At 67.7% G+C, this 90,681-nt stretch carries 71 protein-coding genes, 1 tRNA gene and 6 pseudogenes (1 of these 78 running past the window's edge); 39 read left to right on the top strand and 39 right to left on the bottom strand.

Annotation, left to right across the window (positions count from 1 at the left end; genetic code table 11):
* The 4 genes from NF20_RS25890 to NF20_RS02845 form a co-directional block, all read right to left on the bottom strand.
* Window positions 1–1,118 (bottom strand): restriction endonuclease subunit S (locus NF20_RS25890; RefSeq protein ID WP_179944205.1); only part of this gene is annotated, 1,118 nt, incomplete at its 3' end.
* On the bottom strand, window positions 1,111–2,541 hold the full coding sequence (locus tag NF20_RS02855; RefSeq protein WP_019734054.1) for an HsdM family class I SAM-dependent methyltransferase: 1,431 nt from the start codon (window positions 2,539–2,541) through the stop codon (window positions 1,111–1,113). The genes NF20_RS02855 and NF20_RS25890, both read right to left, overlap by 8 nt.
* Window positions 2,538–5,132 carry a type I restriction-modification enzyme R subunit C-terminal domain-containing protein gene (locus tag NF20_RS02850; RefSeq protein WP_080576411.1) on the bottom strand — a complete coding sequence of 865 codons (2,595 nt, stop codon included), beginning with the start codon at window positions 5,130–5,132 and terminating at the stop codon, window positions 2,538–2,540. Before NF20_RS02850 ends, NF20_RS02855 begins: the two co-directional genes overlap by 4 nt.
* Window positions 5,133–5,481: 349 nt before the next feature.
* A complete protein-coding gene (locus tag NF20_RS02845; protein WP_033713267.1) occupies window positions 5,482–5,934 on the bottom strand; it encodes a VOC family protein in 453 nt (150 codons plus the stop codon).
* A 165-nt stretch (window positions 5,935–6,099) separates the two neighbouring features.
* On the opposite strand from NF20_RS02845, the pseudogene NF20_RS02840 reads away from it, so the two are divergent.
* Window positions 6,100–7,369, top strand: a pseudogene (locus NF20_RS02840) (cytochrome P450).
* A 197-nt stretch (window positions 7,370–7,566) separates the two neighbouring features.
* Here NF20_RS02840 and NF20_RS02835 read toward each other — a convergent pair.
* Entirely contained in the window at window positions 7,567–9,027 is a 1,461-nt protein-coding gene (locus tag NF20_RS02835; RefSeq protein WP_033713266.1) for a serine/threonine-protein kinase, read from the bottom strand.
* Between the two features lie 194 nt (window positions 9,028–9,221).
* Window positions 9,222–9,884, bottom strand: coding sequence for a TetR/AcrR family transcriptional regulator (locus NF20_RS02830; protein ID WP_019733518.1), 663 nt, complete (start codon window positions 9,882–9,884; stop codon window positions 9,222–9,224).
* A 120-nt stretch (window positions 9,885–10,004) separates the two neighbouring features.
* Here NF20_RS02830 and NF20_RS02825 point away from each other — a divergent pair, with 120 nt between their 5' ends.
* The 4 genes from NF20_RS02825 to NF20_RS02810 all read left to right on the top strand — a co-directional run bounded on the left by NF20_RS02825 (window position 10,005) and on the right by NF20_RS02810 (window position 14,816).
* Window positions 10,005–11,318: a cytochrome P450 gene (locus NF20_RS02825; RefSeq protein WP_019733519.1), complete on the top strand. Its 1,314-nt coding sequence runs from the start codon at window positions 10,005–10,007 to the stop codon at window positions 11,316–11,318.
* A gap of 359 nt (window positions 11,319–11,677) precedes the next feature.
* Window positions 11,678–13,345, top strand: coding sequence for a nitrite/sulfite reductase (locus NF20_RS02820; protein WP_009976394.1), 1,668 nt, complete (start codon window positions 11,678–11,680; stop codon window positions 13,343–13,345).
* A 14-nt stretch (window positions 13,346–13,359) separates the two neighbouring features.
* Entirely contained in the window at window positions 13,360–14,103 is a 744-nt protein-coding gene (locus NF20_RS02815; protein WP_023865705.1) for a phosphoadenylyl-sulfate reductase, read from the top strand.
* The gene (locus NF20_RS02810; RefSeq protein WP_033713264.1) at window positions 14,100–14,816 is read left to right on the top strand and encodes a sirohydrochlorin chelatase; all 717 of its coding nucleotides are present in this window, start codon (window positions 14,100–14,102) and stop codon (window positions 14,814–14,816) included. Before NF20_RS02815 ends, NF20_RS02810 begins: the two co-directional genes overlap by 4 nt.
* 1 nt (window position 14,817) lies before the next feature.
* Here NF20_RS02810 and NF20_RS02805 read toward each other — a convergent pair.
* Window positions 14,818–15,764, bottom strand: a pseudogene (locus NF20_RS02805) (LysR family transcriptional regulator).
* A 215-nt stretch (window positions 15,765–15,979) separates the two neighbouring features.
* Between NF20_RS02805 and fdxA the strand changes: the two are divergent.
* Window positions 15,980–16,306: a ferredoxin gene (gene fdxA / locus NF20_RS02800; RefSeq protein ID WP_003872409.1), complete on the top strand. Its 327-nt coding sequence runs from the start codon at window positions 15,980–15,982 to the stop codon at window positions 16,304–16,306.
* Window positions 16,307–16,333: 27 nt separating this feature from the next.
* Here the strand turns inward: fdxA and NF20_RS02795 are convergent, their stop codons facing one another.
* Entirely contained in the window at window positions 16,334–16,690 is a 357-nt protein-coding gene (locus NF20_RS02795; protein ID WP_003878228.1) for a type II toxin-antitoxin system HicB family antitoxin, read from the bottom strand.
* 202 nt (window positions 16,691–16,892) lie between these two features.
* Here NF20_RS02795 and NF20_RS02790 point away from each other — a divergent pair, with 202 nt between their 5' ends.
* The gene (locus NF20_RS02790; protein WP_019733325.1) at window positions 16,893–18,185 is read left to right on the top strand and encodes an alpha/beta hydrolase; all 1,293 of its coding nucleotides are present in this window, start codon (window positions 16,893–16,895) and stop codon (window positions 18,183–18,185) included.
* Here NF20_RS02790 and NF20_RS02785 read toward each other — a convergent pair.
* The gene (locus tag NF20_RS02785) at window positions 18,166–18,600 is read right to left on the bottom strand and encodes a protease inhibitor I42 family protein (protein ID WP_003872412.1); all 435 of its coding nucleotides are present in this window, start codon (window positions 18,598–18,600) and stop codon (window positions 18,166–18,168) included. The two genes, NF20_RS02790 and NF20_RS02785, sit on opposite strands and share 20 nt — an antisense overlap.
* Window positions 18,601–18,732: 132 nt before the next feature.
* Here NF20_RS02785 and NF20_RS02780 point away from each other — a divergent pair, with 132 nt between their 5' ends.
* The 7 genes and pseudogenes from NF20_RS02780 (at window position 18,733) to NF20_RS02750 (ending at window position 26,447) form a co-directional block, all read left to right on the top strand.
* A complete protein-coding gene (locus NF20_RS02780) occupies window positions 18,733–20,343 on the top strand; it encodes a Na+/H+ antiporter (RefSeq protein ID WP_009976383.1) in 1,611 nt (536 codons plus the stop codon).
* 33 nt (window positions 20,344–20,376) lie between these two features.
* Entirely contained in the window at window positions 20,377–21,561 is a 1,185-nt protein-coding gene (locus tag NF20_RS02775) for an AAA family ATPase (RefSeq protein WP_033713261.1), read from the top strand.
* A gap of 116 nt (window positions 21,562–21,677) precedes the next feature.
* On the top strand, window positions 21,678–22,823 hold the full coding sequence (locus NF20_RS02770) for a glycosyltransferase (RefSeq protein WP_019733323.1): 1,146 nt from the start codon (window positions 21,678–21,680) through the stop codon (window positions 22,821–22,823).
* Window positions 22,824–22,981: 158 nt separating this feature from the next.
* Window positions 22,982–23,835, top strand: a pseudogene (locus tag NF20_RS02765) (sulfurtransferase).
* 173 nt (window positions 23,836–24,008) lie between these two features.
* On the top strand, window positions 24,009–24,737 hold the full coding sequence (locus NF20_RS02760) for a sulfite exporter TauE/SafE family protein (RefSeq protein ID WP_019733058.1): 729 nt from the start codon (window positions 24,009–24,011) through the stop codon (window positions 24,735–24,737).
* 157 nt (window positions 24,738–24,894) lie between these two features.
* Entirely contained in the window at window positions 24,895–25,413 is a 519-nt protein-coding gene (locus tag NF20_RS02755) for a lipoprotein LpqH (protein ID WP_009976374.1), read from the top strand.
* A gap of 44 nt (window positions 25,414–25,457) precedes the next feature.
* Window positions 25,458–26,447: an alpha/beta fold hydrolase gene (locus NF20_RS02750; protein ID WP_009976372.1), complete on the top strand. Its 990-nt coding sequence runs from the start codon at window positions 25,458–25,460 to the stop codon at window positions 26,445–26,447.
* A 124-nt stretch (window positions 26,448–26,571) separates the two neighbouring features.
* On the opposite strand, the gene NF20_RS02745 is transcribed toward NF20_RS02750, so the two are convergent.
* Both NF20_RS02745 and NF20_RS02740 read right to left on the bottom strand, forming a co-directional pair.
* Window positions 26,572–27,780 (bottom strand): cytochrome P450, encoded by a 1,209-nt coding sequence (locus NF20_RS02745; protein ID WP_009976371.1) that lies wholly within the window; start codon window positions 27,778–27,780, stop codon window positions 26,572–26,574.
* 36 nt (window positions 27,781–27,816) lie between these two features.
* On the bottom strand, window positions 27,817–28,476 hold the full coding sequence (locus NF20_RS02740; protein WP_009976369.1) for a TetR/AcrR family transcriptional regulator: 660 nt from the start codon (window positions 28,474–28,476) through the stop codon (window positions 27,817–27,819).
* A gap of 190 nt (window positions 28,477–28,666) precedes the next feature.
* Here NF20_RS02740 and NF20_RS02735 point away from each other — a divergent pair, with 190 nt between their 5' ends.
* A complete protein-coding gene (locus tag NF20_RS02735) occupies window positions 28,667–29,452 on the top strand; it encodes a spirocyclase AveC family protein (RefSeq protein ID WP_009976367.1) in 786 nt (261 codons plus the stop codon).
* Between the two features lie 92 nt (window positions 29,453–29,544).
* Here the strand turns inward: NF20_RS02735 and NF20_RS02730 are convergent, their stop codons facing one another.
* A complete protein-coding gene (locus NF20_RS02730) occupies window positions 29,545–30,522 on the bottom strand; it encodes an LLM class flavin-dependent oxidoreductase (RefSeq protein WP_003872424.1) in 978 nt (325 codons plus the stop codon).
* Between the two features lie 209 nt (window positions 30,523–30,731).
* Here NF20_RS02730 and NF20_RS02725 point away from each other — a divergent pair, with 209 nt between their 5' ends.
* Window positions 30,732–31,880 carry a MalY/PatB family protein gene (locus NF20_RS02725; protein WP_263423776.1) on the top strand — a complete coding sequence of 383 codons (1,149 nt, stop codon included), beginning with the start codon at window positions 30,732–30,734 and terminating at the stop codon, window positions 31,878–31,880.
* 14 nt (window positions 31,881–31,894) lie between these two features.
* On the opposite strand, the gene NF20_RS02720 is transcribed toward NF20_RS02725, so the two are convergent.
* Window positions 31,895–32,623, bottom strand: coding sequence for a DUF2652 domain-containing protein (locus NF20_RS02720; protein WP_003872426.1), 729 nt, complete (start codon window positions 32,621–32,623; stop codon window positions 31,895–31,897).
* 113 nt (window positions 32,624–32,736) lie between these two features.
* Between NF20_RS02720 and NF20_RS02715 the strand changes: the two genes are divergently transcribed.
* On the top strand, window positions 32,737–33,642 hold the full coding sequence (locus tag NF20_RS02715; RefSeq protein WP_003872427.1) for a haloalkane dehalogenase: 906 nt from the start codon (window positions 32,737–32,739) through the stop codon (window positions 33,640–33,642).
* A gap of 76 nt (window positions 33,643–33,718) precedes the next feature.
* Here the strand turns inward: NF20_RS02715 and NF20_RS02710 are convergent, their stop codons facing one another.
* Window positions 33,719–34,447 carry a 3'(2'),5'-bisphosphate nucleotidase CysQ gene (locus NF20_RS02710; RefSeq protein WP_011724612.1) on the bottom strand — a complete coding sequence of 243 codons (729 nt, stop codon included), beginning with the start codon at window positions 34,445–34,447 and terminating at the stop codon, window positions 33,719–33,721.
* A gap of 162 nt (window positions 34,448–34,609) precedes the next feature.
* Between NF20_RS02710 and NF20_RS02705 the strand changes: the two genes are divergently transcribed.
* Window positions 34,610–35,158, top strand: coding sequence for a hypothetical protein (locus NF20_RS02705; RefSeq protein WP_033713255.1), 549 nt, complete (start codon window positions 34,610–34,612; stop codon window positions 35,156–35,158).
* Between the two features lie 7 nt (window positions 35,159–35,165).
* Here the strand turns inward: NF20_RS02705 and NF20_RS02700 are convergent, their stop codons facing one another.
* On the bottom strand, window positions 35,166–36,341 hold the full coding sequence (locus tag NF20_RS02700; RefSeq protein WP_009976361.1) for a thiolase family protein: 1,176 nt from the start codon (window positions 36,339–36,341) through the stop codon (window positions 35,166–35,168).
* 206 nt (window positions 36,342–36,547) lie between these two features.
* On the opposite strand from NF20_RS02700, the gene NF20_RS02695 reads away from it, so the two are divergent.
* Complete coding sequence (locus NF20_RS02695) at window positions 36,548–36,940, top strand: membrane protein (RefSeq protein WP_009976360.1); 393 nt, start codon at window positions 36,548–36,550, stop codon at window positions 36,938–36,940.
* Window positions 36,941–36,993: 53 nt separating this feature from the next.
* The gene (locus NF20_RS02690) at window positions 36,994–37,890 is read left to right on the top strand and encodes a DMT family transporter (protein ID WP_009976359.1); all 897 of its coding nucleotides are present in this window, start codon (window positions 36,994–36,996) and stop codon (window positions 37,888–37,890) included.
* On the opposite strand, the gene NF20_RS02685 is transcribed toward NF20_RS02690, so the two are convergent.
* Window positions 37,891–38,250 carry a bleomycin resistance protein gene (locus tag NF20_RS02685; protein ID WP_009976358.1) on the bottom strand — a complete coding sequence of 120 codons (360 nt, stop codon included), beginning with the start codon at window positions 38,248–38,250 and terminating at the stop codon, window positions 37,891–37,893. It lies immediately after the preceding gene.
* Between the two features lie 140 nt (window positions 38,251–38,390).
* Between NF20_RS02685 and NF20_RS02680 the strand changes: the two genes are divergently transcribed.
* From NF20_RS02680 to NF20_RS02670, 3 genes are all read left to right on the top strand, one after another.
* The gene (locus tag NF20_RS02680) at window positions 38,391–39,134 is read left to right on the top strand and encodes a sensor domain-containing protein (protein ID WP_019733056.1); all 744 of its coding nucleotides are present in this window, start codon (window positions 38,391–38,393) and stop codon (window positions 39,132–39,134) included.
* Between the two features lie 168 nt (window positions 39,135–39,302).
* Entirely contained in the window at window positions 39,303–40,625 is a 1,323-nt protein-coding gene (locus NF20_RS02675) for a magnesium transporter MgtE N-terminal domain-containing protein (protein WP_019733055.1), read from the top strand.
* Entirely contained in the window at window positions 40,622–42,277 is a 1,656-nt protein-coding gene (locus NF20_RS02670) for an NRAMP family divalent metal transporter (protein ID WP_019733054.1), read from the top strand. The genes NF20_RS02675 and NF20_RS02670 overlap by 4 nt, the downstream gene beginning before the upstream one ends.
* Here the strand turns inward: NF20_RS02670 and NF20_RS02665 are convergent.
* The 3 genes from NF20_RS02665 to htpG all read right to left on the bottom strand — a co-directional run bounded on the left by NF20_RS02665 (window position 42,267) and on the right by htpG (window position 45,612).
* On the bottom strand, window positions 42,267–43,292 hold the full coding sequence (locus NF20_RS02665) for a TIGR03617 family F420-dependent LLM class oxidoreductase (RefSeq protein ID WP_019733053.1): 1,026 nt from the start codon (window positions 43,290–43,292) through the stop codon (window positions 42,267–42,269). The two genes, NF20_RS02670 and NF20_RS02665, sit on opposite strands and share 11 nt — an antisense overlap.
* Window positions 43,293–43,392: 100 nt before the next feature.
* Entirely contained in the window at window positions 43,393–43,608 is a 216-nt protein-coding gene (locus tag NF20_RS02660; protein WP_009976351.1) for a hypothetical protein, read from the bottom strand.
* A 69-nt stretch (window positions 43,609–43,677) separates the two neighbouring features.
* Window positions 43,678–45,612: a molecular chaperone HtpG gene (gene htpG, locus NF20_RS02655; RefSeq protein WP_009976349.1), complete on the bottom strand. Its 1,935-nt coding sequence runs from the start codon at window positions 45,610–45,612 to the stop codon at window positions 43,678–43,680.
* An 84-nt stretch (window positions 45,613–45,696) separates the two neighbouring features.
* On the opposite strand from htpG, the gene NF20_RS02650 reads away from it, so the two are divergent.
* The gene (locus NF20_RS02650) at window positions 45,697–46,317 is read left to right on the top strand and encodes a TIGR03085 family metal-binding protein (protein WP_019733052.1); all 621 of its coding nucleotides are present in this window, start codon (window positions 45,697–45,699) and stop codon (window positions 46,315–46,317) included.
* A 128-nt stretch (window positions 46,318–46,445) separates the two neighbouring features.
* On the opposite strand, the pseudogene NF20_RS02645 reads toward NF20_RS02650, so the two are convergent.
* The 3 genes and pseudogenes from NF20_RS02645 to NF20_RS02635 form a co-directional block, all read right to left on the bottom strand.
* A pseudogene (locus NF20_RS02645) lies at window positions 46,446–47,977 on the bottom strand (class I adenylate-forming enzyme family protein).
* Between the two features lie 6 nt (window positions 47,978–47,983).
* A complete protein-coding gene (locus NF20_RS02640) occupies window positions 47,984–48,826 on the bottom strand; it encodes an acyl-CoA thioesterase domain-containing protein (protein WP_023898732.1) in 843 nt (280 codons plus the stop codon).
* Window positions 48,827–48,924: 98 nt separating this feature from the next.
* Window positions 48,925–49,638, bottom strand: coding sequence for a VIT1/CCC1 transporter family protein (locus NF20_RS02635; RefSeq protein WP_010949468.1), 714 nt, complete (start codon window positions 49,636–49,638; stop codon window positions 48,925–48,927).
* A gap of 219 nt (window positions 49,639–49,857) precedes the next feature.
* Between NF20_RS02635 and NF20_RS27920 the strand changes: the two genes are divergently transcribed.
* The gene (locus NF20_RS27920) at window positions 49,858–50,505 is read left to right on the top strand and encodes a chitin-binding protein (protein ID WP_081293473.1); all 648 of its coding nucleotides are present in this window, start codon (window positions 49,858–49,860) and stop codon (window positions 50,503–50,505) included.
* Window positions 50,506–50,598: 93 nt separating this feature from the next.
* Here the strand turns inward: NF20_RS27920 and NF20_RS02630 are convergent, their stop codons facing one another.
* The 4 genes from NF20_RS02630 to NF20_RS02615 all read right to left on the bottom strand — a co-directional run bounded on the left by NF20_RS02630 (window position 50,599) and on the right by NF20_RS02615 (window position 55,700).
* Complete coding sequence (locus tag NF20_RS02630) at window positions 50,599–51,237, bottom strand: class I SAM-dependent methyltransferase (RefSeq protein ID WP_019733491.1); 639 nt, start codon at window positions 51,235–51,237, stop codon at window positions 50,599–50,601.
* Window positions 51,234–52,166, bottom strand: a complete 933-nt coding sequence (locus tag NF20_RS02625; protein WP_019733490.1) for a class I SAM-dependent methyltransferase — start codon at window positions 52,164–52,166, stop codon at window positions 51,234–51,236. Before NF20_RS02625 ends, NF20_RS02630 begins: the two co-directional genes overlap by 4 nt.
* A 637-nt stretch (window positions 52,167–52,803) precedes the next feature.
* Complete coding sequence (locus NF20_RS02620; RefSeq protein WP_019733489.1) at window positions 52,804–53,133, bottom strand: STAS domain-containing protein; 330 nt, start codon at window positions 53,131–53,133, stop codon at window positions 52,804–52,806.
* Window positions 53,133–55,700, bottom strand: coding sequence for a SpoIIE family protein phosphatase (locus NF20_RS02615; RefSeq protein ID WP_033713252.1), 2,568 nt, complete (start codon window positions 55,698–55,700; stop codon window positions 53,133–53,135). The genes NF20_RS02620 and NF20_RS02615 overlap by 1 nt, the downstream gene beginning before the upstream one ends.
* 196 nt (window positions 55,701–55,896) lie before the next feature.
* Here NF20_RS02615 and NF20_RS02610 point away from each other — a divergent pair, with 196 nt between their 5' ends.
* The 4 genes from NF20_RS02610 (at window position 55,897) to NF20_RS02595 (ending at window position 68,391) form a co-directional block, all read left to right on the top strand.
* Window positions 55,897–64,221, top strand: a complete 8,325-nt coding sequence (locus tag NF20_RS02610) for a BTAD domain-containing putative transcriptional regulator (protein WP_019733577.1) — start codon at window positions 55,897–55,899, stop codon at window positions 64,219–64,221.
* Window positions 64,218–64,913, top strand: coding sequence for a Type 1 glutamine amidotransferase-like domain-containing protein (locus NF20_RS02605; protein ID WP_019733578.1), 696 nt, complete (start codon window positions 64,218–64,220; stop codon window positions 64,911–64,913). Before NF20_RS02610 ends, NF20_RS02605 begins: the two co-directional genes overlap by 4 nt.
* A gap of 98 nt (window positions 64,914–65,011) precedes the next feature.
* Entirely contained in the window at window positions 65,012–66,754 is a 1,743-nt protein-coding gene (locus NF20_RS02600) for an MFS transporter (protein ID WP_019733579.1), read from the top strand.
* Between the two features lie 29 nt (window positions 66,755–66,783).
* Window positions 66,784–68,391, top strand: coding sequence for an AAA family ATPase (locus NF20_RS02595; RefSeq protein ID WP_019733580.1), 1,608 nt, complete (start codon window positions 66,784–66,786; stop codon window positions 68,389–68,391).
* 69 nt (window positions 68,392–68,460) lie between these two features.
* Here the strand turns inward: NF20_RS02595 and NF20_RS02590 are convergent, their stop codons facing one another.
* The gene (locus tag NF20_RS02590) at window positions 68,461–69,375 is read right to left on the bottom strand and encodes a TPM domain-containing protein (RefSeq protein ID WP_019733581.1); all 915 of its coding nucleotides are present in this window, start codon (window positions 69,373–69,375) and stop codon (window positions 68,461–68,463) included.
* A gap of 207 nt (window positions 69,376–69,582) precedes the next feature.
* On the opposite strand from NF20_RS02590, the gene NF20_RS02585 reads away from it, so the two are divergent.
* From NF20_RS02585 to NF20_RS25875, 3 genes and pseudogenes are all read left to right on the top strand, one after another.
* On the top strand, window positions 69,583–70,989 hold the full coding sequence (locus tag NF20_RS02585; RefSeq protein WP_019733582.1) for an aldehyde dehydrogenase family protein: 1,407 nt from the start codon (window positions 69,583–69,585) through the stop codon (window positions 70,987–70,989).
* A gap of 73 nt (window positions 70,990–71,062) precedes the next feature.
* A complete protein-coding gene (locus NF20_RS02580) occupies window positions 71,063–71,275 on the top strand; it encodes an antitoxin MazE family protein (RefSeq protein ID WP_023898700.1) in 213 nt (70 codons plus the stop codon).
* 2 nt (window positions 71,276–71,277) lie between these two features.
* Window positions 71,278–71,436, top strand: a pseudogene (locus tag NF20_RS25875) (type II toxin-antitoxin system PemK/MazF family toxin); the annotation flags it as partial.
* Between the two features lie 119 nt (window positions 71,437–71,555).
* Here the strand turns inward: NF20_RS25875 and NF20_RS02575 are convergent.
* The gene (locus NF20_RS02575; protein ID WP_019733584.1) at window positions 71,556–72,401 is read right to left on the bottom strand and encodes an oxidoreductase; all 846 of its coding nucleotides are present in this window, start codon (window positions 72,399–72,401) and stop codon (window positions 71,556–71,558) included.
* A 91-nt stretch (window positions 72,402–72,492) separates the two neighbouring features.
* Here NF20_RS02575 and NF20_RS02570 point away from each other — a divergent pair, with 91 nt between their 5' ends.
* On the top strand, window positions 72,493–73,104 hold the full coding sequence (locus NF20_RS02570) for a TetR/AcrR family transcriptional regulator (RefSeq protein ID WP_019733585.1): 612 nt from the start codon (window positions 72,493–72,495) through the stop codon (window positions 73,102–73,104).
* Window positions 73,105–73,249: 145 nt separating this feature from the next.
* Here the strand turns inward: NF20_RS02570 and NF20_RS02565 are convergent.
* From NF20_RS02565 to NF20_RS02540, 6 genes are all read right to left on the bottom strand, one after another.
* Window positions 73,250–73,323, bottom strand: a tRNA-Ile gene (locus NF20_RS02565).
* Window positions 73,324–73,404: 81 nt separating this feature from the next.
* Entirely contained in the window at window positions 73,405–73,785 is a 381-nt protein-coding gene (locus tag NF20_RS02560; protein ID WP_003878254.1) for a DUF732 domain-containing protein, read from the bottom strand.
* A gap of 282 nt (window positions 73,786–74,067) precedes the next feature.
* Window positions 74,068–74,490 carry a hypothetical protein gene (locus NF20_RS02555; RefSeq protein WP_009976328.1) on the bottom strand — a complete coding sequence of 141 codons (423 nt, stop codon included), beginning with the start codon at window positions 74,488–74,490 and terminating at the stop codon, window positions 74,068–74,070.
* Between the two features lie 254 nt (window positions 74,491–74,744).
* A complete protein-coding gene (locus NF20_RS02550; RefSeq protein WP_023898689.1) occupies window positions 74,745–75,611 on the bottom strand; it encodes a carboxymuconolactone decarboxylase family protein in 867 nt (288 codons plus the stop codon).
* A gap of 40 nt (window positions 75,612–75,651) precedes the next feature.
* Window positions 75,652–77,025 carry a metallopeptidase TldD-related protein gene (locus tag NF20_RS02545; RefSeq protein ID WP_033713250.1) on the bottom strand — a complete coding sequence of 458 codons (1,374 nt, stop codon included), beginning with the start codon at window positions 77,023–77,025 and terminating at the stop codon, window positions 75,652–75,654.
* Window positions 77,022–78,539 carry a TldD/PmbA family protein gene (locus NF20_RS02540; RefSeq protein WP_023898681.1) on the bottom strand — a complete coding sequence of 506 codons (1,518 nt, stop codon included), beginning with the start codon at window positions 78,537–78,539 and terminating at the stop codon, window positions 77,022–77,024. The genes NF20_RS02545 and NF20_RS02540 overlap by 4 nt, the downstream gene beginning before the upstream one ends.
* 58 nt (window positions 78,540–78,597) lie before the next feature.
* Here NF20_RS02540 and NF20_RS02535 point away from each other — a divergent pair, with 58 nt between their 5' ends.
* From NF20_RS02535 to NF20_RS02525, 3 genes and pseudogenes are all read left to right on the top strand, one after another.
* Window positions 78,598–79,482, top strand: a complete 885-nt coding sequence (locus NF20_RS02535; RefSeq protein ID WP_023898679.1) for a carbohydrate ABC transporter permease — start codon at window positions 78,598–78,600, stop codon at window positions 79,480–79,482.
* Window positions 79,469–80,296 (top strand): carbohydrate ABC transporter permease, encoded by an 828-nt coding sequence (locus tag NF20_RS02530; RefSeq protein ID WP_009976322.1) that lies wholly within the window; start codon window positions 79,469–79,471, stop codon window positions 80,294–80,296. The genes NF20_RS02535 and NF20_RS02530 overlap by 14 nt, the downstream gene beginning before the upstream one ends.
* Window positions 80,293–81,629 (top strand): annotated as a pseudogene (locus tag NF20_RS02525) (extracellular solute-binding protein). The gene NF20_RS02530 and the pseudogene NF20_RS02525 overlap by 4 nt, the downstream one beginning before the upstream one ends.
* Window positions 81,630–81,634: 5 nt before the next feature.
* On the opposite strand, the gene NF20_RS02520 reads toward NF20_RS02525, so the two are convergent.
* From NF20_RS02520 to ddaH, 3 genes are read right to left on the bottom strand one after another with little or no spacing between them, the layout of a single operon-like run.
* Window positions 81,635–83,086, bottom strand: a complete 1,452-nt coding sequence (locus tag NF20_RS02520) for an amino acid permease (protein WP_003872467.1) — start codon at window positions 83,084–83,086, stop codon at window positions 81,635–81,637.
* A gap of 28 nt (window positions 83,087–83,114) precedes the next feature.
* A complete protein-coding gene (gene rocD / locus NF20_RS02515) occupies window positions 83,115–84,353 on the bottom strand; it encodes an ornithine--oxo-acid transaminase (RefSeq protein WP_023865662.1) in 1,239 nt (412 codons plus the stop codon).
* Complete coding sequence (gene ddaH / locus NF20_RS02510; RefSeq protein WP_023865661.1) at window positions 84,350–85,219, bottom strand: dimethylargininase; 870 nt, start codon at window positions 85,217–85,219, stop codon at window positions 84,350–84,352. The genes rocD and ddaH overlap by 4 nt, the downstream gene beginning before the upstream one ends.
* 121 nt (window positions 85,220–85,340) lie before the next feature.
* On the opposite strand from ddaH, the gene NF20_RS02505 reads away from it, so the two are divergent.
* The gene (locus NF20_RS02505; protein WP_003872469.1) at window positions 85,341–85,787 is read left to right on the top strand and encodes an Lrp/AsnC family transcriptional regulator; all 447 of its coding nucleotides are present in this window, start codon (window positions 85,341–85,343) and stop codon (window positions 85,785–85,787) included.
* 23 nt (window positions 85,788–85,810) lie between these two features.
* Here NF20_RS02505 and NF20_RS02500 read toward each other — a convergent pair whose 3' ends face one another.
* Together NF20_RS02500 and NF20_RS02495 are read right to left on the bottom strand one after the other, a co-directional pair.
* Window positions 85,811–86,665 (bottom strand): energy-coupling factor transporter transmembrane component T family protein, encoded by an 855-nt coding sequence (locus tag NF20_RS02500; RefSeq protein ID WP_033713249.1) that lies wholly within the window; start codon window positions 86,663–86,665, stop codon window positions 85,811–85,813.
* A complete protein-coding gene (locus NF20_RS02495; RefSeq protein WP_033713357.1) occupies window positions 86,662–88,623 on the bottom strand; it encodes an ATP-binding cassette domain-containing protein in 1,962 nt (653 codons plus the stop codon). Before NF20_RS02495 ends, NF20_RS02500 begins: the two co-directional genes overlap by 4 nt.
* Before the next feature lie 181 nt (window positions 88,624–88,804).
* Between NF20_RS02495 and NF20_RS02490 the strand changes: the two genes are divergently transcribed.
* Together NF20_RS02490 and NF20_RS02485 are read left to right on the top strand one after the other, a co-directional pair.
* Window positions 88,805–89,293 carry a MarR family winged helix-turn-helix transcriptional regulator gene (locus NF20_RS02490; RefSeq protein WP_003872472.1) on the top strand — a complete coding sequence of 163 codons (489 nt, stop codon included), beginning with the start codon at window positions 88,805–88,807 and terminating at the stop codon, window positions 89,291–89,293.
* A 69-nt stretch (window positions 89,294–89,362) separates the two neighbouring features.
* On the top strand, window positions 89,363–90,681 hold the 5' portion of the coding sequence (locus NF20_RS02485; protein ID WP_033713248.1) for an ATP-binding cassette domain-containing protein. It continues 994 nt past the right edge of the window; 1,319 of the gene's 2,313 nt are visible here — the first part of the coding sequence; it begins with the start codon at window positions 89,363–89,365; its stop codon lies beyond the right edge, outside the window.

The following is a 90,681-nucleotide window of genomic DNA, read 5'->3' as shown; positions in this document are numbered from 1 at the left end:
CGACGGACGATCTCAGCCTGTTCATCGAGCGGCGGGCGCGCAAAGTGGAAGCCCTTGAGATCAGATATCGAAATCCGCTGATGTCCAGCGGCAGATCGCGTGGCTGCTTCGATCTGGGATCGGATTTCGGGGCCCGCGAATACAAGTTCGACAAACTGCGCCTCACGCGGGTCGCTGAGCCTGCAGCAAAAAAGACGGTCGGGATACTGGATCCTTGCGTCATCAGCGAGCCGGACGATTCCGCAGTTGCCAACATACTCAAGACTCCCGCTGAGCCGTGTAATCAGCAAGTCACCGTCTTGCAGATAATTCGCCTCACGCGTGGACTGCTCGGCGCTCAAGTAGCGAACATCCGAGAAGTCAATGGAGAACGGCCGCACACTGCTAGATCGAAGGATCGGGTAATTCGTCGGTTCATTTCGTGGCACCTCGGTCGAGCCACCGCGAATCGAACTTGCGATAGTGCCGAGCGTGAGGGATTCCCAGCCGCCTGACATGTCGGCGGCATCCTCAATATCTCGTTCCGCTCGCCAGTCAGCGGTGAGGCGGCCGGAGCAGGCGGCGGCGAGAACGGCTTGCCGGAAGCGCTCGTTCGCCCGATGCGCTGCCGAAAGGTGGCCTGAGGCGCTGGCACGCTTGGATTCGAATGCATCAATCGCGGCCACAAGCGTGTCCTGTGTCGGACGCGGCGCCAGCAGTACAGGGATCGAATTCATGGAGCCCTGATTGAGCTTGTCTCTGGTGCTCCCCTGTACTCGGTCCTTGAAGTCGAATGAATCCAAGTAGTGTTTGATGTACCGATTGCTTGTCACCTCACGACGGGCACGAAGAACGTGTGCGTGGTTGTTAACCCAGCTCTTGCCATCGATGACGTACGCAATTGGCTTGGACTTGTCTAGAAAGGGCGCGCCATCCTCACCGAGGAGGACCAGCTCCTCATCAAAGAGGTAGTCGTCTATCCAGCCAACTTGACCAGTGGCCCCGTAGTACGGGATAGGGCCAGGCCTTGCGGCGCGTCCTTTCGCGTTGACCGGCTTGCGACGGCTGTCTAATACATCGACGCAAAGTGCGAGCGGCGCAATTGTCCACCCATCGGGAGCGACGACATCCTCAGACACCGCTTACTCCATTACCTTCGAGCAGGCGTTGGATGTCGGCAAGGTCGTCCAACGCGAGTTGCAGCTCCTCCATGGCCTCGGTTATCAGTTCCTCGGGTTCGGGAAGCTCGTCGGCGTAATCGAGTTCCTCATCCCGCAGCCACTTGAAGGCGTCGAGTTTGTAATGCTTCTCCTTAATCTCGTCAAGCGTGAAGCTTCGCCACCGGCCGTCTGGCGACTCCCCCTCGGAACGCTTGCTCAACCCGTTCGGGTCATCGCCATAACACTTCTCGAACTCGGCGAAATGCTTGGGGCTAAGTGGACGGCTCTTCTTGGTGATCTTTGGGACGTTGGAACGGGCGTCATAGATCCACGTACGCTCGGTGGGCCTACCCTTGGTAAAGAAGATGACATTGGTCTTGGTGCCTTCGGTATACGGGCTGAATGTGCCCCTCGGGCAACGTAATACGGTGTGCAGGTCGCAGTCCTCCATGAGCACCTGGAACACCTCGCCGGCCTGCTGAGCGAACAGTACATTGTCGGGCACGACTACCGCAGCGCGGCCACCCTTCTTGAGCGTGGTCAGGATGTGCTGCAGAAAGTTGAGTTGCTTGTTGCTCGTCTGGACGACGAAGTCGTCTCGATCTGGCGCCTGGGCTGCCCCCTTGGTGCCGAACGGCGGATTCATCAGTATGACGTCGAAGCGCTGGCTTCCCGGTGTCTCATAGATCGAATCGCCAAGCGTGATGTGCGGCTCGACCTGGTGCAGGTAGAGATTCATCAGCGCCAACCGACGAGGTCGCTGCACAAGTTCGTTACCGTAGTAGGTCCGAGTACGGATGCGCTTGGCCGTATCGCGGTCGAGCGCACCGCCTTTAGTCTGATCCTTCAGCCACTCATACGCAGCGATGAGGAATCCCCCCGTACCGACGGCTGGGTCGCAGATTTTGAAATCCTTGCTGACGCGAGGGTCGGGCTGTATGCAGCGCACCATCGATTGAATGAGGATGCGTGGGGTGAAGTACTGACCGGCACCCTTCTTGCCCTCGCTGGCAGCCTTTTCCAGCAGACCCTCGAACGCTGCCGCTTTGATATCAGTATCAATGGCAGTCCATTCAGTCTCATCGATCAGACCGATGAGCTTTTGCAGGTTGACCGGGTTGGTGAAACGATTTTGCGAGCCAGAATAGATGTCGCCGAGGAGGCCGTGCTCCTTGCCGAGAGTACGCAACGCTTCTACGTAGGCATCGAGGAGCTCGCTGCCGGACTGCTTACGCAGATACGGCCAATCGGCGTGCTCGGGGACTTCGACACCGCGCTCGTCGGCCATCTTGAGGAACAGCAGATACGTGAGCTGCTCGATGTAGTCGCCGTAGTCGATACCGTCATGGCGTAGGACGTGGCAGAAGCCCCAAAGTTTATTTACGACATCACCAGTTGTCATGCGGCGACAAGCTCCTTATTCAGTTCTTTAATCAGATCATCGAGCTGTCCGTCGAACACTCGGTTAGCTCGTCCCCAGCCACCACGATCGAACAGGATTGGGATGACCTCGAAGTCTTCCCGCTCGATGCTGAGGTTTTGTACCAAGTGCTGGCGGATGTACTCCAGCCACTTCGCCTGCTCGTCGGTCAGTTGATGATCGGCAGTCACTTTGGCTACGGCAGCGTTGACGCGCTCCTCGGCGGTAAGTAAAGGTGCCTCGTCGATCGCTGCCCGCTTCACCATCGAGATGATGTCGACCAACGCTTTGTGATGAGTCGCGTTGAACGCCCGCTGCAAGTTGTCCTCCGTGAAGTGTTCGGGCGCTTGGCTCAACGCATCTCGCAGTTCGCGTAGAGCATCCGCACTCCAATCATTCGGCCGACCGAGCAGAATCTGCACGGCCTCGATCTCACGCTCGTGCTGCTCGACGAAGCGAACGAAAAGCTGCAGATAATCATCGGGCTTGTACTCCTTGCCGATGCCAGCCTTGATCAGGACCTCGGACTCGACCGTATCCGTCACGCCCGAGGCGACAACGAAGTGAGTTCTTGCACGCGGATACTCGACACATAGCTTGAGGAAGTCGGCGTCACGCAGGATCTTCATCGTGCCCGCGAAGTCACCACGCAGTTTGGCGGGCAGGTCTTCAGCGAAGCTGGCGACGTCGCCATCGGGGATGAAGCGGGCGAATAAGTCGCGAGCCTCGCCGCTCATGTTCTTGTCGATGCGCTGCAGACGTTTGACAAGGCGTTTGGTGTTGTAGTCGCGGTCGCGGTTCTGCCAGATGTCTTCGACGATCTGCGCGATGGTCTTGCTGTCGCCCTCAGGCGGCTCAATTGTCATGCCGGTAGTCGCCCGGAAGTATTCGAGCAGCGTGCCATCAAAGCAGTCAAAGACAGTGAAGTTTGTCTTGGCTGGCGTCAGGTCAGGTGAACGACGGGTGCCACGGCCGAGCATTTGCTCGAACAGGATGCGGGACTTGACTGGGCGCAGGAAGACCAGGAACTCAAGATCAGGGATGTCGACACCGGTTGTTAGAAGATCAACCGTCACAACGATTTTCGGGTTCGGTCGATTGCGAAACTCCCGGATCTTCTGCAACGGCCGATCGACTCGGCCAGTGATCTTGCCGACGAATGACTCACCACGACCAAACACATCTTTGGCGAGCTCCACCAACTGATCGGCGTGCGACACATGGGGTAGGTCGTTGGCGGCAAAGATGAGTATTTTTGGGAAGCGGCCGGTTTCGGCTTCGTGTGCTTCGGCATACTTCTTTAGTTCGGCGAGCACTTTGCGATTGCTATCGGGTGCCGTGATCTCCCGCTCCACTTTCGAAGCGTCATAGGCGCGCTCGTCCTCAAGTAGATCTAGCTGCCTGGCACCGGAATCAGGGTCGACCTGGTCGACCTGCTCGCCCTGATGTAGAAACACGCCGTTCATGCGGACATCACTGCGCACGCGTACGACGTCGTAGTCCACGAGATAGCCCTCGCGCACTGCACGCTCGTAGTCGTAGCGATATACAAGGTTTTCGAAGTAGGCCATGGTATGGGCAGCCGGCGTCGCCGTCAGCCCAACTTTGATGGCGTCAAACCAATCTAGCGTGTCCCGCCACACCGACAGTTCCTTGGCTGAGTAGCCGCGATGACACTCGTCGGCAACGATCAGATCGAAGGCGTGGATAGGGATGTCGAGCTTCTTGGCATCCTCATCGCCACTGTCGCCCTCGCCGAAGTGAATGCCTGCATCACGACCAAACAGATTGATGCTCATTCGCTGGATAGTGCTGACGTATACGAAGGCGTCCCCTAGCTTGGGGTTGGTGAGCAGCGAGTTCGGCATTACGTTCGGGTCAAACTTCTCGTCCTTATCAAAGTCCGTCTGTTGGAAACGCTGCGAATAGACGGGGTAGAGCTTATGGAACTTGAGGCCAGGCTCAGCCTCGAAGCTGGTGAAGGCTCGCACCGTCTGCGCTGCCAGGGCGCGGCGGTCAACAAGAAAGAGGACGCGTCGGGCGACGCCAGACTTCATTAGCCGATAGATCTCGTTAACCGTCATCAGCGTTTTGCCAGTGCCGGTCGCCATCGTCACCAGCATCTTGCGCTTACCCTCGGCGACCGTCTGCTCGATCGCCGTGTTGGCCTCCACCTGATACGGCCGCAGTTCTGGGTTCAGCGGAATCGTACGCAGCTTGGCGAACTCTGCTTCACTATCGCGTTCGAGCAGCTCCCTTAGTGCACTCGGCGTGTGGAACGTCGCCACCCTGCGTGAGCGGTTCTGCGGTCGGCGTACATCGTGAAACCAGGTTTCCTCGCCGTTCGTCGAATATAGGAATGGCACATGGAACTCGCCCCGCCATACCTGATCAACCTTGATCGCCCGCGCGTAGCGCTCGGCTTGCGGCAAGATGCCCTGCGCCCCAACCGTTAGCTTCTTGGCCTCCACAACGCCACGCACTGCGTGTTCATCGCAGAGCGCATAGTCGGCCGGGCCAGCCTCGGTTGGCCACTCTTCGACAGCCTTTTGAGAAGGGATGGCACCGGCCATTGATGGATGAAATTTCGCGACTTCCCAACCGGCAGACGCTAACCGTGGGTCAATGCGAGTTTGCCGAGTCACCTTTTCACTTTCCGTGACCACCCGAACGATCTCCTCCGGCGACCGCGTCCTACGACTGGTTATGGATTCCGCGCAGTTAAGCGGCGCGTATTTCCCAGCTCAAAGGATCTGGCTTGCTGTGTTTCGACGTGGGCCTGAACCCGGGCACAGCCTAATTGATAGGCGCGACAGAGTTACGCGATTTCCACGATCCACAGGCGGGCGTCCCAGCCACGCGCACCGACGCGCCGAACTAGCTGCGAACCTGACACCTCATTCCGATCAGGGAACCGGTTACTCAAGGCCTCCCCGGCAATGCCGCCAACCACCCGTCCGACAGCAACTCCAACAACTGCCCGTCCGGATCCCGGATCATCGCCGCGCCATCGGACACGCTCCCGTCGACCACCGCTCCACCGAACTCGCGCACCCGGGCCAACACACCCGGCAGGTCGGACACCGAGAACGAGATGTGCGTCAACCCGATCTGATCCATCACCCGCTCCGAGCCGGCATGAACCCGGCGCTTCGAGTAGTCGATCAGCTCGAGCACCAGCCCGTCGCGCACCAGATACGTCGCGTGCACGCCGAGCGGCTCGGGCAGCCTCACCAGCTGGGCGGTCAGGTCGTCGGGCGGGTCGATCTCCCACCAGAACTGGAAACCCAGCAGGCCCTCGTAGAACCGGCGGGAGCGCTCCCGATCCGCCACGCATAACCCAACGTGATTAAAAACCGTGCGATGGCTCGTCATGGCAACCTTCCCGCAGCAAGTCGGACCGAACCGGCCCTGCCCGACGCCGCCCGGCGTCGAGGCCCCTACTGCAACCAGCTGGAACGCGTAATAATGCAAAAGATAAACCAATAGCGGCCCGCTTCCGCCGAATACGCAAATCACCTTCCGTTGGAGGGCTTTTCGATGGCCACACGTCCGAACGTCAGCCCCGACGCGATCGTCGACTTCGACCATCACTCCGACGCGTTCAACCTCAACGAACTGGCCGTCAACGCCGAACTGCGGCAACGATGTCCGGTCGCGTGGAACGAGAACTACGGCGGGTTCTGGTTCCTCAGCAGCTACGACGCCGTCAGCCAAACCGCCCGCAACGGCGACACTTTCGCCCACAAGTACGAGCCGAACGCCGCAGACGGCGTGGACTACCAGGGCGAGATGGGCGTCCCGCGACCCGAAGGCCAACCGGCCCTGGGCCTCGGCGAGGTCGACGGCCCCTACCACCAAGCGCTACGTCACGCGCTGGCCCCGTTCTTCTCCCCCGGCGCCGTCGAGAAACTCAAGCCGTTCATGGAGCAATCCGCCCACTGGTTCCTCGACCAACAAATAACCACCGGGCAGATGGACCTGGTGCTCGACTACGCCAGCCCCGTCCCGGCCGTCCTCACCATGAAGCTGATGGGCCTGCCCTACGACAACTGGCACTTGTACGCCAACCTGTTTCACTCCGTCATGGCCGTCTCCCAGGACAGCGACGAGTACGCCACCAGCAATCGCCAAAGTGCCGGCGATGATGCAAGAAGTCCTCGACCACGCCGCCACCCGACGCGCGAAACCGGAAGAAGACCTGACCAGCTTCCTCATTCGATTCGAGTTCGACGGCCACCGCCTCACCGACGAGCAGCTGCTCAACATCCTGTGGAACCTGATCGGCGGCGGCGTCGACACCACCACCTCGCAGACCGCGCTGACCCTGCTGCACCTGGGCACCCACCCCGACCTCCGGCAGCAACTCATCGACCACCCCGAGCTCTACCGCACCGCCACCGACGAATTCCTGCGCTACTTCTCGGTCAACCAAACCCTCAGTCGCACAGTAACTCACGACGTTGTCCTGGCGGGCCAACGGCTGCGCAAGAACGACCGCGTCGTCATCAGCTGGCTGTCGGCCAACCACGACGAAAACGAATTCGACCGGCCCGACGAGATCATCCTCGACCGCGCACCCAACCGGCACGTCGCCTTCGGCCTGGGCCCGCACCGCTGCATCGGCTCCCACCTGGCGCGGCTGATGTCGGAGGTGATGGTCAGGGCGGTTCTTGACCGCATCCCGGACTACCAGGTCGACGTCGAAAACGTGCACCAGTACCTGGGCAACCCGAGCATGACCGGGCTGGGTCAGCTGCCGGTCACCTTCGCACCGGGAAAGAGCCGAAAAACGTTGCGTCCGTGGTGATCCCGTGCCACTACACGCAACGGTCCCATTGGCCGCTTCGACTGGAGTGCTATCACATCCGCTAGCGGATTTGGGAGTGATCTCATGGTAGGCAAACCGGTACCCATGTGACCGATGATGCCTATGAGACTCGTAACGCCCCCGAGCCGGCGCAAACGACCCGTCCCAACACGCGCCCTCGAAAAGAACCGTGCCGATTACGACGCCGTCGCGTACTGCAGCACCGGCTCGGACGAGTCGACGTGCCCGAAGCTGATGATCCGCAACCGATTCGGCCGCACCTCGTAGACGACGCCGTCGACGGGATTGGTGACGTCGAACCCGTCCTCCACCCGCTCGGCATTGGACAGCTCGATGTGCGCACCGTCGCGAATCCGCTCGCCGCGGTAATAGTAACTGCCGCTAAGGTTTTGACACACCACGGCCAGCGACTTGGCCGTGCGCACCACCGCGGCCGGCGGGTTGCCCGGGTCGCAGCGCGCCGTCTCGCCGATGAACCCCAACCCGTCGGCGCCGGTCACCGGCCGCGACAGCGTCGGAGTCAGCGGTGGCGGCGGGGTCGTCGGGGGCGGGGGCGCCAACGCGCGCGTGGTCGGGGCCGGCGGCGGGGCCGAATTGTTGTGATGAGTCCCCACAACGGTTTTCACTGACAGCACCACCCCGGCGATCAACATCAGCACCGCCACCGCGGTCACCACCACGGGCAGCCGGCCCGCCGGCCCGCGCGGCGGTCGCTCGGCAGCAGGGGGCGGCCCCAAGGTGTCGTCCGGGTCGTCGAACTGCGCCGGCGGCGCCGGCAACGCACGGGGCCCGCCGAGCCCGGGCGCCGCCGACACCGGCTCGTAGGCCGCGAACACCGCTTCGCTGGCCGCCCGGGCCAGCTCGCCGGCGGACGCGAATCGCGCGCTTCGCTGCTTGGCCATGCCCCGGGTGATGATGTCGTCGAACGCCCGGCCGACACCGCGGCGCATGATGCTGGGCCGGGGCGCCGGCGACAGCAGGTGCGCGCTCCTCAGCTCCCCCGGGTCGGCACCCTCGAATGGTGGTTGGCCCGTGAGGCATTCGTAGAGCACACACGCCAGTGAGTAGATGTCGGTCTGCGGCCCGAGGCTTCCGGTGGTGAATCGTTCGGGCGCCATGTACGTGCGCGAAAGCTTGTCGTCGCCGGCGGCCTGGGCCAGCCCGAAGTCGGCGAGATAGGTGAAGTGGTCGTGGGTCAGCAGGATGTTCTCCGGTTTGACGTCCAGGTGCATCAGCCCGGCGGCGTGCGCGGCGTCCAGTGCGCGCGCCACCTGCCCGGTGATCGACGCCGCCCGCGACGGCTCCAGCCCGCCCTGCTCGCGCAGCAACTCCTTGAGGCTGCCCCCGTCGTCGACCAGCTGCATGTCGATGAACGGCACGCCGTCGATCTCGCCGAAGTCATGCAGCGGCAGCACGTGCGGCTCCTGCAACCGCGTCACCGCCCGACACTCGCGCCAAAGACGTTGCCGGAAACCAGCATCCAACTCGCCCCGCAACAGCTTGAGCGCGACCAACCGGTCCTTGACCGTGTCGTAGGCGCGGTAGACCTCGCCCAACGTCCCGGCGCCGATCAGCGATCGCAGCTCGTACGGCCCGAACCGGATGCCAAGCCGCGACCCGCGGGACGAGGAGCTCACCAGAACTGTCCTTTCTCACCACTCTCACGACGGTTCAGCCCGCGTGTTCCCGAATCGGGCATCGAACTAACGTGGCCAACCTCACGCGTGTCGCTACCGCGGCGCCCCCGCGCGAGCCACGCCATCCCACCCTAGCCGCAACGACATTCGACATGGGCGGGCCAAGGCCGCCCAGTCCGGTGCCGTTGGGCCCATCAGCGAGGCCCGACCACCATGGGCATCAGGTAGTTGCGCACGTAACTGCGGGTGTCGTCGATGGTGGCGAGGTTGATGCTGGTGTGCGGCGTGACGATGAACGACAGCGTCAGCCGGGTGTGCAGTTCCGCGACCGTGCGCAGGTGCCGCTCCTGGGCCGGCGTGGTCTCCGTGCCGTAGAGCTCCCTGCGCAGCAGCCCGACGGTGTACTCGGTGGCGTAGTCAAGGATGACGCCCGCGTCGACGGTCAGGCTGGGCAGGATCGTCTCGGGCTCGGTGCGCAGCAACTTCTTCAGCAGCGCGTGTTCGCGCATGAAGGTCACCGAGAACACCGTGCTGTTGACCATGCGGTCCTCGAACGTCGCGCCCTGCGCCCAGGCCTGCGCGTCCCCCTCGAGGTAGCGGCGCGCCTCGGCCAGCACTACGGCGTCGACGAGCGCCGCCTTGGTCGGGAACCGCCGGTACAGGGTGGCGCGCCCGACGCCGCTGCGCCGGGCCACGTCCTCCATGGTGGTGCGGCGCATCCCGACGAGTTCGGCCTGTTTGAGGGTGGCGGCCAGAATTCGGGCGGTGATCTCGTCGGGGTTGTCGACCTGGGCGAGGACGACGGGGTCGGGTTCGGTGAGTCGTCGCACGAACTCCGCCGTTCGCGTCGAGGTCACGCATCCCTCCTTGCCCGCCGGCCGCGGCCGTCGTATCGTGACGACGAGCCATCTGAGACATTTAGAGTCCCACTGTATCGCACGTCTCGTGACCGGCTCACGGTTTCGGAGGGATCGCCCATGCGTGTCCGGCTCGGCGCCCGGTGGATGGCCATGCACGGCCTGCCGCGGGCCTACTTCGCGGTCCAGGCCCGGCGCGGTGACCCGCTGGCGCGGCTGCTGCGCAGCGGAACGACGGGCGAGGACCGCTACGCGTTAATGGAACAGATCCGCGCCCGCGGGCCGCTGATGCGTGCGCCCTTCGTGTGGGCCAGCGTCGACCACGCGGTATGCCGACAAGTGCTGCGCGACAAGCGCTTTGGCGTCACCTCACCCACCGAGATGGAGCTGCCGCGTCCGGTGCGGGCGCTGATCGCCAGAACCGACCCGGGCGTCGCCAACCCGGTGGAGCCGCCCGCCATGGTGATCGTGGATCCGCCCGACCACACCCGCTACCGGCAACTGGTCGCGCAGAGCTTCACCCCGCGCGCCATCGAGGCACTGAACACCCGGGTCACGCAGGTGACCATGGAGCTGATCGAGCGCATCGCGGCCACCCCGCAGCCCGATCTGATCGCGGACTTCGCGACCCGATTGCCGGTCGCCATCATCGCCGAAATCCTTGGCATGCCGCCCGATTCCTATCCGCGCATGCTGGCGTGGGGCCGCAGCGGCTCTCCGCTGCTGGACCTCGGCATCGACTGGAGGACCTACCGCGACGCCATCGACGGGCTGCGCGGCGTCGACGAGTACCTGCTCGCGCACTTCCACCAGCTGCGCGCGGACCCGCACAGCGACAATCCGTTCGGCCGGATGGCCGCCGACGGGTCGCTGACCGACCGCGAACTCACCGCCAACGCCGCGCTCATCGTCGGCGCCGGTTTCGAGACCACGGTGAACCTGATCGGCAACGGGATCGTGCTGCTGCTGCGACACCCCGAGCAGCTGGCGCTGCTGCACGACAATCCCGACCTGTGGCCCTCGGCCGTCGAGGAGATCCTGCGCATCGCCAGCCCCGTCCAGATGACCGCGCGCACCCCGGCCTGCGACGTCGACATCGCCGGCGCCCACATCGGCGCCGGCGAGATGGTCGGGCTGTTCCTCGGCGGCGCCAACCGCGACCCCAAAGTGTTCAGCGACCCAACCACTTTCGACGTCACCCGACCCAATGCACGCGAGCACCTGGCGTTCGCCTCCGGCATCCACGCCTGCCTGGGCGCCGCCCTGGCCCGCATCGAGGGCGCCACCGCGCTGCGGGCACTCTTCGAGAACTTCCCCGATCTTCAGCTCACTGCTGCCCCGCAACGGCGGTCGCTGATCAACTTGCACGGATACACCCGGCTGCCGGCCCAACTCGGCGGCCGCAGAACGACTTCCACCACGATTCCGGTCTGACGCCCGGCCTGGCCAAGGTTGCCAATCAGGCCGGAATTGCCAACCTCACCGCAGCGACCGGCCCGGCAATTCGCCTGGCCCGCAAAGTGATCGCCGTCACCCACCGTGAAGCGGCGCACACAACGTCCGGTTGTGCCCTCACAACATGCGACCTCTACTGACGCCGCCGCAAGTAGTGCACTATGGGAATCGCGACCCGTGGGTCCAACGACGAACTTGCGGGTTCCTAAAGCCCCAACATCATCGCGATGCCGCGGCCGACAGCCCATCCCGGCCCCGTAGCAGGCCGATCTGAGCCCGTCAGGAACACCACCCCGGTGCGTCGCACACCGGGGAATGTTCGCGAAGGAGAACACCACATGACCACCGCACGTCCCGTCAAGACCCGCAACGAGGGTCAGTGGGCGCTGGGAGATCGCGAACCGCTCAACGACACCGAGAAGATCAAGCTGGCCGACGGACCGCTGAACGTGCGCGAGCGCATCATCAACGTCTACGCCAAGCAGGGTTTCGACAGCATCGACAAGTCCGACCTGCGCGGCCGCTTTCGGTGGATGGGCCTGTACACCCAACGCGAGCAGGGCTACGACGGCAGCTGGACCGGTGACGACAACACCGACAAGATCGAAGCCAAGTACTTCATGATGCGGGTCCGCTCCGACGGCAAGGCGATGTCGGCGCACACCATGCGCACGCTCGGGCAGATCTCCACCGAATTCGCCCGCGACACCGCCGATATCAGCGACCGGGAAAACCTGCAGCTGCACTGGATTCGCATCGAGGACGTGCCCGAGATCTGGCGGCGGCTCGAGTCCGTCGGGCTGCAGACCACCGAGGCCTGCGGCGACTGCCCGCGCGGTATCCACGGCTCGCCGCTGGCCGGCGACTCGCTCGACGAGGTGCTCGATCCGTCGCCCGCGATCGAGGAGATCGTCCGTCGCTCCCTGAACAACCCCGAATACGCCAACCTGCCGCGCAAGTACAAAACCGCGGTCTCGGGCCTGCAGGACGTCTCGCACGAGACCCACGACGTCGCGTTCGTCGGCGTCGAGCACCCCGAGCACGGACCCGGCCTGGACCTGTGGGTGGGCGGCGGCCTGTCCACCAACCCGATGCTGGCCCAGCGGCTCGGCGTGTGGGTTCCGCTGGACGAGGTGCCCGACGTGTGGGAAGCCGTCACCCAGCTGTTCCGCGACTACGGCTACCGGCGGCTGCGCGCCAAGGCCCGGCTGAAGTTCCTGGTCAAGGACTGGGGCATCGAAAAGTTCCGTGAAATTCTCGAACAGGAATACCTCAACCGGCGGCTGATCGATGGACCGGCGCCCGCGCCGGTCAAGCACACCATCGACCACGTCGGGGTGCAGAAGATCAAGAACGGGCTCAACGCCGTCGGCGTCGCGCCCATCGCGGGGCGCGTCTCGGGCACCACGCTGTCCGCGGTGGCCGACCTGATGGAACAGGTCGGCTCCGATCGGGCGCGCTGGACGCCGTTTCAGAAGCTGGTCATCCTCGACGTGCCCGACGACAAGGTCGACGAACTCGTCGCCGGCCTGGACGCGCTGGGCCTGCCGTCGCGGCCGTCGTCGTGGCGCAAGAACACCATGGCCTGCACCGGGATCGAGTTCTGCAAGCTGTCGTTCGCCGAAACCCGGGTGCGCACCCAGACTTTGGTGCCCGAGCTGGAGCGGCGCCTGGCCGACGTCGACGCCCAGCTCGACGCGCCGATCAGCGTCCATCTCAACGGATGCCCGAACTCGTGCGCCCGAATCCAGGTGGCCGACATCGGCTTCAAGGGCCAATGGATCGACAACGGCGACGGCACGTCGGTCGAGGGCTTCCAGGTTCACCTGGGCGGCGGCCTGGGCGAGCAGAGCGGCTTCGGCCGAAAACTGCGGCAGCACAAGGTCACCAGCGAAGAACTGGGCGACTACATCGACCGGGTGACGCGCAAGTACCTCGAGGGCCGCAACGACGGTGAGACGTTCGCGTCCTGGGCGCTGCGCGCCGACGAGGAAGAGCTGCGCTGAGGTCCGAGGTCGAAATGAGCGACGTGGCAACCGACTTCACCGAGGAACAGCTGCGCGAGCTGGCCGAGCGCGGCGCCTCGGAGCTGGAGGGCGCCAGCGCGATCGACATCCTGCGCTGGACCGACGAGCACTTCGGGCCCGTCGACGGGCCGCGTGGCTGGGCCACCTGCAAATACGTGGTGGCCTGCAACATGCAGGATGCGGTGACGGTGTCGCTGGCCTCCGACGTGCGCCCCGGCGTGCCGGTGTTGTTCCTGGACACCGGTTATCACTTCCCCGAGACCATCGGCACCCGCGACGCCGTCGAGGCCGTCTACGACATCCACCTGCTCAACGTCACGCCCGAGCACACCGTGGCCGAGCAGGACGAGCTGCTGGGCAAGGACCTGTTCGCCCGGGACCCCAACGAATGCTGCCGGCTGCGCAAGGTGGAGCCGCTGCGCAGGGCGCTGCGCGGCTACGCGGCGTGGGTGAGCGGGCTGCGCCGGGTGGAGGCGCCCACCCGCGCCGACGCCCCGCTGATCAGCTTCGACGAGTCGTTCAAGGTGGTGAAGGTCAACCCGATCGCCGCCTGGACCGACGAGCAGGTCGACGAATACATCGAGCGCAACCGGGTTTTGGTCAACCCGCTGGTGCAGGAGGGCTACCCGTCGATCGGCTGCGCCCCGTGCACCGCCAAGCCGGCGCCGGGTGAGGATCCGCGCAGCGGGCGTTGGCGGGGACGAAACAAGGTCGAATGCGGGTTACACGCCTCATGAGCACGCTGGTACTCACGGCACACGGCAGCCGCGATCCGCGGTCGGCCGCCAATGCCGAGGCCGTCGCCGATCGGCTTCGGCGGATGCGGCCCGGCCTCGACGTGCGGCTGGCCTTCCTCGAGCTCAACGCCCCGAACTTCGTCGACGTGCTGGCCGGGTTGCCGGACAGTCGGCGCGCCGTGGTCGCCCCGCTGCTGCTGGCCAGCGCCTACCACGCGCGGCTCGACATCCCCGAACAGATCGCCCGCGCCGGTGCGCACGGCATCCGGCAGGCCGACGTGCTGGGCGAGGACGACCGGTTGGTGGCGGTGCTGCGCGGGCGTCTGGCCGAGATCGGGGTTTCCCCGCTCGACGACGATCTCGGGGTGATGGTGGTGGCGATCGGTTCGTCGAACATCGCCGCCAACGCACGCACCGCCAAGGTTGCGTCCCGGTTGGCCGCCGGAACCCGATGGGCTTGCGCCACAACGGCCTTCGCGACCCGGCCCGAGGCGTCGGTGGCCCGCGCCGCCGACCGGTTGCGCCGTCGCGGCGCGCGCCGGCTGGTGATCGCACCATGGTTTCTGGCGCCGGGATTCATCACCGACGGGGTGTCAACCTTCGCCCGGGACAATGGGATTTGCATGGCCGCCCCGTTGGGGGCGCACCGATTGGTGGCCGAGACGGTGCTGGATCGTTACGATGAGGCGCTGTCGGCCGACGCTGCGGCCTGAGTCACTTCGATGCCGCCGTGCGGGCGATGATGTGGCTGAGCAGGTCGCGGATCGCCGCGGCGGGCGGGTGCGCCCGCCGATCCAGATCGCGCGAAATTTGCGTCGCAGGTCCAACTTCGGGATCTCGACGGCGTGCAGCCGGCCGACCGCCAGGTCGTCGGCCACCGCCAGCCGGCTCATGGCGGCCGGCCCCGCGCCGGCCAGCACGGCGGCGCGCATGGCCGCCGCGGACGTCAGTTCCAGCACCGGCGCGGCCTGCTTCATGTCCTCCCCGAGCACCTTGCGCAACGCCACCGTCAGCGAATCGCGGATTCCCGAATGCGGTTCGCGGGCGACCAGGGGGGTCTGGGCGAGTTCGCGTGCGGTCACCACGCGGGAGCGGCGCGCCCACTTGTGGGTGGGCGGAACCACGATCACCAGCTCGTCCTCCCCCACCACACAGCTGCCCAAACCCTTTGGCGTGCCGGGGTTTTCGACGAATCCAAGATCGGCGCTGCCGTCGCGGACCGAGGCGATGGCGTGTTCGCTGTTGGTCGCGGTCAGGATCACCTGCGGCGCGGCCTCGCCGCGCCGGGTCGCCTCGGCCTGCAGCGACAGCAGCCAATGCGGCATCAGCTGTTCGGAGATCGTCTGACTGGCCGCCACCCGGATCCGCTCCCGGCCCTCCTTGCGCAGCGAGCCCAGGCCGGCGTCGATCTCGTGGGCGACCTCGAGCAGCCGGGTCGCCCAGTCGGCGACGATGAGGCCGCCCGGCGTCAATTGTGAACCGCGCGTGGTGCGCACCGCCAAGGTGACACCGATCTGGGCCTCCATGGTGGCCAGCCGCCGGGAGATCGCCTGCTGGGTCAGCCCGAGTTCGCGGGCGGCTCGGCCGAGGCTGCCGGTCTCGGCGATCGCCAAAAACGCCTCGAACGAGGCGAGTTCGGGCATCCTCGGGCTGAGCGGCATGGTCGCGGGCTCACAATCAAATCGTGTGACACAACTATAGCTTGTGACACCACAACGCTGGCACCTCTACTGCGGCCCGGCGCGGGCGGCCAGCATGGAAGGCACGCGGCCGGCGCCCCGCGCGGCCGCCGGCGCGCTACATTGGCCAGCCTGAACCGAGTTGCTGCGGCCCCGCACCCGGCTGACCCCGCTCGCCAGAAGGAAGGACAACACTCGTGGCCTACGTGATCGCCGAGCCCTGCGTCGACATCAAAGACAAGGCATGCATCGAGGAATGCCCGGTCGACTGCATCTACGAGGGTGCCCGGATGCTCTACATCCATCCCGACGAGTGCGTCGACTGCGGCGCCTGCGAGCCGGTGTGCCCGGTGGAGTCCATCTACTACGAGGACGACCTGCCGCCCGAGCACAGCCAATACCTGCAGATCAACGCCGATTTCTTCACCGAACTCGGCTCACCCGGCGGGGCCGCGAAGGTGGGGCTGACCGAAAACGACCCGGCCCCGGTGAAGAACCTGGAAAGCCGCGCGGAGGCGTCGTAGCCTTTCGCTACGCGTCGTAGCTTTTCGCTAGTCGAATCCGGACAGCCCGAACGTCTCGCTCGGGCGTCGTCCAGACAGTTTCTGCACCACCCATTGGTTCATCGAGACCCTTTGTTCGGCGGCTTCCATGGCCAGCCGGCTGTGCAGTTCCGGGGACGTCCGGACGACGATGGTGCCGCTGTAGTGCCGGTCGGCCATCGGCGTCGGCAGCGTTTCGCCGGAGGACTCAGCGCTGGCGATGTACCAGTCGACGGCCTCCTCGATCGCGCCCATCGCCTCCTGCGCCGTCGCACCCTGGCGGCGCACGTAGGGCAGTTCGAGGCAGGTGCCGACGTATTCGCCGAGGTATGGCGACCAGGCGACTCGGTAGGTGTAGTGGTTCACGCCGGGTTGATAGCACGGGCGCTGGCGGATCCGCGAGTCACTCATCCCCACCCGGAGAGCTCCGGACTTAGGCGGCCGGGTGGTCCCCGGGTCCCGACCTCGGCGGTCCGGCCGTCCCTCCCGACACCATGACGATTCGCCCAAATCCGCTAGCACCGGCGCTAGCGGATTCGGGCGTCACACCCCTACGTAAAGTGGGCCAATGCACAAAGCTCGAATCGTCCACCTCATCCGGCAGATCGGGTCGCTGACGGTCAGCGCGGTGACCGCGGCGTCCACCCTCAACGCCTACCGGCCGCTGGCGCGCAAGGGGTACCCGTCGCTGTACGCCTGGATGTTCGGGCTCGTCGTCACCGAATTGCCGCTGCAGACGATGCTCAGCCAGCTCGGCGGGCTGGCCCTGACGGCACGTCGCCTGACCCGGCCGGTCCGCATCATCGCGTGGCTGGTCGCGGGCCTGTCGGCGCTCGGCCTGCTCAACCTGAGCCGGGCGGGCCACCGGGCCAATGTGCCGCTGACCGATGCGCTGGACAGCGAACTGGGCGCCGACCGGCTCACCGAGTCGGCGGACCTGTGGCGCCGGCCGACCGGCGCCGGCACCGCCAAAACACCGGGCCTGCTGCGGATGCTGCGCATCTACCGCGACTACGCCCACGACTCCAACATCAGCTACGGCGAATTCGGCAGCGCCAACCACCTGGACATCTGGCGCCGCCCCGACCTCGACCTCACCGGCAGGGCGCCGGTGCTCTTCCAGATCCCCGGCGGCGCCTGGACGACGGGAAACAAACGCGGACAAGCACATCCGTTGATGAGCCATCTCGCGGAACTGGGCTGGATCTGCGTGGCGATCAACTACCGGCACAGCCCGCGCAACACCTGGCCCGACCACATCGTCGACGTCAAGCGCGCCCTGGCCTGGGTCAAACAACACATCGCCGGCTACGGCGGCGATCCCGACTTCATCGCGATCACCGGCGGGTCGGCCGGCGGCCACCTCTCGTCGCTGGCCTCGCTCACCCCCAACGACCCGCGGTTCCAGCCCGGCTTCGAAGACGCCGATACCCGGGTGCAGGCGGCGGTGCCGTTCTACGGCATCTACGACTTCACCCGCTTCGACGACAGCCTGCACCCGATGATGCCCGGACTGCTGATCAAGTCGATCATCAAACAACGGCCCGCCACCCACCTGGAGACGTTCGCCGCCGCCTCACCGATCACCCACGTAAACCCGGACGCACCACCGTTTTTCGTGCTGCACGGCCGCAACGACTCGTTGGCATACGTCGAGCAGGCCCGCGCGTTCGTCGAACGGCTGCGGCAAGTCAGCACCCAACCGGTGGCCTACGCCGAATTGCCGTTCACCCAACACGCTTTCGACATCTTCGGCTCGGTGCGCGCCGCGCACACCGCGGTGGCCGTCGAGCAGTTCCTCGCCGAGGTCTACTCGGCCCGCGATCGGCTGCCCGATCAGCTCATCGCACGGTCACGCTGAGGGTGTAGGTGCACGCCGGTTTGGCGTTCTTGTCCACGAAGCTGCTGTAGGACGTGGTGATGGTGGTGCTCCCCGGTTTCAGCGCCGCAAACGTCCACACCTCGGTGCCCGGCGCCCCTAGCGCGTCCGAAGTCGGTGGGACGAACTCGTGACTGGTCTGCTTGACGATCGCCGAATCGCCGATCTTCGCGTCGGGCGTCCACCGGTAGGGGGTGGTGTAGTTCGAACCCAGCTGCACGACCAGGGTGTTGCCGACGGCCAGGGTGATGTTCTGGCTGATGTCGCTCTGCGTCAGCACATCGTTCATGGGGACCTGGAGGGTCTTGGTCGACGGCGGGTTGCGGGACTCGAAGTGACAGCCCAGCACCGTCGACAAGATGAGCGCGGCGACTGTTGCCAGCAGCCTGACCTTCACCAGATCCCCCTTCGATTCCGCTCCGCAGCCTAATCGGCCGTGACCCAGACCGAAGATAGGCGAAGAAGCGCCGGCGCATGACGTCGTGCGGCCCGCGCGGCCACCGTCCGTCGCGTCCGGCAGGATGGGCTGGTGTTCGGCCTCGTCCTGATCGTCGCCCTGGTGTCCACCGTCATCGTGGGCACGGTCATCGGCCGTCGCTACCGGGTGGGCCCGCCGGTGCTGCTCATCGTGCTCGGCGTGCTGCTGGGTCTGGTCCCGCAGTTCGGGCACGTGCGGATCGACGGCGAGATCGTGTTGCTGCTGTTCCTTCCCGCCATCCTGTACTGGGAAGGCCTGAACATCAGCTTCCGCGAGATCCGGGCCAACGCGCGCATCATCGTGTTCCTCAGCGTCGCGCTGGTCATCGCCACCGCGGTGGCGGTGTCGTGGACGGCGCGGGCGCTGGGCATGGATCCGCATGCGGCCGGAGTGCTGGGCGCGGTGCTCTCCCCCACCGACGCGGCCGCGGTGGCCGGGCTGGCCAAGAAGCTGCCCCGCCGCTCGCTGACGGTGTTGAAGGCCGAGAGTCTGATCAACGACGGCACCGCGCTGGTGTTGTTCGCGGTCAGCGTGCACGTCGCGATCGGCGCGCCGGCGATCAGCCCACCGGAGGTCACACTCCGGTTCATCGGCTCGTACCTGGGTGGGATCGCCGCGGGCCTGCTGGTCGGCGGCGCAGTGACGCTGGTGCGCAAGCGAATTGACGCGCCCCAGGAGGAGGGAGCGCTGAGTTTGGTGACGCCCTTCGCGGCGTTCCTGCTGGCGCAATCGGTCGAGTGCAGCGGGGTGGTCGCGGTGGTGGTGTCGGCCCTGGTACTGGCCTACTCCGGGCCGGTGGTGATCCGGGCCCGCTCCCGGCTGCAGTCCTACGCCTTCTGGGACATCGCGACGTTCCTGCTCAACGGCTCGTTGTGGGTGTTCGTCGGTGTCCAGATCCCCGGTGCGCTGCGCGGCATCGCGGGCGTCGACGGCGGTGTGCGGCACGCCCTGTTCGTCGCGCTGGTGATCACCGGGGTGGTGATCGTGTCGCGCATCTTCTGGGGCGAATTCACCACCATGCTGATCCGGCTGATCGACCGCCGGGCGGTGCAACGCGAACGCCGGGTCGGCTGGCGGCAGCGCTTCGTCACCGCCTGGGCCGGATTCCGCGGGGCGGTGTCGCTGGCCGCGGCGGTGGCCGTGCCGATGACCACGCTGAGCGGCGCGCCGTTCCCGGACCGCAGCCTGCTGATCTTCATCGTCACCGTCGTCATCCTGGTGACCGTGCTGGTGCAGGGCAGCACGCTGCCCGCTGTGGTGCGCTGGGCGCGGCTGCCGGCGGACGTCGCGCACGCCGAGGAGCTGCAGCTGGCCCGCACCCGTGCCGCCCGCGCCGCCCTGGACGCCCTACCCGCGGTCGCCGACGAGGTCGGCGTCAGCGACGAGCTGCGCCGGCGGCTGCACAAGGAATACGAAGAGAAGGCCGCGCTGGTGCTGGCCACCGAGAACGGTTCGCCGGACAACCGGATCCTCAAGACCCGGGAGAAGGTCCGGCAGGTGCGGCTGGGGGTGCTCGAGCACAAGCGCCGCGAGGTCACCGCGCTGCGCAATCAGAACCGGATCGACGACACGGTGCTGCGGGAGTTGCAAAACGAGATGGATCTCGAGGAGGTGCAGCTGCTGGCCGCCGCGGCCGACGAGGACGACGGCGACACGGAATAGGGCCCGTCGGTGGCCGACCGTACAGTCGGCCTCATGCTGCACACCGTCGCGGTCCGGGGCTACCGCTCGCTGCGCGAGGTGGTTCTGCCGCTGGGCCGGCTGTCGGTGATCACCGGCGCCAACGGCACCGGCAAGTCGTCGCTGTATCGAGCACTGCGGCTGCTGGCGGATTGCGGCCGCGGCGAGGTGATCGGGTCGCTGGCCCGCGAGGGCGGCCTGCAATCGGTGCTGTGGGCCGGCCCCGAGCAGCCGGCCGGGGCGCGACGCTCCGGGAAGACCGAGGGCACCGTGCGCACCCGGCCCGTATCCCTCGAATTGGGCTTCGCTGCAGACGATTTCGGTTATCTGGTGGATCTGGGCCTGCCGCAGTCGGCCGGGAAGTCGGTGTTCGCCCGCGATCCGGAGATCAAACGCGAAGTGCTGTTCGCCGGCCCGGTGCTGCGGCCCAGCACGACGCTGGTGCGACGGTCCCGCGGTTTCGCCGAGGCCAGCGCCGACAGCGGCAGCGGTTTCGACGAGCTGTCCCGGTCGCTGCCGTCGTATCACAGTGTGCTCGCCGAATACGCCCACCCGCACGCGCTGCCCGAACTGGCGGCGGTGCGAGATCGGCTGCGCGGCTGGCGGTTCTACGACGGCTTCCGGGTCGACGCGGGGGCACCGGCGCGGCACCCGCAGGTGGGCACCCGCACCCCGGTGCTCGCCGACGACGGCAGCGACCTCGCCGCAGCGATCCAGACCATCCTCGAGTCGGGGTTCGACGACCTCGACCGGGCCGTCGCCGAGGCGTTCGACGGCGCCACCGTCTCGGTGGCCATCCACGACGGGTTGTTCGACCTTCAGCTGCGCCAGCGCGGCATGCTGCGCGCCCTGCGGTCGGCCGAATTGTCCGACGGCACACTGCGTTTCCTGCTGTGGGCCGCCGCGCTGCTGAGCCCGCAACCGCCGTCGCTGATGGTGCTCAACGAGCCGGAAACCTCGCTGCACCCCGACCTGGTCGCCCCGCTGGCGTCGCTGATCCGCACCACGGCCGCCAGGACCCAGGTCGTCGTGGTCACCCACTCGCGCTCGCTGCTGGGATTCTTGGATACCGTCCCGCTGGGCGAAGGCGGCGCCGACGGCGAAGCCGTCGAGATCGAGCTGTACAAGGACTGGGGCGAAACACGCATCGGCGGGCAGACTTTGATGACGACGCCCCGCTGGGATTGGGGCACCCGGTAGTCGAGTGTGACGCCAGACCGCCGAACAGCACCCCGCCAGGCGAAGTTCACCCAGTGTTCAGGCCCGCGTCGGGCCAGCATTGAGGAGTGCACACGCGCGCCGCGTGTCCTCACGGTATGCGTGTCGTACAGGTCGCCAATTTCTATGGCCCTCGCTCCGGCGGCCTTCGCACCGCGGTCGACCGACTGGGCGCCGAATACTGCGCCCACGGCCACGAGGTCTTCCTGATCGTTCCGGGGCAGCGCACCGAGCGTGCCCGGCTGTACACCGGCGTGGTGCGAATCACCTTGCCCGCCCGACTGATTCCCTTCACCGGCGGCTACCGCGCGGTGCTGCCGGGCCCGGTCAAGGCGCTGCTGGAAGCGTTGCGGCCCGACGCACTGGAGGTGTCCGACCGGCTCACCCTGCGATCGCTGGGCCGCTGGGGCCGCGACCACGGCGTCACGACGGTGATGATCTCTCACGAGCGGCTGGATCGCCTTGTGGGGCAGGTACTTCCGCGACGGGCAGCGCAGAAGTTCGCCGACTTGGCCAACGCCCGCACCGCCGCCGACTACGACACCGTGGTGTGCACCACGGGCTTTGCGCGTGAGGAATTCGACCGCATCGGCGCCGGCAACACCGTCACCGTCCCGCTGGGGGTGGACCTGCAGACGTTTCATCCGCGGCACCACTCGCAGCTGGTGCGCCGCCGCTGGGCGGCGCCGACCCAGCTGCTGCTGGTCCATTGCGGCCGGCTGTCGGTGGAAAAGCGCGTCGACCGCAGCATCGACGCGCTCGGCGAGCTGTGCCACGCCGGTGTCGACGCGCGGCTGGTGGTGGTGGGCGAGGGCCCGCTGCGGGCCAGGCTGCAGCGGCAGGCCGCCCGGCTCCCGGTCGACTTCACCGGTTTCGTCTCCGATCGCACCACCGTGGCCCAGCTGCTCGCCTCGGCCGATGTGACGCTGGCCCCGGGACCGCACGAGACGTTCGGGCTGGCCGCGCTGGAGTCGCTGGCGTGCGGCACGCCGGCCGTGGTCTCGCGCACGTCGGCGCTGACCGAGATCGTCACCCCGGACAGCGGCGCATCGGCCGCCAACGACCCGGCCGCCATCGCGCGAGCGGTCAGCGCCATCGTCAGCCGGCCCGAGCGGCAGCGCCGCATTTCCGCGCGGCGCCGCGCCGAGGACTTCACCTGGCACCGGGCCGCCGCCGGCATGCTGGCGTCGTTGCGGGCACCGGTTTTCGACGATCCGGGCGGGCACTCCGAACAAACCGCCTGACCTGGCGCGGCGCGGCCGCGTCGCTCGCCGTGTGTGCGCCACCCGTTGCTCCTGTCGGCGGCCCCCGTCACCCGGGCCTTTTCGCCGCGCCGCTCGGGCGGGCGCTGGTTTGCCCGACCGCGCTGGTTAGTCTCGCTACAGACGACAAGGAGGATCCGGTGGGGGCACGCGATCAGGTATTGATCACCGCGACCGAGTTGGCCGACGTCATCGAGGCCGGAGACCCGGTGAGCATCCTGGACGTGCGGTGGAGGCTCGACGAGCCCGACGGCCGCGCGGCCTACCTGCAGGGCCACCTTCCCGGCGCGGTGTACGTCTCGCTCGAGGACGAGCTCAGCGACCACACGGTGTCCGGGCGGGGCCGTCACCCGCTGCCGTCGGGACCCAGCCTGCAGGCGGCCGCCCGCCGATGGGGCATCCGGCAGGACACACCGGTGGTGGTCTACGACGACTGGAACCGCGCCGGCTCCGCGCGCGCCTGGTGGCTGCTGCGCGCGGCCGGGCTGGACAACGTCCGCATTCTGGACGGCGGGCTGGCCGCCTGGCGGGCGACCGGCGGCCGACTCGAGTCCGGGCCGGTCGAACCAGCGCCCGGGAATGTGACTGTGCCGCATGATGATTTGCATTCCGGCAACCGTCCGACCGTGACGACCGAGCAGGTGGCCGCGGGCGCCGCCACACTCATCGACGCCCGGGCGCCGGAACGCTACCGCGGCGAGGTGGAACCGCTCGATCCCGTCGCCGGGCACATTCCCGGCGCCGAGAATCTGCCCAGCGGCGACGTTTTGGCGGCCGACGGCACCTTCCTCGACGACGACGCGCTCGCCCGGGTGTTCGCCGAGCACCGAATCGAGCGGCACGGCGCGGTGGCCGCCTACTGCGGCTCGGCGTCACCGCCACCGTGACGATCGCCGCGCTCGCGGCGGTGGGCCGAACGGCGGCGCTGTACCCGGGATCGTGGTCGGAGTGGTGCGCGGACCCGGCCCGCCCGGTGGAACGCGGCGGCGCGTAGGCGGCTGCACCACCTGTTAGCCTGTTCCCGACAGCGCCTAGGGTTCCGGCACCACACGGTGTGACTGGTCCGAGCGGCGCCACCGCCTTCCCCGACGGAAGGCGGTCATCTGAACGGACAAAAGCCTGGAGGACCCCCGCCGGTGCGCCGCGTGCCGGCGAGAAGGTCCTGCCATGGTGGCTCTCGCCGTCCTCTTTCTCATCGCCCTGGCCGCCGGAGCGCTCGGTGGGCTGGTGGGCACCGGCTCGTCCCTAGTGCTGCTGCCGGCGCTGGTCATGATGTACGGGCCGCGAATTGCGGTGCCCGTCATGGGGATTGCGGCGGTGATGGCGAACGTCGCGCGGGTTGCCGCGTGGTGGCGGCAGATTCGCTGGCGGCCGGTGCTTGCCTACGCGCTGCCCGGGACTCCCGCCGTCGTGCTCGGCGCGAACACCCTGCTGAGCATCCCGCAGGCGGTGGTCGACGGGCTGCTGGGGGTGTTTTTCCTCGCGATGATCCCGGTGCGCAGGGTTGCGCTGGCCCGCCGGTGGCGGATTCGGCTGCGGCATTTGGCCGTCGCGGGCGTCGTCGTCGGCTTCCTCACCGGTCTGGTCCTGTCGACGGGCCCGCTGAGCGTGCCCGTGTTCACCGGATACGGGCTGTCCGGCGGCGCGTTCCTCGGGTCGGAGGCCGTCAGCGCCTTGCTGCTCTACATCGGCAAAATCGGCACCTTCAGCCAGCTGGGCGCGCTCAGCTTCGCCGTGGTGACCCGCGGGCTGGTGATCGGCACCGCCTTGATGATCGGGCCCTTCGTCGCGCGTCCGCTCGTGCGCCGAACCGATCAGCGGCATTATGCGCTCCTGATTGACGGCGTGCTCCTCGTCGCCGCCGCCGGCATGTTCATCGCGACCGCGACACACTGAGATAACGAACAACCCTGTGCGGGATAGGCTTTCGCGTCGTGAACACGGGCGCGTTCAACGCCCGTTCGCCCGACCGCCGCACGCCATGATCGGCTGGGCGTCCCGGCGGTAACGATCGGGCTTTATAGTCCTGATGACGTCTAGCGGAGGGCCGACAATGAGGAACCTGAACGATCGGCGCCGGGTCGTCGGCGCCGCGACCGCGCTCGGTGTGCTGGCGTTGGGGGCCGGGCTGCCCGGATGTTCCGGCAAGAACGGCCACCCGGCTGCCACCCCGAGTTCCACCGCCGCGTTGGCAAGCACCACCGTGATGATCGACGGGAACAAGCACACCATGATCGCCGGCGTCGACTGCACCAGCGCAGCAGCACAACCGAATGCGTCGCCGCCGGAATCGGGAGACCTCACCACCCGCATCAGCGTGCACGACGACTCGGCGTCGGTCTCCCTCGCGGTCTCCGACGAACAACCGCCCACCGTCGATGGCTTCGCGATTTCGCTCAAGCTGGACAACGGCCAATATCAATTGCCGTACCAGGGAACCAAATCGCCGACTCAGGTGCAGGCAACCAAGGACGGCAAGAGCTACACGGTCACCGGCACCGGCCAGGCGACCACACCCGGCCAAAGCGGGACGCGCGACGTGACGTTCGGGATCCACGTCACCTGCCCGTGAGAACGGTGGTTGTCCGCCGCGACGGCCTCTGAGATGCTGACTGCTTGGACATTTTCGCGCAGTGGCAAGGCGGCGGCACCGAACTTCGTTGGCGCTCGACCACCGCGGCCAACGACGGCAGGGAAGTCGGGGTGTTCAGCCGCCGTTGCGGCACCCCGGGTGCGCCCGCATTGGTGTTGGTGCACGGCTTTCCGACGTCGAGCATCGACTACTTCGCCTTGGCCGGCGAGCTGAGCCGTGACTTCGACATCCACCTGCTCGACTTCCCCGGCTACGGACTGTCCGACAAACCGCCCGAGCCGTACGTGTATTCGCTGTACGACGACGCCCGTCTGCTCGTCCACGCCATCACCGAGGTGTGGCGACTGTCCGACTACCGCATGCTGACCCACGACCGCGGCAGCAGTGTCGGCATGATCGCGTCGGGCATGCTGGCCGCGCTCGACCCGCCGGCCGCACCCGTCGACCTGATCCTGACCAACGCCAACATCTACCTTCCGCTGGCCAACCTCACCGCGTTTCAGAGCGCGCTGCTCGATCCCTCGACCGCGCGGGCCACCGCGGCCGCGACCACACCCGAGCTGCTGGCGGCCGGAATGGGCGCCAGCACGTTCATGCCGCGGCGGACGCTGGACGACCCGGAGATCGCCGCCCTGGCGAAATGCTTCGCCCACAACGACGGAATCCGGGTGCTGCCTGACACCATTCAATATCTCAACGAGCGCGCCGCCGACGAAACCCGTTGGCTGGAAGCGCTTTCCACCAGCGATGTGGACACCACCATGGTGTGGGGACTGCACGACAACGTCGCGCCGCTGCGCGTCCCCAACCACGTATGGCAGACGTATCTGAAGACGAAGCCGGGCCGCAACCGCTACTGGGTGATCCCCGGCGCCGACCACTATCTGCAGTGCGACGCCCCCGCGCAATTGGCCGAGATCGTGCGCCTGACCGCCCGCGGCGAGGACGTGCCGCTGCAAACCCTGGGAGATCGGCCCGACGGCGCGGTGTTGGTGGACGGCGGCGCCAGCTAGCCGCCGCGCGTCACGCTAGCGTGACAGTCGACCTCGCGCGTCACGCTGGCCTGACAGTCGACCTCGCGCGTCACGCTGGCGTGACGGTCGACCTCGAGCGTCACGCTGGCGTGACAGTCGAGGGCTAACCACCGGTGACGACCGGCAGCCGCGCCCACCCGCGCACGCTCGCGGTGCGCGCGCGCTCGGCGTTGGCGTAGTCGACTTCCCAGTCCCGCCAGCGTTTGAGCACCTCTTCGAAAGCCACCCGCGCCTCCATTCGGGCCAGCGCCGAACCGAGGCAGAAATGCAGGCCCTGGCCGAAGCTGAGGTGGCCTCCCCCTTGCCGGTGAATGTCGTAGCGGTCGGGATCGGTGAAGCGGCGCGGGTCGCGGTTCGCAGAACCGTTGAGCAGCAACATGAACGACCCTTCCGGGACGACGCGGCCGTAGTGCTCGGCGTCCCGCGCCACGTAACGCGCCTGCACCGGAGACGGCGGTTCGAAGCGCAGCGTCTCCTCGACCGCCCCGGGGATCAGCGACGGGTCGGCGGCGAGTTCGCGTCGTTGATCCGGGTGGTCGGAGAGCAGCTGTCCCATGAAACCGATCAGCCGCGCGGTGGTCTCGTTGCCGGCGCCGGCGATCATCGCGGTGTAGGCCAGCACCTCGGTGCGCGACAGCGGGCGCCGGGTGCCGTCGGGTTCGTCGATCTCGGCTCGGAGCAGCTCGGTCATCAGATCGTCGGAGGGATGATCGGCCCGCCACTCGATGTATTCGGCGAACAGCGCGATCGAGTTGGCGAACACGTTCGCGTCCACCGCGGCGGGATCACTGTCCCGGGACAACTCGATGTTGGCGACGCTGCGGTCCCGGATCTTCTCCTGGTCTTCCTCGGGGATGCCCAGCAGGTAGCCGATGGTGCGCATCGGCATCATCGCCCCCAGATCCCTGATGAAATCGAAGCCGCCGGCGCCCACCAGCGGGTCCAGCTCACGGACACAGAATCCGCGCACCAGGTCCTCCACGGCCAGCATCCGCCGCGGGGTGAAGACGCGCGACAGCAGGCGGCGGTGCAGGTCGTGCAGCGGCGGGTCCTCGAACAGCAGAATGCCCGGCGGCACTTCGACATTGGAGAACAGGATGTCGGCGGTGGTGCCCCGCCCGGATTGGTAGGTCTGCCAGTTCGGCAATTCGCGTGCCACGTCTTCGTAGCGGCTCAGCGCGTAGAAGTTGTACTTCTCGTTGTAGTACAGCGGCGCTTCTTCGCGCATGCGCTGCCACACTGGGTACGGGTTGTCGTCGATGTCAGAATCGAAAGGGTCGTAGTACAACTCGATCGCGCTGGTGCCTGTCATAACCAATTCCTCTGGTGCGGTGGCGAATTGAACGGATCAGCCGTTTCTGTGCAGGAAGCCGTGCAGGATGGCCTGGATGAGCTCGTCGACGATGACTTCCCGGGACGGCGGCTCGGCGCCGAAGTAGGTGGACCGCAACGCCGCCATGCCCGCGATCATCGCCACCGTCGAATGCGCCGGCAGGTCGGGATGGTCGGACCGCAGGCCCCGCAGATGCATGCCCTCGGCGCTGATCCGGCCCAGCGTCGTGATTGCCCGCCTGACCTCGGCGATGCCGGCGTCGGCCTTCTCCTCCTCGCTCAACGCCTCGGACGCCATCAGCGTCAACAGCAGACCCTGGTGCTCGACGAACACGTCGTAGAGCTGCCCGACGAACCGCCGGGCCAGCTCCTCCTCGTCGGTCTGCTCGGGGACCACAGCCTGCCAGGTGCGGCCGAATTCGTCGACGAAATCGGTGAACGGCAGCACCAGCGCCTCGCGGAACAGCGCCGCCTTGGAACCGAAGTGGCGGAACAGCAGATGCTCGGTTACCCCTGCGGCCTGGGCGATTTCGCGTGTCGTGGTGCTTCGGTAGTCCTGCCGGGCAAAGCGGGCCCGGGCCGTGTCGAGCAGCAGCTGGCGCGGCGCGCCGCGGGGCCGGCGGATCGAGGCCGGCGCCGCTGCCGCGCCGCGCCTGGTGGATGGCCGCTGGGCCACGTGGTTGTCCTCTCGTCGATGGTTGACTTTAGGATAGTGTGCACTATCTAATGAGTCGAGCTCGGATCGGAAGGGGTGCGGCCGTGGGTGCTGTCATCATGCTCGGCACATTGTTCGGATTGATCGTGTTGATCTTCGGGCTGGTGCTGCGCTTCGACCCGCAAGCCCGCCGGAGCCGCCAGGCTGACCGATGAGCTCGCAGATGACGCCGGTGATGCAGGCGGCCAGTGATTTCGCGCTGATCGGCGGCATTGGGTTCACCGCGTTCGGCATCTACCTGAGCGTTCGCCGGCGCCGCCTGCATCCGCTTCTGCTGCTGTGCATTTCGGCGATGTCGTTCTCCTGGATCGAGGCGCCCTACGACTGGGCGATGTACGCACAGTTCCCGCCGGCGATCCCCCGGATGCCGTCGTGGTGGCCGCTGAACATGACCTGGGGCGGGCTGCCGTTGTTCGTTCCGATCGGCTACATCTCCTACTTCGTGCTGCCGGCGGTGACGGGCACCGCCCTCGGGCGCTGGCTGAGCGCGCGCTTCGGCTGGCGCAGGCCCCAGACGCTGTTGGTCGTGGGCCTTGTCGTCGGCTTCTGCTGGGCGCTGTTCTTCAATGGATTCCTGGGCGCCAAGCTCGGGGTCTTCTATTACGGCCGGGTGATTCCGGGGCTGGCGATCCGCGAGGGCACCGTGCACCAGTACCCGCTCTACGACTCGGTGGCGATGGCCATCCAGATGATGCTCTTCACCTACCTGTTGGGTCGCACTGACGCGCAGGGACGCAACGTCATCGAGATGTGGGCCGAGCACCGGTCGAAGAGCCGGGTCGGTGCGTCGGTCCTGTCCGTGGTCGCCGTGGTCGTCATCGGAAATGCGCTCTACGGCGCGGTTTTCGCGCCGCACCTGGTGACGAAGCTGGGCGGTTGGGTGACCGCGGGTCCGACGGGCGAGCTGTTCCCGGGAGTGCCGAACCAGCCCCGCTAGCCCGCGAGCGTCGAGTTGTTGCGCCGAAATCGCTTATTTTCCACCATAACTCGACGCTCGGCGGTAAGGGGGCGTGACGCTCGGCGGTATAGCTAATGGCCGAGCGCCTCGGGCAGTACGACCTCGCCCACGCGCTTGAGGTACGGCCAGGCGATGTCCGGCGGCAGTCCCCCGCACAGTGGCGACAGGTTGAGCACCTGCCCGGCCTTCACCCGCGAAATCGCCTCGGGCACCGAGATGATCACGTGCGAGGTCCCCGTCTCACGCAGCTCGTCGATGGTGTTGACGTGGCTGAAGCCCGCCGTCGTCTCGTCCCCGGGATTCCATGCGGCGTAGGTCCGCACGTCGTGCAGCAGGTGCTCGCCGATCTCCTTCCACGCCTGATCCACGTCCTCGGCGACGAACACCACCGAGGGCGTGTTGCGGTCGGGGAACATCGTCGGGCCGGGCGGGTGGCCGTGCTCGCGGCAGGCCTCTTCGTAGGCCTCCTGGATGCCCGGCGCGTTCGCGTTGCCCAGCATGCCCAGGCCGTACCGGCCGGCCCGACGGGCGGCGGCGATCGTGCCCCCACCCCACATCAGCCCCGGCCCGCCGGGAGTCAGCGGGCGGGGCGTCACGGTGATCCGCCGCCCGTCTTCGACGACGGTTTCACCGGCCAGCAGTCGGCGCAGCAGCGCGAGTTTCTCGTCGCAGAGGCGTCCGCGTTTCTTGATCGGCACACCGAAATGCTCGAACTCCTCGGGCCGGTAGCCCAGCGCCAGGATGTAGGAGGCCCGCCCGTTGCTGATGATGTCGAGCACGGCCATGTCCTCGGCCAGCCGCACGGGTTCGTAGAACGGCAGGATCAGGATCAGGCTCAGCGCCAGCCGCTGCGTCCGCGCGGCCACCGCGGAGGCCAGCAGGAACGGCGACGGCAGGTAGCCGTCCTCGGAGCCGTGGTGTTCACACAGCACGGCGGCCAGGCCGCCGTGCTCCTCGGCCCAGGCCGCCATTTCGGGCGCCGCGGCGTACAGATCGGCTGGGGGCGCGGCCCATTCGGGATCACGCATGTCGAAGCGCAGTGTGTACACGGCGAACTCCTAGCTGGCCTAATGTCTGCGACGTACGTTACACGTTCAGTCGAAGGCGTAAAGCGGCAGCGTGGTCGGGATCTCCAGCGAGCACGGCAGCCCGGGTACGGCCGCGACCACGTTCGCCCACTCAACTGCCTTAATCTGCCCGAGTGACGTTTAACCCGTTCGAGGAACTCACGCTGGACCAACTGCGGCTTCGCACCAGCATGAAATGGCGCGCCCATCCCGCCGACGTGCTGCCGCTGTGGGTCGCCGAGATGGACGTCAAACTGGCGCCGACGGTGGCGCAGGCGCTGCGAACGGCGATCGACCACGGCGACACCGGCTACCCCTGCGGCACCGCGTTCGCCGAGGCGGTGAGCGAATTCGCGGCGCGGCGTTGGCAGTGGCACGACCTCGACGTGAGCCGCACCGCGCTGGTTCCCGACGTCATGCTCGGCGCCGTCGAGGTGCTGCGCCTGGTCACCGACCCGGGCGACGCCGTCGTCGTCAACCCGCCGGTGTACGCGCCGTTCTACGCATTCGTGTCGCACGACGGCCGCCGGGTCGTCGAGGCACCACTGGACGACGGCGGCCGAATTGACTTGGGCGCGTTGGAAGAAGCGTTCGCACACGCCCGCGCCGGGAACACGGCGAAGGTCGCCTACCTGTTGTGCAATCCGCACAACCCGACCGGGTCGGTGCACACCGCCGCGGAGCTGCGCGGAGTTGCCGAGCTCGCCCGCCGGTTCGGCGTGCGCGTGGTATCGGACGAGATCCACGCGCCGGTGATCTTGCCGGGATCGCGATTCACCCCCTTCCTGACCGTGGCCGGGGCGGAGAACGCCTTCGCGCTGACCTCGGCGTCCAAGGCCTGGAACCTGTCCGGACTGAAGGCGGCCCTGGCCATCGCCGGACCGGAGGCGGCGGCCGACCTGAACCGGATGCCGGAGGAGGTCAGTCACGGGCCCAGCCATCTCGGCGTCATCGCCCACACCGAGGCATTCCGCAGCGGTGACGGATGGCTGGACGCCACGCTGCAGGGCCTGGACCAGAACCGCGCGTTGCTGGGCGAGCTGGTGGCCGAACATCTTCCGGGCGTGAAATATCAATGGCCGCAAGGCACTTACCTCGCGTGGCTGGACTGCCGAGAGCTGGGCTTCGCCGAGGACGCCGCACAGGGTCTGGCCGTGGTCGCCGACCTGTCCGGGCCCGCGCGCTGGTTCCTCGAGCACGCCCGGGTGGCGCTGAGCTCCGGCCACGTGTTCGGAACCGGCGGGGCGGGACACCTGCGACTGAACTTTGCCACCTCGCGCGCGATCCTCACCGAGGCGCTGTCGCGCATGGGCCGCGCGCTGGCCGCCCGGTCCGGCTAGCTGTCCCGCCCGCGCTACGCGGGAATCTCCTCCCCGCCCCGGCCCAAGTTGCGGAACCCTTCCGCGGGCTCCTTCATGCCCAGGGTGAACGGCAGCGAGTTGAACTCGAACCTCATGGTCGCGCCGAGCCGACGCAGCAAACTGCGCTGCGGCTCGGTGACCGGAACCCGCACTTCCGCCAAGTCGATGTAGTACGTCGGCGTTTCGCCGATCCCTTCGAACACGTGCACCAGCGGCATGCACAGCGCGCGCATCGGCTCGTCGAGGCAGTCCACGACCGGATCGGTCATCAGCACGTATTCCGCAACCGGCACCAGGTTTTTCAGCATTCGATGCACCAGAATGACGTCGAATCCGGCCAGTTCGACGTGCCGCTTCACCCGCTGATCGGCCACCTCGCCGACGTGAACCACGAATTTGAGCGACAGCTGCTCCAGCTGGGCGCAGCTCGCGCACTGGCAGGCGATGTCGTTCTTCATCCGCTCGCGCCGCTGCAGGAACGACGTGCGCATCCGCGACAGCCGCTCGCAGACCACCACTTTGGCGCTGCTGTCCGGCGCCCAGAAGAACGCGGCATCGCCCTCGAGCTTGGCCAGCTTCAGGCCCTTGCCCGCGTTGATCACCGACTCCAGCAGTCCCGCGACGGTCAGCTGGGCATGCGCGAGATGCGTCCGGTTCCACTGCATGTAATGCGTGTAACCACCGATGTCGGCGATGAGCAGCACCGCGCGCCGAATTGCCATGAAGAGGCCAGTTTAGTGGCCGCAACGGTGTAGCTCAACGAATCTGCTACTAGACGAATGCCCGTCGGCGAGAGAGGCTAGCAGAGGTGCCGGTTCACGCCGAGGAGCTGAATATGCATGTGCTGCGAACCCCGGACTCCCGATTCGAAAACCTGGAGGACTACCCGTTCGTGGCGCATTATCTCGACGTCACCGCGCGCGACACCCGGCCGCTTCGCATGCACTACCTGGACGAGGGGCCGATCGACGGGCCACCGATCGTGCTGCTGCACGGCGAGCCCACCTGGAGCTACCTGTACCGCACCATGATCACGCCGCTGACCGACGCCGGAAACCGGGTGCTGGCACCCGACTTGATCGGCTTCGGCCGGTCGGACAAGCCCAGCCGGATCGAGGACTACTCCTACCAGCGGCACGTGGACTGGGTGGTCTCCTGGTTCGAACACCTCAACCTCAGCGACGTCACGCTGTTCGTGCAGGACTGGGGATCATTGATCGGGCTGCGCATCGCCGCCGAGCAGCCCGACCGGGTGGGACGGCTGGTGGTGGCCAACGGCTTTCTTCCCACCGCGCAGCGACGCACCCCGCCCGCCTTCTACGCGTGGCGAGCCTTCGCGCGCTACTCCCCCGTGCTGCCCGCCGGCCGCATCGTCAGCGTCGGGACCGTCCGCCGGGTTTCGTCCAAGGTGCGTGCCGGCTACGACGCGCCCTTCCCCGACAAGACGTATCAGGCCGGGGCGCGGGCATTTCCGCAACTGGTGCCCACCTCGCCGGCCGATCCCGCGATTCCGGCCAACCGCAAGGCGTGGGAAGCCCTCGGCCGCTGGGAAAAACCGTTCCTGGCCATCTTCGGCGCCCGCGACCCCATCCTCGGCCACGCGGACAGTCCGCTGATCAAGCACATTCCGGGCGCCGCGGGCCAACCGCACGCCCGCATCAACGCCAGTCACTTCATCCAGGAGGACCGCGGACCTGAACTGGCCGAACGCATCCTGTCCTGGCAGCAGGCGCTGCTCTGAGCGCAGAGTCGCGGCCTTTGCCCAGGCCCGCGTCCTAGCGCGAAAGACCAAGCGCGCCAGCGACTCTCGAGGACCGTCAGCGGGTGACCGCGAGGACGGCGTCGGCCAGCTCGGGACGGCAGACCACCAGATCGGGCAGCTTCGGGTCGGGTTGGTTGTAGGCCAGCGCCGACCCGTCGATGCGCGACGTGTGCAAACCGGCGGCCCGCGCCACCGCGACCGGCGCGGCCGAGTCCCATTCGAACTGGCCGCCGGCGTGCACGTACACGTCGGAGAGCCCCTGGACGACCGAGGCCACCTTGGCGCCGGCCGAACCCATTTCCACCAGAACACCGTCCAACGCGTCCCGCACGTTCAACGCGATGGCGGGCGGGCGGGTGCGCGACACCACGATGCGCGGCTTGCCCGGCGCGACGGGGGGTGACGCGACCTCGGGGGTCGCGAACGTGACGCCCTGCGCCGGCAGTGCCACCGCGCCGGCCACCAGCTCGCCGGCCTCCCAGAGCGCGACGTGCACCGCCCAGTCGTCGCGGCCGAGCTCGGAGAACTCCCGCGTGCCGTCCAGCGGGTCGACGATCCAGACCCGCTCGGAGCGCAATCGCACCGGGTCGTCGGCGCCCTCCTCGGACAGCACCGCATCGCCGGGCCGTTCGGCAGCCAGCGCCTCGATCAGAAAATCGTGGGATCGCTTGTCCCCCGCCGCTTTCCGCTCGCTTGCCGGAGCGTCGGCGAACTCGTCCCGAACCCCCAGCAGCAGCCGACCGGCCTCGGTGGCCAACCGCGCGGCCAGCTCATGGTCATTCATGCGAAATCCTCAATATGTTGGTAGCGATGACCAACTTTACCCTCTGATTCCCCGTCGGCGCGGACCGCCCCAGACCCGATTTTCGCCCCGTAATCTGGTGACGTGAGCGGCAACGTTCCTTTGTCCAGGCGGTCGCGGCACATCTCGCGGGGGCGACTCATCGTGATCGGCATCGTGGCCGCGGTGCTGATCGGTGTGCTCACCGCCGTGGGGATGCAGCTGGATCGGGGCGATCACGGCGCGACGGCGCCCGCCGCCGGACCGCCGCCGGAGAGCTACGCGATCCCGGGCTGTTACAACCCGTCGGTCCTGCCGGTCGAGCGTCCCAAGAAACTCAACGTGCTGGGTTGCGCCAGTGTGGCCGTTGCGCTGCAGGACATGTCGTGGAGTTCCTGGGGGCCGCAGGGCGCCGACGGCACCGGGACGGCGGTGTTCAAACTCTGCGATCCCAACTGCGCGACCGGATCTCAGCTGACCGAGCCGGTGGTGGTGCACGCGTGGAACCCGCAGCCGCCGCGCCGGGAGGCCATCTGCCAGGCGGGCCTGAAGATCTTCGCGGACATGATCCTGGCCTTCCCCAAGGACGTGCCGCCGCCGGACGTGCAGAAGATGAACACCCAGTACCACGGGATGCCCGCGGTGCACTTCGCGAACTACTCGAGCGGCGATACCCGCGGCACCCAGTTCATCGGCTACACGTTCTGCAACTGAGGCCCGGCTAGACCTCGATGACGACCGCGCCGCCCTGGCCGCCACCGGCGCACATCGCCGCCACGCCGATACCGCCACCGCGGCGGGCCAATTCGTAGGTCAACGTGGTCACCATGCGTGCGCCGGAGGCCGCGATGGGGTGGCCGAGGCTGCAGCCGCTGCCGGAGAAGTTCACCTTCTCCTCATCGAGACCGTATTCCCGGCACGCCGCGATGGGCACGGACGCGAACGCCTCGTTGATCTCCCACAGCGCCACGTCGTCGGGCGACAACCCGGCCCGCTGCAGGACCTTGCCGATCACCTTGACCGCGCCCAGGCCACAGTCGCGCGGCGGCACGCCCGCGGCGGCCCACGCCCGCACCGTGCCCATCACATTGAGCTTTTCGGCTTCGGCGTACTCCCGGTCGACCAGCGCGACCGCCGCGGCGGCGTCGTTGGTGCCGCTGCTGTTGCCCGCGGTGATCGAGAAGCCCTCGATTTCGGGGTGCAACACCTTCAGGCCGGCGAGCTTCTCGACCGTGGTGTCGCGGCGCGGATGCTCGTCGACGGCGAACTCGGTGACCGAACCGTCCGCCTGGGTGATCTTGAGTGGCAGGATCTCGTCGACGAACTTGCCGGCGTCGATGGCCGCGATGGCGCGCTGGTGCGAGCGGGCCGCCCAGGCGTCCATTTCCTCGCGGGTGATGCCGACCGTCTTGGCGGTGTTCCAGCCGACGGTGATGGACATGTCCCGGGTGGGCGCGTCCGGCGCCTCGACGTGGGTCGGCGGCATCCAGCGTTCCTCGAACTTGAGCTCGGGGCCCGGGATGCGCCAGTTGACCAGCGGCGTCATCGACAACGACTGCACGCCGCCGGCGATCAGCACCCGCTCCATGCCGGATCCGATCTGGGCCGCGGCGTTGCCGATCGCGGTGAGGCTGCCCGCGCAGTGCCGGTTCACCGACTGGCCGGGAATGTCCTCCAGGCCGGTGGCTGCCGCCGCGTAACGCGCGAGATCGCCACCGCCGTAATGGGATTCGGCGAAGATGATGTCGTCTATCGCGGCGGGGTCGACACCGGAGCGACGTATCACCTCGGGAAGCACCGCGGTGATCAGCGTCTCGGGCGGGGTGTTGACGAGCGTCCCCTTGAAGGAACGGCCGATCGCCGTTCGAACGGCTCCGACGATTACGGGTGTACCCATGTTCTCAACCTCGAACGGTCTGGCAGCGGTCAGTCGCGGCGAATCGTATCAAATACTGTATAGACAATAGTATTGGCCTAAGTTCGGTGTGGGCCGGTCTGTGACCGCGCTAACAATTAAACGGTTAGTACACGCGGTCGCGACACCCATGCCGATCGCGGCTTACCGGTGGCCGCAGCGCCCGGGGCGCGGGACACAATGGGTCCATGACAACCAGATCAGCCGCTGCCCGTGACGCCACCGAGCTGGCGGCCTACCGCGTCGCGGCCATGCTGCTCGGGGTGGGCACCCTGCACTTCCTGGCGCCCAAACCGTTCGACTCCATCATTCCCGCCGAACTGCCCGGCAGCCCAAGGCTCTACACCTACGGCTCGGGGGTGGCCGAGCTGACGGTCGGGGCGCTGCTGGTGCCGCGACGCACCCGACGGGCCGCCGCGCTGGCCGCCGCGATCCTGTTCGTCGGCGTCTTTCCGGGCAACCTGAACATGGTCCGGTTGTGGTGGGACAAGCCGTGGCCGATGCGGATCGCCGCGCTGGCCCGGCTGCCGCTGCAGATTCCGATGATCACCACGGCGCTCAGGATTCGGCGCAACAGCTGAGGCTCGGCGCGAAGACTCGGGTTGCGGGTGTCGATACACACGGAAGAGAGCTAGTGGGCAGAACGGACATCGCGACGGTGCTCGCGGTCGCGGCCGCCCTCATGGTGGGTGCGGGCGACGTCGCCCAACAGCAATCGGCTCAGCAGGTCACGGATCAACCGGTCGGCACCGTCGCGCTGTTTCGCCGACTGCTGCGGGACCGGCGCTGGTGGACCGGAAGCCTGGTGGCCGCCGGCGGATTCGGCTTTCAGGCCGCAGCGCTGGGTTTCGGCTCGGTGGTATTGGTGCAGGCGCTGTTGGTGACGTCGTTGCTGTTCGCCCTGCTGATCAGCGCGCGGGTGAACCGCCGCAGAATCACTGGGCGGCAAGCGGTTTGGGCGCTACTGCTGGCCGCCGCCGTCGCGGTGGTGGTCACGGTGGGCGACCCGCAGGAGGGAACCCCGCGGGGATCGCTGCAGACGTGGACGATCGTGGCACTGGTCATGGGGCCGGCGCTGATTGGGTGCGTGCTCGGCGCACGCCTGTATCCCGGCCCGGTCGCCGCGTTGTTGCTCGGCCTGATGTCCGGTTCGCTGTGGGGCCTGTTTGCGGTGCTGACCAAGGGCGTGGTCGACCAACTCGACCGCGGCATCCCGGCATTGCTGCGCACACCCGAGCTGTATGTGTGGGTGCTGCTGGCCATCGCGGCCACCGCCTGGGAGCAGTCGGCGTTCCGGGCCGGCCCGCTGACGGCGTCGCTTCCGGCGGTGACCGTCGCCGAGCCGATCATCGGGTCGGTGCTCGGCGTCACCGTGCTCGGTGAAACGTTGCGGACCAACGGCATTGGCCTGTTGGCACTGGGCATCTCGGTGGCGGTGATGGCGGCCGCGACGGTGGCGCTGGCCCGCAGCCAGGCCGCATCGGCCCCAACAGCTGACGAAATTCCGCCGTTCTCAACGGAAAAGACGTGATCAGCTGCGCGGCGAGCCGACCCGGTGCGCGGTGCCGTCGGGGTCCACGTAGGCGAATTCGCGCAAACCGTACGGTGTGTCGTGCGGAGCCAACAGGCGCCCGCCGAGGTTGTCCAACGCCGCCCACTCCGCATACAGGGCGTCGGCGTCACTGACGTAGAAGTAGACGCTGGCGGCCGTGCACGACGGGTCGTGCTCGTCCCATTCGGTCAGGTGGATCGACACCGATCCGCGGTCGGCGAAACCGTACCGCTCGGGGCCCTGGTATGCCCGCGCGTCGAATCCGAGCCGGCGATAGCGGTCCAGGGCGACATCGAGGTCTCGGACCGGGACGATCGGCGATACCGAGGTGAACTGCACAACAGACACCCGGCGAACATAGCCCGTGGTTCAGCATCGTCCAACCGGGCGCAGCTGTCGCGAATTCGCAGTTGGCACCGTCCTGCTGTCGTAAGCTCCGAAAAATGGGGAGCCGACTCGCGCGGGAAGGGCACTGAACTGTGCGCCGATTAGCCGCAACACTCGCCGCCGCCGGAATGCTCGTCGCCGGCTGCGGCGCCGGCAATCACGGCGCCGCCTCCTCGTCGACGGCCACCGGCAGCACAGCCTCACCCAAGACGCCGCTGGCTCGGGGCGCGCTGCCCGACCTGATGCTCAGCCCCAACGACATCGACACCGCGCTGGGCGTGACCGGGACGACGAGCGATCCCCCGTTCACCGCCCTCGGAGAAGACCCCGTCCGGCGCACCGATTACACATTCCCCGCCGAATGCAAATACACCACGCACGCCGGCCTGGCATCCGAATACGCCGGCAGCGGCAGCACCGCGGTCTACGGCTACCACGATCTGGCGCCCACCCCCGCGGGCGCCAATCAACTGGAAAGCCCTGAGGTGTACCAATTTGTCGTGCTGTTTCCCTCCCCCGAGCAGGCGAGCGCCTTCCTGTCCGCCTCGTCTGCGCGTTGGCCCGCGTGCGCCAATCGCCAGGACACGGTTCCCGCCGACGGCACCAACCCGGAACTGCGTTGGAAGGTGGGGCCGGTAACCAACGCCAACGGGATGCTGAGCACCCAGGTGACCGTGACCGTCAACGGCAACGGCGTGAACGTGACGATGCCCTGTCAACGTGCGCTGACCGCCCGCAACAACGTCGTCATCGACGTCGACGCGTGCCGCAAGGACGTCGGCGACCTCGGCATCGACATTGCCAAACAGATCGCCGGAAGGGTCGACAAACAGTAGCGGCGACCCCAATAGCCTTCTGCCGTTTACCTATTGGTGGTAGCCATCCACGGCGACCGCGGCGTACGCTCTGGCGGCCCGGCCACATTGACGCGGTAGCCGCCAGCACGGCCTGGATTCGGGGTAGGTTGTCGGCGGGTTCGGTCGTACCGCCTTGAGGAGGGATACGTGGGCACATCGGAGGACAAGGCCCCCGGGCAGCCGGTCATCCATCTCTCGCAACTGCTGCGGGCGCCGGTGCTGGCGCGCTCGGGCGAAACGGTGGGCCGGGTCGAGGACGTGATCGTGCGGCTGCGCGGCGCCGACGAGTACCCGCTGGTGACCGGGATCGTGGCCGGCGTCGGCGGGCGGCGGGTGTTCGTCGGCGACAAATCGATTCACGAATACTCCGCGGACCGAGTCCTGTTGACCAAGAACAAGATTGACGTTCGCGGCTTCGAACGCCGGGAAGGCGAGGTGTTGTTGCGCACCGACGTGTTGGGCCACCGGCTGATCGACGTGGCCACCGTCGAGCTGGTGCGCGCCTACGACATCGAACTCGAGCAGACCGCCGCCGGCTGGATGGTCGCCCGGCTGGACACCCGGCGTCCGCCCCGGTTGTTCGGGCTGATCAAGCACTCCGGGGGCCACGCGTCGCGCGACTGGAAGGCGTTCGAGCCGCTGATCGGCCACGCCCGCTCCGATGCGGTGCGCCGGCTGTCGGACCGGTTCGGCGAGCTCAAGGCCGCCGAGATCGCGGACCTGCTGGAAGAAGCCGACAAGGCCGAGGGCGGCGAGATCCTGGACCGGGTGCACAGCGACCCCGAACTGGAAGCCGACGTCTTCGAAGAGCTGGACCCGGAGAAGGCCAGCCGGCTGCTCGACGAGATGCCCGATGACGAGGTCGCCGCGTTGCTGGGGCGGATGCGCGCCGACGACGCCGCCGACGCGATCGTCGATCTGCGCCAGTCGCGGCGCCGCCGCGTGCTCGACCTGATGCCCGCCCCGCAACGCACCAAGGTCATCACGTTGATGGGTTTCAACCCCGAAAGCGCCGGCGGGCTGATGAACGTCGACTCGGTCTCCTGCGCGGCCAGCGCCACGGCGGCCGAGGCGCTGGCGTTGATCGCCTCCTCGCACAGCATTCAGCCCGAGGCGCTGATCAAGGTGCACGTGCTCGACGAGGACCGCCGGCTCGACGGCGTCGTTTCGGTGATCACCCTGCTACAGGTCGATCCCTCCGAAACCCTTGAGCGGCTGATGGATTCCGATCCGGTGCGGGTCAACGCCGACGCCGACCTGACCGACATCGCGTTGCTGATGGCCGATTTCAACCTCTACTCGATCCCCGTCGTCGACGAGCAGGACCACCTGCTCGGCGTGGTGACCGTCGACGACGTGCTAGAGGCCACCATCCCCGAAGACTGGCGCCGCCGAGAGCCCGCGCCCCGCCCGATTCGCGAAATCACCACCGCTGAGGACCGCCCGCTGCCCGGAGGTAACGCACCGTGAGCTCAGCCGGCGAGAACACCCGCCGCGCCGAGCCGGTGGAACCCCGGGGCACGGCAGTGCTCGACAGCGCGCATTTGGGCGACATCGAGGGCGCGTTCGGCCGCATCCGGGTCGGCGAGACCGAACACGCCCGAACCTGGAAGACGCGGCTGCTGACCCTGCTCGCCATCGTCGGCCCGGGCATCATCGTGATGGTCGGCGACAACGACGCGGGCGGGGTGGCCACCTACGCCCAAGCCGGCCAGAACTACGGCTACTCGCTGCTGTGGGTGTTGCTGCTGCTGGTACCCGTGCTCATCGTCAACCAGGAGATGGTGGTGCGCCTCGGCGCGGTCACCGGGGTGGGGCACGCGCGGCTGATCAACGAGCGCTTCGGCCGGGGCTGGGGCTGGTTCTCGGTCGGCGACCTGTTCTTGCTCAATTTCTTGACCATCGTCACCGAGTTCATCGGCATCAGCCTGGCCGCCGAGTACATCGGCGTCTCGAAATACGTCGTGGTGCCGGTGTCGGCGGTGGCGCTGGTGGCGATCATGGCAAGCGGCAGCTTCCGCCGGTGGGAGCGGGCCATGTTCATTTTCATCGCGATCACCCTGCTGCAGATCCCGATGCTGCTGATGTCGCACCCGCAGTGGGGACGCGCCGCGAAGTCCTTTGTGGTGCCCAGCATTTCGGGTGGGGTCAGCTCGGACGCGGTGCTGCTGATCATCGCCATCGTGGGCACCACGGTGGCGCCGTGGCAGTTGTTCTTCCAGCAGTCCAATGTGGTCGACAAACGCATCACGCCCCGGTTCATGGGTTACGAGCGCGCGGACACCGTGCTGGGCGCGTTCGTCGTGGTGATCGGCGCCGCGGCGCTGGTGATGACCGGTGACTGGGCAGCCCGCTCCACCGACACCGTGGGCGGCTTCACCGACGCCGGCGCGACCGCGCACCTGCTGGGCCAACACCGTCAGGTGCTCGGCTCGATCTTCGCCATCGTGCTGATGGACGCCTCGATCATCGGCGCCGCCGCGGTCACCCTGGCCACCAGCTACGCCTTCGGTGACGTGTTCGGGCTGAAGCATTCGCTGCATCGCGGCTTCGCCGACGCCAAACAGTTCTATCTGTCCTACACCGCGATGGTGGTGGTGGCCGCGGCCATCGTGCTGATCCCGGGCGCCCCGCTGGGGTTGATCACCACCGCGGTGCAGGCCCTCGCCGGTCTGCTGCTGCCCAGCGCCAGCGTCTTTCTGCTGTTGCTGTGCAATGACCGAGAAGTGTTGGGGCCGTGGGTCAATCGCGCCTGGCTGAACTGGGTCGCCGGATTGATCGTCGGCACTTTGCTGCTGCTGTCCGGGATCTTGATGGCCACCACCTTGTTCCCCGACCTCAACGTCGTCGCCGTCGCCGGCTATCTGACGCTGGCGTTGATCATCCTGGCGGCCGGTGCGGCCCCGGTGCTGCGCTGGCTGGCCCGTCGTCAGCCCGCGCGACCCGGCCCGCGGCTTCCGGCGCGCGGCGTCGACCGCAGCACCTGGCGGATGCCGCCGCTGACGCTGCTCGAGCCGGTCACCTGGTCGCCCGGAACCCGGCTGGCGATGATCGCCCTGCGCGGCTACCTGGTCGTCGGCGCGTTGCTGCTGGTGGTCAAGGCGATTCAGCTCAGCCGCTGACCGCGTGCTGTATCCGGCGGGCCACCTCGCCGTACCGCTCGAAGCGCTCCGGGTCGGCCGCCGAGTTGTACATGACCAGACGTGTTGCGGTGCCGGAGTATTTCTCGATCAGCGCGTCGGCCAACCCTTCCCACGTCGACTCGGTGGCGAAGACGGCGATGTGGTCGTCGCTGACCTGGGCGGCCATCCCGGCGTAGTCGCCGGCCTTCTGCTTCTCGCGGATGCGGGCGGTGGTGCCCTCGAACCCGGCTTCGTCCCAGATGAACGCGTAGTTCGGCGTGCTGCCGTAGAAGGCCATGCTGGCGCGCACGGCTTCGCGCTGTTGGTCGCGCTCCTCGTCGTTGTCCCCGACGATCGTCATCACGGGGACGATGATCGCGATGTCCGACGGTGAGCGTCCCGCCTTGGCCGCGCCCTCGGCGACCGTCGGCAGGACGTGACGGGCGAGGTAGCCCGGTTCGCCGATCGGATGGACGTGCACGCCGTCGGCCACTTCGCCCGCCATCCGCAGCATCCACGGATTCACCGCGGCGATATCGACTTTGGGGTCGGGCGCGTCGATGGGTCCCGGGCTCCACTGCGGGGTGATGAAGTCGAGGTCGTAGAAGTCGCCGTGGTGCTCGAGCGTGCCGGACCGAAACGCCGCGAAGCATGCCTTGACGGCGAGCAGGTAGTCGCGCAGCCGGGGGCCGGGCCGCTCGAAGGCCGCGCCGTAGCGCCGGACCACGTGGGTACGCACCTGGGTACCCAGCCCCAGCCGGAAGCGGCCCTTGGTGGCTTCCTGCAGTTCCCACGCCACCGCGGCGGTGACGAAGGGGCTGCGCGGGAATGCCACCGCGACGCCGGTGGACAGCTCGAGCCCGGGCGCGGACTGCGACGCCACGGCGGCGTTCAGGTAGGCGGTGCGGCCCGTCTCGGTGAACAACAGCCCGGAGAACCCGGCGGATTGGGTTCGCCGGGCCAGGTCGCCGATCTGGCCGAGCGGCTGCGGAACGGTCATCGCGTCGACGTGCATGGTGGGAGCGTACGCGGCACGTCACGGCCGTCTCGCGACGGCGGCGGTGGGTCACCCAATCAGGTTGGCGCCCATCATGTTCGGTCTCCGGGAGCCGGATTCAGCGCCGTTCGGGCCGTCGACTCACCGGGGCGGTGAAGCCCTCGGTGTCATCGAAGAACGCCCACTGCCCGTCGTCGTTGACCTCCATCCGCCAACCCAGCTCGGTGCTGCCGCCGACCGAGTGGACGAACCAGGCGTGTGCGGCCTCGGCGTCGGCGAAATTCTGCGTCGCGACCACCCGCCCGTGCGGGTCGATCACGCGGAACTCGGCCATGGGACTTAAGTATCCCTGCCCGGCGCTTTTCAATCCCCGAATTCGCCGATTTGCTGCGGCGGCCCGGGGCTACAGGGTGCGGGCCAACCGGTCGGCCAGTATCTCGGCGAACCGGGCCGGGTCGTCGAGGGCGCCGCCCTCGGCCAGAAGCGCTGTGCCGTAAAGCAATTCCGCGGTCTCGGCGACGGACGGATCGTCGGCGCGGTCCTGGTGGGCTTGGCGCAGGCCGGTGACCAGTGGGTGCTTGGGATTGAGTTCCAGTATTCGCTTGCCCACCGGAATGTCCTGCCCGGAGGCGCGGTAGAGCCGGGCCAGCGCCGGTGTGATGCCGAAGGCGTCGGTGATCAGGCAGGCCGGCGAGTCGGTCAGCCGGTTGGACAGCCGGACCTCCTTGACGTGGTCGGACAGGGTGTCCTTCAGCCAGGCGAGCAGATCGGCGAATTCCTTCTGCTGCTCTTCCCGCTCGGCCTGGCTCTCCTCGCCCTCGGCGCTCAGGTCCACCTCGCCCTTGGCGATTGACTGCAGCGGCTTGCCGTCGAACTCGGTGACGGTTCCCACCCAGACCTCGTCGACTGGGTCGGTGAGCAGCAGCACCTCGTAGCCCTTGGCCTTGAACGCCTCCAGATGCGGCGACTTGAGGATCTGCTGGCGCGTCTCGCCGGTGGCGTAGAAGATCTGCGTCTGCCCTTCCTTCATCCGCTCGACGTACTGGGCCAGCGTGGTGGCCTCCTCCTCGCTGTGCGTCGAGGCGAAGGAGCAGAGCTGCAGCAGCGTCTCCTGGTTGTCGAAGTCCGACAGCAGACCCTCCTTGACCACCCGGCCGAACTGGGTCCAGAAGGTCCGGTAGTCGTCGGGCCGCTCGGATTGCAACTCCTTGATGGTGGACAGAACCTTCTTGGTCAGCCGCCGCCGGATGGCCTTGATCTGCCGGTCCTGTTGCAGGATCTCGCGGGAGACGTTGAGCGACATGTCCTGTGCGTCAACGACACCCTTGACGAAGCGCAGGTATTCGGGCATCAGCTGGTCGCAGTCGCCCATGATGAACACCCGCTTGACGTAGAGCTGGATGCCGGTGTGCGCGTCCCGGTTGAACAGGTCGAACGGGGCGTGGGACGGGATGAACAGCAGCGCCTGGTACTCGAAGGTGCCCTCGGCCTTCATCGCGATGACCTCGAGCGGGTCGTCCCAGGCGTGCGCGATGTGCTTGTAGAACTCCTTGTACTCCTCCTCGGAGACCTCGTCCTTGGGCCGGGCCCACAGGGCCTTCATCGAGTTGAGGGTCTCGACCTCCCGGGTGACGGTCTCCTCGCCGCCCTCTTCGGTGGCGGGCGTGCGCCGCTCCACCTCCATCCGGATGGGCCAGGCGATGAAGTCGGAGTACTTCTTGACCAGGCTCTTGATCTTGAACTCCGAGGTGTAGTCGTGCAGCTCGTCCTCGGTGTCCTCGGGCTTCAGATGCAGGGTGACCGAGGTTCCCTGCGGGGCGTTCTCGACCGATTCGATGGTGTAGGTGCCCTCGCCGCTCGACTCCCATTTGGTGGCCTCGCTCTCGCCGGCCTTGCGGGTGAGCAGTTCGACCTTGTCGGCCACCATGAAGCTGGAGTAGAAGCCGATGCCGAACTGGCCGATGAGTTCCTCTGAGGCGGCTTCGTTCTGGGCGTTCTTGGCTTCGCGGAGTTGTTGGCGCAGTTCGGCGGTGCCCGACTTGGCCAGGGTGCCGATCAGGTCGACCACCTCGGCGCGGGTCATGCCGATGCCGTTGTCGCGGATGGTCAGGGTGCGCGCATCCTTGTCCACCTCGATCTGGATGTGCAGGTCGGAGGTGTCGACGTCGAGGTCCTTGTTGCGGAAGGCTTCCAGCCGCAGCTTGTCCAGTGCGTCGGAAGCGTTCGAGATCAACTCCCGCAGGAACGAGTCCTTGTTGGAGTAGACGGAGTGGACCATCAGATCCAGCAGTTGCCGAGCCTCGGCTTGAAACTCCAACTGCTCGACGCGCGCGTTCATGGCATTCCCCTTCGACAACTTGACGTTTCAAATTTACCGAGTAATCGATGGTCGCCGCCCGGGGGCTGGCCCTACGCTGAACCCATGTCTGTTGCTCGACGGGAACGCGCCGCCCTGGTGGAAACTCTGCGTGGCGTCGGCCCGGATGCGCCCACCCTGTGCGAGGGCTGGACGACGCGGGACCTGGCCGCGCACCTGGTGATCCGGGAGTATAGGCCCGACGCGACGCCGGGCATCATGATCCCGTCCTTGGCCTCGCACACCGCCAAGGTGCAGAGCCAGGTCACTACGCAGAACGACTGGGACGAGTTGCTGGACAAGGTCGCCGCCGGCCCGCCGGTCTACTCCCCGTTCAAGTTGCTGGACCCGGTCGCCAATGTGGGCGAGATGTTCATCCACCACGAGGATGTACGACGCGCCCAGCCGGATTGGACGCCGCGTGCGCTGGAGCCGGCGCTGGCCCGCACGCTGCGACGCACCCTGCCGCTGATGGCCCGGCTCACCCTGGCCAAAGTGCCCGCCCGGGTGGCGTTGCGCACCCCGGAGGGCAAGACCGTGCTCACCGCCGGGCGGGGCCCGGCGGTCACGGTGACCGGGGCGCCCGAGGAGCTGCTGCTGTTCGCCGTGGGGCGAGCCGCCCGGGTCGACTTCGAGGGTGACGCGGCGGCGGTGCAGGCGGTCCGCGACGCCCCCAAGGGCCTCTAGCCGTCCGCGCACGTCCGCGCATGTCCGCGCTCGGTCCGCGCTCGTAACGCCACGGCGGAAATCCGGGCGAAATCTCGCCGTGGCGTTACATCCGCGCGAATAAGCGTGCCGGGCCCAGGCGTCCAGCATCACCCGAAGGCGTCGCGCAGGTCCTTCTTGATCACCTTGCCGAACTGGTTGCGCGGGAGGGTGTCGACGACGACGAGGCGCTCGGGGTGTTTGTAGCGGCTCAGCCCGCGTGATCGGCAGTGTTGCACAAGGGATTCCAGCGTGACGCCGTCGGCCGTCGCGGGTACCACGACGGCGCAGACCCGTTCGCCGGTGCGCGGGTCGGGGATCCCGATGACGGCGACGTCGGCGACGGCGGGATGCGCCGCAAGTGCGTTCTCGATCTCGAGGGCCGAGATGTTCTCCGCATTGCGGATGATCGCGTCTTTGGTGCGGCCCGTGACGCGGACGTTGCCGTCGGCGTCGATCAGGCCGAGATCGCCGGTGCGCAGCCAGCCCTGGTCGTCGAAGGCGTCGGCGTCCAGCGTCGGGTCGGCGTAGCCGAGGAAGCACTGGGGTCCCTTGAGCCGCAGCTCGCCTTCCTGCCCGGCGGGCAGTTCATTCTCTGCGCCGTCGACCACGCGGACTTCGACGCCGGGCACCGGCGGCCCCACGGTGTGGTCGAGCACCTCGGGTGCCGCGGTCAGCGACGGGGATGTCGCGCAGGGGAACTCGGTCATTCCCCAGGCGTTGGCGATGCCGGCCACCCCGAAGGTGTCGCGGACCCGTCGACTCAACTCGGCGGTGATGGGTGCGCCTCCCGCCAGGCATCCCCGCAGCGACGGGAATAGTGGCCGATTCCCTTGGGCCCGTTGGGCTTCGAGGTAGGCGACGAAGAAGGGCGTCGCGGTGCCCAGGAACGTCGGATTATGTGCGGCGATGGCCAGCGGAGTGGCCGCCGGGTCGAACGCCTCGAACAGCGCTAACCGCATGCCGGTCAGCAGTGCGGTGGCCAGCATCGCGGCCCGCCGATGTGTGCGACCGGAAAGGCGATCGGATCGACGTCGCTGCTGGTGGCCCCCACCATGCCGACCACTCCCGCCGAGCCGGCGATGACCGAGCTGTCGGTATGGCGAATCCCCTTGGGAGCGGCGGTGGTCCCCGACGAGTAGTAGATCCAGCGCGCCTCGTCGGCGGATTGCGGCGGCGCCGGCAGGGAATCGGGATCGGCGCCGGGCAGGCGCAGCGCACCGGCGGCCGGCGGTGCCGCCAGGTCGACGGTGATGACCTCGAAGCCCCGTTCGGCCGACAGTTCCCGAGCCACCCCACCGTGATCGAAGCCGCGCCAAAGCCCAGGCGCCACAAAGTATTCGGTGTTCAGCTGGCCGGTGATGAAGCGGACTTCGCTTTCCCGCAGGACCGGGATGATCGGGTTCTGCACCGCACCGAGCCGGGCCAGCGCGGCCATCAGCACCATGGTCTCCAGCGTGGTGGGCAACTGCCAGGACACGACGGCGCCCGGGCGGACTCCCCGCTCGGCCAGCGCGGCCGCGGCGACGCATGCGGCGTCGTGCAGCTGACGTGCGGTCATGCTGCGACCGTGCTCGTCGGCGAGAAGTGGCCGGGGTGAGCCGCGTCGTGCGGCCTCGGCAATCAGCGACCAGAACGTCACCGGAACTCACCGCGCCGACGGGTCGGCGGACGGCGGACGAAATCCCGAGTGCGCGATGGCAACCGACAGTCCGGTGCCGATCGGGCCCGCGGTGTCGACCAGGACGGCCGAGCCGCTGGCAACGCCGTCGTGGCTGTGGTGGGTGAGCGAGGCGAGCCCGATGTGGTCGCCCTCGGGCAACCGGCTCAGCGTGAGCGTGTAGTCGGCGTTGATGAACTGCAGTGCCTTGCTGCCCCAGTTGGCGATCGACGCGGTGATGTCACCGGCCATCGCCGCGCGGGTGAATGCGCTGAGCGGCTCGTCGTCGATCAGCGGGCGCGTCTCGTGTATCCAGGTGTATTTCGGGCCGTCGGTCTGCGGCCAGTCCGGATCGGGGTTCTGCACCTGCGAGCCCCAGCCGTAGGTGCGCATGAAAAGCGTCGAGTAGGTCTGGTCCAGCGGGACCGGCGGCGTCTGCACCGGGGGTGACCAGACCCGCCCGTCGGGCTGCGGGCCGCGGCGCAGAAACAGCGCGCTCGCCTGCGCCACGACGGCGTCGTTTTGGCTGATGACGGCCTCGACCAGCCGTAACCGCCGCCGGTCGTGGCGCACCTGGGTGTGCACCCGGAGCGGTTCCAGCGCCGTCGGCCGGGGCAGGTCGACGGTCAACCGGGCCGGTTGCAGGCCGGCGTCGGGGGCGGCTTGCTCGACGGCCCACGCCAAGAGTCCGCCGACGACGTGGCCGCTGAGCGATGGCCCCCATCCGCCGCGCGCGATTTCGGTTGGTACCAAATCGTTTCCGTCGCGCACGAAATACGGCAGCCCGTCAGCCCAGCGAGGTTGATCGGGAACGACATTGGGTTCGGCCACTGCATGACCCTTCACGCGACGGGTGGTGCGGCCTCTGCTGAGGACCGCAACCGTGGATCTTACAGTTGCGCTTCCAGTCGGCGAATGCGCCGGCGTGGTCAGTCGATCGCGGCGCCGACCACGTGGCCGATCGTGTAGGTGACCGCCAGTGCGAGGCTGCCTCCGATGGCGTTACGCGCCACGGCGCGAAGCTGCGGCGCGCCACCGAGGCGGGCCGATACCGCGCCGGTGATCACCAGCGCGATGAGCACCGCCACGACGGTGACCGGAATCCGCCACGTCGGCGGCGGCAGCAGAATCGCGATCAACGGGAGCAACGCGCCGATGGCGAACGAGAGCGCCGAGGACGACGCGGCATGCCACGGATTCGTCAGCTCCTCGGGATTGATGCCCAGCTCGACCTCGGCATGGGCCAGCAGCGGATTCTGATCGGTGAGTTCCTCGGCCACGGTACGCGCCGTCGCCGCGGTCAGACCCTTGGCTTCGTAGAGCGCGGCGAGCTCGTCGAGTTCGGCGGCCGGATCGTCGCGCAGTTCCTGATGCTCCTGGATCAGCAGCGCCTTCTCGGTATCGCGCTGGGTGCTGACCGAGACGTATTCGCCCAGCGCCATCGACACCGCCCCGGCCACCAGTCCGGCGCTGCCGGCGGTCAGGATGGGAGCGCGCAGCGCCGTGGCCGCGGCGACGCCCACGACAATGCCTGCGGTGGAGACGATTCCATCGTTGGCGCCCAGAACGCCGGCACGCAGCCAATTCAACTTCGACGACACCGAACCGATGTGGGGTTCGGCCGGGTGTGGCGTACTCGACACGGCGGCAACGATATAGACGAAAACCGTGCGCGACTAGCCAACATAGCCTTGCCAAACCAGCGCTCGCGGGTGCCGGTTGACCGGGATCAAAGGTTTGCATGGGCGGGACACAGCTGGTCCATAGGGAAGCTATCTAGTGTCTGGGTGGTGTCGGGGGGTGTTCGAGGAATTCCCCTTTCGCAGAGATCCCGAGTGGACCGAGTGGATAGGTGAAGCATCGTGAGGTTGAAGCAATTTGTCGGAGGGGTGGGCATCGCCGGGGCGCTCGGCGTCGCCGCGTTGGGAATGGGCGCCGGGTTCGCCGGCGCCGCTCCCGGGGCACCGCCGCCTCCGGGCGGGCATGGCGCCCCTCCCGCGGGCGGCCCCGGCCATGGCGGGTCGCAGCCCGGAGATTTCCACCATCCGACCGGCCCCAATGACCCTGGCGGACCGGGCGGTCCCGGCGGGCCGGGTGGGCCCGGTGGGCCGCCTGGCGGTCCCGGCGGCCCCGGTCATCCCGGTGGCCCTGGTGGACCAGGTGGACCTGGCGGTCCCGATCACCCCGGCGGCCCCGGTGGGCCGGGCGGGCCCGATCACCCTGGCGGGCCGGGTGGTCCCGGCGGGCCCGATCACCCCGGCGGCCCGGGTGGTCCCTGGCATGGGGACCCCCAACGTGGCTACTTCCACGGCGCCCCGTGGGGCGACGGACCCGCCCCCTGGGGACCGGGTGAACCACCGCGTCCGGCGTGGGATCGACCGCTCCCTCCGCCCGGCGGGCACTGGGACTACGGCCCGATCAACTACTGGGGCTACCAGGAGACTCCCGTCTGGGATCCCGGGTTCAACCAGTGGGGCTTCTGGTTCTTCGGAGTGTGGATCCCGCTGTGAGCCATAGCTGAAACGACGCCCGCCTCGCCGATCAGGTGAGGCGGGCGTCGTCAGTTATGCCGTTGCCGGCGAAGGCATTTCGTCCCGGCTTCACTAGTCGCGTTTGGTGCCGACGGTCAGCAGGTCAGAAACCAGGCGCGTCCAGGCCGGTCGCGGGATCCGATACTGATCGCCGATCACGAACCCCGCGTCCTCGAACAACTTGCGCATCTCGGGAGCCGACGCGTTGTGCTGCGGCTTCCACCTGCTGTCGGCGGATGCCTGCAGCAGCGGTCGCCGGGTACTGAGCGCCGAGACGGCCACCAACCCCCCGGGGGCCAGCACGCGATGGAATTCCCGCAACGCCGCCGGCTGGTCGAAGAAGTGAAACGCCGACGTCGTCACGACGGCGTCGAGCGCACCGTCGTCAAACGGGAGCTGTTCGGCCGGCGCACGCAACCACTGCACCCGGTCCGATTTCGCCCGCGCCTGGTTGAGCATGCCGTCGGACATGTCCACGCCGTAGATCTCGTCGGGATTCAGTTCGCGCTGGATCCGCTCGCTGAGTATCCCTGTGCCGCAAGCGATGTCGGCGATTCTGCGCGAACCGTGGTTGCGCAGCTGGGCTATCACCTCGTTGTGCGGAGGCCGGTACACCCACTGCTGCAGGAAGGGCAGGTCATACACCGGCGCCAGGAAGCTCCACATCCGCGTGACGACGTCGTTCAGCCCTCGCCGCTGCGGTGCGGTCATTTGGCCAGCACCGAGCTGTAGTAGATGGTGTCGGCCACCGACGCGGAGTCGTTGGTCTGCGGGATCGCCTCGAGTCCGGCGTCGGCCAACAGCTGACTCATCGGAACGCCGACCGACCGCCAGCCCAGGCCGTCCAGGTACTCGGCGACATCGTTGCGCTCGCCCTGATACCCCAGATCGCCGAATTCCAGGTCGAAGCCGTGCTCCCGCCATTTCGCGGTGGCCCTGCGCATCATCTCTTGAGCCTTCTCGGTGTCTACCTCTGACATGTCCGGAATAGCTTCGCACGCCAGCCGGCTGCCGTCGGCGCTGAGTGCGGTGATGTTGTCCAGCAGGCGGTCCTGGGCCTCCGGCGGCAGATAGCCGAACAGCCCCTCGGCGATCCATGCGGTGGGCTGGCCCTTGTCAAACCCCGCTTCCACCAATGCTTTTGGCCAGTCATCGCGCAGGTCGACGGCGACGGTGCGCAGCGTGGCCTGCGGGGGCGCGCCCAGCTTTGCCAGCGTGGCGGTCTTGAATTCGATCACCTGAGGCTGGTCGATCTCGAACACCGTCGTACCGGCCGGCCAGGCCAACCGGTAGGCGCGCGCGTCGAGGCCGGAGGCCAGAATCACCGCCTGCCGGATCCCGGCCTGCGTCGCGGCCTGGAAGAAGGAGTCGAAGAAGCGGGTACGGGCGGCCATCGCCACGGGCATGTGCTCGAGCTTCCAACCGGAGTCGTGGTCGTCGACGTCGGCGGCGACGAGGTCGCCGGTGACCCAGCGGGTGAAGAAGTCCACCCCGACGGCGCGAACCAGCGGTTCGGCGAATCGGTCCTCGATCAGCGGGTTGTCGGCGTTGGTCGCGATGGCGCGTGCGGCGGCCACCATCGTGGCGGTGGCGCCCACACTGGTGGAAAGGTCCCAGGTGTCGTTGTCTGTGCGTGGCATGCGGCTATTACCCCCTCGAAATCACCGGTTACTTAGCTGATATAACGACCGGCGGGCGCGATGAGTTCCCGCGCGCCGCCGACCAGCTATTCCGCCGGTCCGGGGTGGCGTTGCCGCCGCTGGGTGACGGTATCAGTGCGGGCCGGGATGCCCCGGGGCGCCGGGCCCTCCAGGTCCGCCGGGTCCGCCCGGTCCACCGGGCCCGCCCGGTCCCCCGGGTCCGCCGGGTCCGTTCGCGGCCGGCAGCAGGAACACGCATTGATTCAGTTCGACGCTCCAGCCCCAGCCCGGGGCGCAGTCCCCGTCTGCGCGGCTGATCCCCGGGGACGCGACCGCCGTCGCCGGCAACCCGATCGATACGAGGGCGAACGCGCCGACCAGGCAGCGCCGCAGGTGATCTCTCATCGCCGACTCCACTTCGTCGTCCGGGCGGGCGGTGATGACTCGTCGTAGGTCGGACCCGCGTAACTCATTGTGCGGCAATCGACCTGTCCGCGGGCCGGATTGGCGGGCCGAACGATCGTGCGGTGGTCCGCCCGACGACGACCGAGTAGACCAAATCCCCCTCGAGCCACGGCAATTCACACGGCGATCGCGGGCTTGGCGGATTCGCGTCCGCCTTGCGCTGCAACATGTTTCAACGAGGTGCCGGCGGCGGGGGTGCGGCTTCGACGCTGGTCAGCTCGGTCAAACCGCTGACCCTGAAGACGGGCATCAGGACCGGGTGCGCGACGAGCGCGATGTGCTCTGCGTGCGCGGCCAACGCATTGATGGCGGCGCTGTCCACATACTCCACGGCGCTGAGGTCGACGAGCACCGCGCCGTCACTCCCGGTGACCTCCTCGGTGGCGGTGGCCAGCGCCCGGTGGAATGCGTCGATGTTGCTCAGGTCGATTTCGCCCACTGCCACCAGCACCGGGTTGCCATCGCTACCACGGCCGGTGTCCAGCGTCAGCGGGGTGACCATCAGGTGATCCTGGCGGAGAGCTGGACGGTGGTTCCGCCGGTGTCGGACCGAATGTCGACATCGTTCATCAGGCTTTTCATCAACGGGATGCCCCGCCCCCGATGCGGATAGGACGTCGCTTGGGGAACCTTCCATGTGCCGGTGTCGGTGATCGTCAACCGGACCTGATCGCCTAACGCGGTGGCGCCCAGCCGAATTGTGCCCTGCGGACTGTGCCGGTGTCCGTGTTCGATGGCGTTGGCGACCGCCTCCCCGGCGGCGACCAATACGTTCAACGTCTGCTCGGGGTCCAGCCGGACACGGCGCAGCCAGTTGCGCAACGCGGTGCGAGTGGGCGCCAGCTGGTTGACGTCGGCGGGGAAGTTCAGCTCCAGCGGCGCCGGATGCCGGTACAGCAGCAACACCACGTCGTCCTGGTAGCCGCCGCTCGGCGCGACGGCGGACATGATCCGGGTCGCCAACTCGTCGAGGGACGAGCCGCGCGCATCCTGCGCGACGGTGGCGACGCGGTAGATACCCCGATCCAGCGGGCTGCGGCGACGTTCGACCAGCCCGTCGGTGTACAACAGCAGGGTCGCGCGCGCCGGTATGGTCACCCGGGCCTCCGGGCGGGGCCAGTCCCGTCGGATGCCCAATGCGATGGTGTGGCCCTCGTCGAGTATCTGGGTGCTGCCGTCGCCGTGCACCACGATGGGCGGCGGGTGCCCGGCGCTGGAGTAGACCAGTTCCCCGGTGTCCGGGGTGAGCACCGCGCACACGGCGGTGGTGCATTGCGCGCCGGGCAGCCGCGCCGCGAATCGATCCAGACCCGCGAGAGCCGCAGCGGGACTTGGGTTTTCGATCAGCAGGGCGCGGCAGGCGCTGCGCACCTGACCCATCACCGTGGCGGACGCGAGCCCGTGGCCGACACAGTCGCCGACGACCAACGCGACCCGCCCGTCCTCGAGGTCGACGATGTCGAACCAGTCACCACCGACCTGCAACGGCCGGGTCGCGGCCTGATAGCGCACCGCGAATCCGTTGGGCAGATCGGCGGGACCGAGGATCGCGTGCTGCAGAGCCAGTGCGGTTTCGCGCTGCTGGTCGACCTGGTGCACCCGTTGCAGGCCCTGGCCGAGGCGGCCGGCCAGCACGGTGAGCAGGGTCTGGTCTTCCAAGGTGAACGAACGCTCATCGGTCAGGTCGATCCAGACGACCAGCACGCCGTCGGGGTGCTGCAGGGCGATGCCCGCCGTCCCGGGCTGCGTGGTGTTCGGGGTGAGCAGGTCGCCGTCGCGCAACGCGCCGAGCGCCTGGTGCATGTGCGACGGCAGATCGGCCCACTGCGTGGGCTCGCCGACCGAAACGACCTCGGGCGGACCGAACGCCGTTTCCGTAGCAGAGGTGTGACTCGGGAAGGTGACGGCCAGCACCCGGCGGGCGCGCCACAGCCGGCGCAGTTCTTCAGCCGCGGCGCGTACCGCCTCGTCGACCGTATCCGCTTGGGCCAGTTCCTGATTGAGCGCGTGTTGGCGGCCCGCCGCCAGTGCCAAGGCGATGGCGGCGTGCCGGGCGAAGTCACTGACCAGGTCGAGGTAGTCGTTGCCGAACGGCGGCTGCTGCGGGTCGCGCGCGACGGCGATGACGCCGAGCACCGCGCCGTCGGCAATCAGCGGTATCACGATCGCCGAGCGTTCGCCGACATCGGTGAATCCCTCGATCGGGTATTGGAAGGAGTCGGTGATCAACGGCAGGCCGCGCCGCGCGACACCGCCCGTGGTCGAGCCGTCCATCGGAACCTGCCGGCCGATCACCTGCGAGGCATAGCGGCCCGCGGTGGCGGACACCACCAGGGTGTCGCCCTCCCGGCCGGGCGACTCGGGCTCTCGCGGGACCAGCAAGATCGCCTGCTCGGCGTCGGCCAGCTCCAGCGCCCTGTTCACGATGAGCTGCAACGGACCCGTCTGCGGATCACCGGACAGCAGCGCGGTGGTGATCTCGCGACTAGCCTTCGTCCATTTCGCCGATTCGCGCTCGCGCTCGAAGAGTCGCGCGTTGTCGATGGCGGCGGCTGCCGCCGTGGCCATGGCGCGCACCGCGCCTTCCTGCGAGTCGGTGAACACGCGCCCTTGCCGGTCGTCCGCCAGATAGAGGTTGCCAAAGTTGGCTGCCCGCACCGTGATCGGTATTCCCAACAGCGCCCGCAGCGGTGGGTCGTGTGCCGACAGGTGGGCGCTGCGCGGATCAACGCTCACATCGTCGATGCGAAGACCGTCGCCCACCGCGAGCTCGCCGAGCTGCCGGGCCGTGTCCGCGTCGAGGCCGGCATGCACGAACGAGAGGAGTCCGCCGTCGGAGGCGCGGGAAGAGAGCACGGCGTAGCGGGCGCCGGTCAGCTCCATCGCCGCTTTCAGGACGCGACGCAGCGTGACGTCCAAGTCCAGATCGGAGCCGATTTCGACGATGACCCGCACCAGTTGTTCCAGCTGGTCGCGCGCCGCCATCAGCTCGTCGAGCTGGGTGTGCATGCGGTCCAGTTCGCGCCGGTCCCGCCGGTTGGCGGCGGAGTCATCCCGGTCGCTGTCCATGGATACCAAAGTAAACGGTCGGGTGCGCGGCCATGTCGGTGCCGCAACTCCCGGCACCATGCGGCCCGCGCCGGTCACCGTCCGACGCCTTAGCCGTTCGGGCGCCATCCGGGCAGGTCACCGGCGGCTTTACCGGATCTTGACCAGGTATTGAATTGCGCCGCCGACGATCATCGAGATGAGTACCCTTTTACCGGTGGAGCTGGGGGTTTTGGGGCCTCTCCAGGTCCGGCGGCACGGCACGCCGGTCGCGATTCCGGGCGCCAAACCCCGCGCCGTCCTCACCATGCTCGGCCTGCACGGTGGCGCCCTGGTCTCGGCCGACGCCCTCATGGAGCTGCTGTGGGGCGAGGAACCGCCGCGCACCGCGGCCAAGGCGCTGCAAACGCACATCTCCTCGCTCCGTCGCATCCTGGGTGACGGTGTCGTGCTGACGCAGGGCGCGGGTTGGATCCTGGCCGACGCCGACGTCGACGCCGCGCGATACAAGGTGGCCGCCCGCCGCGGACGCGACGCCGCCGCGGCCGGCGACAACGGCCGAGCGGTGGCCTGCTTCGACGCGGCGCTCGGCCTGTGGCGCGGAATCCCCGAGTTGCCCGACGGCCGGCGGGGAACCTCGGAGAAGACGCGGTGGATCGAGGGTCACGCCGCGCTGGTGGAGGATCGGGCCGACGCGCTGCTGGCCACCGGCCGCGCGGCCGAGATCATCGGTGAGCTGGAGGCCGCGGTGGCCGAGGCGCCGCTGCGCGAAAGACGTTGGGGCCAACTGATGCTCGCGCTCTACCGGGCCGGCAGGCAGGGTGAGGCCCTCGGCGCGTACCAGCGGGCGCGCGCGCAGCTGGCCGACGAGTTGGGCGTCGATCCGGGGCCTGAGCTTCGCCGGCTCGAGAGCGCGATCGTCGCGCAGGATGCCTCCCTGGATGTCCTTGTGGTGCAGAATCTTTCGTCGGTGACGCGCGCGGTGACGTTCCTGCTCACCGACATCGAAGGCTCCACCGCGGCCTGGGAGGCAGACGCCGCCGCCATGGCGGTGGCGCTGGCGCGGCACGACGAGCTCGTCGAACAGGTCGTCACGTCGCGCGGTGGACGGCTGATCAAGACGCGCGGCGAGGGCGATGCGACGTTTTCGGTCTTCGATCGGCCGTCGGCGGGCGCCGCGGCCGCCGTCGAATTGCAGGACGCGATCGGCCACGAGCCGTGGGCGTTACGGGAACCCATGCGCATCCGCGTGGCGCTGCACACCGGCGAAGCCGAGTTGCGCGACGGCGACTACTTCGGCCGCGCGGTCAACCGCGCCGCGCGGCTGAGGTCACTGGCGGCGGGTGGCCAGATCCTGTGCTCGGGCGCCACCGCCGAACTCGTGATCGACACGCTGCCCGACGACGTCGTGCTCACCGATCTGGGAATGCGCCAGCTGCGCAACCTGCCCCGTCCGGAGCACGTCTTCGAGCTGCGCCTGGAAACCGGCGCCCAAGCCGCTCCCCCGGTGCAGCCGAGCGCCGCGCCGATGGACCGACCCGGCTTGCCCGCGGTGCTGCTCGGTCCGGGGCCGTTCGTCGGTCGCGGCCGCGAGCTCGACGGGCTTCTCTCGGCGTGGCAGAGCACGCTCGCCGGTGACATGCAGGCCGTGCTGATCGCCGGCGAACCGGGTGTGGGCAAGACCCGGCTGGCGGGCGAATGGTCGCGGCGGGTCTATGAACAGGGGGCGGTCGTGCTGTACGGGCGCTGCGACGAGGATCTCGGTGCGCCGTATCAGCCGTTCGCCGAAGCGCTGCGGATGCTGGTGCCGTGCCTGGGCCCCGACCGGCTGCGCGGGCTTCGGGGTGTGGAGGCGCTGCTTCCGCTGGTTCCCGGGCTCACCGACGTGCTGCCCGACCTGCCCACGCCGACGCGCGCCGATCCCGACACCGAGCGCTACGCGCTTTTCGACGCGGTCGTCGCGCTGTTGGCGGCCGTCTCGGCCGGTGCGCCGGTGGTGCTGGTGCTCGACGATCTGCACTGGGCGGCCAAGCCGACGCTGCTGCTGTTGCGGCATCTGCTGCGGTTCGGCGAGCGTGCCCGGGTGCAAGTCGTCGGCACCTACCGCAGCACGGACCTCGACCGCTCCCATCCGCTGGCGGCCATGCTCGCCGACCTGCACCGCAGCGCCGGTTTCGAGCCTTCGAATCGCTTGCAGCTCAACGGACTTGATGAGCAGGACGTCGCCGCGTACGTCGCCGAGGCCGGTTATGACGACGACGAGCTGGCCCGGGCGCTGGCGTCGGTCACGGGCGGCAATCCATTCTTCCTCATCCAGGCTCTGCATCACGTGGACGAAAGCGGCGGCCGCTGGGACCAGAGCACCCTGCCGCAGGGGGTGCGCGAGGCCGTAAGCCGCCGCCTGTCCCGGCTGTCGCCGGAGACGAACAAGGCCCTCGCCACGGCCGCGGTCATCGGCAGCCGGTTCGCTCTGGAGCTCGTCGAAAGCGTGGTCGGCGAGGATCAGGTCGACGCCTTCGACGAGGCATGCCAGGCGGGCATCGTCATCGAAGAGCCCGGCGGCCGTTATCGTTTCAACCACGCCATCGTCCGGCAGTCGCTGCTGGCCGAGCTGTCGTCGGTGCGGCGCATGCGGCTGCACCAGCGCATCGCCACGACCCTGGAGAACCAGTCCGGCGCCGAGGACGAACTGCTGGCCGAACTGGCTCACCACTACTTCGAATGTGCCTGGGCCGGGAATGCGGCTAAGGCCGTGCAGTATTGCCGGCGCGCGGCCGACCAGGCGATGACCCGGCTCGGCTACGAGGGCGCCGCCGACCTCTACGATCGGGCGCTGCACGCGCTCGAGGAGATCGACGACGAACTGCCCGACCGTGACGACCAGGTCACCGAGCTGTTGATCGCGCGCTGCGAGGCACTTCTCGCCGCCGGCGACGTCGGTTCGGCAGTGGGCGCCGTTTCCCAATTGCAAAGCGCAACGGTCGATTCAGCTCGGCTGAGCGCATGGGCTACGTGCTTTGACGGGCAGCTGTCAATATTGAGCCATCCCGAACGACTCGACGAGGTCGAGGCCGCGGTCGGCGCGGCCGCCGCCAGGCTGGCCGAATTGGACGATGCGGCCGGAGAGGCCACGGCGCACACCGTCCGCGCCGGATGCCTGGCGCGTCTCGGGCGAATCGGTGACTGCGAGATCGCCCTGGACAATGCCCTCACCGCGGCGCGCCGCGCGCGCGAACATCGCAGGGTGAACGCGGTTTTGGCGAATGCGCCGCTCGCGGCGCTGTGGGGCCCGAATCCTGTTCCGCGCGCGGGCGGCCGGTGCCTTGACGTGGTGCGACTGCTCCGGATCACGACCGACTCGCCCGCGGTCGAAGCCACGTCGACGCGGTGCCAGGCCGTGTTGGAAGCCTTCCGCGGGCGGGCCGCGGCGGCGCGTCGGATGATCGACTCGGCGCGGCGCACCGTCACCGAACTCGGCCTGCGCCACGCCCTCCTCGAGGTCGAGCAGTTCGCCGGCATTCTCGAGCTGGTTGCCGACGATGCCGCCGCGGCCGAGCCGCATCTGCGTAAGGCCTACAACGGTTTTCGTCGCATGGGTCTGGATGCCGATACCGCCGAGACGGCAGCACTGCTCGGTCGGGCATGTCTGGTGCTCGATCGCGAAGCCGAGGCCGACGAATTGTGCACGGAGAGCGAGCGGCTCGCCGGTCACGCGCTGAAGGCGTCGATCGCCTGGCGTGCGCTTCGGGCGCTGTTGCTTTCGCGCCGAGGTGATTATGACGAGGCCCGGCGGATGGCCGAAGAGGCTGTAAGCGTGGCCGGGCACACCGACCTGTTGGTCGATCACGGCGACGCATGCCTCACTCTCGCAACAGTCTTGAACGCTGCGGGCGAGACCGCGGGAGCGCGCGCCGCCGCCGGCCGGGCGGTCGACCTGTACGAGCGGAAGGGCGCTGCGGCACTCGCCGAGAGGGCACGCCGTCTTCTCGGTACAGAACCACCGCCCGCCCCGGCTCCACCGGAACCGCCCCCCGAGGTCGAACCGGACAACGCGTGCGTGCGAGCAGGTGAACGGATAATCTCCGCCATTGATCGCCAAGCTTGGGACGAAATCGCGCAACTGTATTCACCCAAGGCATTCATTGAGAGTCGCCGGAAGGTAGTTGGATTTAAGCCCATGGCGTCGGGCGACTGGGTACCAGCGCAAAGGCCCCTTGTCGAGACGGGCGCCATGCGGGTCAACCAAGTGGTTCTCGCTGTGCGAGGCGAGCGCCTGGCTCTCTCCCGACTATGGGTGGGCAGTGCCGATGTCAGCCCAGGAGCGCCGTATGACGAATTTCTTGTCCTCTACGGCATAGACCAGGAAGGTCGATTTGACGTGCAGGTCTGGTTCGACGTCGAGGACATGGACGCCGCGATGGCCGAACTCGACGCCACCTACGCTCGGTTCGAAAAACGGTGTCCGCGACCGCCGCTCGAGAATGGCGCGACGCGCACATACGAGCGCCTGCACGCCTATTTCAAAGCCCGCGACTGGGACGCGATCACCGATCTTCTCACCGACGACTATTGCGGCGACGATCGTCGTTCGGTGGTGGGCGCTGGGATCCGGCGCGGCCCGGACGCCGCGATCGAAGATTACCGGTCGGCCGCCGACATCGACGTGACGGACGCGGGATCGGACACCGTTGCAAGCCGTGGAGCGCGCCTGGCCCTCGCTCGTGCCCACTACGCGCGAAACGGCAAGGAATCAGAAGCGTTCCGCGTCGATTTCCTGCAGCTGGTCGAAATCGACAGCGCCGGGCGGATCGCGGCGATGGCCGCGTTCGACCTCGACGACTTCGATGCGGCGATTGCCTCGCTCGACACCCGCTACCTCGCCGGGGAGGCGGCACCGTATGCGCAGGCGTGGTCGGTAATCACAGTTGCGTACTCGGCGGTTAATCGTCAGGAGCTACCAACAACGACACCGGACTGGGTTAACGTCGACCATCGACGCGCAATCGCATTCGCTCCGGGTGATCTTGGGCCGTACCTCCGCGCCACATGGGACCTGATAACGCCGAATGCCTATATCGAGACCGTGCATCGGCTGAGTGCACTCGGAGCGGTCGTCACCCGGGTGGTGCACGGGACGTCTGACTCGGGCTTCGACGCGGAGTGGCGGGAAATCGGCATCTCGACAGTGCACGGCGACCGGATCAACCGCTCCGAGATGTTCGACGAGACGAATTTGGACGCCGCGCTTGCCAGGTTCGATGAGCTCACCCGGCCGGCACCCCGCCTGCAAAACGCGGCAAGTCAAGCCGATCAACGCCTTTGGAACCACTTTCCGGTTCGTGACTGGGACGCCATGGCCGCGACGCTGGCCGACGACTTCTTGCTCGATGATCGTCGCCAGGCACTCAACGCCGGTAATCGGCGGGGCCGGGACACCGAAATCGCGAATTTGAAGGTCATGGCTGACGTCGTCGGGCAGGGGAACGTCACGTCGAATGTCATTGCCACCCGCGGTGAACGCCTCGCCCTGCGTCGTCTTCGTTTTTCGGAGCAGGACCACAACCCCGAGGCGTTCTACACCGAGATGATCGGCATCGTCGAAATCAACGCCGACAACCGACTCGCGGCCCACATCGCTTTCGACCCCGATGACTTCGACGCTGCCGTGGCCGAACTGGACGCGCGCTACGTCGCTGGCGAAGCGTCGGCCCACTCGCGCACCTGGTCGGTAATCTTGCGGGCGTACGACGCGCTCAACCGGCGCGAGATGCCGCCGACCACGTCAGATTGGGTCACTATCGACCACCGGCATGCGTCGTCGTTCCCGCCCGGTGGACTGCCCGCATTGCTGGCCGAATGGCAACTCGCATCCGATGTGAGCAGCGCCGTCGAGGCCGTGCACCGGCTGAACAGCCTTGGAGCCGTGTTCAGTACGGTATCGCACGAAACCTCACGAGAGGGCTTTAAAGCCGAGTGGCGCAGTATCGCGGTTATCACGGTCGACCGCGATCTGGTCGACCGGTTGGAAGTCTTCGACGAGGCGGACCTCGACGCCGCGATCGCGAGATTCGATGAGCTCACCCGGCCGGAACCGCGGCTGGAAAACGGTGCCAGCCGAGTTGTTCAGCAATTCCTCGCGAAATTCGCAGCCCGCGACTGGGACGCCATGACGGAGATGCTGTCTCACGACATTTCAACCGTGGACCGTCGTCGGGTGGTGAATGCGGGCATCCGCCAGGACCGCGACGCTGAGATCAACGACTTCCGGTCGGCCGCCGATCTCGACGTCACGAATGCGACGTCTGACGTCATCGCAATCCGTGGCGAGCGTCTCGCCCTCATCCGGTCACAGGTGTCGCGCGGGGACGTGGACACCGAAGCATTCCACGTGGATCTGTTGTGGCTGCTTGAGATTGGTTCCAACCAGAAGATCGCGGGTTGGGCTACCTTCGACCCCGACGACATCGACGCCGCCATTGCCGAACTCGATCATCGATACCTCAACGGCGAGGCCGCCGCCCATGCGCACACGTGGGGTCTGGTGACGGCCGCCTTCGCAGCGATCAACAGACACGAACTTCCCGAGATATCGCCCGACTGGGTCAATATCGACCACCGCCGGGGAGCGACGTTCGCCGCGGGCGACATGACCTCCTACATCCACGACGTGTTCGACGACGCACCGGACTTCCATGTCCACGTCGCTGCGGTGCATCGCCTGAGCGACCTCGGAGCCGTCGTCACCATGGCGTCGCACGGCACCTCGACACGGGGCTTTCAGGCCGAATGGCGGGAGATCGGGCTTCTGACGTTCGACGGCGAGCTGCTGAGCCGTTGCGAGCTTTTCGACGAGGCAGACCTACCCGACGCGCTGGCCCGCTTCGAGGAGCTGCATCGACCCGCACCCCGACTACACAACACGGCAAGCGAAGTCAGCGACCGCTTCCTGGCGTACTTCGCCGCACGCGACTGGGATGCGATGGCCAACATGACGGCTGATGATTTTGCGAGCGACGATCGCCGTCGCGTGGTGGGTGCGGGGATTCAATCCGGCCGTGACGTCGATATGAACAACATGCGGGCGTGGGCTGAGGTCGGGATCACGAAGATCGCGTCGGACGTCATCGCGATCCGCGGCCAGCGTCTCTTCCTTGGCCGTACCCGGTTTTTCGGCCGGGAGCAAGGACCCCGCGCGTTCCATAGCGAGGTGCTTGGTCTGGTCGAGCTCGATGCCGAAGACCGGATGCTTGCGCGGGTTGTGTTCGACCCCAACGATATCGACGCGGCATTCGAGGAACTCGACGCCCGCTACCTCACGGGTGAAGCGGCTGCTTACGCGCGAACGTGGTCGCTGCTCAGGGCGAGCGATGCCGCGCTCGACCGGTATGAGATGCCGGCGCACACTCCGGACTGGGCCAACATCGACCACCGGCGGGCGACCGCGTTTGAACCGGGCGGCTTGATCGCATATCTGCGTGCTGGTTGGGATCTCGCGGACGACGTCAAAAATCACATCCTCGCCGTGCACCGAATGACCGAGCGAGGAGCGGTCGTCACCCATTTGGCACAGGGCAGGTTGCGAAACCGGTCCGATGTCGAGTGGCGAGAGGTCGCCCTTGTCATGTTCGAAGGTGATCTGGTCAGCCGTTGCGAGCTTTTCGACGAGGCAGACCTACCCGACGCGCTGGCCCGCTTCGAGGAGCTGCATCGACCGGCACCCCGACCAGAAAACGTGACAAGCCGACTGATCGAGCGATTCCTGGCGCATTTCGCGATTCGCGACTGGGACGGCATGGCAGAACTACTCGCCGACGACTTCTACTCAGAGGATCGCCGGCGAACCTTGAACGCCGGCATACGACGCGGCCGCGACGCCGAGATGGCGAATTGGCATGCCACGGGCGATGTTTGGATGAGCGATGTCAGCTCGACCGTGATCGCGACCCGCGGAGCACACCTAGCACTGTTTCGTTTCGCCTTCGTGAGCCAGGAACACGAGCCCGAGGCATTCCAAGCCGCCGCGCTCGGCGTCGTGCAGGCCAACGACGACAACCAAGCCACGGCGTCCATTGTGTTCGACCCCAACGACTTCGACGCGGCATTCGAGGAACTCGACGCCCGCTACCTTGCCGGTGAAGCCGCCGCGCATGCGCGCATTTGGTCGGTGATCACACGGGCCTATTCTAGAACCAACCGGTGCGAACTTCCTGACATGACAACGGATTCGGTTCTCATCGACCATCGGACGACCGTGACCACCGAACGGGAGCCTCTGCCCGGATATCTCCCCAGCCTGTGGGAAATCATGCCGGACCTCAGCGTCTACATCGAGGCGGTGCACCGGCTCAGCGACCGGGGAGCGGTCATCACACAGGTTGCGCGTGGAACCTCGCAACAGGGGTTTGACGCCGAATGGCGGGCCATCGTCGTCGGCATACTCGACGGCGACCTCTACACCCGTATCGAAGCCTTCGACGACACCGACCTCGATGCCGCGCTCACCCGCTTCGACGAACTCTCCGCCGAAGTCCGGCCGAAGTGACTGTGCCACACCGTCAACCGCTGTACCTGCTGGCCGACAGTCAGTTGCTGTTCTGGAAGCGTCACGACCGACCGCTCGTGCAGGCGGCTCTCGACGGGTTGGCAAGAGACAAGCCGCTGAGCGCGACCTACATCGGCGCATCGAACGGTGATCGCCCCGAGTTCTACGACATCTTCGAGGCGGCGATGGAGGCGATCGGCGTCACCGAGCGCCGCATGATCGCGTCGTCGTTCGGCCCGGCCGACCGCGCCTTCCTCGACGGCGCCCACCTGATCGTCCTGGCCGGCGGCGACGTGCAGCGGGGCTGGAACACCTTCGAGAAAACCGGCATGAAGGACGCGATTCTCGATCGGTATGCCAAAGGTGCTGTGCTGGTGGGTATTTCGGCCGGTGCGGTCCAGCTCGGGCGCTACGGCATCATCGGGACACCCCCGGAGCACCGACTGCTCGACGTCTTCAACCTGGTGCCCGCGGTCATCGACACGCACGACGAGCGAACCGGCTGGGCGCGGCTGTCGCGGGCGATCCAATCGCTCGAGGGAGCCGCCCTAGGTGTCGGAATCCCCTCCGGCGGCGGCGCCGTCGTGCACGCCGATGGCACCCTCGAGCCCGTGCGCCGTCCCGCACACGAATTCCGCGTCGTCAACGCTCACCTCGCGCACAAACTGTTGCCCGTCGGAACCGGCGACTGACGGTCCGGAGAGAGACGCCTGCAAACGCATTTGTTTGTATGGCTAACATAATGCCTTTGGACCGATGTAGGCGACGACTGATGATGACCGGGATATAGATGGCCAACAGCCCTGCCGCGACGAGCCGGACGCTGGTCGCCAAGCAAACCAATGTCCGCAGGCTCCGATGGGACCGCGACCACCCCCGCTACAAGTGGGTTGCCCTCTCCAACACGACCCTGGGAATGCTGCTGGCGATGATCAACTCGTCGATCGTGTTGATATCGCTGCCGGCCATCTTCCGCGGCATCGGATTGAACCCGCTGGCGCCGTCCAACATCGGCTATCTGCTGTGGATGCTGATGGGCTACCTGGTGGTCACCGCAGTCCTGGTGGTGTTCGTCGGGCGACTCGGCGACATCTTCGGCCGGGTGCGCATCTACAACGCCGGCTTCGCGGTGTTCACCGTCGCGGCGATCGCGCTGTCGTTCGACCCGTTCCCGCTCACCGGCGGCGCCGTGTGGCTGATCGGCTGGCGCGTGATCCAGGGCGTCGGCGGCGCCATCCTGATGGCGTTGTCGGCCGCCATCCTCACCGACGCGTTCCCGAGCAACCAGCGCGGCATGGCACTCGGCTTCAACATGGTCGCCGCGGTGGCCGGCTCGTTCCTCGGCCTGCTGTTCGGGGGACTGCTCTCGGAATGGGACTGGCGGGCGATCTTCTGGGTCGGAGTGCCGGTCGGCGTCCTGGGCACGGTGTGGGGCATGCGCTCGTTGCATGAGCTGGGCGTGCGCACGCCGGGCCCGTTGGACTGGCCCGGCACCGTGACGTTCGGCGTGGGATTGACCGTCGTCCTGGTCGGCATCACCTACGGCATTCAGCCCTACGGTGGCCATCCGACGGGCTGGACGAACCCGTGGGTGCTGGGCTCGATCGCGTTCGGGCTGTTGCTGCTGATCGTGTTCTGCTTCATCGAATTGCGCGCACCGCAGCCCATGGTCAACGTCCGGCTGTTCCGCTCGGCGGGGTTCGGGATGGGCAACCTGGCCAACCTCATGTCGTCGAGCGGCCGCGGCGGCCTGCAGTTCATGCTCATCATTTGGTTGCAGGGCATTTGGCTGCCGCTGCATGGCTACCGCTTCGAATCGACGCCGCTGTGGGCCGGCATCTACATGCTGCCGACGACGATCGGCTTCCTGATCGCGGCGCCGGTCGCGGGGTGGTTGGCGGACCGGTTCGGTGCGAGGCCGTTCGCCGTCGCCGGGATGCTGCTGATGGCCGTCACGTTCATCGGGTTGCTGATGATCCCGGTCAATTTCGACTACCGGGTGTTCGCGCTGCTGATCTTTCTCAACGCGCTGGGCGGCGGCCTGTTCGCGGCGCCCAACACCGCCGTGATCATGTCGAGCGTGCCGCCCCGGGACCGGGGAGCCGCATCGGGTGTTCGGTCGACCTTCTTCAACGCCGGCTCGGCGCTGTCGATCGGCGTGTTCTTCTCGCTGATGGTCGTCGGCCTGGCCGGCACGCTGCCGCACGCGCTGAGCAGCGGGCTGCAACAGCAGGGCGTGTCCGCGGCGGTGGCCCAGGACGCCGCCGCCCTACCGCCGGTGGGCAGCCTGTTCGCGGCGTTTCTGGGCTACAACCCGATCGCCGAATTGCTCGCACCGTCGCATGCACTGCAACAACCCGGCGTCAATGCCGCGACGCTGACCGGCAAATCGTTTTTCCCCGAGCTGATTTCGGGTCCGTTCCACGCCGGGCTGGTGGTGGTGTTCGTCGCGGCGGCGCTCATGATGGTCACCGGCGCGTTGGCATCGCTGGTCAACCCCGGCCGCTACGCCGACGACGTCGAGGAGATCTGAGCGCCGGGTAGTGTTCGTGGGGCGAGACTATGACGCACGCCTTCGACCCCACCGGACCCGACGGACAGCCGCGGATCGTCGCGGATCTTCTGCGACCCGACGCGTACGACCCGCCGGCCGACGACCTGCGCCTGCACGAGACGCACAGCTCGTGGGTCATACTCGCCGGCCCCTACGCCTACAAGCTGAAGAAGCCGGTGAACCTGGGCTTCCTCGACTTCACCAGCATCGAGCAACGCCGCGCCGACTGCGACGAGGAACTGCGGCTCAACCGGCGGTTCAGCCCGCAGGTGTACCTCGGCGTCGTCGACATCACCGAGCAGAACGGCCACTACCGGGTCGGCGGCGAGGCCGGATCGGGCGAGCCCGCCGTGTGGATGCGGCGGCTGCCCGAAGACGGCATGCTGCCGGCCAAGCTGGCGGGCGGCGATGTCGACACGCGGCTCGCCCGCCGGATCGGTCGCACCCTGGCCAAGCTGCACGGCCGGGCCGAAACCGGTCCCGACATCGAGGCGTACGGCAGCCCGTCCAGCGTGATCGCGAACTGGCAGGAGAATTTCGACCAGATGGGCCCGTTCATCGGGCGCACCATCTCCCCAGCTATCAATGACGAAATCCGTTCCTATGTCCAGGAATTCGTCGGCCAGCAGGCCGCCCTGCTCGAGCGGCGGGTGACCGAGGGGCACGTGCGCGACGGTCACGGTGATCTGCACGCCGCCAGCGTCTGCATCGCCGACGGTCAGATCGTGTTGTTCGACAGTCTGCAGTTCGCGCCCCGCTATCGCTGCGCCGACCTGGCTTCGGAGGTGGCGTTTCTGGCCATGGATTTCGAGTACCACGGTCGCGGCGATTTGGCCTGGGCGTTCGTCGACTCCTACGTCCGCGCCAGCGGTGACGACGAGCTGCCCAGCCTGCTCGACTTCTACATGTGCTACCGGGCCTACGTGCGCGGCAAGGTCCGCAGCCTGCGCCTGGCCCAGACCGAAAAGGTGCCCGGCGGTGAACAGGAAGCGCTCATCGCCGAGTCGCGCGGGTATTTCGACCTGGCGTGGGCGCACGCGGGCGGCCTGCCCCGTCCGCTGCTGGTCGTCACCATGGGGCTGCCGGCCAGCGGCAAGACCACGCTGGCGCGGGCGCTCGCCGGCCGGCTCGGGCTGGTGCACCTCTCGTCGGACGTGGCCCGCAAGAGGATGGCGGGCATTCCGCCGACCCGCCGCGGCAGCGACGAATTCGGTTCGGGGCTTTACGATCCCGCGATGACGCGCAACACCTATGCCGCGTTACGCCGCGACGCCGCCCGTTGGTTGCGCCGCGGCCGCGGCGTGGTCGTCGACGCGACGTTCGGCAATCCGGGTGAGCGCGCCCAGCTGCGGCAGCTTGCCCATCGGCTCGGCGTCGACCTGCACGTCGTGCTGTGCGACGCGGACGACGACACCCTGATCGCGCGGCTCAAGCGGCGCGCGACCGAGCAAGGCGTCGTCTCGGACGCGCGGATCGAGCTGTGGCCGCAGCTGCGCGCCGCGTTCACTTCCCCCGATGAGCAGGCGTCCGTGCTGCGGATCGACGCGACCCGCGATACGGAGGAGACCGTCGAGCAGGCGCTGGGCCTGCTGCGCGCCCGCTACCGTTCCTCGTGACGCCGAACGTGGGGTTGTTGCGCGGATCCGGCCGATTTTCCGCAACAACTCCACGTTCGACGGTTCAGGTCATCGCTTGGATGCGGCGCCCCGGCGTCGCGTCGTGCGGTGCGCGCCCAGCACGTCGTCGTTCGCCAGGTGTTGCGCCTCCGCCGCCAACGTCGATGCCCGGTCGGCATGGGCGATCGCCTCGGTGTCGTTGCTTGCCTGCTTGGCGCGCGCGGCCGCCAGGTGCCGGGTGGCCTCGTCGAGGCGGCTGCGAGCGTCGGCGCCGACGCTGTCGTGATGCCGGGCGACGTAGTCGGAGATTTGGCGCAACCTGGCCTCGGCCGTCGACAACGCCTCCCCCAACGAACGATCCTGCGGACCGCCGGGGTCGACTCCGCGAGCGGCGCGCCGGCGGCGCCGCGCCCGATAGAGCACCAGCAGCAGCACGACGACGACCACGACGGCGATGACAGCGATCGCGATCGGCAGCCAGGCCCGCTTGGCCGGGCTCGCGGGATGAGACACGCTGGGTGAGGTGTCCAGACCATCGGCCGCGGCGATGGCGGCGATGGCCCAGTTCTTCGCATTGACTGCCGGCCCAATCTTGTTGGTGCGCAGGCTGTTCAACTCGTCGGCTGTCGGGTTCTGCAGCTGCGGCGGGGGGTTGAGTGTGAACAACTTGGTGTTGGTGGCCACGGCCAGTAGTACGTCACGGTCGCCCATGCCGCTTTCGCTGCGGGTGCGGTCGGCCCAGTTGTCGGGTTTGAACTTGTTGAAGTTGTCGACGTAGACCACCCACAGTTGGATGTGTCGATCGCGGTACAGCCGATCGATGGCCGAGCTGACCGCCGCCCGATCCGAATCCGTCAGCACCCGGTTGCTGTCGGTGAGGTGATCGGTGAGCTTGGTCGGCGGTTGCGCGCCGGCCGGGGTCGCCCACAGCAGCCCCGCTGTGAGGATGGTCAGGACCGCAGCGAACAGGCGAACAACCCGCATAGGGGTAATCTAGCCGCCATTTTGCGGCGGGGCTCCACCTGCCGGGGCGCGGCCGGCGCATCCGTTTTCGGCACGCGGGTGACCTGCAGGATCCGTCCGGATGCCACGCTCATCGAGCGCTCGCACGTGCTGGACACCCGATGGTTAAGCGCGTAACCTCTGTCGCGCGACGACAGGATTTCCGCCGACGAAGGGCCCCGACGAACCGTGAGTACCACCATTCCCGTCTTCAACCCGTCCACCGAGGAGCAGATCGCCGAGGTCCCGGATTCCGACCAGGCCGTCGTCGACGCCGCGGTGGCGCGGGCGCGCGAGACCTTCGAGTCGGGCGTGTGGCGCAAGGCGCCCGCGTCGCACCGGGCCAACGTGCTCTTCCGCGCCGCCCGCATCATCGAGGAACGCAAGGACGAGCTGGCCGCGCTCGAGTCCCAAGACAACGGGATGAACCTGACGGCCGCCGGCCACATCATCCCGGTCTCGGTCGACATGCTGAAGTACTACGCGGGCTGGGTCGGCAAGATCCACGGCGAGTCGGCCAACCTGGTCTCCGACGGTCTGCTCGGCACCTGGGAGACCTATCACACCTTCACCCAGCTCGAGCCGGTCGGCGTCGTCGGCCTGATAATCCCTTGGAACGGGCCGTTTTTCGTCGCGATGCTCAAGGTCGCGCCGGCGCTCGCGGCGGGATGCAGCGCCGTGCTCAAGCCCGCCGAGGAGACGCCGCTGACCGCGCTGAAGCTGGAAGAGATCTTCCGCGAGGCGGGTCTGCCCGACGGCGTGCTGAACGTCATCACCGGCTACGGCGAAACCACCGGGGCGGCGCTGACCGCGCACCCCGACGTCGACAAGATCTCGTTCACCGGGTCGACGGAGGTGGGGCGGCTGATCGTCAAAGCGGCCGCCGGCAACCTCAAGCGGCTGACGCTCGAGCTCGGCGGCAAGTCGCCGCTGATCATGTTCGACGACGCCAACATCGACAAGGCGATCATGGGAGCGGGCATGGGCCTGCTCGCGGGCTCGGGGCAGAACTGCTCGTGCACCTCGCGCATCTACGTCCAGCGCGGCATCTACGACCAGGTGGTCGAGGGCCTCGCCGAGTTCGCCAAGATGCTGCCGATGGGCGGCAGCGATGACCCCAATTCCGTTCTGGGACCACTCATTAGCGAAAAGCAACGGCAACGCGTGGAAGGCATCGTCAACGACGGGGTGGCCGCCGGCGCCAAGGTGATCACCGGCGGCAAGCCGATGGACCGCAAGGGCTACTTCTACGAGGCGACGATCATCACCAACACCACACCCGACATGCGGCTGATCCGCGAGGAGATCTTCGGGCCGGTCGGCTGCGTGATCCCGTTCGACGACGAGGACGAAGTGATCGCCGCCGCCAACGACACGCACTACGGGCTCGCCGGCGCGATTTGGACCGAGAACCTGTCGCGTGCGCATCGGGTCGTCAATGAGCTTCGCGCAGGCCAGATTTGGGTGAACTCCGCGCTCGCGGCCGACCCCTCGATGCCGATCAGCGGGCACAAGCAGTCCGGGTGGGGTGGCGAGCGGGGCCGCAAGGGCATCGAGGCCTACTTCAACACCAAGGCCGTCTACATCGGGCTGTGATCGGCTGGGTGGGTGCTGTTGTGTCCGAGCGATGGCAACCCGCAGGTAGCGCCGTTACATGTAACATGAGCGTATGTCACTCGGTCGTGAGCGCGTTCGCAGGCACAGGGAACGGCTGCGCCAACGAGGCCTGCGGCCGATCCAGCTCTGGGTTCCCGATGTGAACGCCACGGAGTTCGTCAGAGAAGCGCACCGCCAATCGGCGCTCGTGGCTGCCAGCGAACAGGATCGTGACGACCAGGCCTTCGTCGATGCCGTTTCGGCCGACTGGGTCGACGCCACATAGACGTGCGACGAGGCGACATCTACATCGCCGCGGCACGCGGCGCTTATAGCGGCAAACCCCGCCCAGTCGTCGTCGTCCAAGACGACCGGTTCGACGCAACGGCATCGGTGACGGTGGTGCCCTTCACCACCAGTGACGTTGACGCGCCACTATTTCGGATCGTTGTTCACTAAGTGGAGACATCGACACATCGTTGACAACGACGAACTAACGCCCACCCCGTCGACCGGTGCGCGACAAGATGGGCCGCACTTTCCCAATAATAGTTGTGATACCCCGACTATAGTTGCAGATGAGAATGGGGCCGCGATGCAGCCGGCAGCCCGTTCGTCTTGCGAATTCCTCTGTCCAGCACGGCTTCCGGTGCGAACTTCTTCAGGAGAGACAACCGACGGGCCAAAGGCCCGGCGGGATAACGCAGTTTGGGCTTGCGGGCAGTCGCCGCTTTGAGCACGACTTCTGCGACTATCGCCGGATCGTCGGCCGTCTTCATCAGCTCGGCCATCCGCCGGCGGGCGTGCTCGCGGCTGGCCGCATAGGCATCGATCGGCGAATCGGCATCAGCCATGTTGGCCTCGAACGAGGTGCGAGTGTATGCGGGTTCGACGACCGAGACCCGGACTCCGAATTCGCGGGTCTCGTGGTCGAGCGATTCGGAATACCCTTCGACCGCATGCTTTGAGCCCGCATACAGCGCGCCGTAGGGCTGCGGCAGAAAGCCAAGCACCGAGCCGATGTTGATCACTCGACCGCCGCCCTGTGCGCGCAGGTACGGCAGCACCGCATTCGTGAGCCGCACCAACCCGAGGAAGTTGGTGTCGATGAGCCGTTGCGCCTGGGCCACCGAACTCTCCTCCGCGGCGCCGAGGATGCCCGACCCGGCGTTGTTGACCAGGATGTCGATGCGCCCCGTGCGTTCGATGACGGATTTGACGGCCGCATCGACCGACGCGGCGTCCGTGACATCAAGCTCGACGAGTTCGACTCCGGGGATCGGTTCGGCCGTCCGGGGATTGCGGGTGGTGCCGAAGACCTCAAAGCCCTTCGCGGCGAAGGCTTTCGCGACGGCTCTGCCAATCCCGGAGGAGGCGCCGGTGACCAGCACCACCGGTGATCGATGCGTCATATCTACTCCTAGTAAACCGATTGGTGTACTTCTGTGGTGCCGACGCTACACCGTTACCACCCCGATGTAAACCAATCGGTATACTTCACATGTGAGCAAGAGACGTGACGTCAAGCACGTGACGACCGGGGGCGGCCGGGGCGCGCGCCGGCGCATCCTGGACACCGCTACTGAGCTGTTCTACCGCGACGGCATCAACGCCACCGGCGTGGAACGACTCGCCGCCGAAGCATCGGTATCCAAACGCACTCTCTACCAACATTTTCCGAGCAAGAACGCTGTGGTCGAGGAGTATCTGCGCGGAATCCAGCAAGCTATTGGGGACCCCATCCACCCCGAGGCGGACGCCGCGAATCGGTCACCCCGTGCCCGCCTGCTTGCCCTGTTCGACACTCCAAGCCCGGGCGACGCCCTGATGCGCGGCTGCCCCTTCCATAACGCCGCCGTCGAGGCCGGCCAGACCATGCCCGAAGTTCAGAGCATCGTTCGTGAACACAAGCGCAACTACATCGACGGCCTCGCCGAATTGGCCCGGCGGGCCGGTGCGGCCGATCCCCAATTGCTGGGCAACCAACTCGCTGTGCTCTATGAGGGCGCGGCCGCTCTGTCCACCTCGCTCAACGACCCCTCCCCCTGGGCCCATGCTCGGGCCGCCGCGCACACGCTGATCGACCGCGCCGTATCACGCGACGACGGAGATTGAGTTGGTCCCTCACCGACGCTCAACTCCCTCATCGAGAGAGTGTCAAGGATCAGCCGAAGTAACTGTCACGCATCAGCCGAAATACTGTCGCCCATCACCCGAAGCCGAGACGTCAAGCATCAACCGAGGTCATACACGCTTTTCGTGGGGCGGGCGGGGCTCGAACCCGCGACCAACGGATTATGAGTCCGCGGCTCTAACCAACTGAGCTACCGCCCCGACGTGATTGCTCCGTAGGAAACGGTAGCCCAAGCCCGAAGTCGGCGTCCCGCGGCCAGCCCAGCGGCGCAGCGCCGGCGATCAGGCCGCCGGTGGCGCTGGCTGCCCGGCCTGAGCCTTGATCTTGGGGATCAGGTCCGGCGCGTAGACATAGATCGCCGACTCGACCTCCCACTCGGCCTGGTCCGGGGACAACGGCGTCGTGTTGGTGACCATGTTCACCAACTCCTTCGCCTTTCCGTACGGATTGGGATTCGACCGGACCTGATCGGCGAACCACCGGCCCTCCGCGGCCTCATGGCAGTCACTGAAGTCGGCATTGTGAACCATCTTGTTCTGCGCCAACAGGTTGATGTACTGGTCGTCGGCGGGAGTCAGACTGCACGCCGCCGCGGCGGGTGGCGCCGACAGCACCGCCCCACCGAACACGGCCGCCCCCAACATGATTCCGGCGGTTCCCACCGCCAGCCCGGCCCCCTGTGCTCGTGTTCTTGCCATTTCTCCAGATACCCCCTCTGGTGGAATGTCCCTTCTTCCCTTGACGCACTGTGGATCGGATACCACCGACCGCGAGCGCGACAAACACCGGCTCTTACGAACAATGGGTGAACAACGAATACCGAAAAGAGCTATGCGACAGGTTATTTGAACCAAACAAAAGTGCCGACCCTCAGAGCGTCGTGCGAACGTCCGCGAAATCCAAGGCGAGCAAAGGCATTGGCGGTCCGTGCTCCGCCACGACGATCAGCCCTCGGTGGGCCAGTTTGCCTTCGAGGCCTGGTCTTTGATCTTCGGGATCAAGTCGGGCGCGTACACATAGATGGCCGACTCGACCTCCCACTCGGCCTGCGCCTGGCTCAGCGGCGTGGTGTTGGTGATCATGTTCACCAACTCCTGCGCCTCGCCGAACGAATTGGGATTGGACCGGACCTGATCGGCGAACCACCGACCCTCTGCGGCCTCGTGGCAATCGCTGTAGTCGGCGTTGTGAACCATCTTGTTCTGCGCCAGCAGGTTGATGTACTGATCGTCCTTGTCGCTCAGGTTGCAGGTCGCCGAAGCCTGCGGAGCCGACAACACCGCGGCGCCGAGCATCGAGGCCCCCAGCGCAACGCCGGCAACCCACACCGCTGGCACCCGCAGCTGCGAGCGTGTCCCGGTGGTCATCTGCGAACCTCCCTCTGCGCACCAATGCGATTGCTTGCGACGCACGCTCGGCGTCAAATCGTCGACATATTTGTTCATATAAGAGTCGGTGACCGCGCTTAAGTTAGCCAATGAGCCCAGCACAAAGCGGTAACGGACGCTTGCGCGGCGGTGTACGAATAGTTAACATTTCGTGCCTTCGGCGCGAGGCGCCAAGGCTACCCAACCGTGGCCAAACCGCGCCTCAACCCGCGCCGAGGCCGTCGCCCGCTCGGTCAGCTAAATACCGTCTGACCGTCGGCGCCGATCAGATACCGCTCCGTACCGTTTTCGACCCGCGGCACGTCGGCAGCCAGGGAGACGGCGACCTTGTTGCTGGCATTGCGCATGATGTCGAAGGTCAGCTCGACGGCCTCGGCCTCGGAAAACCGGGAGCGCACCTCGGCGACATCGTCGGCGACGAGGTGCGCAGGCGTCCAAATTAACGCATCGGTGTAGCGCAGCGCTGCCTTTGCGCGCTCGTCCAGCAAACCCGACGATTCGAAGCGCTCGATCTCCTCGTACAGCGTTTCCGAACCGCCGGCATCCAGGGCGCTGCCCTCGCGAAGCGAGTTGCACAGCCGGCAATGGTGCTGAGCCGCGCCCCGCAGCCGAACCAGCTCGGAGGTCACCGGGTCCAGGGCACGCATTCGCGCCACCGCGATTAAAAAGTCGTTGAACACCAGATCCGACGGGTCGCTGCCGTAGTCCCAGCTGATCGGCCCCGACAGCCAGCCCAGATAGCGCGAGCCGACCCCGAGCGCTTCCAGTCCGGCGCGCACCCGGGGGACGAAGTCGGCGATGTACATCTGCACGACTACCCCAAAGGTCCTGTCCCCCAGCTGCTTTGACAGCCGAGACCGTTGCGCGTGGGTGATCGCCGAGACGTCGGCGCTGAATTGTTCGGCGAACTCGGCGACGGCGGCCTCGGTTTCCGATTCCGGCTCTCCCACCTCCATGGGCGCGGGCAACGGTGGCAGCGACGACGTCTGCGCGCACACCCGCCGGATCAACGCCGCGACGCGCGCCTCGGACGGCGACCCCGGAAACACCGCCACCAACCGGGTGAGCTGGTCTTCTCGAAGCGAAACCGGAGCCGCCATCCGTCACACGCTAGAACGCGCGCGGCCCGGCGGCAATCGACTACTGGGCCTGGCTCACCGAGGACATGTGGAAGTCGGGGATGCGCAGCGCCGGCATCGCGGCGCGGGTGGCCCAATCCCCCCACTCGCGGGGCAGCGTCTTCTCGCTGACGCCGGCCTCGGTGGCCCGTCGCAGCAGGTCCAGCGGGCTCTCGTTGAACCGGAAGTTGTTGACGGCCGCGGTGACCTGCCCGTCCTCGATCAGGTAGACGCCGTCACGGGTCAGGCCGGTGACCAACAGCGTGGTGGGCTCGACGACCCGGATGTACCACAGCGTGGTCAACAGCAGGCCGCGCTCGGTGGCCGCGATCATGTCGGCTTGGCTGGCCGTCCCCCCGGTCATCACCAGGTTGTCGGCGGCCACCGCGACGTCGGCGTCGTATTTGGCGGCGGCGGCCCGCGGATAGGCCAGCGCGGTGATCACCCCGTCGCGGATCCAGTCGACGTGGTCGATCGGCATGCCGTTGTCGAACACCGACACCGTCTCCGAGGAGCTGCTCACCGCGACGAACGGCGTGCAGATCAGCCCGGGCGCCATCGGATCGGAGAACAGCGTCAGCGGCAGGTCGGTGAGCCGCTCGCCCACCCGGGTCCCGCCGCCGGGCGCCGAGAACGCGGTCCGGCCCTCCTGAGCGCCGCGGCCGGCCATCGACCAGGCCATGTAGATCATCATGTCTGCCACCGTCGACGGCGGCATGATCGTCTCGTAACGCCCCGCCGGCAACTCCACGCTGCGCCGCGCCCAGCCCAGCCGCGTCGACAGTTGCTCGAGCAGCGAATCGGTTGGCACATCGACGAAGTCGGGTGTCCCCACACCCGCCCAGGCACTGGCGTCGCCGCGCTTGGCGTTGATCTCCACCGCCCCCGTGGGTTGGGTGAAGCGCCGCCGCAACCCGGTCGAGGTCGCCACGAAAGTGGTCGAAACACTGTGGTGGGCAAAGCCGTAGAGCCGATCGGTGCCGCGGAAACCCCGGCCGAGCGAGTCGGCGAGGTCGGCGAAGATCAACGGCCCGGTGCCGGGCACCGGCGCGTCCCAGTCGGCGGGTTCCCCGCCGTCGGCGAGCAGCGGTGCGGCGTCGCCGGCCTCCGGCGCCGACGCGGCGGCCTGCTGCGACGCCGCGACCAGCCCGGGCAGCACCCGCGGGTCCGCCTCGGCCGACACCACCGTTCCGATGCGCGCGCCGGACCCGCGACGCACCACCGAGATCACCGTCACGCTCCGGCTCACCGAAACCCCGTTGGTGGTCATCGAATTGCCCGCCCAGCGCAGCGTCGCCTCGACCTTGTCGGTGACCAGCACCATGGTCTCGTCGGCGCCGCCCAGCTTGGCAGCCTCGTCGAGCACGACGTTGACGACATGCTGCGGGGTGATCATCGTCCGCCCTCGGTCCGGGTGTTCAGCACATTGACGCCGCGGAACAGCGCGGACGGGCAGCCGTGGCTGACGGGCGCGATCTGGCCCGGCTGGGCCTTGCCGCAGTTGAACGCCCCGCCCAGCCGCCAGGTGGCCGGGCCGCCCACCGCCTCCATCGAATTCCAGAAATCGGTCGTGGTGGCCTGATAGGCGACGTCGCGCAGTTGGCCGTCCAGCCGCCCGCCGCGAATCCGGTAGAACCGCTGGCCGGTGAACTGAAAGTTGTAGCGCTGCATGTCGATTGACCACGACTTGTCGCCGACGATGTAGATGCCGTCCTCGACCCGGGCGATCAAGTCGTCGGTGCTGATCTGTTGGGGGGCGGGCTGCAGCGAGACATTGGCCATGCGCTGGATCGGCACGTGATGCGGCGAATCCGCGTACGAGCAGCCGTTGGAGCGGGGGTGTCCGAGCCGCCGGGCGAACACCCGGTCCAGCTGATAACCGGTGAAAATCCCGTCGCGCACCAGATCCCAGCTTTGCGCGGCCACCCCCTCATCGTCGTAACCGATGGTGGCCAAACCGAATTCGACGGTCCGGTCCGCGGTCACGTTCATCACCGGCGACCCGTACCGCATAGTGCCCAGCTTGTCCGGTGTGGCGAACGACGTGCCGGCGTAGGCGGCCTCGTAGCCGATGGCGCGGTCGTATTCGGTTGCGTGCCCGATCGATTCATGAATGGTCAGCCAGAGGTTGGTCGGGTCGATCACCAGGTCGGTGGGCCCGGGAACCACTGTGGGTGCCTTGACCTTCTCGGCCAGCAGGGACGGCAGCTGCGCCAGCTCGTCGGTCCAATTCCACACCTCGTCACCGGCCAGGGCCTCCCAGCCACGACCCATCGGCGGCGCCAACGTCCGCATCGAGTCGAAGCTGCCCGCCTGGGCGTCCACCGTCACCGCTTCCAGCGAGGGCAGCACCCGCACCCGCTGCTGGGTGATCGACGAGCCGAACGTGTCGGCGTAGAACGTCTGCTCCTTGACGGCGGTCAGCAGCGCCGACACGTGATCGATGCCGTCAGCGGCGAGCAGCCGCCCCGAGTAGTCGCCCAGCACGCCGATCTTGTCGGCGGCGGAGACGTCGAACGGGTCGATCCGGTAGCTCGACACCCACGTGGCGTCTCGGTAGACGGGTTCGGGCGCCAGCTCGACCCGCTCGCTGCTCAGCGTGGCCAGCGTGGTGGCCACGTGCACGGCGCGGCGGGCGGTCTCGGCGGCCACCGACGGCGCCAACTCCGCGTGCGACGCGAATCCCCAGGTGCCGTCGACGATCACCCGCACCGCCAACCCGACCTCGCGATTGATCACCGCGGTTTCCAGCTCGCCGTCGCGCAGCTGGATGATCTCGGTGATGAGCCGGTGAACCCGCAGGTCGGCATGGCTGGCCCCGGCCGCGGTGGCCGCGGACAGCGCCGCGTCGGCCAGTTCGTGGCGCGGCAGGTCCAGGAAGTCGGCATCGATCCCCCGGTTCGGTGTCACGGCTCCACCGTAACGGCCGGTCCCCACAAACCGTGGCAGCGCCCGCTTTAATTACCCCATGGCCAGCGCCGAACGCCGGGTTGCACCGCGGTCCACCGCGTTGGGCTACGCGCTGCTGGCGCCGAGCTTGTTCGGTGTGCTCGCGTTTCTACTGCTGCCCATCCTGGTGGTGATCTGGTTGAGCCTGTGCCGGTGGGATCTGCTGGGCCCGCTGCGCTTTGTCGGCCTGTCCAATTGGCGGTCGGTGCTGACCGACGCCGGGTTCGGCAACTCGCTGATGGTCACGGCCGTCTTCGTGGCCATGGTGGTCCCGGCGCAGACGGCGCTGGGTCTGCTGGCCGCCACCATGCTGGCCCGCCGGCTGCCCGGCACCGGGCTGTTCCGCACCGTCTATGTGCTGCCGTGGATTTGCGCACCGCTGGCCATCGCGGTGCTGTGGCGCTGGATCCTGGCGCCCACCGACGGCGCGGTGAGCGCGGTACTGGGGCACAGCATCGAATGGCTGTCCGACCCGAGCTTTGCACTGCCGCTGGTGTCGGCCGTCGTGGTGTGGACCAACGTCGGGTATGTCTCGTTGTCGTTCCTGGCCGGCCTGCTCGCCATCCCCGGGGACATTCACGCGGCGGCACGCACCGACGGCGCCAACGCGTGGCAGCGGTTCTGGCGCATCACCATGCCCATGCTGCGACCGACGACGTTCTTTGTGCTGGTGACCGGGATCGTCAGCAGCGCACAGGTTTTCGACACGGTGTACGCGTTGACCGGCGGCGGTCCCGCCGGCCGCACCGACCTGGTGGCACACCGCATCTACGCCGAGGCGTTCGGCTCGGCGGCCATCGGCCGGGCGTCGGTGATGGCGGTGGTGCTGTTCGTGATCCTGATCGGCGTCACCCTGGTTCAGCATCTGTATTTCCGGCGGCGGATCAGCTATGACCTCACCTGACCGCGCTCGCGCCAACATCGCGATCTACGCCGGCCTGCTGGTGGGCGCGTTGATCACGTTGGCGCCGTTCACACTTGGCTTGCTGACGGCGTTCACCTCGGCGCATCAATTCGTCACCGGCACCCCGTTGCAGCTGCCGCGACCGCCCACCCTGTCCAATTTCGCCGACCTGGCCGGGGCCGGGTTCGGCCGCGCGGCGGCGGTGACGGCGTTGATGACGGCGGTCATCCTGGTCGGCCAGCTGACGTTCTCGGTGCTGGCCGGATACGCGTTCGCGCGCTTGCGGTTTCCCGGCCGCGACGCGCTGTTCTGGGTCTACATCGCGACGCTGATGGTGCCGGGCACGGTCACCATCGTGCCGATGTATCTGATGATGGCCCAGCTGGGCCTGCGCAACACGTTCTGGGCGTTGGTGCTGCCGTTCATGTTCGGCTCGCCGTACGCAATCTTCCTGCTGCGCGAGCACTTTCGCATGATTCCGAACGACCTGGTCAATGCCGCCCGCCTGGACGGCGCCCACACCCTGGACGTGATCGTGCACGTGGTGATCCCGTCCAGCCGGCCGGTGCTGGCCGCGCTGGCGTTGATCACCGTGGTCTCGCAGTGGAACAACTTCATGTGGCCGTTGGTGATCACCAGCGGGCACAAGTGGCGGGTGCTCACGGTGGCGACCGCCGATCTGCAGACCCGGTTCAACGCGCAATGGACGCTGGTGATGGCGGCGACCACCATCGCGATCGTCCCGCTGGTCACGCTGTTCGTCATCTTCCAGCGTCACATCGTCGCCTCGATCGTCGTCTCGGGACTCAAGTGACCCGGCCCCGCTTCTCCACGCTGGTCGCCGGGGCGGTGGCGCTGGTCGCCGCGTTGCTGGCCGCGGCGGCGGTGCTGCTGGACTATTCCGGGCAGCCGCACGGCGACAAAACGATCGTGACGGTGCGAGTCTGGGGCGACGAGCTCGCCGAGGCTTACCGGCAATCGTTCGCGGCGTTCACCCGTGTCCATCCCGACATCGAAGTGCACGTCAACATGGTCGCGTACTCGACCTACTTCAACACCCTGCGCACCGACGTCGCCGGTGGCAGCGCCGACGACATCTTCTGGCTGTCCAACGCCTACCTCGCCGCCTACGCCGACAGCGGCCGACTGCTGAATATCCTTGACACACTTGGCACTAACGCGGCCGCGGACTGGGAGCGACCCGTCGTCGAGCAGTTCACCCGGCACGGACAGCTGTGGGGCGTGCCGCAGCTCACGGACGCCGGTATCGCCTTGTACTACAACGCGGACCTGCTCGGCTCGGCCGGCATCGACCCGGCCCAGCTGAACAGCCTGCGGTGGGACCCGGCCCGCGGGGACACGTTGCGTCCGCTGCTGGCCCGGCTCACCGTCGACGCCGACGGAAACCGCGGCGACACCCGGGGATTCGACCCGGGACGGGTGCGGCAGTGGGGCTACAACGCGGCCAACGACCCGCAGGGCATCTACCTGAATTACATCGGTTCGGCCGGCGGTGTCTTCCAGCGCGGCGACGAGTTCGCCTTCGACAATCCCGCCGCGGTGTCGGCGTTTCGCTACCTGGTCGACCTGATCAACCGCGACCACGTCGCGCCCCCGGCCGCCGACACCAACGACAACGGCGACTTCTCCCGCAACCAGTTCCTCGCCGGCCGGATGGCCCTCTTCCAATCGGGCACCTACAACCTGGCGCCGGTGGCCCGCGATGCGCGCTTCCGGTGGGGTGTGGCGATGATGCCCGCCGGGCCGGTGGGCCGGGTGAGCGTCACCAACGGCATTGCCGCAGCGGGCAACGCCGCGACCAAGCATCCCGGGGCGGTGCGCCAGGTGCTGGCCTGGATGGGCAGCAGGCAGGGCAACGAATACCTGGGCCGCTACGGCGCGGCCATTCCCGCGGTGACCTCGGCGCAACCGGTGTACTTCCGCTACTGGGCCGCCCGCGGCGTGGACGTCACACCCTTCTTCGCGGTGCTCAACGGGCCGCGCATCGCCGCCCCGGGCGGCGCCGGCTTCGCCGCCGGCAACGATGCGCTGCGGCCCTACTTCGACGAAATGTTCTCCGGCCGCGGCGATGTCGCCACGACACTGAGGCGGCTCAGGCGGCGGCCAACGCCGCGGCCCGCCGGTAAGCCGGTCAGCGCTCCTGGCCGGACGGGTCGACCGCCGCGTCGTTGAGTGCGCTGTGGTGACGGCCCCAGACGAAGTAGAAGATCAGCGCCAGCAACACCCAGCCGCTGAACGCGATCCAGGTGTACCAGTGCAAGCTCGCCAGGATGTACCCGCAGGCCATGATCGAAAGGACGGGCGTGACAGGGTAACCCGGGACCCGGAACCCGCGTGGCAGGTCGGGCTCGCGCACCCGTAACACGATCACCCCGACGGAGACGACGACGAACGCGGTGAGCGTGCCGATCGAGACCATGTCGGCCAGGTTTTGCAGCGGAATGAACGCGGCCAGGGTAGAGGCGGCGACCGCGACGATCACGGTGTTGTTCACCGGCGTCATGGTGCGCGGGTTCACCCTGGCGAACCGCGGCGGCAGCAGCCCGTCCCGGCCCATGGCGAACAGGATGCGGGTGATGCCGTACATGGTGACCAGCGTGACGCTGAAGATCGAAATGACCGCGCCCGCAGCCAAAATGGTGCTGGCCCAGCTGCCGTGCGTAACATGGTCGAGGATGGTGGCGAGCCCGGCCTCCTGCTGACCGCCGAAGTCCTGCCACGGCTGCGTCCCCAGCGCGGCGAGCGCGACGAACACGTACACGCCGGTGACGGTCGACAGCGCGGCGATCAGCGCGCGCGGCATGGTCTTCTGCGGGTTCGTCACCTCGTCGCCCGCGGTGGACACCGCATCGAGGCCGATGTAGGAGAAGAAGATGGTGCCGGCGGCCGTGCCCACACCGGCGACACCGAACGGCGCGAAGTCGTCGAGGTGGTGCACGTCGAACGCGGTGAAGGCAAGGATCCCGAAGACGACGAGCACGCCGAGCTTGATCATCACCATGATCGCGTTGACCTTGGCCGATTCGCTGGCCCCGCGGATCAGCAACAGGGCGCACATCCCGATCAGCATGACCGCCGGCAGATTGACGTAGCCGGGTTGCGCGTCCCACGGTGCGGCCGACAAGGCATGCGGCAGTTGGAATCCCACGACATTGCTCAGCAGCTTGTTCAAGTAGCCGCTCCAGTTCACCGAGACCGCGGCGGTGGCCACCCCGTATTCCAGCAGCAGGCAGGCCGCCACGCCCATCGCGACCACCTCGCCCAGCGTGGTGTAGGCGTAGGAATACGACGAGCCCGAAACCGGTACCGCCGAAGCCAATTCGGCGTAGCACACGGCCGCCAGCCCGGCGGCGACGCCGGCGAGCAGGAAGGAGACGATGACCGCGGGGCCGGCCTCGGGGACGGCCTGGGACATGACGAAGAAGATGCCGGTGCCGATCGTCGACCCGACCCCGAACATGGTCAGCTGGAAGGTCCCGATGCCGCGCCGGAGGTGATCGGCGGTGCCGGGGGCCACGTGTGCGCCCACCACCGGGCGTCGTCGCAGCAGCTGTGCTCTCAAGCCGATCGGCGTGGCTGGCAATTGCCCCTCCTGTTGCCGGGTCAGCTGATTATGAAGCAGCCTCCCGCAACACCGCAGCAAGCTGGCCGACCGCCCAGTCGATCTCCTGCGCGGTGACCACCAGAGGCGGCGCGAAGCGCAAGGTCGCGCCGTGCGTGTCCTTCACCAGCACGCCCCGCTCGGCCAGCCGCAGGCTCATCTCCCGGCCGCTGCCCAGCGACGGGTCGATGTCCACCCCTGCCCACAACCCCAGGCCGCGCACCTCGTCCACCCCGTGACCGACCAGCGCCCGCAGCCGCCGCTGCAGGTGCGCGCCCAGCGCGGTCGCGCGTGCCTGGTACTCGCCGCGGGCCAGCATGGACACCACGGTGGTGCCGATCGCGGCGGCCAGCGGGTTGCCGCCGAAGGTGGAGCCGTGTTCGCCGGGATGCAACACACCCAGGATCTCCCGGTCGGCCACCACCGCCGACAGCGGAACCACCCCGCCGCCCAGGGCTTTGCCCAGCAGGTAGACGTCGGGCACCACCCGCCACCGGTCGCAGGCGAACGTGTAACCGGTACGCGCCAGGCCGGATTGGATCTCGTCGGCGATCATCAGCACGTTGTGCTCGCTGCACAGCGCGCGGACGGCCGGCAGGTAGTCGTCGGGCGGGACGACGATGCCGGCCTCACCCTGGATCGGCTCCAGCAGCACCGCGACGGTGTTGTCGTCGATCGCCTGGGCCAGCGCGCCGGCATCACCGAACGGCACCGAGCGGAATCCCGGCGTGAAGGGGCCGAACCCGTCCCGTGCCGCGGCGTCCGAGGAGAAGCTGACGATGCTGATGGTGCGGCCGTGGAAGTTGTTGTCCGCCACGATGATATTGGCCTGGCCGGCGGGAACCCCCTTGACCTCGGCCCCCCACTTGCGGGCCACCTTGAGGCCGCTTTCCACGGCTTCGGCGCCCGAATTCATCGGCAGCACCATGTCCTTGTCGCACAGGTAGGCGAGCGCCGCGCAGAACGGCCCGAGCTTGTCGGAATGGACCGCGCGGCTGACCAGCGTGACGGTGTCCAGCTGCGCATGGGCGGTGGCGACGATCTCGGGGTGGCGGTGGCCGAAGTTCACCGCGGAATAGGCGGACAGGCAGTCCAGGTAGCGGCGGCCGTCGACATCGGTGATCCACGCCCCCTGCGCGCTCGCGGCGACGATCGGTAATGGCGAATAGTTGTGCGCGGCACGCTTTTCCGCCAGCCTGATCGCAGAATCCACGCGGGTCGCGGTGAGCTGCCCGTCCAGAATCGTCATGGAAACACCTCCAATGTGCAGCACTTGACGGAGCCGCCGCCTTTGAGCAGCTCGGACAAATCGACGCCTATCGGCTCGAACCCCGCCCGGCGCAATTGGGTTGCGAAACCCGTTGCGGCAGAGGGCAGTACCACATGTAACCCGTCGGAGACGACGTTGAGGCCCAACACGTGCGCGTCGGCCGGGCCGACCACGATGGCATCCGGGAACAGCGCACCCAGTTGCCGCCGGGCCGTGTCGCTGAACGCGGGCGGGTAGAACGCGATCGTGCGATCGTCGAGCACCGCCAACGCGGTGTCGAGATGGTAGAAGCGCGGGTCGACCAGTTCCAGCGACACGACCGGCGCGCGCAGCGCGGCCGAAATCTCCGGATGCGCCCGGCGGTCGGTGCGAAACCCCCAGCCGGCCAACACGATGTCGCCGACCTTCAGCAGATCGCCCTGCCCCTCGTTGACGTGGCGGGTGAGCAGCGGCCGATAGCCCAGCGAGCGCATCCATTCGGCGTAGGCGCGAGACTCGCCGGCCCGCTGCGCGAACCGAAACCTGGCCACGATCGCGACGTCTCCCGCGATGAACCCGCCGTTGGCGGCATAGACCATGTCCGGCAGCCCGGCCACCGGCTCGATCACGTCCACCCGGTGGCCGAGCCGTAAATAGGTGCGGCGCAGTGCCTCCCACTGGGCCTGCGCGCGGCCGGCGTCGACGAGGGTGGTGACGTCCATCCAGGGGTTGATCGCGTAGTCGACCGCGAAGAAGGACGGTCGCGTCATCGCATACCGGCGGACGCTGGGGAGCCGGTGCACCCGGCCGGTGCGGGCGGCTGATCGGGGCACCGGGCGGGCTGCCCGCACGTATTGATCCGTCATCCATCAACGGTATTTGCGGTCCCCTGAACAATCAAACGACTATCATTGCGTGTCTGCCGTCGATTTATTGCGCTATAGTCGGATATTCGATGATCTGTTGTCTCAGCACCGGGGAGGGGCCATGGATCGCCTGGACGACACCGACGAGCGCATCCTCGCCGAGCTGACCGAGCACGCCCGCGCCACCTTCGCCGAAATCGGCGACAAGGTGAACCTGTCGGCGCCGGCGGTGAAGCGCCGCGTCGACCGGATGCTGGACAGCGGGGTCATCAAGGGCTTCACCACCGTCGTCGACCGCAACGCACTGGGCTGGAACACCGAGGCCTACGTTCAGGTGTTCTGCCACGGCCGCATCGCGCCCGACGAGCTGCGGGCGGCCTGGGTGGACATCCCCGAGGTGTTCAGCGCCGCGACGGTGACCGGCACCCCGGACGCCATCCTGCACGTATTGGCCCGCGACATGCGGCATTTGGAGGTGGCGTTGGAACGGATCCGGTCCAGCGCGGACGTCGAACGCAGCGAAAGCATCGTCGTGTTGTCCAACCTCATCGACCGGATGCGGCCCTAGCGGGCGCGCAGGAACCGGCCGGCCTACTGGAAGGGGATCATCGAGTCCAGCGCCACCCCGATGGCGCCGGCGGCGACGGTGATGGTCAGGGTCACCCAGTCCGCGAGTTTCGGTCGCGCCGGGGCGGCCGACAACTGCCCGATACCGCCCCGGGCGGTGATCGCGTCGCCCATCTCGTCGGCGCGGCGCAACGTCACGACGATTGCCGCGGTGAGCAAGTCGATCATGTCCCGGGCCTGCTGACGGCGGCGGGCCCGGCGGCTGCGCGGTGTCTGGTTGGGGCGCAGTCGGCGGGCCGCGTAGAGCACCTGGAATTCTTCGATCAGCATCGGGAAGGCGCGCAGCGCCAGCGCCAGCGCGACGGCCCATTCGTCGCTCGGGATGCGCAGCCACCGCAGCGGGCGTCCCAAAGTGGCCAGGGCGGGCCCCATTTCGGCGACGTTGGTGGTCCACGACAGCATCGCGCCCAGCCCGATCAACACGATCGACAAGGCGGTGACGCGCAGGAAGTGCAGCGTTCCGCCCAACCCGATGTGCAGCCCGGCGATCGAGACCACCGGACTCCCGGCACCCAGCGCGGCCGTGATGCCGCCCACCGCCAGCACGATCCAGATCCAGCGCCGCGGCGAGGGCAGCGCGCCGCGCGGAATGTGGGCCAGCCGGGCCGCGGCCACCAGCAGGGCCAGCATCAACCCCACGGTCACCCACCCCGGAAAGAACGTCAGCAGCACCGAAACACCCAGCACCACAAGTAGTTTGGTGCCGGCCCACAATTCGTGGATTTTCGAGGTGCCGGGCACCGGGACCAGCAGCACCACCGGTCGCGGCGGCCGCCGAGTCCGGCCGGCCGGCGACTTGGTGTCCGAGGGCGCGGTCACGGCATTCCCCCCGCCGCGGTGGACGCCGTTTGCAGGGCTCCGTCGCGCAGGTACAGCGACCGCGGGCACAGCTCCTCGAGCCCGACGGTGTCGTGCGAGATCACCACCACCGTCAAACCCCGTTCTCTGCGCAGGTTTTCCAGCAGCCGCAGCAGGCCGCGCTGGCTGCCGATGTCCAACCCGGCCAGCGGCTCGTCGAGCACCAGCGCCCGCGGGGACCGGGCCAGCAGGCCGGCCAGCACTACCCGGCGCATCTGGCCGCCGCTGAGTTGGTCGATGCGCCGTTTGCCCATCGCCGGATCCAGTCCGACCGACATCAGCGCCTCGGCCACCCGGTCCTGGTCGGTGGGCGAAAACCCGGCAGCCGACGCCACTTCGGTGTCCACGTGATCGCGCATCAACTGCAGCCGGGCCGACTGGAACGACAGCGCGACCTCGCCGACCCGCTCGTTGGTGGGCCGGCCGTCGATCAGGCAGCTGCCGCTGGTGGGAGTGGTCAACCCGGCCATGATCCAGGCCAGCGTCGACTTGCCCGAGCCGTTGCCGCCGTGGATCAACAGCCCGTCGCCCTGTTCCACCACGAAGCTGACATCGCGCAGGGCGACCTTGGACCACGGTGTGCCGCTGGCGTATTCGTGGCTGACGTCGATGAGCTCCAGCACGGGCACCCCCGAACCGTGCGGGACGGCGACGGCCGGCGCGGCCGCGGCGTTGGTTTCGGCGGCGACGGTGTTGTCCGGTGAGTCGCTGAGCTTGATGACGCGGTCGGCGGACGCGGCCTCGTTGTCGTAGTGGGTGATGTGCACCAGGGCGGTCTGATGCCGTTTCGCGAGACCAGACAGGATGCCCAGCAACGCATCTCGGCCCTGCTGGTCCACCATGGTGGTGACCTCGTCGGCGATCAACAGCTTCGGGTCCCGCGCCAGCGCCGCCGCCAGCGCCAGCCGCTGCAACTCGCCGCCGGACAGGCTTCCGGTGTCGCGTTCGGCCAGCCCGTCCAGGCCGACTTCGCGCAGCAACCGGTGCACATCGATGTCGGTGCCCGGCGGCAGACCCCACACCACGTCGTCGGCGACCCGGGTGCCCAGGACTTGACTTTTGGGGTGCTGCAACACAATTGCCGTGCCGCCGACCTCGCCGAGTCCCACCGCGCCGGGCCGGTGCACGGTGCCCGACGTCGGTTGCCGGCCGGCCAGGATCAGCATCAGGGTGGTCTTGCCCGAGCCGTTGGCGCCGGTGACCGCGACGTGTTCGCCGGCCTGGATGTCCAGGCTGACCTCGCGCAGCGCGTCCTGCTCGGCACCCGGATAACGGAACCGCACGTTCTCCAACCGCACCGGAACCGGCCCGATGGCGGCGTGCCCGTCGTCGGGAGGGTCCAGCTTGTGCACGTCGGGGATCTTGCGCATCCGATCCAGCAGCCGAGACAGTGCCGACCAGCTGATGAACGAGACGACGACGACCAACAGGATCATGTAGGGGAAGATCAGCAGCGGCCAGTGCTGCAGCCCGTCGGCGACGTACCGCTTCAGCCCTGCGCCCACGCCCTGCAGGTGCATCCAGTTCAGGAAGGCCGCAACGCCGTTGGCGTTGGCCGTGATGACGTCGAAGAACAGATGACGCAGCCGGGTCAGCACCGCCAACACCGCGACCCATCCGGCGCCCCACAGCACGCCAGCGATCAACGACAACAACGCGACCGTCGGCGTGCCGCGACCCTTGCGTTTGACGATGCCGCACAATCCGCCGACCCAGGCGCAGTCGACGAGCATGAAAAGGCTGCCCAGCCCGGCGATCAGGAACGCGATCACCCCGCCGGCTACCGTCGCGGCCATCAGCGCGCGGGGGCGGTAGCGGTAAGCCAGCAATCCCATGGGCACGGTGCCCAGCACGCCCAGTCCCTGAGCGAATGGGATCACCGCGGCGAGGATCTCGATCGCCGCACACAGAGCCCCCATGACCGCGGCCTGTGCCAACTCATTCGGCCGCAGTGCCCCTGGTCCGGATGGCCGAAAACGCAGCAAGGTCACTTGGGCGATTCTGCCAGCCGGCCGCGGGAGTGTCCGCTGAAGAAGGTGTTTCGCACGGCACGCGCCCGCGCTGAGACCACGCTTAGCAAAGCTATGCAACCATGGAGACATGGACAACGTCGTCGACACCGCAAAGCTCGAGGGAGGGCAGGGACTGGGGGCCGACCTGCTCGCCGTGGTCGCGCGGCTCAACCGGCTGGCCACCCAGCGCATCCAGATGCCGTTGCCGGCAGCGCAGGCCAGGCTGCTGGCAACCATCGAAGCTCACGGCGAGGCCCGGATCGGTGACCTGGCCGCCGTCGACCACTGCTCGCAGCCGACGATGACGACGCAGGTGCGCCGACTCGAGGAAGCGGGCCTGGTCACCCGAACGGTCGATCCCGGCGATGCGCGCGCGGTGCGGATCCGCATCACCGCCGAGGGCAGGCGCACCCTGAACGCGGTGCGGGCCGACCGGGCCGCCGCGATCCAACCGCAGCTGGCGCTGCTCGACGCCGAAGACCGGCAGGTGCTGCGGCAGGCGGTCGACGTGTTGCGACGGCTGCTCGACAACGCCTCCCTCGCGTCCTCGCTGGCGGGCCGGCGCCAGACGTCCTGAGGCTGGTGGCCGGACCTGGCGCGAGGGTAGACACGTAGTCGAACAGACCGGTGACGAAAGGGTGGGGCGATGCCGACCGAGGCTTCGGCGCTTCCGGCCTCGCTGACCGTATGGGCCGGACCGAGCAGGTACGTCTTCGCCCCCGGTCGCGACGTGGTGGTGGGCTACGGCCCCGGCTGTGACATCCCGCTGGAACGCCTCGCCCCGCAACCACCCCCGGCGCCGCGCGTGGACGTGGTGCTGCGCTTCACCGGCGCCCACTGGGTGGCCATCGACCTGAGCCACCGCGGCATCTTCCTGGACGGATCCCGGGTCCCGACGGTCGAGATCCGCGACGGCCTGGCCATCACCATCGAAGATCCCCGGCACGGCCCGCGGCTGGTTTTCCAGGTCGCCGACCCGGGACACTCGGCGCCGCGGCCGCCGAATCCCCCGGCCGCGCCGCCTGTTCCGCCGGGCCGGCCGACCGCCCCCGACCCCAGGGTGCCGACCCAAAGCGCCACCCAGCGCATGCCCGCGGCCGCGCCGCCACCCGTTCCACCGCCTCCCCCTCACGTTCCGCCGCCGGCCCCGCCCGCGCCGGCGCCCGAGCCGCCCAAGGGCCCGGGCCTGATCGAGCGGATGATCACCTCCAAGCTGCGCGCCCAGCGCCCGTCGTTCCGCACCGACGAAGCCAACTCCACCCATCGGCTGCCGCTGCGCACCGCCGCCCGCACCACCGGCGTGGTGGCCTATCAGCTCGGGCTGTCCGTCGACGGCCACGAGACGCTGTCGGGCATCTCATTCACGGCGAAGCCCGGCACCATGACCGCGGTCATCGGACCCTCCCCGGCGCGCAATGCCGCGCTGCTGGCGCTGCTGGCGGGCACCCGGACGCCCAGCTCCGGGCGCGTCACCGTCGACGGACACGACGTGCACGCCGAACCGGCGGCCATGCGCGCCCGCATCGGGGTCGTCTCGCGCGAGGAGCGCCTGCACCGGCGGCTCACCGTCGAACAAGCGCTGCGCTATGCCGCCGAATTGCGGCTACCGCCGGAAACCTCGGCGGAGCAACGCGACCGGGTCCTCGGCCAGGTGCTCGACGAACTCGACCTGACGACCCACCGCGACACCAGGATCCGCAAACTCGCGCCCGAGGTGCGGCGCTGCACCGCACTGGCGATCGAGCTCGTCACGCGACCGAGCCTGCTGGTGGTGGACGAGCCGACCGCCGGGCTGAACGCGGCGCAGCAGCGCCACGTGATGGCCGTGCTGCGCCGCCAGGCCAATCTCGGCTGCGTCGTGGTGGCGGCGATCTCGTCGCGCACGTCGCTCACCGACGTCAACATGTGCGATCAGGTGTTGGTGCTCACCGCCGCCGGCAAGGTCGCCTATCTCGGGACGCCGCT

Source organism: Mycobacterium sp. MAC_080597_8934, assembly GCF_000523975.1.
Classification (GTDB): domain Bacteria; phylum Actinomycetota; class Actinomycetes; order Mycobacteriales; family Mycobacteriaceae; genus Mycobacterium; species Mycobacterium avium.
This window is presented reverse-complemented; position numbering and strand designations above follow the sequence as displayed.

What these genes read in the sequence shown, in the direction of transcription:
- NF20_RS02855 (WP_019734054.1), bottom strand. Translation starts at nt 2,541, where the DNA reads ATGACAACTGGTGATGTCGTAAATAAACTTTGGGGCTTCTGCCACGTC.
- NF20_RS02850 (WP_080576411.1), bottom strand. Translation starts at nt 5,132, where the DNA reads ATGGCCGGTGCCATCCCTTCTCAAAAGGCTGTCGAAGAGTGGCCAACC.
- NF20_RS02845 (WP_033713267.1), bottom strand. Translation starts at nt 5,934, where the DNA reads ATGACGAGCCATCGCACGGTTTTTAATCACGTTGGGTTATGCGTGGCG.
- NF20_RS02825 (WP_019733519.1), top strand. Translation starts at nt 10,005, where the DNA reads ATGCGTGTCCGGCTCGGCGCCCGGTGGATGGCCATGCACGGCCTGCCG.
- NF20_RS02820 (WP_009976394.1), top strand. Translation starts at nt 11,678, where the DNA reads ATGACCACCGCACGTCCCGTCAAGACCCGCAACGAGGGTCAGTGGGCG.
- NF20_RS02815 (WP_023865705.1), top strand. Translation starts at nt 13,360, where the DNA reads ATGAGCGACGTGGCAACCGACTTCACCGAGGAACAGCTGCGCGAGCTG.
- NF20_RS02810 (WP_033713264.1), top strand. Translation starts at nt 14,100, where the DNA reads ATGAGCACGCTGGTACTCACGGCACACGGCAGCCGCGATCCGCGGTCG.
- NF20_RS02790 (WP_019733325.1), top strand. Translation starts at nt 16,893, where the DNA reads ATGCACAAAGCTCGAATCGTCCACCTCATCCGGCAGATCGGGTCGCTG.
- NF20_RS02775 (WP_033713261.1), top strand. Translation starts at nt 20,377, where the DNA reads ATGCTGCACACCGTCGCGGTCCGGGGCTACCGCTCGCTGCGCGAGGTG.
- NF20_RS02770 (WP_019733323.1), top strand. Translation starts at nt 21,678, where the DNA reads ATGCGTGTCGTACAGGTCGCCAATTTCTATGGCCCTCGCTCCGGCGGC.
- NF20_RS02760 (WP_019733058.1), top strand. Translation starts at nt 24,009, where the DNA reads ATGGTGGCTCTCGCCGTCCTCTTTCTCATCGCCCTGGCCGCCGGAGCG.
- NF20_RS02755 (WP_009976374.1), top strand. Translation starts at nt 24,895, where the DNA reads ATGAGGAACCTGAACGATCGGCGCCGGGTCGTCGGCGCCGCGACCGCG.
- NF20_RS02745 (WP_009976371.1), bottom strand. Translation starts at nt 27,780, where the DNA reads ATGACAGGCACCAGCGCGATCGAGTTGTACTACGACCCTTTCGATTCT.
- NF20_RS02735 (WP_009976367.1), top strand. Translation starts at nt 28,667, where the DNA reads ATGAGCTCGCAGATGACGCCGGTGATGCAGGCGGCCAGTGATTTCGCG.
- NF20_RS02725 (WP_263423776.1), top strand. Translation starts at nt 30,732, where the DNA reads ATGAAATGGCGCGCCCATCCCGCCGACGTGCTGCCGCTGTGGGTCGCC.
- NF20_RS02720 (WP_003872426.1), bottom strand. Translation starts at nt 32,623, where the DNA reads ATGGCAATTCGGCGCGCGGTGCTGCTCATCGCCGACATCGGTGGTTAC.
- NF20_RS02715 (WP_003872427.1), top strand. Translation starts at nt 32,737, where the DNA reads ATGCATGTGCTGCGAACCCCGGACTCCCGATTCGAAAACCTGGAGGAC.
- NF20_RS02710 (WP_011724612.1), bottom strand. Translation starts at nt 34,447, where the DNA reads ATGAATGACCATGAGCTGGCCGCGCGGTTGGCCACCGAGGCCGGTCGG.
- NF20_RS02700 (WP_009976361.1), bottom strand. Translation starts at nt 36,341, where the DNA reads ATGGGTACACCCGTAATCGTCGGAGCCGTTCGAACGGCGATCGGCCGT.
- NF20_RS02695 (WP_009976360.1), top strand. Translation starts at nt 36,548, where the DNA reads ATGACAACCAGATCAGCCGCTGCCCGTGACGCCACCGAGCTGGCGGCC.
- NF20_RS02665 (WP_019733053.1), bottom strand. Translation starts at nt 43,292, where the DNA reads ATGCACGTCGACGCGATGACCGTTCCGCAGCCGCTCGGCCAGATCGGC.
- NF20_RS02660 (WP_009976351.1), bottom strand. Translation starts at nt 43,608, where the DNA reads ATGGCCGAGTTCCGCGTGATCGACCCGCACGGGCGGGTGGTCGCGACG.
- htpG (WP_009976349.1), bottom strand. Translation starts at nt 45,612, where the DNA reads ATGAACGCGCGCGTCGAGCAGTTGGAGTTTCAAGCCGAGGCTCGGCAA.
- NF20_RS02650 (WP_019733052.1), top strand. Translation starts at nt 45,697, where the DNA reads ATGTCTGTTGCTCGACGGGAACGCGCCGCCCTGGTGGAAACTCTGCGT.
- NF20_RS02630 (WP_019733491.1), bottom strand. Translation starts at nt 51,237, where the DNA reads ATGACCGCACCGCAGCGGCGAGGGCTGAACGACGTCGTCACGCGGATG.
- NF20_RS02625 (WP_019733490.1), bottom strand. Translation starts at nt 52,166, where the DNA reads ATGCCACGCACAGACAACGACACCTGGGACCTTTCCACCAGTGTGGGC.
- NF20_RS02620 (WP_019733489.1), bottom strand. Translation starts at nt 53,133, where the DNA reads ATGGTCACCCCGCTGACGCTGGACACCGGCCGTGGTAGCGATGGCAAC.
- NF20_RS02615 (WP_033713252.1), bottom strand. Translation starts at nt 55,700, where the DNA reads ATGGACAGCGACCGGGATGACTCCGCCGCCAACCGGCGGGACCGGCGC.
- NF20_RS02600 (WP_019733579.1), top strand. Translation starts at nt 65,012, where the DNA reads ATGGCCAACAGCCCTGCCGCGACGAGCCGGACGCTGGTCGCCAAGCAA.
- NF20_RS02595 (WP_019733580.1), top strand. Translation starts at nt 66,784, where the DNA reads ATGACGCACGCCTTCGACCCCACCGGACCCGACGGACAGCCGCGGATC.
- NF20_RS02590 (WP_019733581.1), bottom strand. Translation starts at nt 69,375, where the DNA reads ATGCGGGTTGTTCGCCTGTTCGCTGCGGTCCTGACCATCCTCACAGCG.
- NF20_RS02580 (WP_023898700.1), top strand. Translation starts at nt 71,063, where the DNA reads ATGTCACTCGGTCGTGAGCGCGTTCGCAGGCACAGGGAACGGCTGCGC.
- NF20_RS02575 (WP_019733584.1), bottom strand. Translation starts at nt 72,401, where the DNA reads ATGACGCATCGATCACCGGTGGTGCTGGTCACCGGCGCCTCCTCCGGG.
- NF20_RS02555 (WP_009976328.1), bottom strand. Translation starts at nt 74,490, where the DNA reads ATGACCACCGGGACACGCTCGCAGCTGCGGGTGCCAGCGGTGTGGGTT.
- NF20_RS02550 (WP_023898689.1), bottom strand. Translation starts at nt 75,611, where the DNA reads ATGGCGGCTCCGGTTTCGCTTCGAGAAGACCAGCTCACCCGGTTGGTG.
- NF20_RS02545 (WP_033713250.1), bottom strand. Translation starts at nt 77,025, where the DNA reads ATGATCACCCCGCAGCATGTCGTCAACGTCGTGCTCGACGAGGCTGCC.
- NF20_RS02535 (WP_023898679.1), top strand. Translation starts at nt 78,598, where the DNA reads ATGGCCAGCGCCGAACGCCGGGTTGCACCGCGGTCCACCGCGTTGGGC.
- NF20_RS02530 (WP_009976322.1), top strand. Translation starts at nt 79,469, where the DNA reads ATGACCTCACCTGACCGCGCTCGCGCCAACATCGCGATCTACGCCGGC.
- rocD (WP_023865662.1), bottom strand. Translation starts at nt 84,353, where the DNA reads ATGACGATTCTGGACGGGCAGCTCACCGCGACCCGCGTGGATTCTGCG.
- ddaH (WP_023865661.1), bottom strand. Translation starts at nt 85,219, where the DNA reads ATGACGGATCAATACGTGCGGGCAGCCCGCCCGGTGCCCCGATCAGCC.
- NF20_RS02505 (WP_003872469.1), top strand. Translation starts at nt 85,341, where the DNA reads ATGGATCGCCTGGACGACACCGACGAGCGCATCCTCGCCGAGCTGACC.
- NF20_RS02495 (WP_033713357.1), bottom strand. Translation starts at nt 88,623, where the DNA reads ATGGGGGCTCTGTGTGCGGCGATCGAGATCCTCGCCGCGGTGATCCCA.
- NF20_RS02490 (WP_003872472.1), top strand. Translation starts at nt 88,805, where the DNA reads ATGGACAACGTCGTCGACACCGCAAAGCTCGAGGGAGGGCAGGGACTG.